The sequence below is a fragment of the Streptomyces sp. NPDC038707 genome, assembly GCF_040636485.1.
GTDB lineage: Bacteria > Actinomycetota > Actinomycetes > Streptomycetales > Streptomycetaceae > Streptomyces.
In genome coordinates, this window is record NZ_JBEZUP010000009.1 from 111,605 (window position 1) to 194,652 (window position 83,048).

Below are 83,048 nucleotides of genomic sequence, written 5' to 3' on the forward strand. Positions count from 1 at the left end.
CGATGGCCTCGTGCAGCCGCTGCCGGGTCGGCCCGGCCAGCGTGCGCAGGGTGCCGGCGAGTTCGGCGGTGTCGGGGATGACGCCGGTCGCGGTGCCCGCGGCCAGCCGGGTCACGCTGAGCACGGCGCTGTCGTCGGCGGCCACGCCCCGGGTGACCGCGCTCTGCAGGGCGAGCACGATCTCGCAGGCCACGGGCACCGGGTCGCAGGTGGTGTGCGGCGCGGAGGCGTGCCCGCCGCGGCCGTGGACCACGACCCGGAACCGGTCGGAGGCCGCGAGCTGCGGTCCCGGCCGCAGCAGCACCGCGCCGGCCGGCATGTTGGGGTTCACGTGCAGCGCGAAGGCGGCGTCGGCCCGGCTCCCGGAGGCCTCCAGCACCCCTTCCTCGATCATGAGGCGGGCCCCGTGGTGGCCCTCCTCGCCGGGCTGGAACATGAACACCACGCGCCCGGGGAGCGTCTCGCGCCGCCCGGCGAGCAGCCGGGCCGCGCCCACCAGCATCGCCATGTGGACGTCGTGCCCGCAGGCGTGCATCAGCCCGGGGCCGCGCGAGGCGAACGGCAGCCCGGTGTCCTCGGTGACCGGCAGCGCGTCCATGTCGGCGCGCAGCAGGATCGTCGGGCCGTCGGCCGCCCCGGTGAGGGTCGCGGTCACGGAGGACAGGGCGCGCCCGGTGCGGATGTCCAGGCCGAGGCCGTCGAGCGCGTCCAGGATCAGGCGCTGGGTGGCCGGCAGGCCGAGGCCGAGTTCCGGGCCCCGGTGCAGGGCGCGGCGCAGGGCGACCGCCCCGGGGGCCAGCCGGCGCGCCTCGTCGAGCAGCGCCGGCCCGGCGGGGGCGGGACCGTCGGGCGTGCCGCCGGCGGTCCTGGGGGTGGGTGTCATACGGCCGCTCTCCTTCCCGGGACCGGTCGGCACCCGGTGCGCCGGGTGCTCCCCCGCCACAGGGAAGGGGTGCCGGCCGGACGGTCCCCGCCGGCCCCGGCGCCCCGGATCCGGACAGGCCGGTATGCCGACAGCATGACGGAAACCCCGTCATCTTTCCCCCCGGCCCCTCCTGTCAATCTGCTTTTCCGGACAACAGCGCACACCGAACGATTTCCGCCAAGGTGCATATGCGCCGCCGCTATTCGATGTTCACGCGGCGTAAATTGCGCCACCGGGCCATTCGACTTACGATCGCCAGCAATCGAGCACTGCCAGGGGGCTGATCATCACTCGGCACCGGGGGGCGCATGCCGGACCTTCGCATCACCGGAACTGTCACCGACCGTCCTGTCCACCCCGGGCCGGCACTTCCCTTCCCGGCCCAGGTCCGCGCGTTCCGGGAACAGACCGGCCTGACCCAGCGGGAGTTCGCCGCGCTGTCGGGGATCAGTGTGCGGGCCCTGCGGGACATCGAGAGCGGCCGGGTGGAACAGCCGCAGACGCGTACGCTGCGACGCCTGGCGGACGTCCTCGGACTCGATGTAGGCGATATCCGGACTTCCGTGTCCAGGAGCCGCAGACCCGCAAACCCGGGTGAACCGGGCCTGCGCATCGGTATTCTCGGCGCGCTGAGCATCGACCGCGGCGGCACGGTGACCGAGGTGCGCGCCTGCAAGCTGCGGAGATTATTGTCCCTGCTGGCGCTGTGCCATCCCGAGTCCGCCAGCCTGGACGAAATAGGCCGCACGCTCTGGCCGAAGGAACCGCCGCGCTCGTACCAGAACCTGATCCACACCTATGTGAGCCAGGCGCGCGGCCTGCTGCGCGTCCCCGGCGCCGGCCAGGCGGACCCGTCCCCCCTCATCCGCACCCCCATCGGTTACGCCCTGTCCGTCGGGCGCGACCAGATCGACCTGACCCGCTTCCAGGATCTGGCCGACCGGGCGCGGCGGGCCCACGCCGGCGGCGACCCGGCGGCGGCCTACGAGTTCGCGGCCCTCGCCCACCGCTGCTGGCGCGGCCCGATCCTGACCGAGGAACCCCAGCTGGCCCTGCATCCGGCGGCCACGGCGGCGACCCGGCAGCGCACCGAGAACCTGCTGCTGTACGCGGAGCTGGCCGTGCGGTTCCACCAGCCGGAGCTGGTGGTGCCGGCGCTGTACACCGCCGCCGAGGACGAGCCGCTGAACGAGCGGCTCCAGGCCCGGCTGATGCTGGCGCTGGCCTGCTGCGGCGAGCAGTCCGAGGCGCTGCGGGTGTTCGCCGAGGTCAGCCGGCGCCTCGACGCCGAACTGGGGCTCCAGCCGGGCCAGGAGCTGCGCCAGGCCCATGTGCGGATCCTGCAGCAGCAGCTGACCGCACCGGGCGGCGCGCCGGCGGCCCGGCAGCCGGCGGCGGCCCCGCGGGATCCCGTCGTGCCCGCGCCCGCCCCGGCCGGGCCGCCCGAGGCCCGGCCGTCCCAGCTCCCGGGCCTGAACCGGCACTTCGTCGGCCGCGCCGCCCACCTGCGGGAACTGGACCGGCTGCTCCTCGCGCCCGGCGAGCGGGACGGGCAGGTCCCGGCCGCGCTGATCACCGGGCCGCCCGGCGTGGGCAAGACGGCGCTCGCGCTGCGCTGGGCGCACCGGGTGCTCGGCCGCTTCCCGGACGGGCAGCTCTACGTCGACCTGCACGGCCACGCCCGCCAGCGCCCGCTCGACGCCCTGGAGGCGATGGCCTCGTTCCTGCGCGCCCTCGGGGTTCCGGGGGACCGCATCCCCGGCACCCTGGGCGAGGCGACGAGCCTCTACCGCACCCGGCTGTCCGGCCGGCGCGTCCTGGTGCTGGTCGACAACGCGTGGGACGAGGAGCAGATCCGGCCCCTGATCCCCGGGGACGCGGGCTGTGCCGTGCTCGTGACCAGCCGCAACGCCCTGCCCGACCTGGCGGCCAGGGAGGGTGTCCAGCGGGTCGCCCTCGACGGGCTGGACGACGACGAGGCGCTGGCGCTGCTCGGCCGGCTGCTGGGGCCGGAACGCGTCGGCCGGGAGCCCCTGGCGGCCATGGCCCTGGGCAAGTACTGCGGCGGGCTGCCCCTGGTGCTGCGGACGCTGGCGACGCGGCTGGTGCAGCACCCCTGTCTCGGCATCGCCCAGTACTACACCGGGTTGCAGATCGGCGGGCTGTCCCCGCAGCCCGCCGACGCGGGGGACGGCCTGCTGTGCTCGGTCCAGGCGGCCTTCGAGCTGTCCTACAGGGTGCTGCCGGAGCCGGCCCGCCGGGTGTTCCGGCTGCTCGGCCGGACCAGGGGCACCGACATCACCTCGTACACCCTGACCGAGCTGGCCGGCCTGCCGCCGGGCGAGGCCCGGTGGGCCCTGTGCCGCCTGGCCGACGCCAGCATGGTGCGCGAGCACGTGCTGGGCCGGTTCGACGTGCCCGCGCCGCTGCTCCGGTACGCCAGGACGCTGCTCGGCCAGGAGGAGGCGGAACGGTTCCGGACGGCCTGAGAACCGGGGCCGGGGCCCGGCCGGGCCCCGGCCGGGCTCATCCGCCGAGGGCCAGGCGCAGCGCGAAGACGCCGAAGACGACGGCGGTCAGCCCGTTGGTCAGGCGCTGGGCCCGCGCCGAGTGGAGGTGCCGGGACAGCCGGTGCACCAGCTTCGTCCACGCCAGCAGCCAGGCCAGGACCAGGGCCAGATAACAGCAGGCCAGGACCGCCACCCCGGTGGCCGGGTGCAGGCCGGCCGGCACGAACTGCGGCAGGAACGCCATCAGGAAGATGCCGACCTTGGGGTTGGAGCCGGTGCACAGCAGCCCCAGCGCGAAGGCCCGCCGTCTGCCGCGCGGGGTGTCGTCCGGCTCCGCCCGCGCGCCGGACTCCGTGGTGTCCGGCGCGCGCAGGGCGGCGCGCAGGGCGCGGCAGCCCCAGACCAGCAGGACGGCGGCGCCCGCCCAGCGGAACGCGGCGAACAGGTCCGGGCGGGCGGCGAGCAGCGCGCTCAGGCCCAGGGCGCCCAGGGCCGCCTGGAGGGCGCCCGCCGTGATCATGCCGAACGCGGCGGGCACCGCGGTGCGCGGGGAGCCGGTGAGCACCAGGCGGGTGATCAGGGCCAGGTCGGGACCCGGTGCCATGATCACCACCAGCGAGCTCGTCAGGAAGGCGAGCGCGTGGATCATGGCCCGGTGATGACCAGCCGCCGTTCCAGGGCGCGCACGGCCCGGTAGTCCCGCTCGATCTGCTCCGGGTCCGGGTGGGCGAGGATCACGAACCCGAAGTCCAGGCTGTCGACGAGGTCCTTGGTGACGGGGACCCGGTCGCCGTCGGACAGGTTCTGCACCGAGAAGTGGTGGCTCGGCAGGGTCCGGATCTCGTCCAGGACGGCGGTACCGCTCACCGTCCCCGAGCGGCGGGCCATGTGGAAGACGCACATCTGCTGGGTCAGCAGCTCGTAGCTCTGCGGCAGTTCGCCGCCGGTCAGCCAGCGCACCGTACGGTCGATCTGGCTGTCGCCGGTGGCGTTGCGGTTGAACCGGGGCTGGCCGCCGCCGTGCGGGCGGGCGCCCAGCTCGATGAGCAGCGGGCCGTCGGCGGTGCCCATCACCTCGACGTGGGCGGAGCCGAAGCGGATGCCCACCGCGTCCAGGACGCCGAAGACGTAATCCGCGAGGGCGGGCACGGCCGGGTCGTCGGGGGGCAGCCAGCGCATGGTGTCGTAGACGGCCATGTGCGGGCCGTTGTCGACCTTGCCGTAGGCGCACACGTCGACCAGGGAGTGCTTGCCGTCGTGGCTGAAAGTGTCCACCACGTATTCGGTGCCGGTGACGAACTTCTGCACGATGAGCCGGTCGTCGACCTCGCCGAACTGGTTGACCCGGCCGATCTGCCGCTCGAACACGGCCCGCCAGCCGGCCCCGCCCGGCACCTTGATCACTCCGTCGGTGCTGGCGCTCTTGGGCGGCTTGATCACGAGGTCGGCCCCGGTCAGCCCCTCGCGCTCCAGCCAGCCGGCCGCTTCCTCGGCGTCGGCGGTGCACAGCTGCGGGATGACCGGCAGCCCGGCGGCCCGGACGGCGTCGGCCATCCGGCTCTTGTCCCGGCGGGCCTCGGCCAGGGCGGGCACGTTGCTCAGCCCGGGCAGCACCCGGGGGGAGAGCCGTTCCGCCAGTTCCACGCCGGACTCGCAGCCGGCCAGGACACACCGCGGGTCCAGTGCCCGTACCCGCTCCACGACCTCGTCCAGGTCGCCGTCGTGGACGATGACGTCGGGGAAGTCCTGCGGCCGGTAGGAGGAGGCGTAGGCCTCGGGCGGGCGCGGACTGCTCACCACCGCCGCGACCGGGACGCCCCGCTCGCGCAGGGCGTCGGCGAAGAGGGCTCCGGAGGAGTAGGGGTCGACGATGACACAGGGGCCCCGCCCCGGCCCGGTGCCCGGGTCAGCGCCCGCCATCGGCGGCCTCCTTCCGGGCCAGTGCGGAGACGGCGGCGCAGTACCGGGCGAAGAAGTCCGCCGCGGGTTCGCTGACCCGCCGGGCGCGCACCGGGGCGTGCACCATCCCCTCCTCGCGCACATAGGTGACCGGCGTGCCGTGCTCCCTGAGCAGGGCGGTGTACTTCTCCGCGTCCACGCACAGGGAGTCCATCGCGCAGCCGACGACATAGGCCGGCGGCAGACTCCGGAAGTCCCCGCCGAGCAGCGGCGACACGTACGGGTCGGCGGCCTGCTCGGGCTTCGGGCAGTAGCAGGCGGTGTAGAACTCCATCTCGCCGCCGGACAGCAGGGGGGCGTCCTCGCCGCCGTGGCGCCAGCGGGTGAAGTCCAGCACCGGGCTGATCACCGCCTGGCCGCGCGGCCGGGGGCCGCCGCGGTCGCGGGCCATCATCGACAGCACGACCGCCATGTTGGCTCCGGAACTCTCCCCGCAGATCACCGCGCCGTCCGGGTCGAGGTCGCCGAGGCCCAGCGCGGGCAGGTCCGCGAGGGTGCCGCACAGGCCCGCGTAGCAGTCCTCCAGCGGGCCGGGGAACGGGTTCTCCGGGGCCATGCCGAAGTCCAGCGCGACGGCCACCAGGCCGGTGCGGTCGGCGAGTTCGGCGACCAGGCTGTGATGGCTGTGCAGCGAGCCGATGACGAAGCCGCCGCCGCGGATGTAGAACAGCACGGCGTCGCCGGTGCGTCCGGCGGGTTCGTAGACGCGGACGCGGGCCGTGCGGCCCTCGTGCGTCACGGTGGCGTCCCGGTGCCGGACGCCTTCGGGGACGGGGATGGGCAGGACCTCGGTGAGCGAGTCGTACAGGACCCGCTGCCGTTCGACGGGGTAGGTGTAGAAGTCCGGCGGCAACGCGCCGTTGACGGTCTCCACGAACTTCTCTATGCCTTCTGCGTAGGCCATGCGCGGCTCGCTCGCTTCCGAATCCGGGGTGCGGTGGGGCGGGTCAGGGGGTGTCGGCGGCGACCGGTCCGCCGTGCCCGGCCGGCTGCTCGCCGGCCTCGGCGGTGCCGGTGCCGTGGTCCGTGCGGCGCTCGCTCATGCCGGCCAGGGTGGCCGCCACGGCGCCCACGGTCAGCAGCCCGGACAGCCACCACACGGACGCGTGCGACAGCTGCCAGGCGGCGACACCGAGGACGGGGCCGACCGCGTAGCCGATCTGCATGGGGAAGGCGGCGGCGGCGATGTAGCGGCCCCGCAGGTGCTCGGGGGCGACCTTGCCCGGCCAGGCCGAGGCGGTCGGGGTGCCGATCATCTCGCCGGCCGTCCACACCACGGTCGCCACGACGTACATGGCCATGCCGGGCCCGGCCACGTACAGGTTCATCCCGACGCCGACCAGGCCGATGCCGAGCGCCACGGCGACCTTGCCGGGCAGGTGCTGCACGTACTTGGTGAACAGCAGCTCCAGGCAGATGACCATGACGGCGTTCAGCGACAGCAGGCTGGAGTAGAAGGCCACGCCGTGCCCGTCGGCCTTGATCTGGAGCGGCAGCGCGGAGGTGTGCTGGATGTAGACGACGGCGTTGAGGAAGAGCGCCAGCAGGAACAGCACGTACCGGGTGTCCCGCAGCACGGCGGCGTACGACCGGCGCGGGGCGTCGGCGTGCCGCTCGGCCTGTTCCGCCATGCCCCCGGAGCGCGCCAGGACCAGGGCGAACACGGCGAAGCTGAGCTGGGCCCCCGCCTCCAGATAGAAGATCAGGTTGTACGAGTGGCTGATCAGCAGCGCGCCGAGCAGCGGGCCGACGGTGGTGCCGAGGTTGAACGCCATCCGGTAGACGGCGAACACCATCACGTGGTGGTGCTCCGGGGTGCGCTCCACCAGCAGGGCCGAGGAGGCCGGCCGGTACATCTGCGCCAGCAGACCGATGACCGCGGCCACCACGATCACCAGGGGAAGGCTGCCCAGGTGGGGCAGGCTCAGCGTGCCCAGCCCGGCGAGCGCCATCGAGCCGACGATCGTCCAGGCGTAGCCGATGCGGTCGGAGGCCGAGCCGCCCACCAGGACGCCGACCACCGACCCCACGCCGTAGGCGCCGAGCGCGAACCCGGCCTCGGTCGCGGAGAACCCCTTGGCGGTCAGGTAGAGCACCAGGTAGATCTGGAGGAAGTTGCCGAGCCGGTTGACCAGCATGCCGACGAGCACGAGCCAGATGGGGCCCGGAATGCCCCGCAGGGTCTCCAGGACCGAGGGCCGGCCCGCCTTCCCCGGCCCGGCGGACGTCTGTCCGGTCGTCATCGGGGCGGCTCCTGCGCCGGCCGGCCCGCGATCTCCACGATCTCCGGCGCCCCGAGCAGGGCCGCCCGCGCCCGCTCCATGGAGTCGGCGAGGGCGATGACCCGGGCGTACCGGGAGATGTAGCCGCGCGGCGGCAGCCGCAGCACGGCCCCGGGGTCGGCCATCGGCTCGGCGCTGTGGATCTCCGGGGTGAGCCGGTCCTCGTGGACGGTGACCGACTCGATCTCGGTGTCCCGCTCGGGGTACAGGAACGTGATCGCCGCGGCCCGCCGCCGGGTCGGCGTGGTCTCGGGACGCCGGCCCGCGGCGACGTCGGCCGCCGCCATGGCGATGTCGACGCCGGTGGCCAGCTCGCCGAGGTAGGGGATCATGTCACCGCCGAGGCGGGCGTTGACCTCCATCAGGCGCGGGCCGTCGGCGGTGAGCCGGAACTCGGTGTGGCTCACCCCGGTGTGGAAGCCCAGCGCGGCATGGCTGGCCCGCAGCGCCTCGAGGAGCCGCGGGTCGGACAGCAGCGGGTCGGCCGCGTCGACCTCGTGCCCGGTCTCCTCGAAGAACGGCGCGAGCCCGACCTGCTTGCGGGCCACCGCCAGCGGGGTGCCCTCGCCCTCGAAGAAGACGGCGTCGACGCTGATCTCGGGCCCGTCGACGTACTCCTCGACCAGCACGGACACCTCGAAGACGGGCACGCCCGGGTAGGTGACGCCGGTCGCCGCCCGGTAGGCGCTGTCCACCTCGTCGGGTCCGTCGGCCCGGCGCACGCCCATGCCGCCGGCGAGACCGCGCGGCTTGAGCACGACCGGGAAGCCGATCTTGTCCGCCGCCGCCTGTGCCTCGGCCAGGGACCGCACACCGATGGAGGCGGGCTGGGCGACCCCGGCCCGCTCCAGCGCGGTCCGCGTGGCGTTCTTGTCCCGGCAGGCGATCACGGTCTCCGGGGAGTTGCCCGGCAGCCCCAGCGCCTCGGACACGTGCGCGGCCGGGGTGACCAGGCCCTCGTCGTAACAGAACACACCGGTCACCTCGTGCTCGGCGGCCACCTGGCGGGCGGCCTCGACGAGGAGTTCGGGACGGGTGTTGTCGACCTGGGTACTGCCGACGACGTACGGCTCCTCCCAGGTCACCGGTGCCGGCTGGAGCAGCCAGAGCGCGTAGCGCCGGCTCACCGACCGCAGGATGAACTCCCGGCTGCGCCGCGAGCTGCTGCCGATCAGCAGCAGCAGCGGCTTGTCCCCGTCCCTGCCCATGTTCCGTTCTCCTCACATGTGGTCGTTCGTGGCCCGGTCCGTGGCCGGGGGCCGCGTCGGCCCCCGGCCACGGACCGGGCTTCTGTAGAACACCGGACGGCGCCGGGGCGTTGCAGGGGCCGGCGGACCGGCCGGCCCGGGCGGCTCAGCCGGCCCTGGACGGACGGCTCAGCGCGGGTGCCAGCGGCCGGTGCTCCAGCCCGACGGCGCAGTCCTGGGGCGGGGCCGGCCAGCCGCCGGCCGCCGGCCGTTCCGGGAAGACGGCGGTGACCCGGCCGCCCACCCGCACGGCGGGGACCTCCGCCCGCATCCGGGCCACGGAGGTCTTCCGCTCGTGCCAGGGGCACACCAGCCGTACCCCGTCCTCGGCCACCCCGGCCAGGTGCAGGGGGCCGCCGCGGTGCGGGCACCGGGCCCGCATCACGAAGCCCCGGCCGCCGACCGTCGCGTAGACGTACGGCGTCCCCGCGATGACCACGCAGTTGTCCCGCCCCTCGGCGGAGAAGGTCACTACAGGCACTTTCGGTAGTCCCCCACCGAGTGGATCTCGTAGACGCACTCGTCCGACTCGATGTTCGCGCCGTGCAGCCGGTTGCGCTTGATGACGACGCCCTCGCCGGCCTGGAGGGTCAGCGAGGAGCCCAGGCCGCTCTCGAAGCGCATGGTGCCGGAGACGATGTGGCACAGCTCGTCACCGTCGTGGCAGTGGGTGTTGGACAGCTCGCCGCGCGGTTCGACCAGGTGCGCCACGGGGGCGTCGACCTTGCCCTGCTTGAGACCCTCGAAGACCGGGTCGTGCAGCTTCTTCAGCTCGGGCTGGGCGTCCATCCACGCGATCTGCTCGGAGAAGTCGAAGTCGCCGATCTCCAGCAGCACCCGGTACTCCTCGATGCCCCGCACGATCTCCGGGATGATGCCGTCGCCGTGCGCCTCCACCAGCGGCTTGATGATCTTCTCGCGGGCCATCCGGCCGTGGTGCTGGTCGATGTGGATGTGCTCGGTGAAGTAGGTGGTGTCCACCGTGTCGCCGAACACCTCGCGCAGCAGGTGGTCCGCGCGGCGGCAGAAGTCGACCAGGGAGCTCTCCGTGTAGTACAGCGCGCCGACGTAACGGAAGAACAGCTCGTGGTTCTTGCCCAGGTAGTGGAAGTAGTTGTTCAGCAGCAGGCTGCTGTTCAGGTAGTACTGCCAGTACCGGTGCAGGTCGGACTCCAGGCCCACCGACTCCAGGGTCCGCTCGAACAGGGTGCTGTGCTTGGTGTCGTGGACGCCGTAGCCGTACTCGTCGATGACGACCTTGAACCACTCGGACTGGGCCGGGCCGTAGTAGCCGAGCACGTTGCGCATCATCGGCGAGGCCTCGGAGAGGAAGTCCGGCGCGAACTGCACCAGCCACATCCGGGCCGCGCGCTCGCGGTCGGCCGAGCCGAGGATGGCCTTCTCCACCGGGGACTGCTCCGCGCCGCCCGCGGTGTCCAGGGAGTCCAGGTAGGCGTCCAGGCTCTGCGCGGTCCAGGTGCCGGAGGTCTCCACCTCGTCGTCGAGGAAACCGAAGGCGTAGCGCTCCAGCGCCGGCCGGATCCGCTCGCCGAGCGCCCGGTTGGCGGGGCTGTAGAACGCCCGGAAGTCCTCCTCCTTGCCCTTCAGCCCGGACTTGGGGAAGAACACCAGGTCGGCCTCGTAGACGGAGGTCAGCAGGCGCTGCACGGCCAGGCTCGCGTAGTTGAGGATGTTCTCCCGGCCCGGGACCTTGTCGTAGTCCAGGTGGGGCAGCACCTGCGGCCTTAGCTGCCGGCGGTAGGGGTTGTCGTGGTTCAGCCAGTCGAGGTTGTCGTGGTAGATCGGGTTGGTGGCGTACTGCACGATCGCGTCGCGCAGTTCCGCGCCGCTGAGCTCGAACGGGACGTGCGGGGGGACGTGACTCATCGCTAACTCCAGGTCCTGGTGCAGACAGGTACGGCCGCCGGCTCGTGACCGGTGCCGGGGTGATGCGCTGTCAGATGCTCACGCGGAGGGTGAAGTCGCTCCAGCCGAGCCGCAGGGCGAGCGTCTCCCCCGCCTTGACCGGCACCGGCTTGTCCAGCGGCACCCAGCCCTGCATCCAGTGCGAGCGGGGGTTGTCCGGCGGGTTGGACAGGGTGATGCCGCTGCCCATGTCCAGCTCGAACCAGACCGCGAGGGCCTGGACCTCGCCGTCGGCGGTGGCGGTCAGGGCGAGGGGGCGCTCGCCGGGCTCCAGCGCGGACCGCGCCAGGTCGAACTCGACCAACGGCGCCGCCTCGGACAGGAACCGGTGCGGCCAGGTGTCGAGCCGGACCGGGAAGTGGCCGCGGGTAGCGACCGTGTTCATCAGCGAGACGTCGAAGCCGCCGGCCGTGGTGACCTGGTTCAGCTTCAGCACCTCATCGCTGCTGACCAGCCGGCCGTGCAGCCGGGCCGCCGAGGGCAGCATGATCCCGTCCGGCTTCAGCAGGTGCTCGCGGGCGTGCCGCACGGAGGGCAGCAGACCCTCGCCGATCAGTCCGCAGTCGACGATCTCCGACACCAGGACGTCCACCGGTCCGCCGAGGTCACGCACCGGGTCCAGCGCGGTGGACGGCTTGCCGATGACGGTGATGACGTCGGACATGCCGTGCGCGCTGATGACGTTCCGGGCGATCTCGGCCAGCAGCGGGTTCATCTCGCAGGTGAACACCCGGCCGGCGCCGGCCCGGGCGGCGGCCATGGCCAGCAGCCCGCTGCCGGAGCCGATGTCCAGCACGGTCGCGCCCGCCGGGATGCCCCGCTCCAGGGCGGTCATCAGCGCGGTGTTGCGCTCGGTGTCGTTCAGCATGGCGAAATGCCAGCGTGGAACGTTTCTGCGGGCGATCTGGGCAAAGGCGTCCGCGTCCAGGGACAGGCTCTCCGGTGGCATGCTCAGCAGCGCCGACGCCTGTTCGGCCAGCGCGTTCATCTCCTGCGCGAGCGACTGCAACAGCGCCGCTCCCAGGCGGTAGGGCGAGCCGTTCGCCGGCATGGTCACCGGGGCCGGTCGGGCCTCGTGCTCGGCGGGCACCGCCCGTGCCTCTTGTACGTGCCGCATGTGTGCCACTGCTCCTTAACGGTGGGTCGCCGGATTGACAGTGGTACGAGGCAGGACGCGGTTCCCCCCTGCCGTCGCACAGCCACCGTATGTAACGACCTTGTTGCCGATCTCCAGCGGCTCTCCAGCCGGAGCGGCAGTTTCCGGAACGCGGCAGGGCACCTCTGACCAGCCCCGTTGCCGAGGCTGCGGCGCCACTGGAGCGAGGCGGCAGAACCGGGCCGGTACGGCGGTCGTACACGGTTCGCCGCGCCGCGGCCGGCCCGCCCGGATGCCGCCCCGCTCAGCGGGCGTCGTGGAAGATCACGCCGAGCACATGGCGCCGTCCGCTGTGCACGGCGCTCACCCCGTGCCGCAGCTGCACCCGGCTCCAGCCGCGCGCGGAGCGCACGGGACGGTGGTGGACGGTGAAGATCAGCCCCTGCCCCTGCACCGGGCGGCGCACCAGGGGCCGGGACTGGGCGCGCGGGCGCTGCTCCACGAACACGCTCTCGCCGCCGGTGAAATCCTCGTCCGGCCGGTCCAGCAGCACCGCCACCTGGAGCGGGAAGGTGAGATCGCCGTACACGTCCTGGTGCAGGCAGTTGTAGCCGCCCGGTCCGTAGCGGAGCAGCAGCGGGGTCGGCCGGTGCTGCCCGGCGGCGGCGCAGGCGGCGACGAGGTCCTCGTGCCGGTCGGGGAATTCCGGTTCGCCGAGCCGGGCGGCCCAGGTGTTGGCGATACGGGCCAGCGGCGGGTACAGCTCCCGGCGCAGGGCCGCCACCGGCTCCGGCAGCGGGTGGGCGAAGTAGCGGTAGGAGCCCTCGCCGAACCGGTGCCTGGCCATCGTCACCGTGCTGCGGAAGAGCGCCGGCTCGTCGTACATCTCCCGCAGCCGGGCGCACTGGTCCGCGTCCAGCAGCGGCGGGGTGAGCGCGACGCCCTCCGCGTCCAGCTCGGCCGCCAGGGCGGTCCAGTCCAGGGGCGGCAGCACGCCGCCGTCGGGGGCGGGGCGTCCGGCGGGCGCCGGCTCCGCGAGACCGGGCAGGGGCGGGGTGTCGTAGCTGTTCACGCGGGTGGCTCTCCGTGACGGATGGACATGCGGAAGGGAAGGGGTGGGCGCCGGGGACGGGGGATGGGCCGGCGCCCACCGGTCAGGGGGCCGCCGGGCCGTCGCCCGCCTCCAGGGCGAGCAGGAACCGTTTGGCGTCCAGGCCGCCCGCGTACCCGTTCAGGCCGCCGCCGGAACCGACGATCCGGTGGCAGGGCAGCACGACGCAGACCGGGTTGGCGCCGAGGGCCGTGCCGACGGCGCGGGCGGCCCGGGGCCTGCCGAGCGCCTCGGCCAGCCCCGCGTAGGTGGCGGTGCGCCCGTACGGCACGAAAGCGTCCAGCGCCATGACGGTCTGCCGGCTGAACGGGGTGGCGAGCCGCAGGTCCACCGGCAGGGTGAAGTCCCGCCGGGCGCCGGTCAGATAGGCGTCGAGCTGGTCCCGGGTCTCGGCCAGGACCTTCAGCTGCGCCGGGTCCGCGCGCTCCTCCTCGACGGCGCGCAGCCCGCCCCGGGTGAGGCGGGCGACCGCGTCATCCACCGCGCCGTAGCAGCACAGCACGAGCGCGTCGGCCGTGGCGCCGAGCACCAGCGGGCCCAGCGGGGTGGGGTGCGTGGTGACCACCGCGGTGGTGTGAGTGGTTGACAAGGCTCAACTCCGGTTTTCTTCGGGACCGTACGCCGGGTGGTGGCCGTCGCGGGTCCGGTCATGCGGTGAGAGGCCGGCAGCTCTTGCAGGCCCGGTACCCGGCCCGTCCGGCTTCCCGGGCGGTACGGAACGGCACCTGGTGGGGCGGGGTGATCCGGCGGGCGTGGGCACAGGTCGGGTGGCAGTAGATCCGGGTGGTGTCGCTGCCGAGGAACACCACGCCGCGCCGGCGCAGCTCCGCCACCCGCCCCGGTTCGATGCCCTCGGCGGCGCGCAGCGCCTCCCCCGCCCCGGGCAGGTACCCGGCGTCACAGGGGGTGCCGTTGTCGTACGTCACACGGTGACAGGGGATCAGCACCGCGGCCGGGTTGAGGGCCAGCGCGCCGGGCACGGCCGCCGGGTCCACCGCGGCCTCCCGGGCGATCCAGCCGACCGGGCGCAGCTGTCCGGCGGGGATGGCGCGTACGGCCTCCAGCACCGCCCGGTCCGCCGGGGCGAGCGGGGACAGGTCGATGGGCAGGCGCCGGGCGCGGCCGGTCCGCAGCGCGGTGGTGACCCCGGGGAACGGCTTGGCCGACCGCAGGGCCGACCGGTTCGTCCGGGAGCGGTGCAGTTCCTCGAAGCCCGGCGCGGTCAGCCCGCCGGTGTCCAGCGCGGCCCCGGTCACCGCCTCCGGGCTCGCCGCCACGTAGAGACCGCCGGCGGCGGTGCCGAGGCGGACATAGGTGTCGTAGCGCTCGCGCGGGACGCCGGCGCGGCGCAGCACGCGCGCGGCGAAGTCCGCCGGTGGTTCCGTGACGAGCCCGGCCAGGCCGGGCCGGGCCGCGTCGAGGCGCGGTACCTCTCGGTCACTCCTCATGTCATCACCTCCTCCAGCAGGGCCGTCTCCGGCTCCAGCAGCCGGCGCAGCCCCTTCAGGCCCCGGGACACCTGTGCCTTGGCCGTACCGACCGCGCACCGCTGTACCTCGGCCACTTCCGTGTAGCTCAGTCCCAGCACGTGCCGGAGCACCACGGGCGCGCGGTGGTGCTCGGGCAGCTCCAGCAACGCCAGGACCAGCCGCCGCCGGTCCTCGGCGAGCGCGGCCAGTTCCTCCGGCCCCGGACTGCGGTCGGTCCAGGTGTCGGCGGTGTCCTCCACGGGCACGCCCGCCAGCGCGGGCCGCCGCGAACAGGTGCGCAGGTGGTTGCGCCAGACGTTGGCGGCGACGGTGAGCAGCCAGGGGCGCGGACTGAGCTGCCGCCGGCGCTCGGAGTCGTACCCCTGCAAGGCGGTGTAGGCGCGCAGGAAGACGTCCTGCCCCAGGTCGTCCGCCTCGGTGGCCGAGCCGGAGACCCGGAGCAGGAACGTGTACACGGCCCTGCCGTGAACCCTGACCAGCTCGGTGAAGCCACCGTCGAGGTCCACGGCGAGAAGCTCGGTCAGCTGCCGCTCGGCCTTCTCATCCATTACCAGACAGAACACCGGGGAGGGGGAAAGGGTTGCAGGGACGGTCGGGAAACACCGTCCGGCATCCGGTGCGGGGCGCCGGGGCAGCACCGGCTCGGTGCGCTGCCGCCGCGCGATGGCACTGATGACTCCCCTTCTTCGGCCCCGGTGGGCCCGAGTGGGATCTCCGGTCACGATTCCGGCGGTTGCGGATGTGCCGAACGGTGGCGTCCAGGTCCGATCGGGTTTCACCGGGGAAACCGAGGATGAAGCAGCCCTTCACGCCGATGCCGTGGGCGACCAGGCGGCGGGCGACGCGCTCGGTCGTCTCGGCGCCGATCCGCTTGTCCGTGGCGGCCAGGATGCGGTCACTGCCCGACTCGATGCCGAGGGCGACCTCGCCCAGCCCATTGGTGACGAGACGGTCCAGGTCAGCGCCGGTGAGCCGGTTGAGGACGTTGATGCGGGCCTTTGGGAGGAATGCCTGGGCGATGACGTCACGCCCTGCCGAACAGAACCGCTCCGGCCCCGCCGATGCCGCCCCCTCCACAGTGCCGACTATCTGATCGACACCTCCGCCCTCGCCCGCGTCCTGCTCGGCCGGAGCACCGCCGAGCGGGACGACAGGATCGGCGCGGGACTCGTCGCCCTGTGTGACATCACCGAACTGGAAGTCCTCTACTCATCCCGCTCGGCGGCAGACCGGGAACGTGTAAAGCGCGCGCTGGAAGCCCACTACACCTGGTGCCCCATGCCCGACGGCGTCTACCGACGCGCACGCGTCGTCCAGGAACTGCTCACCGCCAAGGGCGAGCACCGCAGTGCGGGCCCCGTCGACCTGCTGGTCGCCGCCGCCGCGGAAGAGGCGGGGCTGACCCTGCTCCACCACGACCGCGACGTCGAGACGATCGCCCGCACGACCGGACAGCCGGTACGGATGATCGATCTCACGAACTGACCGGCCTCGGGCCGTCAGACGCCGTCCAGCACACAGATGAGCGGACGCCGGGCCCGCCCACCGTCACAGCCCGTGCCGCTCGAGGATGCTCATCAGCTTCCGCCTGCGTTTCAGTTCTGTCCGCAGGCCTCCGAGATACGCGCCGAACACCTCCTCGGTGCCCAGCGCACGATGGCAGTCACGGACGCCCTGCAGCAGCCGTGCCAGGTGCTCGTAGGCGCGGTCCCCGGTCGGCTCCGTCGACCGCTCGACCAGCCGGAGGTACACGTCGAGCGCCTCACCCGGACGCGTCTCACGCGACAGGTCGGCGAGCCGCTCCCACTGGCGGTCGCCGGCCCGCCCGGCCGCCTCACGCCAGGCGGCGTCCAGGTCACCGTCGTCGATCAACGCGTCGATCAGAACAGGCCCGCCGTACCGGCCGCCCTGCTCACGACGGGCGTCCTCCCTCAAGGTGGCCAGCGCCGCCGCGCGTTCGGCCTCCCAGCAGTCCGCCGCCCGGGCGGCGGAACGCAGCTGCCGGTAGGCGGCCAGGGACCGCTCGACACGGAACCGGTCCCGCCGCACCGCGACCGCGTCCGCCGCCCGTCCCGTCTTCGCGTACCGGACGCACACGTACTCGACCAGACGGCCGTCGACGTGCGTCTCGGCGGCGCAGTCCCGCAGTCCCCGCCCCGCCCAGGCAAGCGCCTCGTCCGCGCGGCCCGCCGCTTCGAGTTCCTCGGCGATGCGCAGATGTGTGGCACCCGACGGTTCAAGGTCCTGGGCGTGCAGGGCGACCAGCGCGTCGACGTCACCGCCCGCCTTGACCAGGCGTTCCATCAGGTACCGCTCCGCCCGGCCGGACGGCCTGCGCCTGAGCGCCTCGGTCGCCAGCTGCCGCATTCGGGCCAGGCCGCTCGGTCCCAGCACCTCGGCGTAGTCGAGCGGATCCAGGTCCGTCACCTCACTGCCGTCGCCGAGCAGGTGGCCGACCAGCGACTCGGCCAGCCGGTCCGGATCGGGGCGGGCGGCCCCGCAGGCCTCCAGATGGGCCTTCGCCATCGCGGCGGCGGCCTCCCCGATCACACCGTCGGGGTCGTCGATCTCCCCGTACGCCTCCCCCAGCGCCCGGAGCGCCTCCTCGGCCAGGCCGACCGCCTGCGCCGCCTGCCTGCCGGCGATCAGGGCGCGCAGCGCGTCCGCCGCCTCGGCCACCTGCCGGGCATACCCAGCGGCATCCACGTACTCGATGTACCCGTACCGGGCGAACGGCCGGGGATCGATCAGGGCGACGACCCGATCCCGGACCGTGCGGAGGTCGGAACGAGCAGCGGCGGCCCGCAACTCCAGGCGCCGGCGCAGTTCTCGGTCCTCGGCGACGTGTTCCCGCACCAGCGCCAGGAGTTCGTCACGCGACAGCGCCGAAAGCCACCCTTCCAAGGTGGAAGCTCGTGCCCGCGCCGCGGCTCGCTGGTGTGGAATCGTCTTCGCCCGCCGCAGCACGGTCAGCCCCACCGCCACACAGTGCTTGCAGAAGTTTCCCTCCTGCCCGTACGGGCAGTCGCACCGCCCCGAGATCCCCTCGTCCCCGCCGTGGGTGAGCTCCACCTCGTAGACATCCGTACCGTGCACCACGGCGGTGACCGAGCCGTCCCCCACCTCCAGACCGCTCACCGCTTCCAGGTACCCCAGCCCCCGCTCGAAGGACCGCGTCCCGGCCAGCGCCCGCAGACCGTCCTCGTCGAATCCCACCGTCTTCCGTGCCACACCGGTATTCAACCGTGGAGCGGCAGGCCCGGGAGACCGACGATCTCGGCCGTCCGCATATGAGAGGCCGCATGCGACGACTGGCCCCCGAAGGCCCCACCCCGGAATGAGACCCGCGGCGCACTGCCGATCTCGCCACCACGGGCAGCCGTACGTTCCGCACCGTCAGCGGCCTGGAGTCGGCACCGCCGGACCTGTATCGCCGGTGCCTCCCGTGCGACGGCCAGCGGGGCCTGACACCGTCTCGGCTCCACGGGCGATGCGCGTCGGACGTCCGGGCGGCGGTTCAGGGCGTGTGAAAGGGGCGGCCACCCGGCCGGGTCCGCGGTCCCCCCGACGGTGCACTCAGCCAACAGTCGCTGGCGTCGTCCGACGGACCAGCCGGCACCCGCCTCCCGAACGGTGCGCACCGGCCCCGATCAAGGTCTCGTGTGCAGCCGCAGCGGTCTGACCGGCCGGAGGAGGCCGACCCACGAACCCCGGCCCCTGCTTCAGCGCGTCTCACACCGTTCCCGGGTGGGCGCCGGCGGCCGCAGCCGGGCCTGGTGGCCGTCGCCCGCCGCCACAGCGAGCGCATCAACGCCGGTCGTGTCGCCCCTGACGCGCAGGCCCGCGCACAGCCGTTCTGAAACCCCGCGTCCCCTGGCCACGGTCCCACTCCACTCCGCTGGCCCAGGATTCCGAATTCGGCAGCCCGAAAATACGTTTCCGCAGGTCAGAACGTTTCTCTGACCTGCGCTTGGTGGGGCGGGTGGGACTCGAACCCACGGCCGACGGATTATGAGTCCGCTGCTCTAACCGGCTGAGCTACCGCCCCATAGCGGCGTGTCGCGTACAAGTGTGCGCGCCGTCTGCCGCAGCATAGCCGCTCATACGATCTCCTGCCTCGGATGGTCGGCTTCCGCGCTGCTGCTCATGACCTTGAGGACAGCGCCGTGGGCGCGGCGGTTCCCGGGGACATGAAAAAGGACCCCTGAGGGGTCCTCGTTCAGCGCTCCCCCGACTGGACTCGAACCAGTAACCTGCCGGTTAACAGCCGGCTGCTCTGCCAATTGAGCTACGGAGGACCGAAGCTCCCCCGACTGGACTCGAACCAGTAACCTGCCGGTTAACAGCCGGCTGCTCTGCCAATTGAGCTACGGAGGATCGCCTCGTTGCATCGAACGTACCTACCTGGGTATTCGCCAGGGGGCGGCCGCTCGCTGCGACACATACATTAGCGCAAGCAGGGGGGTGCTCCGCCAATCGGTACCCTCGGCGCCAGCGCCGCACCAGATACCAACGCACGGGAAGGGTGGCAGCCATGCGCTACCGGCTCACGTTCCTCGCCGGTCTGGCCCTCGGTTACGTACTCGGCACCAAGGCCGGACGCGAGCGCTACGAACAGCTGAAGAAGTCGGCCCAGCAGATCGCGCAGAACCCCGCGGTCCGCAACACCGCCGAGACCGCCGCCCAGCAGGGCCGCGTCTACGCCGGCAAGGCGTTCCACACGGTCGGCGACCGCATCCCGGAGTCGGTGGCCCACCGGGTCCGCTCGCTGCGGGAGCGCAACGGCCACGGCACCCGCGAGGACGACTGGGGGACCGGCACCACCTGACCGGCGGCGCGGCAGGTCACGACGGGCCCGCGCCCGCCCCGCGACAGGCACCTCCTCCCCCTGGGGCGCCCTGGGCCGAGGCCGGGCGCGGCGGTACGGCAAAATCCTCCGCATGGGGATAGTCGCCGGCTTGGACAGCTCACCGGAGTTCACACGCATCGTGGTCTGCGACACGGACACCGGTGCCGTACTACGACAGGGGTACGCCCCGCATCCGGTGGAGGGCCGGCCCAGCGACGTCGACCCGCAGATCTGGCTGCTCTCCCTCGGTGAGGCGGCCGGCGGCGGGCTGCTGGAGGGGGTGCAGGCCATCGGGGTCTCGGCCCAGCAGAACGCCGTGGTCCCGCTGGACGCCCAGGGCAACACCGTCCGCCCGGCCCTGGTCGGCGGCGACAAGCGCGCGCAGGTCGCCGCCGCCGATCTGGTGGACGCGCTCGGCGGCCGGGAGGCCTGGGCGCAGGCCGTCGGCTGTGTGCCGGGCGCCGCCCAGCCGGTCACCAAGCTGCGCTGGCTGGCGAAGAACGAACCGGAGCACGCGCAGCGCACCGCCGTCCTGCTCCAGGCCCACGACTGGCTGGTGTGGCAGCTGCTCGGACGGCCCCTGCGGCGCACCACCGACCGCGGCGGGGCCTCCGGCACCGGGTACTGGTCGGCGGCCACCGGCGCCTGGCGCCCCGACCTGGTCGAGCTGGCGCTCGGCCACCAGGCGGTGCTGCCGGAGGTGATCGGTCCCTCGGACGCGGCCGGCACCACCCCGGAGGGGCTGCTGATCTCGGCCGGCACCGGGGAGACCATGGCCGCCGCGTTCGGGCTGGGCCTGGGCCCCGGGGACGTGGTGGTGTCGCTCGGCGCCTCCGGTTCCGTGACGGCCGTGCACCCGGAGGCGCTCGCCGACCAGTCCGGGATGATCACCTCGCTCGCCGACGCCACCGGCATGCACCTGCCGGTGGTCACCACCCTGAACGCCGTACGCGCCCTGCGCGGCACCGCCGAACTGCTCGGCCTGCCGGACCTGGAGAGCCTGTCCGAGCTGGCGGTGAAGTCCACGCCGGGGGCGCACGGGCTGGTGCTGCTGCCGTACCTGGAGGGCGAGCGGACGCCGAACCTGCCGCACACCGCGGGCACCCTCGCCGGGCTGCGGCGCGAGTCGATGAAGCCCGAGCACCTGGCGCGGGCCGCCTTCGAGGGCATGCTCTGCGGGCTGGCGGACGCGCTGGACGTGCTGCGCGGGCGGGGCGTGGAGGTGCGCCGGATCTTCCTGCTGGGCGCCGCCGCGGAGCTGCCCGCCGTCCAGGCCTCGGCGCCGTCGCTGTTCGGCGCGCAGGTCGTCGTGCCGCAGCCGGCGGACTACGCGGCGATCGGCGCGGCCCGGCAGGCGGCCTGGGCGCTCGGGGTGTCGCAGGGCACCCTCGATCCGCGCACCCCGCCGGCCTGGCAGGGCGCGGCGGCGCAGGTGCTGGAGCCGGGCGAGGAACTGGCCCTCGGACAGGCGGTGCGGCAGCAGTTCACGGCGGTGCGGGAGCAGACCCACCCGGGGGCATTCCGTCCCTAAGGGACTTGCCAGGTCTTATCAGGACCTATCGGGACTTAACGGGCGTTAACTTGCCGAAACCATCGGCCAGTAGAGGAGAAACCTTCGGGTTAATCGGTTGAGGTAACGCGGGTGGAGTGTCCGACGATGGGGGCCAAGGGCAACCGACCAGCCCCTGTCGCCGACCCCGAGAGACGTAGCGTGCTCATACGACTTCTACGGACCTACCTCAGGCCCTACAAGAAACCCATCGCCCTCCTGGTGGTGTTCCAGCTCCTCCAGACCTGCGCGACCCTCTACCTGCCCACCCTGAACGCCGACATCATCGACAACGGTGTCGTGAAGGGCGACACGGGCTACATCCTGTCCTTCGGCGTCCTGATGATCGGCATCTCGCTGGTCCAGGTCGTCTGCAACATCGGAGCCGTGTACTACGGCGCCCGGACCGCCTCGGCGCTCGGCCGGGACGTGCGCGGTGCCGTCTTCGACCGGGTGCAGTCCTTCTCCGCGCGTGAGGTGGGTCACTTCGGGGCGCCCTCCCTCATCACCCGTACCACCAACGACGTCCAGCAGGTCCAGACGCTGGCCCTGATGACGTTCACCCTGATGGTGTCGGCGCCCATCATGTGCGTGGGCGGCATCGTGCTCGCGCTCGGCCTGGACGTGCCGCTGTCCGCCGTGCTGGTCGCCGTCGTGCCGGTGCTCGGCGTCTGCGTGACCCTGATCGTGCGCCGGCTGCGCCCGCTGTTCCGGTCGATGCAGGTCCGGCTGGACACGGTCAACCGGGTGCTGCGCGAGCAGATCACCGGCAACCGGGTGATCCGCGCCTTCGTCCGGGACTCCTACGAGCAGGAGCGGTTCGGCCGGGCCAACGCGGAGCTGACCGACATGCAGCTGGCCACCGGCCGGCTGCTGGCCCTGATGTTCCCGATGGTGATGACGGTGGTGAACCTGTCGTCCATCGCGGTGGTGTGGTTCGGCGCGCACCGCATCGACAGCGGCGGGATGGCCATCGGCGACCTGACCGCGTTCCTCGCCTATCTGATGCAGATCGTCATGTCCGTGATGATGGCGACCTTCATGTTCATGATGGTGCCGCGCGCCGAGGTCTGCGCCGAGCGCATCCAGGAGGTGCTGGACACCGAGTCCAGCGTCGTGCCGCCGGCGGCCCCCGTCGCCCGGCTGCGCTCCCACGGGCACCTGGAGATCCGAGGCGCGGGCTTCCGCTATCCGGGTGCCGAGGAGCCGGTGCTGAGGTCCATCGACCTGACGGCGCGGCCCGGCGAGACGACGGCCGTGATCGGCTCCACCGGCAGCGGGAAGTCGACGCTGCTCGGGCTGGTCCCCCGGCTGTTCGACGCCACCGACGGCGAGGTGCTGGTGGGCGGCGTGGACGTGCGCGAGGCCGACCCGGTGCTGCTCGCGAAGACCGTCGGGCTGGTCCCGCAGAAGCCGTACCTGTTCGCCGGCACGGTCGCCACGAACCTTCGCTACGGCAATCCGGACGCCACCGACGAGGAGTTGTGGCACGCGCTGGAGGTGGCGCAGGCCAAGGACTTCGTGACGAAGCTGGAGGGCGGCCTGGACGCGCCGATCGCGCAGGGCGGCACCAATGTCTCCGGCGGTCAGCGGCAGCGGCTCGCCATCGCCCGGACGCTGGTGCAGCGCCCGGAGATCTACCTCTTCGACGACTCCTTCTCGGCGCTCGACTACGCCACCGACGCCGCCCTGCGCGCCGCGCTGGCCCGGGAGACCGCCGAGGCCACCGTGGTGATCGTCGCCCAGCGGGTGTCGACCATCCGGGACGCGGACCGGATCATCGTGCTGGACGAGGGCCGGGTGGTCGGCTCCGGCCGGCACGCCGAGCTGATGGCAGCCAACCAGACCTACCGGGAGATCGTGCTCTCCCAGCTGACGGAAGCGGAGGCCGCCTGATGGCCGGGCCCATGGGACGCATGATGGCCGGGGGCGGCCCCGACCAGCGCTCGATGGACTTCAAGGGGTCGGGCAAGCGGCTCGTCGCCCGGTTCCGCCCGGAGCGGCTGACGATCTACGCCCTGCTGCTGTGCGTGGTCGTCAGCGTGGCCCTGAGCGTGGTCGGCCCGAAGATCCTCGGCCGCGCCACCGACCTGGTCTTCTCCGGCATCGTCGGCCGGCAGATGCCGCACGGTGCCACCAAGGAGCAGGTGCTCGACTCCCTGCGCGAGCGCGGCCAGGGCCGGGTCGCGGACATGCTCAAGGGCACCGACTTCACCCCCGGCAAGGGCATCGACTTCACGGCCGTGGGCGAGGTTCTGCTGCTCGCCCTCGGCACCTTCCTGGTCGCCGGCCTGCTGATGGCGGTCGCGACGCGGCTGGTCAACCGTGCCGTGAACCGCACGATGTACCGGATGCGCGAGGACGTGCAGGCCAAGTTGTCGCGGCTGCCGCTGTCGTACTTCGACAAGCGCCAGCGCGGTGAGGTGCTGTCCCGGGCGACCAACGACATCGACAACATCGGGCAGACCCTCCAGCAGTCGATGGGACAGCTGATCAACTCGGTGCTGACCATCGTCGGCGTGCTGGTCATGATGTTCTGGGTGTCCTGGATCCTGGCGCTGGTGGCCCTCGTCACCGTCCCGCTGTCGTTCGTGGTCGCCACCCGGGTCGGCAAGCGGTCGCAGCCGCACTTCGTGCAGCAGTGGCGCTCCACCGGCACGCTCAACGCCCACATCGAGGAGATGTACACCGGGCACGCCCTGGTGAAGGTGTTCGGGCGGCAGGATGAGTCGGCACAGCAGTTCGCCGAGCAGAACGAGGCGCTCTACCAGGCCGGGTTCAAGGCGCAGTTCAACAGCGGCATCATGCAGCCGCTGATGATGTTCGTGTCGAACCTGAACTATGTGCTGGTGGCGGTCGTCGGCGGGCTGCGGGTGGCCTCCGGTGCCCTGTCGATCGGTGACGTACAGGCGTTCATACAGTATTCGCGGCAGTTCTCGATGCCGCTGACGCAGGTCGCGTCGATGGCGAACCTGGTGCAGTCCGGGGTGGCCTCCGCCGAGCGGATCTTCGAGCTCCTGGACGCGGAGGAGCAGGAGGCGGACCCGGTGCCGGGCGAGCGGCCGGCCGAGCTGCGCGGACGGGTGTGCCTGGAGCACGTGTCGTTCCGGTACGACCCCGAGAAGCCGCTGATCGAGGACCTGTCGCTGACGGTGGAGCCGGGACACACGGTGGCGATCGTCGGCCCGACCGGCGCGGGCAAGACCACGCTGGTCAACCTCCTGATGCGGTTCTACGACGTCTCGGCCGGCCGGATCACCCTGGACGGGGTGGACATCCGGAGGATGACCCGGGACGAACTCCGTGCCGGGATCGGCATGGTGCTCCAGGACACCTGGCTGTTCGGCGGCACCATCGCGGAGAACATCGCCTACGGCGCCGCGCGCGAGGTCACCCGCGGCGAGATCGAGGAGGCGGCGCGGGCCGCGCACGCCGACCGGTTCATCCGGACGCTGCCCGACGGCTACGACACCGTGATCGACGACGAGGGCACGGGCGTCAGCGCCGGTGAGAAGCAGCTGATCACCATCGCGCGGGCGTTCCTGTCCGACCCGGTGATCCTGGTGCTGGACGAGGCGACGAGTTCCGTGGACACGCGCACGGAGGTGCTGATCCAGAAGGCGATGGCCAAACTGGCGTCGGGCCGTACGTCGTTCGTGATCGCGCACCGGCTGTCGACGATCCGGGACGCGGACACCATCCTCGTGATGGAGAACGGGTCGATCGTCGAACAGGGCGCGCACGCCGAGCTGTTGGCGGCCAGCGGGGCGTACGCCCGGCTGTACCAGGCGCAGTTCGCACAGGCCGTGGCCGAGGTGGACTAGGCGCGGGGGCCGCCGCCCGGCGGCGGCCCCTCAGTCCAGGTAGCCCCTCAGCTGTTCCGCGAAGGTGTGGTCGCGGAGCTTGCTGAGGGTCTTCGACTCGATCTGGCGGATCCGCTCCCGGGTCACGCCGAACAGCCGGCCGATCTCCTCCAGCGTGCGCGGGCGCCCGTCGGCCAGGCCGTAGCGCAGCTGTACGACCTTCCGCTCGCGCTCCCCCAGCGTGGACAGCACCGCGTCCAGGTGCTCGCGCAGCAGCAGGAAGGCGGCCGACTCCACCGGGCTCGCGGCGTCGCCGTCCTCGATGAGGTCGCCGAGGGCGACGTCGTCCTCCTCGCCGACCGGTGCGTGCAGCGAGACCGGCTCCTGGGCGAGGCGCAGCACCTCGCGGACCCGCTCGGGCGACAGGTCGAGATGGGCGCCGACCTCTTCGGCGGTGGGTTCGTGGCCGCGTTCCTGGAGCATCCGCCGCTGCACCCGGACGACCCGGTTGATCAGCTCCACCACATGCACCGGGACGCGTATCGTGCGCGCCTGGTCGGCCAGCGCCCGGGACATCGCCTGGCGGATCCACCAGGTGGCGTAGGTGGAGAACTTGTAGCCGCGGGCGTAGTCGAACTTCTCCACGGCCCGGATGAGACCGAGGTTGCCCTCCTGGACGAGGTCGAGCATGGTCAGGCCGCGGCCGACGTACCGCTTGGCGACGGAGACGACCAGCCGCAGGTTGGCCTCGATGAGTCTGCGCTTGGCCATCCGGCCCATGACGACGAGGCGGTCCAGGTCGAGCGCCAGTTCGCTGTCCAGGTCCGGGGTGGTGCCGAGCTTCTCCTCCGCGAAGAGGCCGGCCTCGACCCGGCGGGCGAGTTCCACCTCCTCGGCGGCGGTGAGCAGCGGGATGCGGCCGATCTCGCGCAGGTACTGCCGGAACAGGTCGGCCGAGGGCCCGCCGGACTCCGCCCGCGCGACGACCGGGACCTCGGCCTCCACGGGCTCGTCCGGCTCCGACTCGTCCGGCCCCTCCGCCTCTCCCGCGGCCTCCTCCGCCTCCTCGGCGGCCGGCTCCGGGTCCAGGTCCCCGGCCCGGTCCCGCGGGGGTACGGCCACGAGGACGCCGGTCTCCGCGTCGGGCTCGTCCGGGTCGGTGCGGGTGGCGCTCGTACTGCTGTCGGTCTGGGCGAGGGTCCGGGTCTGCACGGGGGGCGACCTCCAGGATGATCGCTGCGAAGCCGAGCGGCAGCGTGCGCTCCGAGGCTCGGGCACCGCCCCCAGTGTGGGGTACGACACAACACCGCCACGAGGGGCGTGCGGTGACTTTTTGCATCCGTCCGGTGACCGGGCGGTTATGCGACTCGTCGGACTATGCGACCGGCAACTGCGGGCCGCGGAACGAGGGGGATGGACATGCAGGTGATCCGCGCCCTGCGCCGCCCGGGCATCCCCAAGGGGGACGGCTGACCCGTCAGAGGGCCTCCGCGCCCCGTTCCCGCAGGGCCTGGTCGTACTGCTGGAGGACCCAGAGTTCGTTCTGGACGGCGGTCAGCTGGGCGGGGTCGCCGCCGGTGGCGAGGCGGGTCATCTGGGACTGGATGTCGCGGATGCGGCGCTCGACGGCGCGGCGGCGGATCTGGACCAGGACCGTGCCGGCGTAGGTCTCGTCCACCGTGCGGCGCAGGATGGGCTCGACGGCCAGCTCCGTGACCATGGAGCGGACCGTGTCGTCCGGGGCGGCCTCGCGCACCCGGACCAGGTACTCCTGCGGGTCGGGCACGCCGTACTCCGCGCCGCCCGCCTCCGCGATGGCCAGCCGTACGGCGGCGTACGGCGGTGCCGTGAACTCGTCCACGCCGTACGCGTCGAACGCCGGGGAGACCAGCTCGGGCCGCTGGAGGGCGAGCTTGAGCAGTTCGCGTTCGGCGGCGTAGACCGGGTTGCGCAGGGTCAGCGCCGGGCCGGAGTTCGCCGGGCGTGGCGCCTCGGCCCACTGCCGCTCGTCCGCGCGGCGCCGGTCGGACCGCTGCGGCCCCTTGCCGCCCTCGCGCGCCCAGCGGGCCAGCTGGGCGACCCGGCGGACCACGAACTGGGTGTCGAGGATGCCCAGCATCCCGGCCAGCTCCACGGCGACCTCGTGCTGCGCCCCGCTGTTCTTGATCCTCGCGACGACCGGCGCGGCCTCGTCCAGCGCGGCGGCCCGCCCGGCCGGGGTGTCCAGGTCGTACCGGCCCACGATCTGCCGGAGCGCGAACTCGAAGAGGGGGGTGCGGGGTTCGACCAGGTCGGCGACCGCCTCGTCGCCCTTGGCGAGCCGCAGGTCGCAGGGGTCCATGCCGTCGGGCGCGATCGCGATGTAGGTCTCGGCGGCGAACTTCTGGTCGTCCTCGAAGGCCCGCAGCGCCGCCTTCTGCCCGGCCGCGTCCCCGTCGAAGGTGAAGATCACCCGCGCGCTGCCGTTGTCCATCAGCAGCCGCCGCAGGATCTTGATGTGCTCCCCGCCGAAGGCCGTGCCGCAGGTCGCGATGGCGGTCGTCACCCCGGCCAGATGGCAGGCCATGACGTCGGTGTAGCCCTCGACCACCACCGCGCGGCTGGTCTTGACGATGTCCTTCTTCGCCAGGTCGATGCCGTACAGCACCTGACTCTTCTTGTAGATCGCCGTCTCGGGGGTGTTCAGGTACTTCGGCCCGTTGTCCGTCTCGTACAGCTTGCGGGCGCCGAAGCCGACGACCTCGCCGCCGATGTCCCGGATCGGCCACATCAGACGGCCGCGGAAGCGGTCGATGGGACCCCGGCGGCCCTCCTGGGCCAGCCCGGAGAGGATCAGCTCCTTGTCACTGAAGCCCTTGCCGCGCAGATAGCGGGTGAGGTGGTCCCAGCCCTGCGGGCTGTAGCCGACCCCGAAGTGCACGGCGGCGGCCTGGTCGAAGCCGCGCTCGGCGAGGAAGACCCGGCCGGCCTCGGCCTCGGCGCCGGTGGCGAGCTGCTCGGCGTACCACTGCGCGGCGATCTTGTGCGCCTCGACCAGGCGGATGCGCTCGCCGCGCTGGTGGGCCGGGTTGTACCCGCCCTCCTCGTACCGCAGCGTGATGCCGGCCTGTGCGGCCAGCCGCTCGACCGCCTCCGAGAAGGTGAGGTGGTCCACCTTCATCACGAAGGTGATGGTGTCGCCGCCCTCCTGGCAGCCGAAGCAGTGGAAGAGTCCCTTGCTGGGGCTGACCTGGAAAGACGGCGACTTCTCGTCATGGAACGGGCACAGGCCCTTCAGGTTGCCGCCGCCCGCGCCGCGCAGCTGGAGGTACTCGGAGACCACGGCGTCGATCGGGACCGCGTCCCGAACCGCCTTCACGTCCTCGTCGTTGATCCGTCCTGCCACGGATGAATTCTACGGGGGCGCGGTGGCCCTTCCGGTGCCTTCGGGGGTCACGGGACGAGCCCGGCGAGCGGGACGTGCGGGTCGGACAGGGCCTCCACGTTCACCCGGGCCCGGGAACGGATCAGGTTCTGGATGTGCTCTGTGACATCCCACACGTTCACGTTCATCCCGGCCAGCACGCGCCCCTCGCGCACCCAGAACGCGATGAACTCCCGCTTGCCCGCGTCGCCCCGGATCACCACCTCGTCGTACGAGCCGGGCGGCGCCCATCCGCTGTACTCCATGCCCAGGTCGTACTGGTCGGTGAAGAAGTACGGCACGCGGTCGTAGGTGACGTCCCGGCCGAGCATCGCCCGGGCGGCGGCCGGGCCGCCGTTCAGGGCGTTCGCCCAGTGCTCCACCCGCAGCCGGGTGGCGAACAGGCCGAGCGGGAAGGACGCCACGTCCCCGGCCGCGTGGATGTCGGGGTCGGAGGTGCGCAGCCGCTCGTCCACCAGGATGCCGCCGCCGTGCTCCGGACCGGCGATCTCCAGCCCGGCCGCCTCGGCGAGCGCCACCCGCGGGGCCGCGCCGATCGCCGCGAGGACGTCGTGCGCCGGGTGCTCCTCGCCGTCGTCGGTGCGGGCGGCGAGGACCATGCCGTCCTGCCCGACGATCTCGGTGATCCGGGCCCCGAAGTGGAAGCGGACGCCGTGCTCGCGGTGCAGCTCGGCGAAGACGTTGCCCAGCTCCGGGCCGAGGACGCCGTGCAGCGGGGTCGGCTCCGGTTCGATCACCGTGACCTCGGCGCCGTACTGCCGGGCCGCCGCCGCGACCTCCAGGCCGATCCACCCGGCGCCCGCGATCACCAGGTGCCCGTTGTCCCGGCCGAGGTGCTGGAGCACCCCCCTCAGGCGCTCGGCGTGCGCGAGGCGGCGCAGGTGGTGGACGCCCGCCAGGCCGGTGCCGGGAACGTCCAGGCGGCGCGGTTCGGCGCCGGTGACCAGCAGCAGCTTGTCGTAGCGGACGAGGGTGCCGTCGTCACCGAAGCGGACCGTCTTCGCCGTGCGGTCGATCCGGTCCACGGTCTGGCCGAGGTGCAGCTCGACGTCGTGCCGCGCGTACCAGGCGGGCTCGTGCACGAAGACGCTGTCGCGCTCCTCCTTGCCGAGCAGGAGGCCCTTGGACAGCGGCGGGCGCTCGTACGGGTGGTCGCGTTCGTCGCAGATCAGTATCACCCGTCCGCTGAAACCCTCCGCCCGGAGCGTCTCGGCCGCCTTCGCACCGGCGAGACCGCCTCCGACGATGACGAATGTCTGATCCGCGTCGACCACTTGATGCCTCCTCGTAAGGGTGCCGCCACGTGCGAGCCTCCCGCACGCAGCGTGATGCGGGAAGAGGGGGTGACCCGATCAGGCCACGGAGGGTCACGTCGGTGTCACCCGCGTCCCGTCAGTCTCGCGTGCAACGACAGCGCGGAGGCGTCGGTGAGGGAGGCGATCTGGTCGACGATCACCCGCTTGCGCCCCCGGTCGTCGTCCGCCGCGTCGAACAGCGCGCGGAACTGCGGGTCCAGTCCGTCGGGCGCGCGGGCGGTCAGCGCCTCGGCCAGTTCGGCGACGATCACCCGCTGGTCGGCGCGCAGCCGCTCCTGCTCGGCGCGCTGCATCACGTACCGGTCCGCGACCGCCTTGAGGACGGCGCACTCCATGCGGGTCTCGCGGGGTACGACCAGCCGGGCGGCGTACCGGGTGAGCCGGCCCGTGCCGTACGCGGCGCGCGTGGCGGTCTCGGCGGCCAGGCAGAACCGGCCGATGAGCTGGCTGGTGGCGTCCTTCAGCCGGGCCTGGGCGGCGGCCGTGCCGTCGTAGCCGTGCGGCCACCACTCCTCGTCCTGGAGGCGGTCCAGGGCCGCGTCGAGTTCGGCCGGGTCGGTGCCGGCGGGGGCGTAGCGGCGGGCGGCCACCTCGAACACCGCCCGTCGTTCCGGCTCGGCGTGCAGGCAGTTGGGGTCGATGTGCCCGGCGTGCAGTCCGTCCTCGACGTCGTGCACCGAGTAGGCCACGTCGTCCGACCAGTCCATGACCTGCGCCTCGAAGCAGGTGCGGGTGCCGGGGGCGTGGGCGCGGACCCAGTCGAACACCGCGCGGTCGTCGTCGTACACACCGAACTTCGGTGACCCGGGCGCGGTGGGGTGCCCGCCGCGCGGCCAGGGGTACTTGGTGGCGGCGTCCAGGGTGGCGCGGGTGAGGTTCAGGCCGACGGAGCGGTCCTCGGTGAACCGTTTCGGCTCGATGCGGGTGAGGAGCCTGAGGGACTGGGCGTTGCCCTCGAAACCGCCGCAGTCGTCGGCGAACTCGTTCAGCGCCCGCTCGCCGTTGTGCCCGAAGGGGGGATGACCGAGGTCGTGGGCGAGGCAGGCCGCCTCCACCAGGTCCGGGTCACAGCCGAGGGCGGCGCCCAGATCCCGGCCCACCTGCGCGCATTCCAGGGAGTGGGTGAGGCGGGTGCGCGGGCTGGCGTCCCACATCTGGCTCCTGGTCCCCGGGGTCACCACCTGCGTCTTGCCGGCCAGTCGGCGCAGGGCGGCCGAGTGGAGGATGCGGGCGCGGTCGCGCTGGAAGGCGGTACGGCCGGGGCGTTTGTCGGGTTCGGGGGCCCAGCGTTCGGCTGACGCCGGATCGTATGCCGGGTCGTGTGCCGTGGAGAGTGCGGTGCCTTCCATGGGTCGACAGTAAGCCGACCGGTCGCGTGCTTCGCGTGCGGGGCCGCCGCGGGTCCCTCAGGCCGCGGAGGTCCCCGGCAGGGCGGCGCTCTGCTCATAGCGGTGCAGCACCAGGCGGGCCATCGCCTCGTGCGCCCCGAGCGGGGCCGAGGCGATCCACGGCGCCTGGGAGGCGCACTGCGTCGCGAAGCGGCCCGGGGCCGTGAAGTACGACGCGACGGCCACCCGGTGCCGGCCCCTGGCCGCCAGGGCGCGCAGGGCCGTCGGGACCGTCGGGTTCGCCGCCGAGGCGTACGCGGGGACGACCGGGACGCCGAGCCGGCCGGCCAGGAGGCGGGCCGTGCGGCGGGTGTCGGTGGCCGAGTCCGGGTCGCGGGAGCCCGCCGCCGCGAGGACGACCGCGGTCGTACGGCGGGCGGTGCCGTCCAGGGCGGCGGGCCAGCCGGCCTCGGTCAGGCGGGCGTGCAGGGCCTCGGCGAGCAGCGGGTGCGGGCCGAGCGGGGCGGCCACGCTCGCGGGTACCGGTGCGGCGGCGGCCAGCTCGGGGATGTCCTGCTTGACGTGGTAGCCCCGGCCGAGGAGCAGCGGGACGAGGACGGCGCGGGGGGCGCCGAGGGCCGCGAGGGTGTCGGGCAGCAGGGGCTCGGTCAGCTCGATGTGGCCCAGGCGGACCGGCAGGCCGGGGCGCAGCGCGCGGACCCGGTCCAGGAGGGCCCGGACGGTGGTGAGCGCCCGCGGGTCGCGGCTGCCGTGGGCGACCAGGACCAGGGCGGGCGGTGCCGGGCGGCGGCGGCCGGGCCGGGAGACCGGCCGGGCGCGGGTGCGGAGTGGGGTCGACGCCGTCATGGCAGGATCCTGGCCCCCCGAGGTTGCGCCCCCGTTGCCGGGCCGTCACGGGCATTTTCCGTACCATCACCCCGGCCCGGGGCGGGGTGTGAGGCGAACCGGGCCGGTGCGGGCGGCGTCTTCCCCGGTCGGGACGATCAGGAGGGACGCCGTATGAGGATCCGCCGGCCGCGAATGCCGCTGTGGCCGCGTACCCGGGCCGGGCAGCGGCGGCTGCTGCTGGCCCTGGTGGCCGGATGTGTGCTGGCGCTGCTGCCGGCGACCTGGCTGCGCCTGTCCACGGTGGACCGGCTGCGCACCACGGCGGACGTGCCGCGCACCGAGGTCGCGGTGGTGTTCGGGGCGGGGCTGTGGCACGGGGAGCCGTCGCCGTATCTCGCGCACCGGCTGGACGCGGCGGTGACGCTGTACCGGGCGGGGCGGATCGAGGTCGTCCTCGTCACCGGGGACAACAGCCGCGAGGACTACGACGAGCCCGACGCCATGCGCGCCTACCTCACGGAACACGGCGTGCCGGACCGGCGGATCGTCAGCGACTACGCCGGGTTCGACACCTGGGACTCCTGCGTGCGGGCCAGGCGGGTCTTCGGGGTGGACCGGGCGGTGCTGATCAGCCAGGACTTCCACATCCGGCGGGCGGTGGCGCTGTGCGAGGCGGCGGGAGTGGACTCGTACGGCGTCGGGGTGGCCGCCGAGCACGACGTGACCTGGTACTACGGCGGGACGCGCGAGCTGTTCGCGGCGGGCAAGGCGGCGCTGGACGCGGTGTTCCGGCCGCATCCGCGGTTCCTCGGGCCCCGGGAGCCGGGGGTGGCGCGAGCGCTGGCGGCGGGGCGGTGACGGCGTCGCCGCCTGGCGGGACGGCTCCCTCACGGCGGGCCGGGCGGCGCGGGGAGGTCGCCGTGCCGGGGGCGTAACCGGAGGCGGCCGGGGGGCGTAACACACCGGACGCACGCTGGGCGGCATGGAGAACACCTCGACGCCCACCCACTGCCCGTACTGCGCCCTGCAGTGCGGGATGAACCTGACGGCCCTGCCCCAGGGGGGCGTCGAGGTCACCGAGCGTACGGACTTCCCGGTCAACCGGGGCGCGCTGTGCGGCAAGGGCCGCACGGCGGCCGAGGTGCTGTCCCCGGCCCTGCGGTTGACCGCCCCGCTGGTGCGGGAGGGCGGCCGGCTGGTGGAGGCGAGCTGGACCGAGGCGCTGGACCGGATCGCCGGGCGGCTCGCGGCGACCCGGGAGCGGTACGGCGCCGACGCGCTCGGGGTGTTCGGCGGGGGCGGGCTGACCAACGAGAAGGCGTACGCGCTCGGCAAGTTCGCGCGGGTGGTGCTGGGCACCTCGCAGATCGACTACAACGGCCGGTTCTGCATGTCGTCGGCCGCGGCGGCGGGCATGAAGGCCTTCGGCCTGGACCGGGGGCTGCCGTTCCCGCTGGAGGACATCCCGAGGACCGGCTGCGTGATCCTCGTCGGCTCCAACCTGGCCGAGACGATGCCGCCGGCGCTGCGGTACTTCGCCGAACTGCGGGAGAACGGCGGCACGCTGATCGTCGTCGACCCGCGCCGGACGCGGACGGCGCAGCAGGCGGACCTGCACCTCGCGCCCCGCCCCGGCACCGACCTGGCCCTCGCCCTCGGCCTGCTGCACCTGGTGGTGGCCGAGGGGCGCACGGACGAGGAGTACATCCGGGAGCGGACCACGGGCTGGTCCGAGGCCCGGGCGGCGGCGATGGCCCACTGGCCGGAGTACGTGGAGCGGATCACCGGGGTGCCGGTTCCCCGACTGCGGGAAGCGGTACGGATGTTCTGCGAGCCGGAGTCGGCGATGGTGCTGACCGCGCGCGGGCCGGAGCAGCAGTCCAAGGGCACGGACACGGTGGGCGCGTGGATCAACCTGTGCCTGGCCACCGGCCGCGCGGGGCGCCCGCTGTCCGGATACGGCTGCCTGACCGGGCAGGGCAACGGGCAGGGCGGGCGCGAACACGGCCAGAAGGCCGACCAGTTGCCCGGCTACCGCAAGCTGGACGACCCGGCGGCGCGGCGGCACGTGGCCGGGGTGTGGGGCGTGGACCCGGACAGCCTGCCGGGCCCCGGGCGCAGCGCGTACGAGCTCCTGGACGCGCTCGGCACCGACGTGCGGGCGCTGCTGCTGATGGGGTCCAACCCGGTGGTGTCGGCCCCGCGCGCGGCGCACGTCGAGGAGCGGCTGCGCTCGCTGGACTTCCTGGCCGTGGCCGACGTGGTGCTCTCCGAGACGGCGGAGCTGGCGGACGTGGTGCTGCCGGTGACCCAGTGGGCGGAGGAGACGGGCACGACGACCAGCCTGGAGGGCCGGGTGCTGCTGCGCCGCCGGGCGGTCGCCCCGCCGCCGGGCGTCCACAGCGACCTGTACGTCCTGCACGAGCTGGCCGGCCGGCTCGGCGTGGAGAAGGGCTTCCCGACGGACCCGGAGGAGGTCTTCGCGGAGCTGCGCCGCGCCAGCGCGGGCGGCCCGGCGGACTACTCGGGCATCACCTACCGCCGCCTGGCCGAGGAGAACGGCGTCTTCTGGCCCTGCCCGGAGGAACGGGGCGAGGGGGAGACCGGGGGCGCGGGACGGGAGCCGGGCGTCCTGTCCGAGGACGCGGTGGCAGCCGGGGACGGAGACGCGGGCGGAGCCGCCGAGGGCGAGGACGCGGCCCTGGACGTCCTGCCGGACGACCCGGCGACGGACACCGGCGCGGACCCCGGCACCCGCCCGGACGGCCCGACGACGGACACCGGCGGCGCCGCACGCCCCCCGCGTGCGGCGGGGTACCACCCCGGCACCCCGCGCCTCTTCCTCGACCGTTTCGCCACCCCGGACGGCCGGGCCCGGTTCGTGGCCGTGGCGCACCGGGCGACCGCCGAGGAGCCGGACGCGGAGTATCCGCTGCTGCTGACCACCGGCCGGGTGGTGGCCCAGTACCAGTCGGGGGCGCAGACCCGGCGCGTGGCGGAGCTGAACGCGGCGGCGCCGGGCCCGTTCGTGGAGCTGCACCCCCGGCTCGCGGCCCGGCTGGGCGCGGCCGACGGCGACCCGCTGGCCGTGGTGTCGCGGCGCGGCCGTGCCGTGGCCCCGGCCCGGATCACCGACACGATCCGCCCGGACACCGTCTTCATGCCGTTCCACTGGCCGGGCGAGGGCCGCGCCAACACCCTCACCAACCCAGCGCTGGACCCCACGTCCCGGATGCCGGAGTTCAAGTCGTGCGCGGTGCGGGTGGAGGTCGTACCGCGGTCGTAGGGCTACGGTCGGAAGGAGGTTCGGCCGGGGGCCCGCGGTGGGCGGGGGCGGGCTCGCGTAGGTTCGGGGTATGTCCGACAAAGAGCAGTACGACCTCGACGCCTACCTGGACCGGATCGGCTGGAAGGGCGACCGGCGGCCCGATCTGGCCACCCTGCGGGGCGTACACCTGGCGCATTCGCTCTCGCTGCCCTTCGAGAACCTGGACCCGGTGACGGGCGCGGCCCCCTCCCTGGCAGCCGGCGACCTGATGGCCAAGATGGTGCGCGGGCGGCGCGGCGGGTACTGCTACGAGCACAACACCCTGCTGCGGCTGGCGCTGGAGGCACTCGGGTTCCGGGTGACCCCGCTGGCCGGCCGGGTGACGGCGGGCGCCGGGTCACCGGACAGCCGGCCGCGTACGCACGCGATGCTCCAGGTGGAGGTGGCGGGCGAGCCGTGGCCGTACCTGGCGGACGTCGGTTTCGGCGCGCCGGGGGCGCTGCTGCTGCCGGTGCCGCTGGTGTCCGGCACCGAGTACGAGGGCGCCGGACGCCGGCACCGGCTGGTGCCGCTGCCGCACCACGGGCCGCTGGAGCTGTGGGAGTTGCAGGCGTACGACCACCGGGCCGGAGAGTGGGCCGGGCAGTACGCGTTCACCCGGGAGCCGTTCACCGCCCAGGACTTCGAGGTGTTCAACTGGTACGTCGGCACCCACCCGCGCTCCCCGTTCACCCGCCGCCCCTACCTCCAGCGGACCCTGCCCGACGGGCACCATCTCGCCCTGGACGGGGCCCGGTTCACCGAGACCCTCGCCGACGGCACGGTCACGGAACGCGAGCTGACGGACGAGGCGGAGGCGCGGCGCGTGGTGGAGGAGCGGTTCGGGATCGCGGTACCGGACGGGGCGACGCTGCTGGGCTGAGCCCCGCTCCCGGCCGGGGCCCGAAGGGGCGACCGCGTGGGCCGGGCCGGTGCGGCGGTGCCGGTGGACGGAGGCGGGCGTGATGACGACCCGTCACCCGTTCACCGGTGCCGCCGCTCCATTCGTGTTCTCTTCATACTTCTTCCCCTTGGTCCTCCGCACCCGCCCGTGACCTGCTGGAACGCCGTACCGGCTCACCCGGGCGGGTGGCGGGACCGCCACCCGTTCACCGCATTCCTGACGCTCCCTCAGCAAGCGGTCCGGCCGCCGAGCCACTTATCTCGGAAGGGCAGGGGCGCACCCCTGGACGAGTCGGACAAGCTCTGGGGAGCACCATGCGACGCACTGCCCGTCTCCTGGCCGGTACCGCGCTCGCCGTGGCCGCCACGGCGCCCGCCCACGCCGCGGCCGCCACGGACCCGTCGGCACGGCTCACGGCCGCCCCGGCCGGCCGGCTCGAGGTGCGGCCGGCCACCGTGACACCCGGCGGCGAGGTCACCGTGAGCACGGCCGGGTGCGGGTCCCCGGCCGCCGCGACCGGGGACGCGGGCGCGCTCGGCGCCGGCACCTTCCCGCTCGCGCCCGGCGCCGAGGAGGGCCGCACGGCCGGCCGGTTCCGGGTGCCGCCGAGCGCCCAGCCGGGCACGTACGAGATCGTCGCCCGGTGTGCCGAGGGGGACCGGCAGGTGGCGGGCGACCTGGTGGTGGCGCTCGACGCGGTGCACGGGCAGGTGCAGCCGCGGGGAAGCGTGAAGACGGGGGTCGGCGGCGGACTCGGCCCCGACCCCGTGCAGACCACGGCGGGTGTGGCGGCACTGGCCGTCGCCGCCGCGGGCGGTACCTGGCTCCTGCATCGCCGGGCGAGAGGCGACGGGATCTGACGGACACCCTCCGCTGTCCGTCCACCGGTACCGCACATCCCGCCCCCTCCGGGTCCGACGCCCCTCGCGGCCCGGAGGGGGAGGGCATCCGACAGGGGGCCGTCCGAGAGAGAGGGGTCGCGCATGCGCGCTGGGACGACCCGGGGCACCGGACAAGCCGGGCGCGGGCGCCGGGCCCGGCTCGGGGACGCCGTCATAGCCGCCGTCACCGTGGCGGCCCTCGGCTCGGGGGCGTGGCTGCTGGGCGGCACCGGCCCGCGGACCCCGCCGCAGCCGGCGGCCGCCGAGGGCCGGGCCGAGCCCGGCGGTGACCGGGACGCGGCACCCGCCCTCGCGCCCTCGCCGCCGCTGCGCGTGCGCATCCCCGCGATCCGCGTGGACGCGCCCCTGACCGGCCTGTCCCTCACCCCCTCCGGCAGCCTGGACGCCCCGCCCGCCAAGGAGCGGAACCTGGCCGGCTGGTACGAGGCCGGGACCACGCCCGGGGAGACGGGTACCGCGATCGTCGCCGGCCATGTCGACAACGCCGACGGGCCCGCCGTCTTCTACCGCCTCGGCGCGCTCAGGCGGGGCGCCCGCGTCGAGGTGGACCGCCGGGACGGCACCGTCGCGCTGTTCACCGTGGACGCGGTGGAGGTGTACTCGGCCCGCGACTTCCCCGACGACAAGGTCTACGGCGCCGCCCCCCGCCCCGAACTCCGCGTCATCACCTGCGGCGGCGGCTATTCGAAGACCACCGGCTACCAGGGCAACGTGGTGGTGTTCGCCCACCTGACGGGCAGCCGCTGACCGCACTCAGCGAGCCGCCGGCTCCACACCCAGGACATGTCTCTTCCCCCACACGCCCAGCGGCTCCAGCGCCTCGTTCAGCTGGTCGCCGACCTCGGTCAGGGAGTACTCGACGCGGGGCGGCACCTCGGCGTAGTCCTCGCGGTGCACGATGCCGTCGGCCTCCAGCTCGCGCAGCTGAGCGGCGAGCACCTTCTCCGTGACGCCCGGCAGCAGCCGGCGCAGCTCCCCGAACCGGCGGGTGCCCTCCCCCAGTGCCCACAGGATGGACACCTTCCACTTGCCGTCGATGACGTCCATCGCCGCGTCGGTGCCGCAGACGTACGCCCCCGGCCGCCGTCCCACCGGCATGCTGTTTCCCCCTTCCGACCCGCACGCTTCCCCACGGGTAACCACCCACTCCGAAGTACGTACTTATGCGCGGTGGCTCCCTCGGGGAGCCTAGTCGCCATGACCGACAACTCCCCTTCCTCCGGCCCCCGTACCTCCCTGACCCTGCTCGGCACCGGTGCCATGGGCACCGCGCTCGGCCGTGCCTGGCTCGCCGCCGGGCACTCCCTGACCGTCTGGAACCGCACGCCGGAGCGGACGGCCGCGCTGACCGCCGAGGGCGCGGAGGCCGCCGGCAGCGCGGCGGCGGCGGTGGCCGCGAACCGGCTCGTGGTGGCCTGCCTGCTGGACGACGCCTCGGTGGGCGCCGCCCTGGAGGGTGCCGACCTGGCCGGCCGGGACCTGGTCAACCTCACCACCGGCACCCCCGCCGACGCCCGGGCCCGCGCCGCCTGGGCCGCCGAGCGGGGCGCCCGGCTGCTGGACGGCGGGATCATGGCCGTACCGCCGATGATCGGCGCGCCCGGCGCCTTCGTGTTCTACAGCGGTGACCGGGAGCTGTTCGAGGAGCACCGGGACACCCTCGCCGTCCCGGCCGGCACCGAGTACGTCGGCGCCGGCCCCGGGTCCGCCGCGCTGCACGACGTGGCGCTGCTGACCGGCATGTACGGCATGTTCGCGGGGATCACGACCTCCTTCGCGCTGCTGCGGGAGGCGGAGGTGGCGCCCGAGGAGTTCGCCCCGCTGCTGGTGTCCTGGCTGACCGCGATGGCCGGCCAGGCCCACGGCATGGCCGAGCGGCTGGCGTCCGGCGACTACACGTCCGGTGTCGTCTCCCACCTCGCGATGCAGGTCGCGGGCACCGGCACCCTGCTGCGCACGGCGGAGGAACAGGGGGTGAGCCCGGAACTGATCACCCCCTTCTTCGACCTCATGCGCCGCCGCCTGGCCGACGGCCACGGCACGGAGGACACCACCGGCCTGGTGGAGCTGCTGCGCACCCGCTGACCCGCCGGGACCCGGCGCCCACCGCTCCTGCCCCGTCCCGCCCCGGCGCCCACCGCTCCTGTCCCGTCCCGGCTCACGCCCCCTCACACCCGCCGCCCCGCTCCGCTGAGGGCAGCGTTCCGCCCGGGAAACAGACGTGATGCCGCCGGGTAACGTCCGGGACGCACGCTCGGGGACATGACCTCGAATACGCGTGTGGTGGTGATCGGCGCCGGCCTCGCGGGCGTACGGCTCGCCCGGCGGCTCGGTGAGCTGGGCACGCCCGCGCTGCTCGTCGGCGACGAGGAGCACGCGCCGTACAACCGGGTGCTCCTCGCCGAGGTGCTGGCCGGCCGGTACGCGCCGGAGGTGATCGCCCTCCCGCCGCCGGCCGGCCTGCTGCGTACCCGCGTCACCGGCATCGACCGGGCCGCCCGCACCGTCACCTGCGCCGACGGCATGCCGATCGCCTACGACACGCTGGTCCTGGCCACCGGCTCCAACCCGGTGCTGCCCCCGCTGCGCGGCCTGTTCACGCCCGACCGGCGGCTCCCCGAGGGCGTCCACGCCTTCCGCACCCTGGACGACTGCCTGGGCCTGGCCGAGGCGGTCCGGCCGGGGGTACGCGCGGTCGTCATCGGCGGCGGCCTGCTCGGCGTCTCCGCCGCCCGCGCGCTGGCCGTCCGCGGCGCCCAGGTGGTCCTCGCCCAGCAGGCCGAACGGCTCATGGAGCGCCAGCTCGACCCGGACGCCTCCCGGCTGGTGCACCGTCACCTCACCGCCCTGGGCGTCGAGGTGCACACCGAGTGCCGGGTGCGGGACGTGCGCTGCGTGGCCGGCGCGGTCCGCTCGGTGGAGCTGGCCGACGGCTACGCCCTCGACGCCGACCTCGTCGTCCTCGCCTGCGGGGTACGGCCCCGTACCGCCCTCGCCGAGCAGGCGGGCCTCGCCGTGCGCAAGGGAGTCCTCGTGGACGACGAGCTGCGCACCTCGGACCCGTTCGTCCACGCCATCGGCGACTGCGCCCAGCACGACGGCACGGTCTACGGACTGGCCGCACCGGCCCTCGAACAGGCCGACGCGCTCGCCGAGTTGCTCGCCGGCGACCCCACCGCACGCTACCGCGGCACCCGTTCCCTGACCCGGCTGACCCTGACCGGTCCCGGCTCCCCCTTCGACCTCGCCGCGTTCGGCGAGACCGAGGCGCGCCCCGGCGACGACGTCGTGCGGCTCGCCGACGCCACCCGGGGCACCTACCGCAAGGTCGTCGTCCGCGACGACCGCCTGGTCGGCGGGGTCCTCGTCGGCGAACTCGGCACCGTCGGCGCGCTCGCCCGCGCCTGGGAGGGAGCGGAGCCGCTCCCCGGCGACGGGCCCCTGCTGCACCTGCTCACCAACGATGGAGGCTCCTGAATGACCGCCACCCTGGGGGCCACCCCCACGATCGTGCTCGTCGGCCACGGCATGGTCGGCCAGCGCTTCCTGGAGGCACTGGCCGAGCGCGGCCTGACCGCCACGCACCGCGTGGTCGTGCTGTGCGAGGAGCCGCGTCCGGCGTACGACCGCGTGCAGCTCACCTCGTACTTCTCGGGGAAGACCCCCGAGGACCTGTCCCTGACCGACCGCAAGTTCATCGAGGACCACGGCATCGAGCTGCACCTCGGCGACCCGGCCGAGACCGTCGACCGCGAGGCGCGGAAGGTGACCGCCCGCTCGGGCCTGGTCGTGGACTACGACGTCCTGGTCCTGGCCACCGGCTCCTACCCGTTCGTGCCGCCGGTGCCGAACAAGGACGCCGCCGGCTGCTTCGTGTACCGCACCATCGAGGACCTGCTCGCCATCGAGGAGTACGCGAAGTCCCGGGCGACGACGGGTGCCGTGGTCGGCGGCGGGCTGCTCGGCCTGGAGGCGGCCGGCGCGCTCAAGGGCCTCGGACTGAACGCGCACATCGTGGAGTTCGCGCCGCGCCTGATGCCGGTGCAGGTCGACGAGGGCGGCGGCGCGGCCCTGCTGCGCACCATCGAGCAACTGGGCCTGACGGTGCACACCGGCGTGGGCACCCAGGAGATCGTGACGGACGCCGAGGGCGCCGTGACCGGCATGAAGCTGTCCGACGGTTCCGAACTGGCCACCGACTTGGTGGTGTTCAGCGCCGGCGTCCGCCCCCGCGACCAGCTGGCCCGGGAGTGCGGCCTCGCGGTCGGCGAGCGCGGCGGCATCGCGGTGGACGAGCGGTGCCGGACCGTGTCCGACCCGCACGTCTTCGCGATCGGGGAGTGCGCGCTGGCCGCCGACGGCCGGGTGTACGGCCTGGTGGCGCCGGGCTACGAGCAGGCCGAGACGGCCGCCGCCACCATCGCCGCCGACGAGGCGTCCTTCACCGGCGCCGACCTGTCGACCAAGCTGAAGCTGCTCGGCGTGGACGTCGCCTCCTTCGGCGACGCGCACGGCACCACCGAGGACTGCGTGGACGTCGTCTACTCCGACTCGCGCGCGGGCCTGTACAAGAAGCTGGTCATCGGCGCGGACGGCACCCTGCTCGGCGGCATCCTGGTCGGCGACGCGGAGGCGTACGGCACCCTGCGCGCGCTCACCGGCTCGGTGCCGCCCGTCTCCCCCGAGTCTCTGGTGCTGCCCGCCGGAGCCGGCTCGGGGGCGCAGCTCGGCCCGTCCGCCCTGCCGGACGACGCGATCATCTGCTCCTGCCACAACGTCAGCAAGGGAACCATCCGCGGCGCGGTCACCGAGCACCGGTGCACCACCGTGCCCGAGGTGAAGAAGTGCACCAAGGCCGGTACCGGCTGCGGCAGTTGCGTGAAGGTGCTGGGCCAGCTGGTCACCGCCGAGCTGGAGGCGTCCGGCGTCGAGGTCGACAAGGGGCTGTGCGGCTGCTTCGCCCAGACCCGCGAGGAGCTGTACGAGATCGTCTTCGCGCTGCGCGTCACGTCGTACCGGGAGCTGCTGGACCGCTACGGCCGCGAGGGCGCCCGGGGCGGGGAGGGCTGCGAGGTGTGCAAGCCGACGGTCGGCTCGATCATCGCCTCCCTCGCCCCCGCCATCGGCGCGAGCGGCTACGTCCTGGACGGCGAGCAGGCCGCGCTCCAGGACACCAACGACCACTTCCTCGCCAACCTCCAGAAGAACGGCTCGTACTCGGTGGTGCCGCGCATCCCCGGCGGGGAGATCGCGCCCGAGAAGCTGATCGTGATCGGCGAGATCGCCCGGGACTTCGGCCTCTACACGAAGATCACCGGCGGCCAGCGGATCGACATGTTCGGCGCCCGGGTGGAGCAGCTGCCGCTGATCTGGGCCCGGCTGGTGGACGCCGGTTTCGAGTCCGGGCACGCCTACGGCAAGGCGCTGCGCACGGTGAAGTCCTGCGTCGGCTCCACCTGGTGCCGCTACGGCGTGCAGGACTCGGTGCGGATGGCGATCGACCTGGAGCTGCGCTACCGGGGCCTGAGGTCCCCGCACAAGCTGAAGTCGGCGGTCTCCGGCTGCCAGCGCGAGTGCGCGGAGGCCCAGTCGAAGGACTTCGGGGTGATCGCCACCGCCAACGGCTGGAACCTGTACGTCGGCGGCAACGGCGGCGCCACCCCGCGCCACGCCGACCTGCTCGCCCAGGACCTGTCCGACGCCGAACTGGTCCGGCTGATCGACCGGTTCCTGATGTTCTACATCCGCACCGCCGACCGGCTGGAGCGCACCAGCACCTGGCTGGAGCGCATCCCGGGCGGCCTGGACCACGTACGGGACGTGGTGGTGCACGACTCGCTCGGCATCTGCGACGAGCTGGAGCGGCTGATGCGCGAGCACGTGGCGCACTACCGGGACGAGTGGGCGGAGACCGTCAACGACCCGGAGAAGCTCGCCCGGTTCGTGTCCTTCGTGAACGCCCCGGACACCCCCGACCCGGTGGTCTCCTTCGTCCCCGAGCGCGACCAGATCAAGCCCGACCTGCCGCTGCTGACCATCGGGCTGCGGCCCGCCGACGACGTCCTGGAAGGAAGCGCCCAGCGATGACCCTGGCAGTTGAGACGACCGATCTGAAGGTCCAGCTCCAGCTCGCGGACGGCTGGTTCACGGTCTGCGACCTGAGCGTGCTGGTCCCCGGGCGGGGGGTGGCGGCCCTGCTGCCGGACGGCCGGCAGGCGGCCCTCTTCCGGGACCGCGCGGACCGGCTGTACGCCGTCGGCAACCGCGACCCGTTCACCGGGGCGGCCGTCCTGTCCCGCGGCCTGACCGGCACCCACCAGGGGCGCCCCTTCGTGGCCTCTCCCCTGCTGAAGCAGCGCTTCGACCTGCTCAGCGGCGCCTGCCTGGACGACGAGTCGGTGCGGATCCCGGTGTACGAGGTGCGCACGGTGTCCTGACCGGCAGGCTTCTCGACGGAACGGTTCAGTGAATCCGGGCCGGCCTCGGCACCCGGACCGGTGCTGCCGGCCGTGCGCGCACCGGTCCGGCGGTTCGCCGCCGAGGCCGCCGCGCGGGCCACCCGGGACCAGGGCTGCCCGGTCACCGGCACGGCGGTCGGACTGGACCCGCACGACCGGGAGGCCACCCGCCGGGTTGAGCGCAGCCGGGCCACCGTCGAGACCCTGCCGCACTCCGCCCCGGTGCACGCCCGGGCGCAGGGCGGGCCGGGCCGGGCGGATACGCGGCGAGGTGCCGCCGGGCCGGGTCTCCACCATCGGGGAGGTGGCCGCCGCGGTGCTGTGCCCGGCCTCGGGTCAGTCGATCCCGGACCGCTCCACCCCGGCCACGATCCACCGCTGGAAGCACAGGAACACCAGCAGCAGCGGCAGGATGGAGACGGCCGCCGCGACGAACAGCTCGTGCAGCCGGACGACCTGCGCGGTGGTGAACGAGGACAGGGCCACCTGCACCGTCCAGGCGCTTTGGTCCTGCCCGATCACCAGCGGCCACAGGAAGGAGTTCCACGCGCCGAGGAACACGATCGTCCCCACGGCCGCGAACACCGGGCGGCTGTTGGGGACGACGACCCGCCAGTACGTCCGCCAGTACCCGAGCCCGTCCACCTGGGCCGCGTCCTCCAGTTCCCGGGGGAAGCCGAGGAAGTACTGGCGGAAGACGAAGCAGGCGAACGCGGAGAACAGGGTCGGCACGATCAGCCCGCGCAGGGTCGAGATCCAGCCCAGCGACGACACCAGCACGAAGCTGGGCACGAAGGTGACGGCCGCCGGGACCAGCAGGGTGCCCAGGATGCCGTAGAACACCTTGTTCGCGTGCCGGTAGGGGATGCGGGCCAGGCCGTAGCCGGCGAGGGAGGCGAGCAGCAGGGTGCCGAGGGTGGTGGCGACCGCGATCAGCGCCGAGTTGAGCAGGGACCGGGCGAACGGCACCGACGGGTCCTCGAACAGTTCCCGGACGTTGCCCCACCGCACGTCGGAGGGGAAGAAGGTCCACTCCGGGGAGGTGATGTCCCGTTCGCCGGCCAGCCCGTTGCGCACCAGCAGGTAGAAGGGGACCAGGAAGAGCAGGGCGAGCGCGATCAGCAGCGCCAGCCGCAGCGCCCGCCCGGCCCGTACCAGGGCGTCATCCATCGCCGTCCGTCCTCCCCAGTCGCAGCCAGCGTCCCTGTGCCACCGTGACGACCGCGACGACCAGTGCGAGGATCACCGCGCCCGCGCTGCCGAGGCCCAGGTTCTGCCCCTGTCCCAGCGCGGTGTAGTAGAGGTAGACCAGCGGCGGCCGGGCGTACGGCGGGTAGCCCCGGGCGTCGGACAGCAGGTTGTAGAACTCGTCGAAGGCCTGGAAGGCGTTCACGACGAGCAGCAGCACCACCGCGACCGAGGTGCCCCGCAGCTGGGGCAGGGTGATGTGGCGCAGCACGGTCCAGCCGGGCCGGGCCCCGTCCACGGCCGCCGCCTCGTACAGCGCCGGGTCGATCCGCTGGAGCCCGGCGAGGAACAGGATCATGTAGAACCCGGCTTGCAGCCACAGTCGTACGGTGACGATGACCAGCCAGTACCAGGGCGGGTCGGTGGTGGACAGCCAGGCGACGGGATCGCCGCCGAACCAGCCCAGCACGGTGTTGGCCAGCCCGAACCGCACCCCGTTGAAGATCGACATCTTCCAGATCAGCGCGGCCACCACATAGCTGCACGCGGCCGGCAGGAAGAACACCGACCGGAAGAACGCCCGCGCCCGCCGGACCCGGTTGACCATCAGGGCGAGGGCCAGGGAGAACCCGTAGGTGACCGGCACGATGAAGGCGGTGAAGATCAGGAACGTCCCCAGGCTGTCGCGGAACGCCGAATCCCGCAGCATCGCCGCGTAGTTGTCCAGGCCGGTGAACTGCGTGGGCGTGACGGTGTTGTGCGCGTCGAAGAAGCTCAGGCCCACGCTCCACAGCAGCGGTACGTAGGTGAACAGCGCGAGCCCCAGGGCGAACGGCCCGACGAACACCCAGAACCACAGGGTTCTGTGCCGCCTCACTTGCTTACCCTGGCGATCTCCTCCGCCACCTTCCGCACGACGGCCCGCAGTTCCCGCTCCGGGTCCGCCCCGCCCTTGATGATCCGGCTGAGGGCGTCCTGGTAGGCGGTCTGGCCGGCCGGGGTCCACAGCAGCGGCTGGGCGTAGCCGTGGTCGGTGGTGAACCGTACGACGTCGGCGGCCGGTCCCTCGCGCAGCGCGGTGGCCTCGGCGGCGAGGGAGCGCCTGGCGGGGATGTGGAAGCCGTAGGAGAGCGCGAAGTCCTTCTGGTAGTCGGTGCGGTCCACCCAGAGCCACTTCACGTACCGCTTGGCCAGATCCTTGTGCCCGCTGCGGGCGCTGACGGCGGCGCCGTAGGCCCCCACGGGTACGGCGGGCCGGCCGCGGTCGCCGTCCGCCGGGAACGGCAGCACCCCGAAGTCGTCCCCGAGTTCGCGTTTGATCACGGGCAGCGCCCACAGTCCGGACCACTGCATCGCGGTCAGCCCCTGGAGGAAGGCGGACGGGTCGGACCAGTCGGCGGGCGCGCCGAGGAGCAGGGACTTGTCGGCGTACAGCCGGTGGAGCTTGCCGAGGGTGCGGGCGGCGGCGGGGTCGTCGAAGCCGACCCGGCCGTCGTCGGTGACCAGGGTCAGGCCCGCCGCGTACAGGGGGGTCGCGCCGAGGACACCGGCGCCTCCGTCGTTGCCGAGGAAGAGGCCCTTGGTCCTGCGGTCGGTGAGCTCGCGGGCGGCGTCGACCAGCGCGTCCAGGGTGGCGGGCGGCTCGACACCGGCGTCGCGCAGCAGGCTCTTGCGGTAGTACAGCAGTTGGGTGTCGATGACCTGGGGAATCCCGTAGACCCTGCCCTCGTGGGTCTTCGGCGCGAGCACGGCCGGATTGAAGTCGTCCTTCGCCCCCGCCAGCAGGTCGGTGAGATCGAGGACCTGTCCGCCCCGGATCTGGTCCAGGGTGGGCCCGTTGACCTCGAAGACGTCGGGCCCGGAGTCGGTGAGCAGGGCGGCGGCGGTCTGCTGGTCGTAGTTGCCCGGCCGCCACTGCACCGAGACGTCGGCCTCGCGGAAGGCGGCGGCGTACCGCTGGACGGCCCGCTCGGTGCCCGGCTCGCCGTACTGGTGGTACCACTGCGACAGCCGGGGCCCGGAACCGCCGCCCCCGCGCCCGGTGTTGGATCCGCACGCCGTGAGCAGTCCGGCGCCCGCGCCCGCGGCCAGCAGTGTCCTGCGGCTGATCGTCATCCTGTGCCCCCTGACGTCCGTCATCGATGCACGGCCCAACGATCAACCATGCGCGGCGATTACGAAAGACGCGTTGCGGCCGTGTGTCGGCGTCCGCCGTCCAGTGGGCACCCGGATGGTGTGTCCCCGTAACGGTGCACAACTTTTCCGCTCCGGGACGCATCCAACACAGTGCCCGTCATGCACCCCTTCGCCGCGAAGAAGGAGAATGCGCCCATGTTCCAGAAGCCGAATCCGACGACTGAGCGTCCCGGTCAGCAGCATGCGGGACGCTCCCGGGCCTCCCGGGCCCTGCGCGGGCGCGGGCCGGTGACCGCGCTGGCCGCCGCGCTGCTGGGCGTCACGGCCGCCGGGGCCGCCGGGGCCGCCTGGAGCGCGACACCGGCGGCGGCCCGGACCACGACCGCCATACGGACCTGCGCGGTGAGCGACCTGTACCTGTCCATGGGCAAGAAGGGGGTCGCGACCGGTTCCCTGTACTGGCCGGTCCGGTTCACCAACACCAGCACCACCAAGTGCGCCCTGCGCGGCTACCCGGGCGTGAGCGTCCTGGACAGCGCCCACCACCGCGTCGGCCCGGCGGCGAAGCACAGCGGCCGGAGCTACGGCACGGTCACCCTCTCCCCCGGCCGCTCCGCCACGGCGGTCCTGCGCACGGCCAACGGCCCGGTGGGCGGCCCCTGCGAACGCACCGGCACCTACCTCAGCGTCTACCCGCCGTCCTCCCGCACGGCCACCCTCGTCCCGGCCCCGTGGAAGACCTGCTCGAAGATCTTCCAGACGGGACCGGTGAACACGGACGACGCGTTCTGACCGCCTCCTGACCGACGCGGGCCGGTGGAGGCACCAAAAGGCACCGAGAGGCACCGAGGGGGCGCCTCCACCGGGCGTTCAGGGTCGCCGGGCTTCCCGTGGCCGTGCAGCGGGAGCCCTCCACCCCTCTTTTTCGTTCATCACAAAACCATCACCTCCCCTCCCGGGCGACGCCCCGCACCTACGGTGGTCGGCACGTGCCACCGCCCGGGGTACGCACCATCGCCTGAGGGGGGCACCATGACGAACCCGTACACCCCGCCGTCCACGCCGAGAACCCCCCGGTGGGCCCGGAAGCGGTACGTCCTCCCCGCCCTCGCCCTCGCCCTCTTCGCCGGCGTGGGCATAGGCGCCGCGGACGAGGACGCCGCGACCGACACCGAGCCGGCCGCCGCCCAGCCCCGCCCGACCGTGACCGTGACGGCCACCGCCACCGCCACCGCCACGGCGACGGCGACGGCGACGCACACCGCGGACCCGGAGCCCGCTCCCACCGTGACCGAGACCCGTACCGTCAAGGTCACCACGACCGTCACGGCACAGCCGGTGTCCGGTGGCGACACGTCCGCCGGCGGATCCGTCGACGCCGGCGGATCCGGGAGCGTCTACTACGCCAACTGCACCGCGGCCCGCGCCGCCGGTGACACCCCGCTGTACGCGGGCGACCCGGGCTACGACTCCCACCTCGACCGGGACGGCGACGGAGTGGCCTGCGAGTGACCGGGCCGGCGCCCGGACGGACCCGGGGGCGCACAAAGGGGCGGCACCCCCCGCACCGGGGTGCCGCCCCTTCTTTTTCGTGCGCCGGGGCCGTCGTCGATCGGTGAGGGTCGGGGACCGGCGACGGCTCCGGGGCCGGGGAGGTCAGCGGTGGTCGCTGCCCGCCGACTGGGTGGCCGCGCGGCCCGCTTCCAGGCGGGCGACCGGGATGCGGAACGGGGAGCAGGAGACGTAGTCCAGACCCACCTCGTGGAAGAAGTGGACCGACTCCGGGTCACCGCCGTGCTCGCCGCAGACGCCCAGCTTGAGGTCGGGGCGGGTGCGGCGGCCGGCCTCCGCCGCCGCCTTCACCAGGGAGCCCACGCCGTCCTTGTCGATCGTCTCGAACGGGCTGACGCCGAAGATGCCCTTCTCCAGGTACGCGGTGAAGAACGAGGCCTCCACGTCGTCGCGGCTGAAGCCCCACACCGTCTGCGTCAGGTCGTTCGTGCCGAAGGAGAAGAACTCCGCCGCCTCGGCGATCTGACCCGCCGTGAGGGCGGCGCGCGGGAGTTCGATCATCGTGCCGATGGCCAGCTTGAGCTTCGTACCCGTCGCCGCCTCCACCTCCGCGACGACCTGGTCCGCCTCCTCGCGGACGATCTCCAGCTCCTGGACCGTGCCGACGAGCGGGATCATGATCTCCGCGCGCGGGTCGCCCTTGGCCGCCTTGCGCTCGGCCGCCGCCTCCGCGATCGCGCGGACCTGCATGGTGAACAGGCCGGGGATGACCAGGCCGAGGCGTACGCCGCGCAGGCCCAGCATCGGGTTCTGCTCGTGCAGCCGGTGCACCGCCTGGAGCAGGCGCAGCTCGTTCTCGTGCGGCTCCTGCCGGGACTCCGCGAGGGCCACCCGGACCGACAGTTCCGTGATGTCGGGCAGGAACTCGTGCAGCGGCGGGTCCAGCAGCCGGATCGTCACCGGCAGGCCGTCCATCGCCTCGAAGAGTTCCACGAAGTCCTGCTTCTGGAGCGGCAGCAGGGCCTTCAGGGACGCCTCGCGCTCCTCCTCGGCGTCGGCCAGGATGAGGCGCTCGACCAGCTCTCGGCGGTCGCCGAGGAACATGTGCTCGGTGCGGCACAGGCCGATGCCCTGGGCGCCGAAGCGGCGGGCGCGCAGCGCGTCCTCGGCGTTGTCGGCGTTGGCCCGCACCCGCAGCCGGCGCTTGCGGTCGGCGAAGGCCATCATGCGGTGCACGGCCTCCACCAGCTCGTCGGCGTCGTCGGCACCCGGGTGCATCCGGCCCTCGAAGTACTCCACGACCGGGGACGGCACGACCGGGACCTCGCCCAGGTACACCTTGCCCGTGGAACCGTCGATGGAGATCACGTCGCCCTCCTCGACGACGTGCCCGCCGGGGACCGTCATCCGGCGCCGCTTGGTGTCGACCTCCAGCTCCTCCGCACCGCACACACAGGTCTTGCCCATGCCCCGGGCGACCACGGCCGCGTGGGAGGTCTTGCCGCCGCGGGAGGTCAGGATGCCCTCGGCCGCGATCATGCCGTCCAGGTCGTCCGGGTTGGTCTCCCGGCGGACCAGGATGACCTTCTCGCCCGAGCGGGACCACTTGACGGCCGTGTACGAGTCGAAGACCGCCTTGCCGACCGCCGCGCCCGGCGAGGCCGCGATGCCCCGGGCCACCTGCTCGACCTTGGCTTCCTCGTCGAAGCGGGGGAACATCAGCTGGGCCAGCTGGGCGCCGGTGACGCGCTGGAGCGCCTCCGTCTCGTCGATCAGGCCCTGGTCCACCAGCTGGGTGGCGATCCGGAACGCCGCGCCCGCCGTGCGCTTGCCGACGCGGGTCTGGAGCATCCAGAGCTGGCCGCGCTCGATGGTGAACTCGATGTCGCAGAGATCCTTGTAGTGGTTCTCCAGGGTCTCCATGATCTTCATGAGCTGGTCGTACGACTTCTTGTCGATCCGCTCCAGCTCGGCGAGCGGGACGGTGTTGCGGATGCCCGCGACCACGTCCTCGCCCTGGGCGTTCTGCAGGTAGTCGCCGTAGACGCCCTGGTGGCCGGAGGCGGGGTCGCGGGTGAAGGCGACGCCCGTGCCGGAGTCGGGGCCGAGGTTGCCGAAGACCATCGAGCAGACGTTGACGGCGGTGCCCAGGTCGTGCGGGATGCGCTCCTGACGGCGGTAGAGCTTGGCCCGGTCGCCGTTCCAGGAGTCGAAGACCGCCTTGATGGCGAGGTCCATCTGCTCGCGCGGGTCCTGCGGGAACTCCCGGCCGGCCTCCTTCTTGACGATCTTCTTGAAGGTGGTGACCAGCTTCTTCAGGTCCGCGGCCTCCAGGTCGGTGTCGACCGTGACCTTCTTGGCGGCCTTCGCCTTGTCGAGGGCCTCCTCGAAGAGGTCGCCGTCGACGCCGAGGACGGTCTTGCCGAACATCTGGATGAGGCGGCGGTAGGAGTCCCAGGCGAACCGCTCGTCACCGGCCTGGGCGGCCAGGCCCTGCACGGACGCGTCCGACAGGCCGATGTTCAGGACGGTGTCCATCATGCCGGGCATGGAGAACTTGGCGCCGGAGCGGACCGAGACCAGCAGCGGGTTGTCCGCCTGTCCCAGCTTCTTGCCCATCTTCTGTTCCAGGGCGTCCAGGTGCGCGCTGACCTCGTCACGCAGTGCCGCGGGCTCCTCACCGCTGTCCAGGTAGACCTTGCAGGCCTCCGTGGTGATGGTGAAGCCGGGAGGGACCGGCAGACCGAGGTTGGTCATCTCGGCGAGATTGGCACCCTTGCCGCCGAGAAGGTCCTTGAGGTCCTTGTTGCCCTCGGTGAAGTCGTAAACGAACTTCGGCGCGTGGGGTTCTTTGTTTTCCGACACGGGTCTCGACTCCTTGAGGCCACGGTGGCTGCCCTGACGGCGAGGAACATACCCAGATCGAAGGTGGTTGGGTACGTCTGCTTGCCCGTCATGTGCCTGTAACCACCCGTCCGCCAGCGGATCGAAAGTCAAAGCTTGGCAAGCCTGACGGAGATTATGTTTTCACTTCTTGAACGCAACACTGCCCACAGGTGCGGATTTCCGCTCACATGAGCATCCACTGGCACGACTGATTTCGATCGGTGAACGATCAAGGGGTGGCACCGAGTGCCACCCCTTGGAGAAGTGCAGTCGCACATGATCCGCTCATCTGAGCGCTACCCTTATCAAGGGTGGCGAGAATCACGCTGCCACAGGCCGCCGAATTCCACCATGCGGACGACGCTTCGGACACCAGTCGGAGGCGGGCACGGGCGTCGGCCGGAAGGCGGAACGGCCCTGCCGCACCGGCCGGGAACCGTGCGGCACCACGGTGGCCGAGGCGGTCGCGGACGACACCGAGCGGGACGCCGTCGCGGGTCCGCGGAGCCCGCGACCACGCCGGCCCAGTTGAAGAAGCTGCGCCTCGGGCCGGTGCGGCTCGGTGGCATCGCCGTGGTGAAGCCGGCCGACGGCCCGGTGTCCATGGCCCGGATCTACGGCCAGCGCGCGGTCACTCTCACGGCCCGGCCGGCGGGCGACAACACGGGCGCGATCAGCGGCAAGCCCCGGTCGAGCCCGTGGCAGCCGGCCGAGAACCGTGCCTGCGGCGGCCGACCGAGAACCGTCCTCGGCCGGGGCGCCCGGCACTGTCTCAGGTCCAGTCGCCCTGAGCCGCCCCCGGCACCGCCTACGGCCCCACCGCCCGCGACACTCCGGGCCCCCACCATCCGGACACCCCGCCTCCGGCACCGCCGCCCGGCGCCGCGGTTCTGGTCCAACCGGCCCAGAACCGTCTCCGGCCCCGCCGCCCGGCACTCTCTGGCCCCCCGCCCGGCTACCGCCCCCGGTCCCACCAACCGGCACCCCGCCCTCCGGCCCAACCGGCCCAAAACCGTCTCCGGCCTCACCGCCCGGCACGCTCTCGGACCCCACCGCCCGGCACCCTCTGGAACCTCACCGCCCCGCACCGTCCCCGGCCCACCACCCGGCACTCCGCCTCCGACCCCACCCCCCGGCGCCCCGCCTTCTGGTCCAACCGGCCAGAACCGTCTCCGCCCGAACCGCCCGGCACCCTCTCGGACCCCACCGCCCGGCACCCTCTGGGAGCCGCCACACGACACCCCACCTCCGGCCCCACCGCCCGGTCCCGCGCTCTGGTCCAACCGGCCCAGAACCGTCTCCGACCCCCCGCCCGGGACTCTCTGGGCCACCACCCAACACCCCACCACCCAACACCCCGCCACCCGGCACCCTCTGGGCCCCCGCCACCCGGCAACGCCCCCTCGTCCAACCGGTCCAGAACCGGCCGCTCCCGGTCGCCCCGTCCCGAACGCCCCGTTCCTAACGCCCCGGCAGGCCGGCCGTGTCGACCCTTCTCCTCCGCTCCTGCCCCTCTCCTCCGCCCCGGCCGACCCCCCTCCGTCGGCCCGGCCGAGGCCTCCCCCGCTCCCACCGGACCCCTCGGCCCGCCCCCGCGGAGCCTGCCCCCTCACATCCCCATGGCCGCGAGCCGCTCCTCCACCCGTTCCGGTGCGTACAGGTGCTCCACCACCAGCGCGCCGGCCCCGATCAGTCCCGCCCGGTCGCCGAGCCGGGAGGTGACCACGTCCAGGTGGGCCGTGGAGCGGGGCAGCGCCCGCTGGTACAGCAGCTCGCGCACACCCGTCAGGAACGGCGTCCCGGCCAGGTCGCCCGCGATCATCAGCACGCCCGGGTTGAGCAGGGTCACCACCGTCGCCAGTACGTCCCCGACCTGGCGCCCGGCCTCGCGGGCCAGCGCGGCGGCCTCCGGGTGCCCGGCCGCCAGCAGGTCCCGCACATCGGAGCCGGAGGCGGCCGGCACCCCGGTGGTCAGGGCCAGCCGCCGGGCCACCGCGCCACCGCTGGCGACCGCAGCCAGGCAGCCCTGCGAACCGCACCGGCACACCGCGTCGGCGCCGACCCGGATGTGCCCGATGTCGCCCGCGCCGCCGTCCACCCCCCGGTAGATCGAGCCGTCCACCACCACCCCGGCGCCGATACCGGTGGACACCTTGACCAGCACGAAGGCCGTGCAGTCGCGGTATCCGGTGCGCTGTTCGCCGTAGGCCATGAGGTTGGCGTCGTTGTCGACCAGTACGGGTATCGCCGGGGCCCCGGTGCGCTCGGTGAAGACCCGGGACATCCGGCCGCGGATGTCGTAGTCGTCCCAGCCCGGCATGATCGGCGGCTGCACCACCCGGCCGGTCTCGCTGTCCACCGGGCCCGGCACCGCGATCCCGATCCCGCACACCTCCTCGGCCCGGTGCCCGGCCTTGACCAGCAACTCCTCGAACCAGCCGCCGAGTTCGCCGAGGACCTGCTCCGGGCCCTCCTCCACCACCAGCGTGCCGGCGTGCTCGGCGAGGATCTCGCCGGTCAGCGTGAGCACGGCCGCGCGGGCGTGCCGGGTGTCCAGGTCGGCGGCGAGGACCACCGCGTGGGAGTCGTCGAACTCCAGGGTGATGGAGGGGCGTCCGCCGAGCGGCGAGTCGACCGGCCCGCCGGCGCCCTCGCGCAGCCAGCCCGCCCGGAACAGCCGGTCCAGGCGCTGGCCGACGGTGGCCCGGGACAGTCCGGTCGCCTGCTGGAGCGCCCCGCGCGTCACGGCCCGGCCGTTGCGCACGAGGGCGAGCAGATCGCCGGCTCCCGCCTGGCCCCCGCTCCTGCCGCTCCTGCCGGCCCTTCCCGGACGTCCGGTCATGCGCACCCCCTTGTGTTTCTCAAGCTTGCCTTACATATTGAGTTTTGCGTGTTAAATAGACGTAACCCTACGGTGGCCGCAGCCGAACCCGCGCGGCCGGACGTCTTCGGGGAGCCCCGAGTGGATCGCACCGCCCAGCTCAACACCCGTCCTTTCCCATACGAGATCGCATACGATCCACCGACCGCGCCGCCGTCCCCGCACGTCAGGGCAGCCCGGGTGCTCGCGGCGAACTGGACCGGCGCCTCGACGGTCCCGTCCCGGAAGCTGTACCCGCACCAGTGGTCCTGGGACTCCGCGTTCATCGCCATCGGGCTGCGGCACATCTCGCCGGCGCGAGCCCAGACGGAGCTGGAGACGCTGCTGGCCGCCCAGTGGGCCGACGGACGCGTGCCGCACATCGTCTTCAACCCCTCCGTCCCGCTCGACGCGTACTTCCCGAGCCCCGACTTCTGGCGCTCCTCCTCCGCCGGGCGCGCGGCGGGCGCCCCGCGCACCGTACAGACCTCCGGCATCGTGCAGCCACCGGTGCACGCGCTGGCCGCCTGGCTGGTGCACCGCGCCGACCCGGACCTGTCCCGCGCCCGCGGTTTCCTGTCCCGGGTCTACCCGAGGCTGGCCGCCTGGCACCGCTATCTGCTGCACCGGCGGGACCTCGGCGGCGCCGGGCTGGTGTCCGTGGTGCACCCGTGGGAGCAGGGCATGGACAACAGCCCCTGCTGGGACGCCCCGCTGGCCCGGATCGCCCCGGCCCCGGCCCGCTCCTTCCGCCGCGCCGACCTCGAGCACGGCGCGGCGGAGGACCGGCCGACCGACCTGGACTACGGCCGGTACGTGCGCCTGGCCGCCGACTACCGGGACGGCGGATACGCCGACGGGGGCGGGGAGTTCGCCGTGGAGGACCCGGCGTTCAACGCCCTGCTCATCGCCTCCGAGCACGCCCTCGCGCGGATCGCCGAGGAGCTGGGCGCCACCGGTGCCGCCCGCCGGGAGCGCGCCGAGCGGCTGACCGCGGCCCTGGTGGAGCGGCTGTGGGAGCCGGCCGCCGGGATGTTCCTGTGCCGGGACCTGCGCGGCGACGGCGGCCTGCGGCCCGAGCGTTCGGTCTCCGGGCTGATCCCGCTGATCCTGCCCGGCCTGCCCCACGCGTTCGCCGCCGCGCTGATGGACACCCTGCGCGGGCCGCACTTCTCGCTCGGCGGCCGCACCCGGCTGGTGCCGAGCTACGACCTGCTGGGCGAGGCCTTCGACCCGCACCGGTACTGGCGCGGCCCGGCCTGGTTCAACACCAACTGGCTGCTGGAGCGCGGGCTGCGGGCGCACGGCGGGACGGCCGCCGCCGACGCCCTGCGCACGGCGTTCCTGGACCTGGCCGACGCCACCGGCTTCGCCGAGTACGTCGACCCGTACACCGGCGAGCCGTGCGGGGCGACCGGCTTCGGCTGGACGGCGGCGCTCGCGCTGGACCTGTACCACCGCGAGCCCGCACCACAGGCACGTCAAAGGCCGGACAAGAGCCCGCCAAGGGACGTGTCCCGGCCCGCCACCGGCACGTTCGACAGGAGTGACCAAGGAGGGGACCGGGGATGACGGACCGGCATCATCTGCTCGTGCACGGCGCCACCTTCGCCGCCGTGGGCGACCGCGGCGACATCAGCGGGGTACGCGGCGGCGTCCTTCCGGACGGGCTGTTCGTCCGGGACGCCCGGCACCTCAGCCGCTGGCAGCTCACCGTCGACGGGGCGGTGCCCGAGGTGCTCAGCCCGGTGACGGACGGGGACGAGGCGCGCTGTGTGCTGGTCCCGCGCGGCGGCCGGCAGGAGCCGCCGGCCCACACCCTCTTCCGTGAACAGGCCGTCGGGGACAGCTCGTTCGTGGAATCGCTGAAGGTCACCAGCAACCGCCCGGTGCCCACCACCGTACGGCTCGCGCTCACCGTCGACGCCGACTTCACCGACCAGTTCGAACTCCGCTCCGATCACCGCACCTACGTCAAGACCGGTGCCGTCCGCTCCCGTCAACTCCTCGCCGACGGCATCGAGTTCGCCTACCGGCGGGCCGACTGGCGGTCCTGCACGGCGATCACGGCCGACCCCGCGCCGGACGCCGTGGAGGAGACCGGCACCGGCGCCCGCCGCCTGGTGTGGGTCCTCGACCTCGCGCCGCACGGCACGACCGAGCTGCTGCTGCGGGTCATCGCCCGCCCGCACGGCGAGCGGCGCGCCCTGCGCGTGCCCCGCGACCCGGCCGCCGTCCACCGCCAGTTACGCGCCCGCGAGGAGCGGTTCACCGAGGGCGTGGCCTTCCCGGCCGACTGGCCGGAGCTGGCCGCGGCCTGTGTCCGGGGCCTCGCCGACCTCGCCGCGCTCCAGGTGCCGGCCGGCGGACCGGACGGCGAGGAACTGCGCGTCCCGGCGGCCGGCGCGCCCTGGTTCCTCACCCTGCTGGGCCGGGACGCGCTGCTCACCTCCCTGTTCACCCTGCCGTACCGCCCCGGACCGGCCGCCGCCACCCTGCTCGCGCTGGCCGCCACCCAGGCGACCGGCACCGGTGACTCCCCGGTGGCCCAGCCCGGCAAGATCGTGCACGAGGTGCGGCACGGGGAGCTGGCCCACTTCGGGCAGGTGCCGTTCGGCCGCTACTACGGCTCGGTGGACGCCACCCCGCTCTTCCTGGTCCTGCTCGGCGCGTACGTCGAGCAGACCGGCGACACGGCCCTGGCGCGCCGGCTGGAGCCGCACGCCCGGGCCGCCATCGGCTGGATGCTCGACCACGGCGGGCTGACCTCGCGCGGCTACCTGGTCTACCGCGCCGACCAGGGCGGCCTCGCCAACCAGAACTGGAAGGACTCCCCCGGCGCGATCTGCTGCGCCGACGGCACCCGGCCCACCGGCGCGGTGATGGCGGCGGGCGCGCAGGGCTACGCGTACGACGCGCTGCGCCGCACGGCGTCGGTGGCGCGCGGGGTGTGGGGCGACGAGACGTACGCGGCGCTGCTGGAGCAGGCGGCGGCCGATCTGCGGGACCGGTTCCAGCGGGACTTCTGGATGCGCGAGCAGTCGTTTCCCGCGCTCGCGCTGGACGGCCAGGGCCGCCAGATAGACGCGCTCGCCTCCGATGCCGGGCACCTGCTGTGGTCGGGGCTGCTGGACAAGGAGTACGGCGAGGTGGTGGGCCGGCGGCTGCTGGAGCCGGACTTCTTCTCCGGCTGGGGCGTGCGCACGGTGGCCTCGGGCCAGCCTGCCTACCACCCGCTGTCCTACCACCGCGGCTCGGTCTGGCCGCACGACAACGCCCTGATCACGCTGGGTCTCGCGCGCTACGGCCTGCACGACGAGGCCCGCACGGTGGCGCACGCGCTGGTCGACGCGGCGGCGGCGACGGGGTACCGGCTGCCGGAGGCCTGGGCCGGGTACGGACGCGACACGCACGGCGAGCCGGTCCCGTACCCGCACGCGTGCGGCCGCGAGTCCCGCTCCGCGGCGGCACCGCTGGCCTTGCTGACGGCGGTGGGGGGCGCCTGAGGAGTCCGCGTCGGGCGGCCCCCTCTCAGCCGACCGAGACGGGTGGGCGGGTGGCGGGTGGGAAACGGCGGCTGGGACGGAGCCCCTGGCGGGGTCTGGGCGGAAGCCCCAGGCCGGGCGGGGTCCGGGGCTGAGCCCTGGCGGGGTCTGGGGCTGAGCCCCTGGGACCAAGCCCCAGCCGACAGCACGCCCCGGCCAACGGCACGCCCCGGCCAACGGCAAGCCGCGGCCCGGTCAGCCGCCGGAGGTGTCCAGCTCCGCGTCCTCCCCGACGCCCGCGCAGTCGTACGGGTCCTTCAGCCACCCGTCCGGCAGCACCACCCGGTTGTTGCCGGAGGTACGGCCCCGCGGCCCCTCCGCCCCGGCCGGCCACGCCTGGTCCAGGTCCAGCTCGTCCAGCCCGGCCCGCAGCTCCTCCAGGGACGAGGTGATCGCGAGCCGCTTGCGCATCTCGGAGCCGACCGCGAAGCCCTTCAGGTACCAGGCCACGTGCTTGCGGAAGTCGACCACGCCCTTGGACTCGTCGCCGCTCCACTCCCCGAGCAGCGTGGCGTGCCGCACCATCACGTCGGCGACCTCCCGCAGGGTGGGCCGCACGAAGTCCTCCGTACGGCCCTCGAACCCGGCCACCAGGTCCGCGAACAGCCACGGCCGGCCCAGGCACCCGCGGCCGACCACGACCCCGTCGCAGCCGGTCTCCCGGACCATCCGCAGCGCGTCCTCGGCCGACCAGATGTCGCCGTTGCCGAGCACCGGGATCTCCGGCACGTGCTCCTTCAGCCGGGCGATGGCGTCCCAGTCGGCGGTGCCGCCGTAGTGCTGGGCGGCGGTACGGCCGTGCAGCGCGATGGCGGTCACCCCCTCCTCGACGGCGATCCGGCCGGCGTCGAGGTAGGTGATGTGGTCGTCGTCGATGCCCTTGCGCATCTTCATGGTCACCGGCAGGTCACCGGCACCGGAGACCGCCTCGCGCAGGATGGCCCGCAGCAGGTTCCGCTTGTACGGCAGCGCCGAGCCGCCGCCCTTGCGCGTCACCTTCGGCACGGGGCAGCCGAAGTTCAGGTCGATGTGGTCGGCGAGGTCCTCCTCCGCGATCATGCGGACGGCCTTGCCGACGGTCGCGGGGTCGACGCCGTACAGCTGGATCGAGCGCGGCCGCTCGCTCGCGTCGAACCTGATCAGCTGCATGGTCTTCTCGTTGCGCTCGACCAGTGCCCGGGTGGTGATCATCTCGCTGACGAAGAGTCCCTTGCCGCCCGAGAACTCCCGGCACAGGGTGCGGAACGGCGCGTTGGTGATCCCCGCCATGGGTGCGAGCACGACGGGCGGCGTCACGGCGTGCGGTCCGATGGACAGAGGCTGGGTCATCGTCAGGGCTCCGGGACGGATCTACGGCGACAGGGGCGAGGCTCCATTGTCCCTCACCCGGCCGGGCGCTCGTGTCCCTCACCCGGCCGGACGCTCGTCCGGCAGCCGGGCGAGCCGCTCCAGCCGCTCCTCGCTCTCCTCGTCGGCGGGCAGATAGGCGACCACCCGGTGGGCCGGGGTCTGGGGGGCGAGCCACATGTTCCGGTGCTCCAGCCGGATCAGGCCGACCACGGGGTGCCGGTACCGCTTGACGTGCGGGGACATCGGCGCGACCTCGTGCCGCTCCCACAGCGCGCGGAACTCGGCGGAGACCCCGAGCAGCCGGTTCAGCTGCTGCTTCCAGGCGGGCTCGGCCACGTGCTCGGCCATGCCCGCGCGGTACTTGGCGATCAGGTCGCGCAGCATCTCGTCCCGGTCCAGGAAGTCCCGCTGCCAGCGCTCGCTGGTGGTCAGCAGCCACAGGCAGTTCCGGTCGGCCGGGGGCAGCTCGGCGGGGTCGCCGAAAAGCTGGGCGTAGGGGCGGTTGGCGGCGAGGACGTCATAGCGGGCGTTCTGGAGGGAGGCCGGGTAGGGGGCGAGCCGTTCGACGACCTTCAGGGCGGTCCTGGCGGCGACCGGGTACTCCGGCCCGGTCCGCGGGTCGTGGGTGCCGGCCAGGGCGAACAGGTGGGCGCGCTCGGCGGGGTCCATCAGCAGGGCGCGGGCGACGGCGTCCAGCACCTGCGCGGAGACATGGGCGGCGCGGCCCTGCTCGATCCACGTGTACCAGGTGACGCCGACCGCGGAGAGCTGAGCGACCTCCTCGCGGCGCAGTCCGGGGGTGCGGCGGCGGGGGCCGCGGGGCAGGCCCACCTGCTCGGGGGTGATCCGCTCGCGCCGGCTGCGCAGGAAGGCGGCCAGTTCCCGGCGCCGTATCTCCGTGTTCCGCTCGGTCTCCGCGTTCTGCTCGGGCACTGCGATGGTCATGGCTCCCAGGGTGCCGTCCGGCCGCAGCCGTGTTCCAGTTGGTGCCGGTACCTGGATGACCATCGTCTGGTACCCGGCTGCGGACCGGCGCAGAGTCGGGGCGTGACCACGACGACCTCTTCCGTGACCGCCGCCCCGCCGCGGGCGGCCCTGACCCCGCTCGGCCTGTTCACCCTGCTCCTCGGCGCCGCGCTGCCGATGATCGACTTCTTCATCGTGAACGTGGCGCTGCCCACGATCGAGCACGATCTCGACGCGCCCCCGGCGACCCTGGAGATGGTGGTGGCCGGGTACGCGGTGGCCTACGCCGTGCTGCTCGTGCTGGGCGGCCGGCTCGGGGACACCTTCGGCCGGCGCCGGCTGTTCCTGTGGGGGGTGGCCGGTTTCGGGCTGACCTCGCTGGCCTGCGGACTGGCGCCGGGCGCGTGGTGGCTGGTGGCCGCGCGGGTCGCCCAGGGTGCCGCGTCGGCCCTGCTGCTGCCGCAGGTGCTGGCCACCATCCACGCCACGACGTCCGGCGAGCGCCGCGCCCGCGCGGTCGCGCTGTACGGCTCGGTGGGCGGGGTGTCCATCGTGCTCGGGCAGGTGCTGGGCGGGCTGCTGGTCGCCGCCGACCTGGCGGGCACCGGCTGGCGCGCGGTGTTCCTGGTGAACGTGCCGGTGGCGGTGGCCGGGCTGGGCGGTGCGCTGCGTTCGGTGCCGGACAGCCGGGCGGAGCGTCCGGCGCGGGCGGATCTGGCGGGTACGGCACTGCTGGCGGCGGCGCTGTGCGCGCTGCTGCTGCCGCTGACCGAGGGCCGGGCGGCGGGCTGGCCGCTGTGGTCGGTGCTGCTGCTCTGCGCCGCGCCCCTGTGCGCCCTGGCCTTCCACCGGGTGGAGCGGCGGGCGGAGCGCACCGCCGGGAGCCCGCTGCTGCCGCCGTCGCTGCTGGCGTCCGCCGAGGTACGCCGGGGGCTGCTGCTGGGCCTGCCGGTGTTCGTGGGTTTCGCGGGCTGGATGTTCGTGACGGCGGTCACCCTGCAACAGGGCCTCGGCTACGGCGCGTCGCGGGCGGGGCTGGCGCTGGTGCCGATGGGGGTGGCGCAGTTCGCCGCGTCGATGCTGGCGCCGCGCGCGGTGGCGCGGTTCGGCGGGCGGGCGGTGGCGCTGGCGGCGGTGGCGCACATCGCGGGCCTGGCGACGATGGCCGGGACGGTGCTGCTGGGCCCGTGGCCGCACCTCGGCCCGCTCGCGCTGGCGCCGGGCCTGGCGCTGTGCGGGATCGGCCAGGGCCTTGAGCTGCCGCTGTACTTCCGGTTCCTGCTGGCGGCGGTCCCGGACCGGCTGGCCGGGACGGGCAGCGGGCTCGCGGCCACGCTCCAGCAGTCGTGCCTGGCGGTCGGGGTGGCGACGCTCGGCTCGCTGTTCCTGTCCCTGGTACCGGGGGCCGGGATGCGCCGGGCGCTGGCGGTGGTGCTCGCCGTGCAGGCGGCCGGGCTGCTGGGGCTGACGGTGCTCGGTCTCCGGCTGCTCGGCAAAGATCATGTACGACTCATTAGTTAGACACACTATCGACATCGGCGTACGATGACGCACATGCCCGAGTTGAGTCATCGCCGACGCCTGCTCGTGCTCGCGATCTGCTGCATGAGTCTGCTGATCGTGAGCCTGGACACCACCGCGCTGAACGTGGCGCTGCCCGCGATGCAGCGCGATCTGGACGCCACCACGTCCGGTCTGCAGTGGACCATCGACGCGTACACGCTCGTCCTGGCCTCGCTGCTGATGCTCGCGGGCTCCACGGCCGACCGGATCGGCCGCAAGCGCGTCTTCATGGTGGGCCTGGTGGTGTTCACCGCGGGGTCGGTGCTCTGCTCCCTCGCCCCGAACCTGGAACTCCTGGTCGTGTTCCGCATGGTCCAGGCGGTGGGCGGCTCGATGCTCAACCCGGTCGCCATGTCGATCATCACCAACACCTTCACCGACCCCCGCGAGCGTGCCCGCGCGATCGGCGTGTGGGGCGCGGTCGTCGGCATCTCCATGGCGGCGGGCCCGCTGGTCGGCGGGCTGCTGGTGCAGTCGGTGAGCTGGCGCGCCATCTTCTGGCTCAACCTCCCGGTCGGCCTGGCGGCCCTCCTGCTCACCCTGCGCTACGTCCCCGAGTCCCGCGCGCCCCGCGCCCGCCGCCCCGACCCGGTCGGCCAGTTGCTGGTGATCGCCCTGTTCGGCGCGCTGACGTACGCGATCATCGAGGCCCCGGAATCCGGCGCGGGACCCGTCCTCCCCTTCGCCGCGCTCGCCGTGGCCGCCCTGCTGGCTCTCCTGTGGTACGAGCCCCGGCGCGCCGAACCCCTCATCGACCTGCGTTTCTTCCACTCGGCCCCGTTCAGCGGCGCCACCGTGATCGCGATCAGCGCGTTCGCGGCCCTGGGCGGCTTCCTGTTCCTGTCCACGCTGTATCTGCAGAACGTGCGCGGCCTCGACGCCCTGCACGCGGGCCTGTGGATGCTGCCGATGGCCGTGCCGACGTTCCTGTGCGCCCCGCTGTCCGGCCGTCTGGTCGGCAGCCGCGGCCCGCGGATCTCCCTGCTGGTGGCGGGTGCGGCGATGACCGCGAGCGGGGTCCTGTTCGCCGCGTTCGAGGCGGAGACGTCGAACGCCACCCTGCTGCTCGGCTACGCCCTGTTCGGCATCGGCTTCGGCTTCGTGAACGCGCCGATCACCAACACGGCGGTGTCGGGCATGCCCCGCGCCCAGGCGGGGGTCGCCGCCGCCGTCGCCTCCACCAGCCGGCAGCTGGGCTCCACGCTCGGCGTCGCGGTGATCGGCGCGGTCCTGGCCTCCGGCATCGGCTCGTCGTCGTACCGTCACGCGTTCGTCTCCGCGGCCCGCCCCGGCTGGTGGATCCTCGCCGGCTGCGGCCTGGCCGTCCTGGTCCTCGGCCTGTTGAGCAGCGGCCGCTGGGCCCGCCGGACCGCCGAGCGGACGGCGGCGAGCCTGGAGACGGCGGAGATACGCCCGGTCGCGGAGATGGCGTCGAAGGGGGCGTGACCCGGGCGGTCACCGCCAGGCGGTGGCCTGCAACGCGCCGTCGGGGACCGCCACCATGTGGGTGAACTGGTCGTTGCCGTATTCGATGCCGGCGGTCCGCGTCTTGCCGCCCGTGCCGCTGACCGTCACTTGGTCGCCGGGGTCCCCCCGCTCGATCACGGTGCGCGTACTCTTGGCCGTCTGTTCCGCCGGCATCCTCGCCGTGACATTGCTGCCGACAGGCGGGGGCCCGTTGGCGACGGTGCGGTATGCGATCTACATGTTCGCGTACCGTCGGTACAGCAAGAGACTGATGACGCCCATGCGACTGAACGTCACGGTGACCTCGAATGGGCGCATCATGAACTTCACCGCCCGCGCGTTGAAGGACCCCAAACTGCCCGGAAGCACCGTTTCGAAGGACGAGGCAGCACGGCTTGCTCGCACGTACACGGGCCGGACCGCCCAAGGCGCGTTACTCCTGGCCCAGAAGGTCAAGGGCCAGGGCTGGCGACCCGTGTGGATGATGGGGCTCGGGAACGACGATGTGTTCATCGGTGCCGTCACCGGCCTGCGGATCCCCCAAGGCGCCCTGGTCCGCTAGCGGTTTGCGGGCCGTCCTGCCGCCCCTTGCAGTGGCCGAGCCCCGGGCGCCGTCCTGGCGATCGTCGCGCGGTGCTCCCTCAGTGGAGGACTTCGCGCTCCCACCGCTCGCGCGGCTGGGTGTGCAGACGCCAGTAGTGCTCGGCGATGTCGTCGGGGTCGTACGCCGTCCCGGGTGCGACCACTCCGCCGACGGTGACCGTGGCGACGTGCACACCGGACGGCCCGTACTCCGCGTCGAGCAGTTCGACCAGCGCCCGCACCCCGGCCTTGCCCAGCGACAGGCTCACGTACTGCGGCTTCATCTCGGGCATCCCGCCGGTGACGATGAAGGTTCCGCGTCCGCGCCGTGCCATCCCGGGCAGGGTGTGCGCGGCGGCGGTGACGGCGCCGAGGACGTTGACCGCGTAGGTGTCCAGGTGGTCGCGGAGCGGGAGTTCGCCGATCGTGTCGGGGCGGATGACGGCCGCGTTGTAGACCACGGCGTCGGGTTCGCCGAGTTCACCGGCGGCGGTGTCGAGGGCGGCGCGCAGGGCGGTCTCGTCGGCGGCGTCGGCGGTGAGCGGCAGGACCGGAACGCCCGGGGAGGCGATGGACTCGGCCGCCGCCACCACCGTTTCCTTCGTCCGCGCGACAAGGGCGACCGGCAGTCCCTCCCGGGCGAACCGCCGGGCCACCGCCTGCCCGATCCCCGGCCCCGCCCCGATGATCAACGCTCCCGCCACGACCGCTCCCTCTCCTCGAAGTGCAACGACAGGAGGTTAACTCCCCCCGGCATCACGGACGTTGCCCCCGTTCGCTCCCGGGCAGGACACCGCACCGACGGGCAGCGAACCTTGGAAGCGGCCCGATCGCCTGGCATACGGCGCGGGCCGTCGGGGCCGGGTCGGTCCGGGAGGCTTCCCGGCCGACGTCCGGATGCCGTGGGCTCCCCGGCGGTAGCTTGGTCGGCATGGTGAATGAACACCTGGGTGACCGGATCGCCCGCTTACGGCGGCTGGCCGACCTCACGCAGGAGGCGCTGGCGGAACGGTCCGGAGTATCCGTGGACCTGGTGCGGAAGCTCGAACAGAAGCGGAAGCACAGCGCCCGGCTGCCGACACTGCACGCTCTGTCCGGCGGCCTGGGAGTGGAGCTGACCGCCCTCCTGGGAGACCCGCCCGCCATACCGTCGACCGGCGAACCCGACCCGCCGCAGCTGGTCGCTCTGCGTCGCGCGATCATGCCTCCGCTGTTCCTGCCCCCTCAGGAACCGAAGGGGGTCGAAAAGCTGTCCCTCCCCCTTCTGTGGCGGGAGATCGCCGACGGCTGGACGCTGTACCACGACGCGGAGTTCGGGCGCCTCATGGAAGTACTCCCGGGCATGGTCGACGACGCCCGTTTCGCCGCCGCGGTCGGCACCACCGACGAGAGGGCGGCAGGAGAGGCCGCCCTGGGCAAAACCCTCCAACTGGCAGGGCACCTCGCCATCCGTCTCGGGAAGACCGATCTCGCGCTGAGCGCCCTGGAACGTGCCATGAACGCGGCCGAGAGATCTTCCGACCCGTTGCTGGCCCGCATGATCAGCAACTCCGTGGCCTGGAACTACCAGCGGCAGAACCGCTTGGACGACGCCAAGCACCTCGCCGTCCACGCGGCCGACGGCCTGGAGCGCGAACGCGGCATGACCGCCGAGGGCTTGCGCGTCTGGGGCGGGCTGATCATGTCGGCGGCCACGTCCGCCGCCCGCTCCGGCGACTACGGGACCGCCGGCGACATGATGCGGACGGCCGAGGACGCCGCCCGCCGGCTCACCACGCTCGCGACCCCGGCGGACGGCAGGATGGTCTCCGTCTTCAGCAGGTCGTCCGTACGCATCGAACGCGTCCGTCTCGCCGTGCAGCACGCCCGCCCGGAGGAGGCGCTGAGCCTCGCGAAAGGCATGCGGCTCGGTGCGGACGTCCCTCCGTCGTGGCGTACATGGCTGCTCCTGGACGTGGCCCGGGCCCATACGGACGTCGGGGACGCCGAGGGTGCCGTGAAGACGCTCGAGAAGCTGCGGCGGACCACCCCCGCATGGATGCGGCACCACACGCACGCCGTGGCCATCGTGACCGACCTCTGGGCCGGCCCACACCGGCCACCGGGGCTGCGCAAGCTCGCCGAGTTCCTGGGAGTCACGACTTAGCGTGACGAAAGTGGGACGCTCCGTCCCTGTTTCCGGTCGGCGCGCGGCGAGAGGGTTCTCCGGCAAGGACCCCCGTGACCGTGCGACCGCCCGGGGGCATGGCCACCAACCCCGTGGAGGTTGTCGACAGTGCCCAGCCGTCTGACCCGACCCCGCCTGCTGCCCTGGTCCGAGAACGGCAAGCGCGTGTACCTGCGCGCAAGCGATCCCAAGGGCGTCATCAGCCGACTCGCGGACGAGATGGAGGAAGCCCAACTCGGCGCCGGACAGAACGTCTTGGGAGCGGCCCGGGCGCTGCTGGACGAGCCGGACGCGTCGCGGCCGGAGTTGCGCTTCACGGCGACACGGCTGACGGAATGCCTCTTCGACGCCCTCCGCGTCGCCGAGTCCCCCGGCGAACGCCTGGCCGACGACGAGGGCGAGGGCGAAGGTGAGGGCGAGGAAGGCCGGTGAGCCGCACGGCGCTCCGCTGCGCCCTACAGGGACAGCCGCCGCAAGGACGGTTACGCCGCCGCCCGCAACCCCCGCACCAGCAACCCCACCACCGCCTCGAACTCCTCCTCGATCCCCGGCTCCGTCCACTCGCGGGCGTAGCCCGGGTCGTGGAAGCGGCCCGTAGCGTGGAAGACGGCGCGGGCCGCCGTGGCCGGGTCGGCGGCGGTGAAGTCGCCGGAGTCCGCGCCCGCCGCGATGATGCGGGTGAGCTGGCCGGTGAGGTCGGCGATGTGGTCGTGGACCACGCCCCCGAGTTCGTCGACGAGCACGGTGTACGTGGCGAACAGCTCGGGGTCGTCGCCCGCCTTGTGCCGCTTGGCCTCGAAGAGGGCGGCGAGCCAGTCCCGCAGCCGCTGCTCGGGGGAGCGGTCCTCGGCCATGACGATCCCGGCCAGCCGCTCCGAGGTGCGGTCCAGCCAGCGCTTGGTGACCGCCTCCCGCAGCGCCGCCTTGGTGCGGAAGTGCCGGTAGACGCTGCCATGGCTGACGCCGAGCGCGCGGGCCACGTCGACCACGGTCGCCTTGGCCGGGCCGTGGCGGCGCAGCACCTCCTCGGTGGCTTCGAGGATGCGCTCGGCGGTCAGGGTTTCGCTGGTCGATGGCATGCCTAGACGGTACCCGGCACGACGGTCAGCGTTCGCTGTCGAGCATGGCCATCTGCTCCGCCGCGTACCGGTCGCCGGCCGCCGCGTCCGCCGGCACCGCGGCCTCGATGGCGGCGAGGTCGGACTCGTCCAGGGTCACGTCCAGCGCGCCCAGGGCCTCGCCGAGCCGCTCGCGGGTGCGGGCGCCGATCACCGGCACGATGTCCTCGCCCCGGGAGAGCACCCAGGCGATGGCGATCTGCGCGACGGAGACGCCCTTCTGCTCCGCGATCTTCCGCAGGGACTCGACCAGGGTGAGGTTGTGCCGGAGGTTGTCGCCCTGGAAGCGGGGCGAGTGGGCGCGGAAGTCGTTCGCGGCGAAGCCCTGCCCGGCCGAGACGTGGCCGGAGATCAGCCCGCGCGCGAGCACGCCGTACGCGGTGACGGCGATGCCCAGTTCCCGCAGGGTGGGCAGGATGTTCCGCTCGGGGCCCCGGGAGATCAGCGCGTACTCGATCTGGAGGTCGACGATGGGGGCGGTGGCGGCGGCCCGGCGGATGGTGCTCGCGCCGACCTCGCTGAGCCCGATGTGCCGGACCCAGCCCTTCTCGACCAGTTCGGCGACGGCACCGACGGTCTCCTCGATGGGCACGTCCGGGTCGAGCCGGGACGGGCGGTAGACGTCGATGTGGTCGACGCCGAGGCGCTGGAGGGAGTACGCGGCGAAGTTCTTCACGGCGGCCGGGCGGCCGTCGAAGCCGTACCAGTCGCCGTCCGGGCCGCGCAGCGCGCCGAACTTCACGCTGACCTGCGCGTTCTCCCGCAGTGCGGCGGGCGCCGTGCGCAGCGCCTCGTTGATCAGCAGTTCGTTGTGGCCCATGCCGTAGAAGTCGCCGGTGTCGAGCAGGGTGACGCCGGCCTCCAGGGCCGCGTGGATGGTCGCGATCGACTCGGCGCGGTCCGCCTCGCCGTACATGCCGGACATGCCCATGCAGCCGAGGCCGAGGGCGGAGACCTGGGGGCCGGTGGTGCCGAGCTTGCGGGTTCGCATCGTCATGCCCACCACTATGACATGACGGATGACAGATTTCAATATCTGTCAGTCCAATAATGTCCGCCCCTCAGGTCGGCGGCCACCTGGTCCAGACCTCTTGACGAATGGTCTGGACCAGCGCACTGTCATGTCTGCGACACCGCGCTCCTGAGAACGACCGACCCGACACCGATCGACCCCCGCCGGGAGGCCCGATGCTCCGCCGCACCCTGCGCCTGCTCACCGCCGCCCTGACCGGCGCCGTCCTCGCCCCGCTCGCCCTCGCCACCGCACCCGCCGCCTCCGCCGCCGCCGACACCTGCGCGGTGAAGTCCCGCCCGGCGGGCAAGGTGCTCCAGGGCTACTGGGAGAACTGGGACGGCTCCGCCAACGGCGTCCACCCGCCCTTCGGCTGGACCCCGATCACCGACTCCCGCATCGCCGCCCACGGCTACAACGTGATCAACGCGGCCTTCCCGGTGATCCGCTCCGACGGCACCGCGCTGTGGGAGGACGGCATGGACGCCGGCGTGAAGGTGGCCACGCCCGCCGAGATGTGCCAGGCCAAGGCGTCCGGCCAGACGATCCTGCTGTCCATCGGCGGCGCGGCGGCCGGCATCGACCTGTCGTCCCAGACCGTCGCCGACCGCTTCGTGGCGACGATCGTGCCGATCCTGAAGAAGTACAACTTCGACGGCATCGACATCGACATCGAGACCGGTCTCGTCGGCAGCGGCAACATCAACCAGCTGTCCGCGTCCCAGGCCAACCTGATCCGCGTCATCGACGGGATCCTCGCCCAGATGCCCTCGAACTTCGGGCTGACGATGGCCCCGGAAACGGCGTACGTCACCGGCGGCAGCGTCACCTACGGCTCGATCTGGGGCGCGTACCTGCCCGTCATCAAGAAGTACGCGGACAACGGCCGGCTGTGGTGGCTGAACATGCAGTACTACAACGGCAGCATGTACGGCTGCTCCGGCGACTCCTACTCGGCGGGCACCGTGCAGGGCTTCACCACGCAGACCGACTGTCTGAACAAGGGGCTGGTGGTGCAGGGCACGACGGTCAAGGTGCCCTACGACAAGCAGGTCCCGGGGCTGCCCGCCCAGCCCGGCGCGGGCGGCGGCTACATGTCCCCGTCCCTGGTCGCCCAGGCCTGGCGGAACTACGGCACCTCGCTCAAGGGCCTGATGACCTGGTCCGTCAACTGGGACGGCTCGAAGAACTGGACGTTCGGCGACAACGTCAAGGCGCTCCAGGGCCGTTGAGCGGGCGCGGGCACACGGATGCCCGCGGACACACGAATGCCGGGCGGGCCGACAACGGCCCGCCCGGCATCACGCGGTCGTGACTAGGCGCCCAGCAGACGCGAGGCCAGGTAGCCCTCGATCTGGTCCAGCGACACCCGCTCCTGCTTCATCGAGTCACGCTCGCGCACGGTGACGGCGTTGTCCTCGAGGGTGTCGAAGTCGACGGTCACGCAGTACGGCGTACCGATCTCGTCCTGACGGCGGTAGCGGCGGCCGATGGCGCCGGCGTCGTCGAACTCGATGTTCCAGTGCTGGCGCAGCGCCTGGGCGAGACCCTTGGCCTTCGGGGACAGCTCCGGGTTGCGGGACAGCGGGAGCACCGCGACCTTCACCGGGGCGAGGCGGTGGTCGAGGCGCAGCACGGTGCGCTTCTCCATCTTGCCCTTGGCGTTCGGCGCCTCGTCCTCGACGTAGGCGTCGAGCAGGAAGGCCAGCATGGTGCGGCCGACACCCGCCGCCGGCTCGATGACGTACGGCGTCCAGCGCTCGCCGGCCTCCTGGTCGAAGTAGGAGAGGTCCTGGCCGGATGCCTTGGCGTGCGCGGAGAGGTCGTAGTCGGTGCGGTTGGCGACACCCTCCAGCTCGCCCCACTCGCTGCCGCCGAACTGGAAGCGGTACTCGATGTCGGCGGTGCGCTTGGAGTAGTGGGAGAGCTTCTCCTTCGGGTGCTCGTACCAGCGCATGTTCTCCTCACGGAGACCCAGGCCGGTGTACCAGTTCCAGCGCTGCTCCATCCAGTATTCCTGCCACTGCTCGTCCTCGCCCGGCTTGACGAAGAACTCCATCTCCATCTGCTCGAACTCGCGGGTGCGGAAGATGAAGTTGCCGGGCGTGATCTCGTTGCGGAACGACTTGCCCATCTGGGCGATGCCGAACGGCGGCTTGCGGCGCGAGGTGGTCTGCACCTGGGCGAAGTTGGTGAAGATGCCCTGGGCGGTCTCGGGGCGCAGGTAGGCGACGGAGCCGGAGTCCTGGGTCGGGCCGAGGTGGGTGGACAGCAGGCCGGAGAACTGCTTGGGCTCGGTGAACTGGCCCTTGTTGCCGCAGTTCGGGCAGTTGACGTCCGCGAGGCCGTTCGCCGGGGCGTGGCCCTTCTTCTCCTCGTACGCCTCTTCCAGGTGGTCGGCGCGGAACCGCTTGTGACACGAGGTGCACTCGGTCAGCGGGTCCGTGAAGGTGGCGACGTGGCCGGAGGCGACCCAGACCTCGGAAGCCAGGATGACGGACGAGTCGATACCGACGACGTCCTCGCGCGACGTCACCATGTAGCGCCACCACTGGCGCTTGATGTTCTCCTTGAGCTCGACACCCAGCGGTCCGTAGTCCCAGGCGGCACGCTGGCCGCCGTAGATCTCACTGCAGGGGAAAACGAAGCCACGGCGCTTGCTCAGGCTGACGATGGTGTCGATCTTGTCGGCGGCCACGGTGCTCTCTTCATTAACGACGACGGGCGTTGAAGCGAGATGCTTCCAGCGAATGATTCAGGTTACCGGCGCAGGCTCCCCCACGACCAAATCGGCCCCTGTCCAGACCGTATGACGAGCGTTGTTGACAACGGTTTCCATATTTGTTGAAAATGAGTGTCATGAACGTACGACGACGCCTCATACGCACCGCCGCGCTGGCCGCGGTCACCGCGCTCGGCACCGCCACCCTCGCCGGCTGCTCCGGCGACGCGGCGGGGGCGGGCAACACCGACAAGTTCGACGTCGTCGCGTCGTTCTACCCGATGGCCTTCCTCGCCGAGCGGATCGGCGGGAGCCACGCGCACGTCACCACCCTCACCTCCCCCGGCCAGGAACCGCACGACCTGGAGCTGAGCCCGAAGCAGATCGGCTCCCTCGAGGACTCCGACGCGGTGCTCTACCTGAAGAACCTCCAGCCCTCCGTCGACGAGGCGGTGGCCCAGTCACCGGTGAAGACGAAGATCGACGCCGCCTCCCTGACCACGCTGGAGGACCACGGCAACGAGGTCGGCGGCCACGCCGCCGAGCACGACCACCACGAGGGCGGCGAAGGGGCGGGCAAGGACCCGCACATCTGGCTCGACCCGGTGCGCTACGCCCAGGTCGCCGAGGGCGTCGGCAAGGCCTTCGAGAAGGCCGACCCCGGCCACGCCGCCGACTACAAGAAGAACACCGCCGCCCTCGTGAAGCAGCTGAACCAGCTGGACACCGAGTTCGCGGACGGCCTCGCGCACACGAGGAGCAAGGTCTTCATCACCACCCACGCCGCCTTCGGCTACCTCGCCGAGCGCTACGGCCTCACCGAGGAGGCCATCAACGGCCTCGACCCCGAGTCCGAGCCGAGCGCCGCCCGGGTCAGGGACCTGGAGAGGACGGCGAAGGCCGACGGCGTCTCCACGGTCTTCTACGAAACCCTGGTCAGCGACAAGACCGCCAGGACCATCGCGCACGACACGGGCCTGAGGACCGACGTCCTGGACCCGGTCGAGGGCATCACCGAGCACTCCCGCGGCCGGGACTACTTCGCGGTGCAGCGGGCCAACCTCAAGGCGCTCCAGCAGGCCCTGGGCGCCAAGTGAACGCCACGGGAGGCACCACCATGACCACCGGCGAACCCGTCATAGCCCTGCGCGGGGTGACCGCCGAACTCGGCGCCCGCCCCGTGCTCCGCGGCATCGACCTGACCGTGGGCCGCGGCGAGGTCGTCGCGCTGCTCGGCGCCAACGGCTCCGGCAAGTCCACGGCCGTCCGCGCGACCATCGGCCAGGTGCCGGTCAGCGGCGGCACGGTCGAGCTGTTCGGCACCCCGCGCCGGTCCTTCCGCGACTGGGCGCGCGTGGGCTACGTACCGCAGCGCACGACGGCGGCGGGCGGCGTCCCGGCGACGGTCACCGAGATCGTCTCCTCCGGCCGCCTGGCCCGCACCCGCTTCGGGCCCTTCCGCAAGGCCGACCGGGAAGCCGTCCGCCGCGCCCTGGAGCTGGTCGGCATGGCCGACCGCGCCAAGGACTCGGTGACCGCCCTGTCCGGCGGCCAGCACCAGCGGGTGCTGATCGCCCGCGCGCTGGTCTCCGAGCCGGAACTGCTGATCATGGACGAGCCGATGGCCGGCGTCGACCTGGCCAGCCAGGAGGTCCTGGCCGAGACCCTGCGGCAGCAGGTGGAGGCCGGTACGACGGTCCTCCTCGTGCTGCACGAACTGGGCCCGCTGGAGCCGCTGATCGACCGCGCGGTGGTCCTGCGCGACGGCTGCGTCCTGCACGACGGCCCGCCGCCGCGCGCGGTCGGCCAGCACGCGCTGCCCGGCCACGACCACGTACACCCGCACGCGCCGGCGGGCACCGAACCGATCCGCACGGGACTGCTGAGCTGATGGAATTCCTGAACTACGCCTTCATGCAGCGGGCGCTGCTGGCCGCCGTGCTGGTCGGCATCACCGCGCCCGCGGTCGGCATCTACCTGGTCCAGCGCCGCCAGGCCCTGATGGGCGACGGCATCGGGCACGTGGCCATGACCGGCGTCGGCCTCGGCTTCCTGCTCTCCACCTCCCCGGTGTGGATGGCGACGGCCGTCTCCGTGCTCGGCGCGGTCCTGATGGAGCTGATCCGCTGGTACGGCCGCACGCGCGGCGACATCGCCCTGGCCATGCTGTTCTACGGCGGCATGGCCGGCGGCGTGATGCTGATCAACCTGGCGCCGGGCGGCTCCAACGCCAACCTGACCTCGTACCTGTTCGGCTCCCTCTCCACGGTCTCCCCGTCCGACGTGACCGCGATCTGTGTGCTCGCCGCCTTCGTGCTGCTGGTCACCCTGGGGCTGCGCCGCCAGCTGTTCGCGGTCAGCCAGGACGAGGAGTTCGCGCGGGTCACGGGCCTGCCGGTGCGCGCGCTGAACCTGCTGACGGCCGTCACCGCGGCCGTCACCGTGACCGTCGCCATGCGGGTCGTCGGGCTGCTGCTGGTGTCCGCGCTGATGGTCGTGCCCGTGGCGGCGGCCCAGCAGCTCACCCGCAGCTTCACCGTCACCTTCGTGATCGCCGTGGTCCTCGGCGTGGCCGTGACCGTCAGCGGCACGGTCACGTCGTACTACCAGGACGTCCCGCCCGGCGCCACGATCGTCCTGCTGACCATCGCCGCCTTCCTCGCGCTCACCGCGCTCGCCACCCCGCTGGCCCGGCGGCGCGCCCGCGCGGCGGCCGCCGCGCGGCCCGCCCCGGACCCCGCCGAGTGCACGATTCCGGCCGCGCGGGGGGCCGGGGACGAGATCGGCGTCTGACCGCTGTCGGCCCGGGCTGGCACAATGGCCCGGGCAGAAGCGAGCCATCGAAGGAGGCAACGGTGACGACCGCTGGACCGCCCGTGAAGGGGCGCGCTACCCGCCAGCGTGCAGCCGTGGCGGCGGCCCTGGACGAGGTCGACGAGTTCCGCAGCGCCCAGGAGCTGCACGACATGCTCAAGCACAAGGGCGACTCCGTCGGGCTGACCACGGTCTACCGCACCCTCCAGTCCCTCGCCGAGGCCGGTGAGGTCGACGTCCTGCGCACCTCCGACGGCGAGTCCGTCTACCGCCGCTGCTCCACCGGCGAACACCACCACCACCTGGTCTGCCGCGCCTGCGGCAAGGCCGTGGAGGTGGAGGGCCCGGCCGTCGAGAAGTGGGCGGAGGCCATCGCGGCGGAACACGGCTACGTCAACGTGGCCCACACGGTGGAGATCTTCGGCACGTGCGCGGAGTGCGCGGAGTGCGCCGAGGGCTAGCCTCCGAGGGACAGCGGGCGCGTGGTGGCCGGCCGCGCGGTTCCCCGCGCCCCCGCCGGGGCGCGGGTGACCCCGACGGTCAGGAATCGCCCTTCATGGCGGCCTCCATCGCCAGCAGCTCCTCGTTCGGGACGGCGCCGCCGAAGCGGCGGTCACGGGAGGCGAACTCCATGCAGGCCCGCCACAGGTCGCGGCGGTCGAAGTCGGGCCACAGCACGTCCTGGAAGACCATCTCGGCGTACGCGCTCTGCCACAGCAGGTAGTTGGAGGTGCGCTGCTCGCCGCTCGGCCGCAGGAACAGGTCGACGTCCGGCATGTCGGGGTAGTACAGGTACTTCTGGACGGTCTTCTCGGTGACCTTCGACGGGTCGAGCCGGCCCGCCCGCACCTCCTCGGCGATGGCCTGCACCGCGTCGGCGATCTCGGCCCGGCCGCCGTAGTTCATGCAGAAGTACAGGGTGAGCAGGTCGTTGCCCTTGGTCTGCTCCTGGGCGACCTGGAGCTCCTTGGCGACCGACTTCCACAGCTTGGGCATCCGGCCCACCCAGCGCACCCGGATGCCGAGCGCGTCGAGCTCGTCGCGGGTCTTGCGGATGAAGTCGCGGTTGAAGTTCATCAGGAAGCGGACCTCGTCGGGCGAGCGCTTCCAGTTCTCGGTGGAGAAGGCGTACAGCGAGATGTTGCGCACGCCGATCTCGATCGAGCCCTGGAGCACGTCCAGCACCCGCTCGGCGCCGACCTTGTGCCCCTCCGTGCGCGGCAGCCCGCGCTCCTTGGCCCACCGGCCGTTGCCGTCCATGACGATCGCCACGTGGTCCGGCACCAGTTCGCCCGGGAGCTTGGGCGCGCGCGCACCGGACGGATGCGGCTCCGGCGCCTTGTACTCGCGCCGCTGGCGCCCCAGGATCCCGCGTACGACCATGTGCTTCTCGTCTCCTCGACCCGTGCCGTGGTTACTTCTCTACGTAGCGCAGGGAGCGCAGTCCCCGCTCCAGGTGCCAGTGCAGGTAGGCGGACACCAGCCCGCTGCCCTCGCGGACGTGGCGCGGCTCGCACGCGTCCGCCGTCTCCCAGTCTCCCGTAAGCAGCGCCCCCAGCAGGACCAGGGTCTGCGGGGACGGCACGACGCTGCCGGGCACCCGGCAGTCGGCGCACACCGAGCCGCCGGAGGCCACGGAGAAGAACCGGTTCGGTCCCGGCATCCCGCACCGGGCGCAGTCGCCGAAGCTGGGCGCGTAGCCGTTGACGGCCAGGGACCGCAGCAGGAAGGCGTCGAGGACGAGGTGCGGCGCGTGCTCGCCCCGGGCGAGTGTCCGCAGCGCCCCGACGAGCAGCAGGTACTGCTGCACCGCGGGCTCGCCCTCGTGGTCGGTGAAGCGCTCGGCGGTCTCCAGCATGGCCGTACCGGCGGTGTACCGGGCGTAGTCCGTGACGATGCCGCCGCCGTACGGAGCGATGGTCTCGCTCTGCGTGCACAGCGGCAGGCCACGCCCGACCAGCTCGCTCCCACGGGCGAAGAACTGCACGTCCACGTGGGAGAACGGCTCCAGCCGGGCCCCGAACTTCGACTTCGTCCGCCGCACCCCGCGGGCCACCGCCCGCACCCGTCCGTGCCCGCGCGTGAGCAGGGTGATGATCCGGTCCGCCTCGCCCAGCTTCTGGGTGCGCAGCACGATGCCGTCGTCGCGGAACAGACTCATGGCCCCATTCTCGCCCATGCGCGGGAGCGGCTAGAGCACCTCCCCGCGGCTGCGGGCGTTGGCGTACGCGGTGGCCGCGCTGAGCCGCTCGGCCGGGGTGGCGCAGCGCAGCGCCCCCGGCTCGGCGTCCCACTCGCGCCCGCCGCCGTAGGGTCTGACCTGGACATAGGGCCCCTCGTGCCCCATGACGATGCCGACCTTCCCGGTGCGGGTGTCCATCACATGACTGCCGACGACGGGTTTCACCGCGCCTCCCCCGCCAGTGCCGCCGTCAGCCGGCGCGCGGTGTCCACCGAACACCGGCCCAGGTCCACCAGCGGGCAGGGCACTTCCCGTACGAGACTCACCGGATCGAGCCCCAGCGACGGGAGAACGACCCCGGCCTTTTCGAGAGCCGACCGCAATTCCCTCAACGCCTCCTCCGCCTCTTCGATGCCGCTCACACTGCTCCCCTTCCGTTTCCGAGTTTACGCTTTGTACATCAAGCGTGACGCTGCGCTTCTCCACTCGGACGGCGTCCGGGGGCCGGGTCGGCCGTGGCCGGCGGTCCCCGACAGGCGGTGCGGGTGTCCTGCGGGGCGGAACGCGAACGCGCCGGAGGCGGGCGGGATTCACCCAGGTGGAGCTGGGCCGCGCGGGTTCGTTCGCGTGCGCTGTCTTGACCGCCCCCACGGCCCCTCTTATCGTCGCGCTACCGAGCGGACGTAGGACGTAGGACGTCGTATCTCACCCTCCCACCCGCTTTCCCCTCCGCCCCCTCCCCCTCATCGGCTCACCGACCTGCTGGAGGACCCGTGCGCGACGACGTGATTCCCGACGTACCGGCACCGCGCCGCCGGTCGTTACTGCTGGGTGCCGGGGTGCTGGGCGCGGGGGCGGTGCTCGCGGGGTGTTCCGCCGGGCCGGAGTCGACCAACGACCCCGGCGGCGGGGGCGGCGGCAAGGACCGGACGCTGACCGCCGTCATCGGCTACGGCAACGACGGCAGCTGGGACCCGACGCAGACCGCGTCCGCGTTCGCGATGGCCGCCAACAATCACATCTACGAGGGACTTCTCGACACCGACCCGATCACCCGCGCGCCGTACCCCGCCCTCGCCACCGCGCTGCCCGCCGACCCGGACGCGACCACCTGGCGGTTCACGCTGCGCGACGGCGCCACCTTCCACGACGGCACACCCGTCACCGCCGACGACGTCGTGTTCGTCTTCGACCGGATCCTCGACCCGAAGACCCAGACCCTCGCCAAGGGTTTCTTCGCCTCCTGGCTGGAGTCGGTGCGCAAGGCCGGCGCCCGGACCGTCGAGCTGAAACTCAGGTTCCCGTTCCCGGACGGGCTCTCCCGGCTCACCCTCGCCAAGATCATGCCCGCGCACGTCTACTCCCGGCCCGGCGCCTGGGACGACGCGGTCAAGGGGCTGGCCGTGGGCTCGGGGCCGTACCGGCAGACCGCGCACCACCCGAAGTCGAACACCACCTTCGAGGCGTTCGCCGCGTACAACGGCCCGCGCAGGCCCGTCTTCCGGAAGATGAACTGGCTGACCATCGTGGACGCGTCCTCCCGCGTCGCCCGGATCTCCGGCACCGGCGCCGGCGCGCAGATCGCCGACAACATCCCGTACGCCAACATCCCCCGCCTGGAGCAGGGCGGGCTGAAGGTGGCCGGCGGGGCCGGGATGAACAACCTGTTCCTGATGTTCAACACCCGGCACAAGCCCTTCGACGACGTCCGGGTGCGCCAGGCCCTGCACTACGCCATCGACAGCGAGAAGATGGTGCGGGTCGCCCTGAAGGGGCACGGCAGGCCCGCGTCCTCGTTCCTCAACGAGGGCAACCCGAGCCACCGGCGGGCCAGGACCGTCTACGACTACGACCCCGGCAAGGCGAGGGCGCTGCTGAAGGCCGCGGGGGTGTCGGGCCTGAACGTCGAGATCATGGCCGTCAACGTCAGCTGGATCGTGGACTGCCTGCCGACGGTCAAGTCCTGCTGGGACGCCGTGGGCGTGCGCACCACGCTGGCGCCGCAGGAGACCACGGCCGTGTTCACCAAAATGGACCAGCAGCGGGACTACCAGGTGGTGGCCGCCGCCTCCAACCCCAACCAGTTCGGCCTCGACGCCGATCTGATCATGCGTTACAACTACGGCCCCGAGAACCTGTGGATGCGCTACACACGGTGGGCGGACGACCCGGTCGCCCGGCAGCTCTTCAAGGACATGGACCGGGCGACCCGGGAGCCGGACCCCTCGAAGAAGAAGGCGATGATCCAGGACTACATCGACGTGGTCGCCGAACAGGCCGTGCTGTACCCGGTCGTCCACAACGAGCTGATGACCGCCTGGGACCCGCGCGAACTCTCCGGGATACGGGCCCAGCCCTACCCCGGCCTCAACCTCCTCCAGGCCCGCTGGATCTGACGGCATGACCACCGTCGTCCGCATCCTGGCCCGCCGGGTCGCCCTGCTGGTGCCGCTGCTGCTGGGCATCGTGCTGTTCGTGTTCCTGGTGATGCGGTTCTCGGACGTCGACCCGGCGTCCGCGTTCTTCCAGGGCGCCAACCCCACACCGGAGCAGCTGCGCGACTTCCGGGAGCGCAACGGACTGCTGGACCCGCTGCCCGTGCGCTACGTCCACTTCGTAGGCGACCTCCTGCACGGCGACCTCGGCACCAGCGCCCTCACCCGCGCCCCCGTGGTCGACCAGGTCACCACCGCCCTGCCGCTCACCCTCCAGCTGACGTTCCTCGGGCTCGCCCTGGCCGTCGTGCTGGCGCTGGCGGGCGGGGTGACGGCGGCGGTGTACCGGGACCGGCTGCCGGACCAGATCATCCGGGTGGTCTCGCTGGTCGGGGTCGCCGCGCCCGGCTTCTGGCTGGCACTGCTGATGATCCAGTACCTCGCCGTGGACCGGGGCTGGTTCCCCACCGGCGGCTACGTCAACCCGGGCGACTCGGTCACCGGCTGGCTGAAGACCATGGCGCTGCCCGCCGTCGCCCTCTCCCTGCCGGTCGCCGCCCAGCTCACCCGGATCGTGCGGACCTCGGTGGTGGAGGAGCTGGACAAGGACTACGTGCGCACGGCGATCGGCAGCGGGCTGCCGCCGCGCGTGGTGGTCGGCCGGAACGTGCTGCGCAACGCCCTGGTCAACCCGCTCACCGTGCTCGGGCTGCGGGTCGGCTATCTGCTCGGCGGTGCCGTCGTCATCGAGACGATCTTCTCGCTGCCCGGCATGGGCAAGCTGATGATCGACGCCGTGCAGAACGGCGACCCGGCGGTGGTGCAGGGCGTGGTGCTGACCACCGCGACCGGGTTCGTCGTCGTCAACCTCGTCATCGACGTCCTGTATCTGCTGGTCAACCCACGACTGAGGGCGGGCTGATGGTCACGCGCGCGAGGCTCACCGAGCGGCTGTCGCGGCCCGGCGTCCGGCTGCGCGGCTGGCGCCGGCTGCCGCTGGTGTCGAAGGCCGCCGTCTGTTTCCTGGCCGTGGTCGTCCTGGTCGCCCTCCTCGCCCCGGTGCTGGCGCCGGACGATCCGCTCGCCCAGCAGGACCCGGTGGGCGGTACGGGAGCGCCGTCCGCCGCACACTGGATGGGGCAGGACAGCCTGGGCCGGGACATCCTGAGCCGGCTGATGTACGGCGCCCGCTGGTCGCTGGCCATCGGGCTGGGCGCGACCGCGCTGGCACTGGTGGCCGGGGCCGTGCTCGGTGCCGTGGCCGCCACCTCCCGCAAGGCCGTGGACGAGACGCTGATGCGCTGCCTGGACGTGGTGATGGCGTTTCCCGGCATCGCGCTCGCGGCCGTGCTGGTGGCCGTGTTCGGCGGCGGGATCGGCGTGCTGATCTGCGCCATCGCGTTCCTGTTCACGCCGCCGGTGGCGCGGGTGGTGCGGGCCAACGTGCTGGACCAGTACGGCGAGGACTACGTCACCGCCGAACGGGTCATCGGCGCCCGCACCCCGCACATCGTGCTGCGTCACGTGGCCGTCAACTGCGCGGCCCCGGTGCTGGTGTTCTGCACGGTCCAGGTCGCCGAGGCCATCGTCTTCGAGGCGTCCCTCTCCTTCATCGGCGCGGGCGTGCGCCCCCCGGACCCGTCCTGGGGCAGTGTCATCGCCGACGGCAAGAACATGGTGCTGACCGGCGGCTGGTGGGCGACCGTCTTCCCGGGGCTGCTGATCCTGGTCACCGTGCTGGCGCTGAACATCCTCTCCGAGGGCGTGTCGGACGCGTGGGCCGCGCCCGCCCCCAGGGAGGTGCGGGCGCCCGCGGACCGGCTCCAGACGCCCGAGCCGGGCGCCGGCGGGGTGCTGCCGCTGCCCGGCCTCGCCGAGGCGGCCCGGCGGCTGCGCTCCCGGGCCCGGCCGCTGCCCGACCGGAGCGGGCGGCCGGTGCTCGCGGTGGAGGACCTCACCATCGGCTTCCCGGACCGGCACCGGGGCGTGGACATCGTCGCCGGGGTCGGCTTCGAGGTGTACCCCGGCGAGGTGCTGGGCCTGGTGGGCGAGTCGGGCTGCGGCAAGTCGCTGACCGCGCTCACCGTGATGGGGCTCCAGCCGAAGGGGGCCCGGACCGGCGGGCAGGTGCGGTTCCGGCAGCGGGACCTGCTGACCGAGCCGGCCCGGGTACGGCGCCGGCTGCTCGGCCACGAGATGGCCATGGTCTACCAGGACGCCCTGTCCTCGCTCAACCCGGCCATGACCATCCGCGCCCAGCTCCGGCAGCTCGTACGGCGCGGCGGCCGGCGCAGCCCCGCCGAACTGCTGTCGCTGGTCGGGCTGGACCCGGAACGCACCCTGCGCAGCTATCCGCACGAGCTGTCCGGCGGGCAGCGCCAGCGCGTGCTCATCGCCATGGCCCTGTCCCGCGAGCCGGGGCTGATCGTCGCCGACGAGCCGACCACCGCGCTGGACGTCACCGTGCAGGCCCAGGTCATGGAGCTGCTGCTGCGGCTGCGCGCGGAACTGGGCTTCGCGCTGGTCCTGGTCTCGCACGACCTGGCGCTGGTCGCGGACGTCACCGACCGGGTGGCGGTGATGTACGGCGGGCAGATCGTGGAGACCGGGGTGACCGCCGACCTGGTGGCGGCACCGGCCCACCACTACACGCGCGGGCTGCTGGGCAGCGTGCTGTCGCTGGAGTCCGCCGAGGAGCGGATGACTCAGATCAAGGGCGTCGTGCCGTCCCCGGCCGACTTCCCGGCGGGCTGCCGGTTCGCCGACCGCTGCCCGCTGGCCACCGACGTGTGCCACACCACCGCCCCGGCCCTGGCCGGCACCGCCACCCACACGGCCGCCTGCCACCACCCGGCGGTCGAGCTGACGTCCGCGGAGAGCGAGGAGGCCCTGCAGTGACCGCTGTGGTGGAGGTACGGGACGCGCACGTGGTGCACCGGGCGCGCGGTGGCGGGCTGCTGCGGCGGGACCGGGTGTACGCCCTGACCGGCGCCGACCTGTCCGTGGCGGCCGGGGAGACGGTGGGCGTGGTCGGTGAGTCGGGGTGCGGGAAGTCGACCCTGGCGCAGGTGCTGGTGGGCATCCAGCGGCCGGTCGCGGGGACGGTGGCGTTCCGCGGCCGGGACCTGTGGGCGATGCCGGCCGCCGAACGCCGGGCCACGGTCGGCGCGGGCACCGGGCTGGTCCTCCAGGACCCGTCGACCGCCCTGAACCGCCGGCTGACCGTCCGCCGCATCCTGCGCGACCCGCTGGACGTGCACCGGCGCGGCAGCCGGGCCGAGCGCGAGGAGCGGGTACGGGAGCTGATGGCGCTGGTGGGGCTGCCCGGGGCGCTCGCGGACGCCCTGCCCGGGCAACTGTCGGGCGGGCAGCGGCAGCGGGTGGCCATCGCCCGCGCGCTCGCCCTGGACCCGGCGCTGGTGGTCGCCGACGAGCCGACCAGCGCCCTGGACGTCTCGGTGCGCGCGCAGATCCTGAACCTGCTGCTGGACCTGAAGGAACGCCTCGGCCTGGCCCTGGTGTTCGTGTCGCACGACATCCAGACGGTCCGGCGGATGAGCGACCGGGTCATCACGATGTACCTGGGCCGGATCGTGGAGGAGACCCCGGCCGGCCGGGTCACCGACGCGGCCCGCCACCCGTACACCCGGGCCCTGTTCTCGGCGACGCCCGGCCTGCTGGACCCCATCGACCCGATCCCGCTGACCGGCCCGGTGCCGTCGGCGACCCGCCCGCCGAGCGGCTGCCCGTTCCGCACCCGGTGCTGGAAGGCCGACGAGCTGTGCGCGCGGGTGATGCCGGACTTCTCGGCCGCGTCACACCCCGCTCACCGCTACCGGTGTCACCATCCTGTGGAGGAGGACACGTCGACCAGAGACCTAGCGCGCCAGGAGCCCTGAATGACCCTTCCCGCCCCGCTCACCGGTGTCGTCCCGCCCGTCTGCACGCCCCTGACACCGGAACGCGAGGTGGACGTGCCGTCCCTGCTGCGCCTGGTGGACTTCCTGGTGGAGGCGGGGGTGCACGGACTGTTCCTGCTGGGCTCGACCTCGGAGGCGGCGTTCCTGACGGACGCGCAGCGCCGGCAGGTGGTGGCGGCCGTGACCGCGCACCTGGGCGGGCAGTTGCCGGTCATCGCCGGCGCGATCGACATGACGACCCCGCGCGTCCTGGAGCATGTCGCGGCGGTCACCGGGGCCGGCGCGGAGGCCGTCGTCGTCACCGCCCCGTTCTACACCCGCACCCATCCGGCGGAGATCGTCCACCACTTCCGCCGGATCGCCGCCGCCAGCCCGGTCCCGGTGATCGCCTACGACATCCCCGTCGCCGTGCACACCAAGCTCCCCGCGGATCTGGTGCTGGGGCTCGCCGGGGACGGCGTACTGGCCGGGATCAAGGACTCCAGCGGGGACCTGGCGGCCTTCCGGGAGCTGGTCACGGGCTCCCGCGCCCACCCGGGGTTCGGGGTGCTGACCGGCTCGGAGCAGATCACCGACGCGGCGCTGGCGCTGGGCGCGGACGGGGCGGTGCCGGGCCTGGCCAACGTCGACCCGCACGGGTATGTGCGGCTGTACCGGCAGTGCCGGGCGGACGACCTGGAGGGCGCGCGGACGGAACAGGAGCGGCTGTGCGCCCTGTTCGGGATGGTCCGCGTGGGCGACCCGGCGCGGATGGGCGGGAGTTCGGCGGCGCTGGGCGCGTTCAAGGCGGCGCTGCACCTGCGGGGCGTGATCGACTGCCCGGTGACCGCCGAGCCCCAGATCCCGCTGTCCGGCGAGGAGGTCGAGCGGATCGCCAAGCACCTTGCGACGGCGGGACTGCTGGGACAGGACACGAACCGGAACTGACCCGGGCCGGAACGGCCACCGCGGGCACCGGCGTACGCGGGCCGGTCACGCGTCCGAGGCGAGGCGGCCCCGGCGCCCGCCAGGGGTTCCGTACACGACGGGCCGGTCACGCCCCCGACGCAAGACGACCCCGGCGCCGCCAAGGACTCGGCGCACGACAGGCCAGTCACCCCCCGGACGCAAGACGACCCCGATGCCCGCCAAGGGCTCGGCGCACGACGAGACCGGTCACGCACCCAACGCAAGACAACCCCAGCACCCGCCAGAGACTCAGCGCACGACGAGACCGGTCACGCACCCAACGCAAGACAACCCCGACACCCGCCAGAGACTCAGCGCACAACGAGACGGTCACGCACCCAAAAACGCAAGACAACCCCGACACCCGCCAGAGACTCAGCGCACAACGAGACGGTCACGCACCCAAAAACGCAAGACAACCCCGACACCCGCCAGAGACT

At 73.0% G+C, this 83,048-nt stretch carries 71 protein-coding genes, 3 tRNA genes and 1 pseudogene (1 of these 75 cut by a window edge); 35 read left to right on the plus strand and 40 right to left on the minus strand.

Annotated features, from left to right (window positions below; translation table 11 throughout):
- On the minus strand, positions 1–883 hold the 5' portion of the coding sequence (locus tag AB0E62_RS14985; protein ID WP_362192461.1) for a M20 family metallopeptidase. 380 nt of this gene lie to the left of the window's left edge; only the first 883 of its 1,263 coding nucleotides appear in the window; the start codon lies at positions 881–883; the stop codon falls past the left edge of the window.
- 350 nt (positions 884–1,233) lie between these two features.
- On the opposite strand from AB0E62_RS14985, the gene AB0E62_RS14990 reads away from it, so the two are divergent.
- Entirely contained in the window at positions 1,234–3,414 is a 2,181-nt protein-coding gene (locus tag AB0E62_RS14990) for a BTAD domain-containing putative transcriptional regulator (RefSeq protein WP_362192464.1), read from the plus strand.
- 37 nt (positions 3,415–3,451) lie between these two features.
- Here the strand turns inward: AB0E62_RS14990 and AB0E62_RS14995 are convergent, their stop codons facing one another.
- The 13 genes from AB0E62_RS14995 to AB0E62_RS15055 form a co-directional block, all read right to left on the minus strand.
- The gene (locus AB0E62_RS14995) at positions 3,452–4,084 is read right to left on the minus strand and encodes a LysE family translocator (protein WP_362192467.1); all 633 of its coding nucleotides are present in this window, start codon (positions 4,082–4,084) and stop codon (positions 3,452–3,454) included.
- A complete protein-coding gene (locus AB0E62_RS15000) occupies positions 4,081–5,355 on the minus strand; it encodes an ATP-grasp domain-containing protein (protein WP_362192470.1) in 1,275 nt (424 codons plus the stop codon). The genes AB0E62_RS14995 and AB0E62_RS15000 overlap by 4 nt, the downstream gene beginning before the upstream one ends.
- Entirely contained in the window at positions 5,342–6,298 is a 957-nt protein-coding gene (locus AB0E62_RS15005) for an alpha/beta hydrolase (RefSeq protein ID WP_362192472.1), read from the minus strand. Before AB0E62_RS15005 ends, AB0E62_RS15000 begins: the two co-directional genes overlap by 14 nt.
- Positions 6,299–6,341: 43 nt before the next feature.
- The gene (locus tag AB0E62_RS15010) at positions 6,342–7,637 is read right to left on the minus strand and encodes an MFS transporter (protein ID WP_362192475.1); all 1,296 of its coding nucleotides are present in this window, start codon (positions 7,635–7,637) and stop codon (positions 6,342–6,344) included.
- The gene (locus tag AB0E62_RS15015) at positions 7,634–8,884 is read right to left on the minus strand and encodes an ATP-grasp domain-containing protein (protein ID WP_362192478.1); all 1,251 of its coding nucleotides are present in this window, start codon (positions 8,882–8,884) and stop codon (positions 7,634–7,636) included. Before AB0E62_RS15015 ends, AB0E62_RS15010 begins: the two co-directional genes overlap by 4 nt.
- Before the next feature lie 145 nt (positions 8,885–9,029).
- Positions 9,030–9,404, minus strand: a complete 375-nt coding sequence (locus tag AB0E62_RS15020) for a Rieske 2Fe-2S domain-containing protein (RefSeq protein WP_362192481.1) — start codon at positions 9,402–9,404, stop codon at positions 9,030–9,032.
- On the minus strand, positions 9,395–10,810 hold the full coding sequence (locus AB0E62_RS15025; RefSeq protein ID WP_362192484.1) for an iron-containing redox enzyme family protein: 1,416 nt from the start codon (positions 10,808–10,810) through the stop codon (positions 9,395–9,397). Before AB0E62_RS15025 ends, AB0E62_RS15020 begins: the two co-directional genes overlap by 10 nt.
- A 70-nt stretch (positions 10,811–10,880) precedes the next feature.
- Positions 10,881–11,966 carry a 50S ribosomal protein L11 methyltransferase gene (locus AB0E62_RS15030; protein WP_362192487.1) on the minus strand — a complete coding sequence of 362 codons (1,086 nt, stop codon included), beginning with the start codon at positions 11,964–11,966 and terminating at the stop codon, positions 10,881–10,883.
- A gap of 283 nt (positions 11,967–12,249) precedes the next feature.
- Entirely contained in the window at positions 12,250–13,017 is a 768-nt protein-coding gene (locus tag AB0E62_RS15035; RefSeq protein ID WP_362192490.1) for a 2OG-Fe(II) oxygenase, read from the minus strand.
- 82 nt (positions 13,018–13,099) lie between these two features.
- Positions 13,100–13,645 carry a methylated-DNA--[protein]-cysteine S-methyltransferase gene (locus tag AB0E62_RS15040; protein ID WP_362192493.1) on the minus strand — a complete coding sequence of 182 codons (546 nt, stop codon included), beginning with the start codon at positions 13,643–13,645 and terminating at the stop codon, positions 13,100–13,102.
- A 58-nt stretch (positions 13,646–13,703) separates the two neighbouring features.
- Entirely contained in the window at positions 13,704–14,504 is an 801-nt protein-coding gene (locus AB0E62_RS15045) for an MGMT family protein (protein WP_362192496.1), read from the minus strand.
- Positions 14,501–15,094, minus strand: coding sequence for an RNA polymerase sigma factor (locus tag AB0E62_RS15050; RefSeq protein WP_362192499.1), 594 nt, complete (start codon positions 15,092–15,094; stop codon positions 14,501–14,503). Before AB0E62_RS15050 ends, AB0E62_RS15045 begins: the two co-directional genes overlap by 4 nt.
- Positions 15,087–15,623 (minus strand): radical SAM protein, encoded by a 537-nt coding sequence (locus tag AB0E62_RS15055; RefSeq protein WP_362192830.1) that lies wholly within the window; start codon positions 15,621–15,623, stop codon positions 15,087–15,089. Before AB0E62_RS15055 ends, AB0E62_RS15050 begins: the two co-directional genes overlap by 8 nt.
- Here AB0E62_RS15055 and AB0E62_RS15060 point away from each other — a divergent pair.
- Complete coding sequence (locus AB0E62_RS15060; RefSeq protein WP_362192833.1) at positions 15,558–16,031, plus strand: PIN domain nuclease; 474 nt, start codon at positions 15,558–15,560, stop codon at positions 16,029–16,031. The two genes, AB0E62_RS15055 and AB0E62_RS15060, sit on opposite strands and share 66 nt — an antisense overlap.
- 63 nt (positions 16,032–16,094) lie before the next feature.
- Here AB0E62_RS15060 and AB0E62_RS15065 read toward each other — a convergent pair whose 3' ends face one another.
- The 4 genes from AB0E62_RS15065 to AB0E62_RS15080 form a co-directional block, all read right to left on the minus strand.
- Positions 16,095–17,777: a hypothetical protein gene (locus AB0E62_RS15065; protein ID WP_362192502.1), complete on the minus strand. Its 1,683-nt coding sequence runs from the start codon at positions 17,775–17,777 to the stop codon at positions 16,095–16,097.
- Between the two features lie 740 nt (positions 17,778–18,517).
- A tRNA-Ile gene (locus tag AB0E62_RS15070) sits at positions 18,518–18,594 on the minus strand.
- A 177-nt stretch (positions 18,595–18,771) separates the two neighbouring features.
- A tRNA-Asn gene (locus AB0E62_RS15075) sits at positions 18,772–18,844 on the minus strand.
- 6 nt (positions 18,845–18,850) lie between these two features.
- Positions 18,851–18,923, minus strand: a tRNA-Asn gene (locus AB0E62_RS15080).
- A gap of 157 nt (positions 18,924–19,080) precedes the next feature.
- Between AB0E62_RS15080 and AB0E62_RS15085 the strand changes: the two genes are divergently transcribed.
- The 4 genes from AB0E62_RS15085 (at position 19,081) to AB0E62_RS15100 (ending at position 24,768) form a co-directional block, all read left to right on the plus strand.
- Positions 19,081–19,374 (plus strand): YtxH domain-containing protein, encoded by a 294-nt coding sequence (locus AB0E62_RS15085; RefSeq protein ID WP_362192505.1) that lies wholly within the window; start codon positions 19,081–19,083, stop codon positions 19,372–19,374.
- A gap of 112 nt (positions 19,375–19,486) precedes the next feature.
- Entirely contained in the window at positions 19,487–20,926 is a 1,440-nt protein-coding gene (locus AB0E62_RS15090; protein ID WP_362192508.1) for an FGGY family carbohydrate kinase, read from the plus strand.
- 180 nt (positions 20,927–21,106) lie between these two features.
- Positions 21,107–22,840, plus strand: coding sequence for an ABC transporter ATP-binding protein (locus AB0E62_RS15095; protein ID WP_362192511.1), 1,734 nt, complete (start codon positions 21,107–21,109; stop codon positions 22,838–22,840).
- Positions 22,840–24,768, plus strand: a complete 1,929-nt coding sequence (locus AB0E62_RS15100; RefSeq protein WP_362192514.1) for an ABC transporter ATP-binding protein — start codon at positions 22,840–22,842, stop codon at positions 24,766–24,768. The genes AB0E62_RS15095 and AB0E62_RS15100 overlap by 1 nt, the downstream gene beginning before the upstream one ends.
- A 30-nt stretch (positions 24,769–24,798) precedes the next feature.
- On the opposite strand, the gene AB0E62_RS15105 is transcribed toward AB0E62_RS15100, so the two are convergent.
- The 5 genes from AB0E62_RS15105 to AB0E62_RS15125 form a co-directional block, all read right to left on the minus strand.
- Complete coding sequence (locus AB0E62_RS15105) at positions 24,799–25,959, minus strand: RNA polymerase sigma factor (protein WP_362192517.1); 1,161 nt, start codon at positions 25,957–25,959, stop codon at positions 24,799–24,801.
- 265 nt (positions 25,960–26,224) lie between these two features.
- The gene (gene dnaG, locus AB0E62_RS15110) at positions 26,225–28,132 is read right to left on the minus strand and encodes a DNA primase (RefSeq protein ID WP_362192520.1); all 1,908 of its coding nucleotides are present in this window, start codon (positions 28,130–28,132) and stop codon (positions 26,225–26,227) included.
- Positions 28,133–28,179: 47 nt separating this feature from the next.
- On the minus strand, positions 28,180–29,445 hold the full coding sequence (locus tag AB0E62_RS15115) for an FAD-dependent oxidoreductase (RefSeq protein WP_362192523.1): 1,266 nt from the start codon (positions 29,443–29,445) through the stop codon (positions 28,180–28,182).
- Positions 29,446–29,549: 104 nt separating this feature from the next.
- A complete protein-coding gene (locus tag AB0E62_RS15120; RefSeq protein ID WP_362192526.1) occupies positions 29,550–30,836 on the minus strand; it encodes a deoxyguanosinetriphosphate triphosphohydrolase in 1,287 nt (428 codons plus the stop codon).
- A 57-nt stretch (positions 30,837–30,893) separates the two neighbouring features.
- Positions 30,894–31,682, minus strand: a complete 789-nt coding sequence (locus tag AB0E62_RS15125; protein WP_362192529.1) for a sirohydrochlorin chelatase — start codon at positions 31,680–31,682, stop codon at positions 30,894–30,896.
- Positions 31,683–31,835: 153 nt separating this feature from the next.
- On the opposite strand from AB0E62_RS15125, the gene AB0E62_RS15130 reads away from it, so the two are divergent.
- The 5 genes from AB0E62_RS15130 (at position 31,836) to AB0E62_RS15150 (ending at position 37,524) form a co-directional block, all read left to right on the plus strand.
- Positions 31,836–32,522: an ElyC/SanA/YdcF family protein gene (locus tag AB0E62_RS15130; protein WP_362192532.1), complete on the plus strand. Its 687-nt coding sequence runs from the start codon at positions 31,836–31,838 to the stop codon at positions 32,520–32,522.
- A gap of 124 nt (positions 32,523–32,646) precedes the next feature.
- Positions 32,647–34,950 carry a molybdopterin-dependent oxidoreductase gene (locus AB0E62_RS15135; RefSeq protein ID WP_362192535.1) on the plus strand — a complete coding sequence of 768 codons (2,304 nt, stop codon included), beginning with the start codon at positions 32,647–32,649 and terminating at the stop codon, positions 34,948–34,950.
- Positions 34,951–35,020: 70 nt separating this feature from the next.
- Positions 35,021–35,854, plus strand: a complete 834-nt coding sequence (locus tag AB0E62_RS15140) for an arylamine N-acetyltransferase (protein ID WP_362192538.1) — start codon at positions 35,021–35,023, stop codon at positions 35,852–35,854.
- Between the two features lie 335 nt (positions 35,855–36,189).
- A complete protein-coding gene (locus AB0E62_RS15145; RefSeq protein WP_362192541.1) occupies positions 36,190–36,735 on the plus strand; it encodes a hypothetical protein in 546 nt (181 codons plus the stop codon).
- A gap of 123 nt (positions 36,736–36,858) precedes the next feature.
- Entirely contained in the window at positions 36,859–37,524 is a 666-nt protein-coding gene (locus AB0E62_RS15150) for a class F sortase (RefSeq protein ID WP_362192543.1), read from the plus strand.
- A 6-nt stretch (positions 37,525–37,530) separates the two neighbouring features.
- Here AB0E62_RS15150 and AB0E62_RS15155 read toward each other — a convergent pair whose 3' ends face one another.
- Positions 37,531–37,875, minus strand: a complete 345-nt coding sequence (locus tag AB0E62_RS15155) for a helix-turn-helix domain-containing protein (protein WP_362192546.1) — start codon at positions 37,873–37,875, stop codon at positions 37,531–37,533.
- A gap of 99 nt (positions 37,876–37,974) precedes the next feature.
- Here AB0E62_RS15155 and AB0E62_RS15160 point away from each other — a divergent pair, with 99 nt between their 5' ends.
- From AB0E62_RS15160 to AB0E62_RS15180, 5 genes and pseudogenes are all read left to right on the plus strand, one after another.
- Positions 37,975–38,862: an NAD(P)-binding domain-containing protein gene (locus AB0E62_RS15160; protein WP_362192549.1), complete on the plus strand. Its 888-nt coding sequence runs from the start codon at positions 37,975–37,977 to the stop codon at positions 38,860–38,862.
- A gap of 177 nt (positions 38,863–39,039) precedes the next feature.
- Positions 39,040–40,254: an FAD-dependent oxidoreductase gene (locus AB0E62_RS15165; protein ID WP_362192552.1), complete on the plus strand. Its 1,215-nt coding sequence runs from the start codon at positions 39,040–39,042 to the stop codon at positions 40,252–40,254.
- Positions 40,255–42,864: a nitrite reductase large subunit NirB gene (nirB, locus tag AB0E62_RS15170; RefSeq protein WP_362192555.1), complete on the plus strand. Its 2,610-nt coding sequence runs from the start codon at positions 40,255–40,257 to the stop codon at positions 42,862–42,864. It begins immediately after the preceding gene.
- Positions 42,861–43,214, plus strand: a complete 354-nt coding sequence (gene nirD / locus AB0E62_RS15175) for a nitrite reductase small subunit NirD (protein ID WP_362192558.1) — start codon at positions 42,861–42,863, stop codon at positions 43,212–43,214. The genes nirB and nirD overlap by 4 nt, the downstream gene beginning before the upstream one ends.
- Positions 43,215–43,259: 45 nt before the next feature.
- Positions 43,260–43,487 (plus strand): annotated as a pseudogene (locus AB0E62_RS15180) (TetR family transcriptional regulator); the annotation flags it as partial.
- A gap of 84 nt (positions 43,488–43,571) precedes the next feature.
- On the opposite strand, the gene AB0E62_RS15185 reads toward AB0E62_RS15180, so the two are convergent.
- The 3 genes from AB0E62_RS15185 to AB0E62_RS15195 are packed head-to-tail and all read right to left on the minus strand — an operon-like array spanning position 43,572 to position 46,538.
- A complete protein-coding gene (locus AB0E62_RS15185; protein WP_362192561.1) occupies positions 43,572–44,405 on the minus strand; it encodes a carbohydrate ABC transporter permease in 834 nt (277 codons plus the stop codon).
- Positions 44,398–45,300 carry a sugar ABC transporter permease gene (locus tag AB0E62_RS15190; protein WP_362192564.1) on the minus strand — a complete coding sequence of 301 codons (903 nt, stop codon included), beginning with the start codon at positions 45,298–45,300 and terminating at the stop codon, positions 44,398–44,400. The genes AB0E62_RS15185 and AB0E62_RS15190 overlap by 8 nt, the downstream gene beginning before the upstream one ends.
- Positions 45,297–46,538, minus strand: a complete 1,242-nt coding sequence (locus AB0E62_RS15195) for a sugar ABC transporter substrate-binding protein (protein WP_362192567.1) — start codon at positions 46,536–46,538, stop codon at positions 45,297–45,299. Before AB0E62_RS15195 ends, AB0E62_RS15190 begins: the two co-directional genes overlap by 4 nt.
- Positions 46,539–46,718: 180 nt before the next feature.
- Between AB0E62_RS15195 and AB0E62_RS15200 the strand changes: the two genes are divergently transcribed.
- Positions 46,719–47,351, plus strand: coding sequence for a DUF4232 domain-containing protein (locus AB0E62_RS15200; RefSeq protein WP_362192570.1), 633 nt, complete (start codon positions 46,719–46,721; stop codon positions 47,349–47,351).
- A gap of 240 nt (positions 47,352–47,591) precedes the next feature.
- Positions 47,592–48,071: an excalibur calcium-binding domain-containing protein gene (locus AB0E62_RS15205; RefSeq protein ID WP_362192573.1), complete on the plus strand. Its 480-nt coding sequence runs from the start codon at positions 47,592–47,594 to the stop codon at positions 48,069–48,071.
- A 144-nt stretch (positions 48,072–48,215) separates the two neighbouring features.
- On the opposite strand, the gene ppdK is transcribed toward AB0E62_RS15205, so the two are convergent.
- Both ppdK and AB0E62_RS15215 read right to left on the minus strand, forming a co-directional pair.
- Positions 48,216–50,936, minus strand: coding sequence for a pyruvate, phosphate dikinase (ppdK, locus tag AB0E62_RS15210; protein ID WP_362192576.1), 2,721 nt, complete (start codon positions 50,934–50,936; stop codon positions 48,216–48,218).
- Between the two features lie 1,630 nt (positions 50,937–52,566).
- A complete protein-coding gene (locus tag AB0E62_RS15215) occupies positions 52,567–53,799 on the minus strand; it encodes an ROK family protein (RefSeq protein ID WP_362192579.1) in 1,233 nt (410 codons plus the stop codon).
- Positions 53,800–53,919: 120 nt separating this feature from the next.
- On the opposite strand from AB0E62_RS15215, the gene AB0E62_RS15220 reads away from it, so the two are divergent.
- A complete protein-coding gene (locus AB0E62_RS15220) occupies positions 53,920–55,389 on the plus strand; it encodes a hypothetical protein (protein ID WP_362192582.1) in 1,470 nt (489 codons plus the stop codon).
- Positions 55,386–57,323: a glycogen debranching N-terminal domain-containing protein gene (locus tag AB0E62_RS15225; protein WP_362192585.1), complete on the plus strand. Its 1,938-nt coding sequence runs from the start codon at positions 55,386–55,388 to the stop codon at positions 57,321–57,323. The genes AB0E62_RS15220 and AB0E62_RS15225 overlap by 4 nt, the downstream gene beginning before the upstream one ends.
- A 234-nt stretch (positions 57,324–57,557) precedes the next feature.
- On the opposite strand, the gene dusB is transcribed toward AB0E62_RS15225, so the two are convergent.
- Entirely contained in the window at positions 57,558–58,691 is a 1,134-nt protein-coding gene (gene dusB, locus AB0E62_RS15230) for a tRNA dihydrouridine synthase DusB (RefSeq protein ID WP_362192588.1), read from the minus strand.
- A 78-nt stretch (positions 58,692–58,769) separates the two neighbouring features.
- Positions 58,770–59,657: a helix-turn-helix transcriptional regulator gene (locus AB0E62_RS15235; protein WP_362192591.1), complete on the minus strand. Its 888-nt coding sequence runs from the start codon at positions 59,655–59,657 to the stop codon at positions 58,770–58,772.
- 102 nt (positions 59,658–59,759) lie between these two features.
- On the opposite strand from AB0E62_RS15235, the gene AB0E62_RS15240 reads away from it, so the two are divergent.
- Together AB0E62_RS15240 and AB0E62_RS15245 are read left to right on the plus strand one after the other, a co-directional pair.
- Positions 59,760–61,199, plus strand: a complete 1,440-nt coding sequence (locus AB0E62_RS15240; RefSeq protein WP_362192594.1) for an MFS transporter — start codon at positions 59,760–59,762, stop codon at positions 61,197–61,199.
- Positions 61,200–61,232: 33 nt separating this feature from the next.
- On the plus strand, positions 61,233–62,687 hold the full coding sequence (locus AB0E62_RS15245) for an MFS transporter (RefSeq protein WP_362192597.1): 1,455 nt from the start codon (positions 61,233–61,235) through the stop codon (positions 62,685–62,687).
- Between the two features lie 9 nt (positions 62,688–62,696).
- Here AB0E62_RS15245 and AB0E62_RS15250 read toward each other — a convergent pair whose 3' ends face one another.
- Positions 62,697–62,882 carry a hypothetical protein gene (locus AB0E62_RS15250; RefSeq protein ID WP_362192600.1) on the minus strand — a complete coding sequence of 62 codons (186 nt, stop codon included), beginning with the start codon at positions 62,880–62,882 and terminating at the stop codon, positions 62,697–62,699.
- Between the two features lie 106 nt (positions 62,883–62,988).
- On the opposite strand from AB0E62_RS15250, the gene AB0E62_RS15255 reads away from it, so the two are divergent.
- A complete protein-coding gene (locus tag AB0E62_RS15255; protein WP_362192603.1) occupies positions 62,989–63,270 on the plus strand; it encodes a hypothetical protein in 282 nt (93 codons plus the stop codon).
- A 79-nt stretch (positions 63,271–63,349) separates the two neighbouring features.
- Here AB0E62_RS15255 and AB0E62_RS15260 read toward each other — a convergent pair whose 3' ends face one another.
- On the minus strand, positions 63,350–63,994 hold the full coding sequence (locus AB0E62_RS15260; RefSeq protein ID WP_362192606.1) for an SDR family NAD(P)-dependent oxidoreductase: 645 nt from the start codon (positions 63,992–63,994) through the stop codon (positions 63,350–63,352).
- A 227-nt stretch (positions 63,995–64,221) separates the two neighbouring features.
- Here AB0E62_RS15260 and AB0E62_RS15265 point away from each other — a divergent pair, with 227 nt between their 5' ends.
- Together AB0E62_RS15265 and AB0E62_RS15270 are read left to right on the plus strand one after the other, a co-directional pair.
- Positions 64,222–65,436 carry a helix-turn-helix domain-containing protein gene (locus tag AB0E62_RS15265; protein ID WP_362192609.1) on the plus strand — a complete coding sequence of 405 codons (1,215 nt, stop codon included), beginning with the start codon at positions 64,222–64,224 and terminating at the stop codon, positions 65,434–65,436.
- 129 nt (positions 65,437–65,565) lie between these two features.
- Positions 65,566–65,889: a hypothetical protein gene (locus AB0E62_RS15270; protein ID WP_362192612.1), complete on the plus strand. Its 324-nt coding sequence runs from the start codon at positions 65,566–65,568 to the stop codon at positions 65,887–65,889.
- 50 nt (positions 65,890–65,939) lie between these two features.
- On the opposite strand, the gene AB0E62_RS15275 is transcribed toward AB0E62_RS15270, so the two are convergent.
- Both AB0E62_RS15275 and AB0E62_RS15280 read right to left on the minus strand, forming a co-directional pair.
- Complete coding sequence (locus AB0E62_RS15275) at positions 65,940–66,536, minus strand: TetR family transcriptional regulator (RefSeq protein WP_362192614.1); 597 nt, start codon at positions 66,534–66,536, stop codon at positions 65,940–65,942.
- Positions 66,537–66,561: 25 nt separating this feature from the next.
- Entirely contained in the window at positions 66,562–67,572 is a 1,011-nt protein-coding gene (locus AB0E62_RS15280; RefSeq protein WP_362192617.1) for an aldo/keto reductase, read from the minus strand.
- 191 nt (positions 67,573–67,763) lie between these two features.
- Here AB0E62_RS15280 and AB0E62_RS15285 point away from each other — a divergent pair, with 191 nt between their 5' ends.
- Positions 67,764–68,819, plus strand: a complete 1,056-nt coding sequence (locus tag AB0E62_RS15285; RefSeq protein WP_362192620.1) for a chitinase — start codon at positions 67,764–67,766, stop codon at positions 68,817–68,819.
- A gap of 83 nt (positions 68,820–68,902) precedes the next feature.
- Here AB0E62_RS15285 and AB0E62_RS15290 read toward each other — a convergent pair whose 3' ends face one another.
- Positions 68,903–70,285 carry a glycine--tRNA ligase gene (locus tag AB0E62_RS15290; protein ID WP_030604840.1) on the minus strand — a complete coding sequence of 461 codons (1,383 nt, stop codon included), beginning with the start codon at positions 70,283–70,285 and terminating at the stop codon, positions 68,903–68,905.
- 161 nt (positions 70,286–70,446) lie between these two features.
- Here AB0E62_RS15290 and AB0E62_RS15295 point away from each other — a divergent pair, with 161 nt between their 5' ends.
- The 4 genes from AB0E62_RS15295 (at position 70,447) to AB0E62_RS15310 (ending at position 73,584) form a co-directional block, all read left to right on the plus strand.
- Positions 70,447–71,406, plus strand: a complete 960-nt coding sequence (locus tag AB0E62_RS15295; RefSeq protein WP_362192623.1) for a metal ABC transporter substrate-binding protein — start codon at positions 70,447–70,449, stop codon at positions 71,404–71,406.
- Positions 71,407–71,426: 20 nt separating this feature from the next.
- Positions 71,427–72,200: a metal ABC transporter ATP-binding protein gene (locus tag AB0E62_RS15300; protein ID WP_362192626.1), complete on the plus strand. Its 774-nt coding sequence runs from the start codon at positions 71,427–71,429 to the stop codon at positions 72,198–72,200.
- Positions 72,200–73,102, plus strand: a complete 903-nt coding sequence (locus AB0E62_RS15305) for a metal ABC transporter permease (RefSeq protein WP_362192629.1) — start codon at positions 72,200–72,202, stop codon at positions 73,100–73,102. The genes AB0E62_RS15300 and AB0E62_RS15305 overlap by 1 nt, the downstream gene beginning before the upstream one ends.
- A 62-nt stretch (positions 73,103–73,164) precedes the next feature.
- Positions 73,165–73,584, plus strand: coding sequence for a transcriptional repressor (locus AB0E62_RS15310; RefSeq protein ID WP_362192632.1), 420 nt, complete (start codon positions 73,165–73,167; stop codon positions 73,582–73,584).
- A gap of 79 nt (positions 73,585–73,663) precedes the next feature.
- Here the strand turns inward: AB0E62_RS15310 and AB0E62_RS15315 are convergent, their stop codons facing one another.
- From AB0E62_RS15315 to AB0E62_RS15330, 4 genes are read right to left on the minus strand one after another with little or no spacing between them, the layout of a single operon-like run.
- A complete protein-coding gene (locus AB0E62_RS15315; protein ID WP_362192635.1) occupies positions 73,664–74,506 on the minus strand; it encodes an isoprenyl transferase in 843 nt (280 codons plus the stop codon).
- A 31-nt stretch (positions 74,507–74,537) separates the two neighbouring features.
- Entirely contained in the window at positions 74,538–75,284 is a 747-nt protein-coding gene (gene recO / locus AB0E62_RS15320) for a DNA repair protein RecO (RefSeq protein WP_362192638.1), read from the minus strand.
- A gap of 30 nt (positions 75,285–75,314) precedes the next feature.
- A complete protein-coding gene (locus tag AB0E62_RS15325) occupies positions 75,315–75,530 on the minus strand; it encodes a hypothetical protein (protein WP_268692250.1) in 216 nt (71 codons plus the stop codon).
- The gene (locus AB0E62_RS15330; RefSeq protein ID WP_362192641.1) at positions 75,527–75,727 is read right to left on the minus strand and encodes a hypothetical protein; all 201 of its coding nucleotides are present in this window, start codon (positions 75,725–75,727) and stop codon (positions 75,527–75,529) included. The genes AB0E62_RS15325 and AB0E62_RS15330 overlap by 4 nt, the downstream gene beginning before the upstream one ends.
- A 351-nt stretch (positions 75,728–76,078) precedes the next feature.
- On the opposite strand from AB0E62_RS15330, the gene AB0E62_RS15335 reads away from it, so the two are divergent.
- From AB0E62_RS15335 to AB0E62_RS15355, 5 genes are read left to right on the plus strand one after another with little or no spacing between them, the layout of a single operon-like run.
- The gene (locus tag AB0E62_RS15335) at positions 76,079–77,701 is read left to right on the plus strand and encodes an ABC transporter substrate-binding protein (RefSeq protein ID WP_362192644.1); all 1,623 of its coding nucleotides are present in this window, start codon (positions 76,079–76,081) and stop codon (positions 77,699–77,701) included.
- A 4-nt stretch (positions 77,702–77,705) separates the two neighbouring features.
- Positions 77,706–78,662 carry an ABC transporter permease gene (locus tag AB0E62_RS15340; protein ID WP_362192646.1) on the plus strand — a complete coding sequence of 319 codons (957 nt, stop codon included), beginning with the start codon at positions 77,706–77,708 and terminating at the stop codon, positions 78,660–78,662.
- Complete coding sequence (locus AB0E62_RS15345; RefSeq protein WP_362192649.1) at positions 78,662–80,638, plus strand: dipeptide/oligopeptide/nickel ABC transporter permease/ATP-binding protein; 1,977 nt, start codon at positions 78,662–78,664, stop codon at positions 80,636–80,638. Before AB0E62_RS15340 ends, AB0E62_RS15345 begins: the two co-directional genes overlap by 1 nt.
- Positions 80,635–81,639, plus strand: coding sequence for an ABC transporter ATP-binding protein (locus AB0E62_RS15350; RefSeq protein WP_362192653.1), 1,005 nt, complete (start codon positions 80,635–80,637; stop codon positions 81,637–81,639). Before AB0E62_RS15345 ends, AB0E62_RS15350 begins: the two co-directional genes overlap by 4 nt.
- The gene (locus AB0E62_RS15355; protein WP_362192656.1) at positions 81,640–82,587 is read left to right on the plus strand and encodes a dihydrodipicolinate synthase family protein; all 948 of its coding nucleotides are present in this window, start codon (positions 81,640–81,642) and stop codon (positions 82,585–82,587) included. It abuts the gene before it with no gap.
- The last annotated feature ends 461 nt before the right edge of the window (positions 82,588–83,048 follow it).

Bases quoted from the DNA above. Each gene is read 5' to 3' on its own strand.
- AB0E62_RS14990 (WP_362192464.1), top strand. From the start codon at position 1,234: ATGCCGGACCTTCGCATCACCGGAACTGTCACCGACCGTCCTGTCCAC.
- AB0E62_RS14995 (WP_362192467.1), bottom strand. From the start codon at position 4,084: ATGATCCACGCGCTCGCCTTCCTGACGAGCTCGCTGGTGGTGATCATG.
- AB0E62_RS15000 (WP_362192470.1), bottom strand. From the start codon at position 5,355: ATGGCGGGCGCTGACCCGGGCACCGGGCCGGGGCGGGGCCCCTGTGTC.
- AB0E62_RS15005 (WP_362192472.1), bottom strand. From the start codon at position 6,298: ATGGCCTACGCAGAAGGCATAGAGAAGTTCGTGGAGACCGTCAACGGC.
- AB0E62_RS15010 (WP_362192475.1), bottom strand. From the start codon at position 7,637: ATGACGACCGGACAGACGTCCGCCGGGCCGGGGAAGGCGGGCCGGCCC.
- AB0E62_RS15015 (WP_362192478.1), bottom strand. From the start codon at position 8,884: ATGGGCAGGGACGGGGACAAGCCGCTGCTGCTGCTGATCGGCAGCAGC.
- AB0E62_RS15025 (WP_362192484.1), bottom strand. From the start codon at position 10,810: ATGAGTCACGTCCCCCCGCACGTCCCGTTCGAGCTCAGCGGCGCGGAA.
- AB0E62_RS15030 (WP_362192487.1), bottom strand. From the start codon at position 11,966: ATGCGGCACGTACAAGAGGCACGGGCGGTGCCCGCCGAGCACGAGGCC.
- AB0E62_RS15045 (WP_362192496.1), bottom strand. From the start codon at position 14,504: ATGAGGAGTGACCGAGAGGTACCGCGCCTCGACGCGGCCCGGCCCGGC.
- AB0E62_RS15050 (WP_362192499.1), bottom strand. From the start codon at position 15,094: ATGGATGAGAAGGCCGAGCGGCAGCTGACCGAGCTTCTCGCCGTGGAC.
- AB0E62_RS15085 (WP_362192505.1), top strand. From the start codon at position 19,081: ATGCGCTACCGGCTCACGTTCCTCGCCGGTCTGGCCCTCGGTTACGTA.
- AB0E62_RS15090 (WP_362192508.1), top strand. From the start codon at position 19,487: ATGGGGATAGTCGCCGGCTTGGACAGCTCACCGGAGTTCACACGCATC.
- AB0E62_RS15100 (WP_362192514.1), top strand. From the start codon at position 22,840: ATGGCCGGGCCCATGGGACGCATGATGGCCGGGGGCGGCCCCGACCAG.
- AB0E62_RS15120 (WP_362192526.1), bottom strand. From the start codon at position 30,836: ATGGAAGGCACCGCACTCTCCACGGCACACGACCCGGCATACGATCCG.
- AB0E62_RS15125 (WP_362192529.1), bottom strand. From the start codon at position 31,682: ATGACGGCGTCGACCCCACTCCGCACCCGCGCCCGGCCGGTCTCCCGG.
- AB0E62_RS15130 (WP_362192532.1), top strand. From the start codon at position 31,836: ATGAGGATCCGCCGGCCGCGAATGCCGCTGTGGCCGCGTACCCGGGCC.
- AB0E62_RS15135 (WP_362192535.1), top strand. From the start codon at position 32,647: ATGGAGAACACCTCGACGCCCACCCACTGCCCGTACTGCGCCCTGCAG.
- AB0E62_RS15140 (WP_362192538.1), top strand. From the start codon at position 35,021: ATGTCCGACAAAGAGCAGTACGACCTCGACGCCTACCTGGACCGGATC.
- AB0E62_RS15145 (WP_362192541.1), top strand. From the start codon at position 36,190: ATGCGACGCACTGCCCGTCTCCTGGCCGGTACCGCGCTCGCCGTGGCC.
- AB0E62_RS15150 (WP_362192543.1), top strand. From the start codon at position 36,859: ATGCGCGCTGGGACGACCCGGGGCACCGGACAAGCCGGGCGCGGGCGC.
- AB0E62_RS15155 (WP_362192546.1), bottom strand. From the start codon at position 37,875: ATGCCGGTGGGACGGCGGCCGGGGGCGTACGTCTGCGGCACCGACGCG.
- AB0E62_RS15160 (WP_362192549.1), top strand. From the start codon at position 37,975: ATGACCGACAACTCCCCTTCCTCCGGCCCCCGTACCTCCCTGACCCTG.
- AB0E62_RS15165 (WP_362192552.1), top strand. From the start codon at position 39,040: ATGACCTCGAATACGCGTGTGGTGGTGATCGGCGCCGGCCTCGCGGGC.
- nirB (WP_362192555.1), top strand. From the start codon at position 40,255: ATGACCGCCACCCTGGGGGCCACCCCCACGATCGTGCTCGTCGGCCAC.
- nirD (WP_362192558.1), top strand. From the start codon at position 42,861: ATGACCCTGGCAGTTGAGACGACCGATCTGAAGGTCCAGCTCCAGCTC.
- AB0E62_RS15185 (WP_362192561.1), bottom strand. From the start codon at position 44,405: ATGGATGACGCCCTGGTACGGGCCGGGCGGGCGCTGCGGCTGGCGCTG.
- AB0E62_RS15195 (WP_362192567.1), bottom strand. From the start codon at position 46,538: ATGACGATCAGCCGCAGGACACTGCTGGCCGCGGGCGCGGGCGCCGGA.
- AB0E62_RS15200 (WP_362192570.1), top strand. From the start codon at position 46,719: ATGCACCCCTTCGCCGCGAAGAAGGAGAATGCGCCCATGTTCCAGAAG.
- AB0E62_RS15205 (WP_362192573.1), top strand. From the start codon at position 47,592: ATGACGAACCCGTACACCCCGCCGTCCACGCCGAGAACCCCCCGGTGG.
- AB0E62_RS15215 (WP_362192579.1), bottom strand. From the start codon at position 53,799: ATGACCGGACGTCCGGGAAGGGCCGGCAGGAGCGGCAGGAGCGGGGGC.
- AB0E62_RS15225 (WP_362192585.1), top strand. From the start codon at position 55,386: ATGACGGACCGGCATCATCTGCTCGTGCACGGCGCCACCTTCGCCGCC.
- dusB (WP_362192588.1), bottom strand. From the start codon at position 58,691: ATGACCCAGCCTCTGTCCATCGGACCGCACGCCGTGACGCCGCCCGTC.
- AB0E62_RS15235 (WP_362192591.1), bottom strand. From the start codon at position 59,657: ATGACCATCGCAGTGCCCGAGCAGAACGCGGAGACCGAGCGGAACACG.
- AB0E62_RS15245 (WP_362192597.1), top strand. From the start codon at position 61,233: ATGCCCGAGTTGAGTCATCGCCGACGCCTGCTCGTGCTCGCGATCTGC.
- AB0E62_RS15250 (WP_362192600.1), bottom strand. From the start codon at position 62,882: ATGCCGGCGGAACAGACGGCCAAGAGTACGCGCACCGTGATCGAGCGG.
- AB0E62_RS15255 (WP_362192603.1), top strand. From the start codon at position 62,989: ATGCGACTGAACGTCACGGTGACCTCGAATGGGCGCATCATGAACTTC.
- AB0E62_RS15265 (WP_362192609.1), top strand. From the start codon at position 64,222: ATGGTGAATGAACACCTGGGTGACCGGATCGCCCGCTTACGGCGGCTG.
- AB0E62_RS15275 (WP_362192614.1), bottom strand. From the start codon at position 66,536: ATGCCATCGACCAGCGAAACCCTGACCGCCGAGCGCATCCTCGAAGCC.
- AB0E62_RS15280 (WP_362192617.1), bottom strand. From the start codon at position 67,572: ATGACGATGCGAACCCGCAAGCTCGGCACCACCGGCCCCCAGGTCTCC.
- AB0E62_RS15285 (WP_362192620.1), top strand. From the start codon at position 67,764: ATGCTCCGCCGCACCCTGCGCCTGCTCACCGCCGCCCTGACCGGCGCC.
- AB0E62_RS15295 (WP_362192623.1), top strand. From the start codon at position 70,447: ATGAACGTACGACGACGCCTCATACGCACCGCCGCGCTGGCCGCGGTC.
- AB0E62_RS15300 (WP_362192626.1), top strand. From the start codon at position 71,427: ATGACCACCGGCGAACCCGTCATAGCCCTGCGCGGGGTGACCGCCGAA.
- AB0E62_RS15305 (WP_362192629.1), top strand. From the start codon at position 72,200: ATGGAATTCCTGAACTACGCCTTCATGCAGCGGGCGCTGCTGGCCGCC.
- AB0E62_RS15315 (WP_362192635.1), bottom strand. From the start codon at position 74,506: ATGGTCGTACGCGGGATCCTGGGGCGCCAGCGGCGCGAGTACAAGGCG.
- recO (WP_362192638.1), bottom strand. From the start codon at position 75,284: ATGAGTCTGTTCCGCGACGACGGCATCGTGCTGCGCACCCAGAAGCTG.
- AB0E62_RS15340 (WP_362192646.1), top strand. From the start codon at position 77,706: ATGACCACCGTCGTCCGCATCCTGGCCCGCCGGGTCGCCCTGCTGGTG.
- AB0E62_RS15345 (WP_362192649.1), top strand. From the start codon at position 78,662: ATGGTCACGCGCGCGAGGCTCACCGAGCGGCTGTCGCGGCCCGGCGTC.
- AB0E62_RS15355 (WP_362192656.1), top strand. From the start codon at position 81,640: ATGACCCTTCCCGCCCCGCTCACCGGTGTCGTCCCGCCCGTCTGCACG.